Raw genomic sequence first — 115,343 nt, forward strand, 5'->3', positions numbered from 1 at the left:
ACCGGCGCCTTCATAGACCGCTACATCTTCCCCGACGGCGAACTAATCGGCTCCGGCCGCATAATCGCCGACGCCCAAGACGCCGGCTTCGAAGTCCGCCACGAAGAAAACCTCAGAGAGCACTACGCCCTAACCCTCAACGCCTGGTCCAACAACCTTGTAGCCCACTGGGACGAAGCCGTCGCCGAAGTCGGCTACCCCACCGCAAAGGTCTGGGGCTTGTACCTAGCAGCCTGCCAAGTCGGCTTCGAACGCAACAACACCCAACTCCACCAGGTCCTAGCCGTAAAACTAGACGACCAAGCCAACGCCCACTTCCCCTTGCGCCCAACCTGGGGCAGCTGAACCGGTTACACAAGGGGTCTCTGCCGACCAGGCAGAGACCCCTGCTCTTGGACTCAACCGATCATGGCTACGACCAGCGGCACCGAGTCAGCGGCCAGATAGAAATGGCCCTCGTAGTATTCGAGATGGAAGTTGTCCCCCGGCCCCGCCGACTCGACAGCGAACGACTCGAAGTTTTCGCCAAGAAGGGCCAGATACTTCGCACCTCCAACAAATTCCAGCACACCTGAAACGGGCTCAGCGCGGAGGCTGACCAACAACTCGCCGGCCGCCCTCACGACGAGGCGCTCCAACGCCCCGTCGTACGGTCGTGGATCCGCAACTGGTTCGAGCACAATCTCGCCGCTCCCAGTTTTCAGTAGGTCGGCCAGCATCGCAAATTCGGAGCGCCTTCCGCTCAACTCGAATTCACCGGTTCGAGACGCGTAGAGCAGGTGCATCACCCGGTCACCTCACTTGTCAAAATAGTCTCCCTTCCGGACCGTCGAAACGTCGATCGGAGTGTGCGGATCCCTTAACGGGCCTTCTCTCACTGTCCGGCCGTTGATCTGGGTTTCCAGATTCAGATGCTCTCCGAGCTTCTTGACGTGCGCACTCTTGGGATTCACATCGAAACGCGCGATCTTCGTAATCGTGGATCCGCTCTCATCAACCGACTGCGAGATGAACTGAACTGCTCCACTGCCCGATCGCCCGACAGATGCGCCATCACCGACATGATCGATGGCCCGATCAATGGCGGTATCCATCGAGATCTTGCAGTTGTGCACCAGAACCGGAACTGAGCCGGTCATCACATAGTAGGTGTGGATGTTGGCAACAGTCAGGTTATGGACCCTTGCGACTGCCTGGTACCGCCGCACTGAGGTGACCACCACGCCACCATCGGTACCGAAACTCTCGAATCGGCTGCCCGGAGTCAGTTGCGACGCATTGATCCACTTGGCTCTGTCGGGGACGTAGATGGAGTGTCCGGCAGTCGCCGTCAAGACAGCGGACCGCTTCAGCCCATCTGCGCCCACGACGGCGACTGAGATGTCCACCAAGTCCTTCGACCCCTGACCGATGATCGTCCGGACCACCGGCTCGGCCGAGGTCTCGCCCGATGCGGGATCGGTCGCCATGACCTTGTCGTCCAGCCTGAGCTTCTCGATCGGCTTTCGGGAGCCGTCGGCCAGCAAGATCAGCGTTCCGGGTGCAAAGGAGTTGATCGAGCAGGTTTCGCCGACCACCGCTTCGGCCTTGTGGAGTTCTTCTTCGGCTTTGCGGACGCCCTTGATGCCGTCGAGCATTTCGTCTACCAGGCCTTTTATTCGGCCTATTAGTTTCCAGGCTTTTTTGGCGTGGAGGAGGTATTTGCTGACTAGCTTGCCGGCTATGCCGCCGACGAAGGAGGAGAGGACGGTTACGCCGGTGGAGATGCAGGCGCCTACGTCGCCGTTGGTGAAGCAGTTGAGGGCGTCAGTGATGCCCAGTTCGTCGGCGACGATCTTGACCAGGTCCTTGACGACCTTCTTGATGCGTTGTTTGGCTTCTTCCTTCGCCTTCTTGTGGTGGCTGATCTGCTGGACCGCCTCGTGGCGGTTCTGGGCCTTGACCTGTTCGTAGGTGGGGGTTTTCGGCGGCTTGTAGTGCAGGCGGGGTGCGTGCACGCCGTCGTTACCGGGGTCGTCGGGGAAGAGTTCCTTCAGGCCGTCGGGGTCGCTGAAGGTGGCCGGGTTGTTGTTGCCGTAGCGGTAGCCGTTCAGCGTGATCGGGTCGGTGACGTCGATCAGCGGGTCGACGCTGATGAAGCGGCCGAGTTTCGAGTCGTACTCCCGGGCGCCCAGGTGGGTGAGCCCGGTCGACGGATCGTCCACCCCGTTGACGAAGCCGTGGGCGTTCGGGTCCCAGGTGGGCGACGTCGTACCGCGGGTGTTGCCGAACGGGTCCATGTACCGCCGAGAGACCGCTGCGGTCAGGCCGTCGACCGAGACCGATGCGGTGCCCTGCGGGTCCGACATCAGGTACTCGACCGACTGACTGTTGCTCCGCATCGCGACGGTCGAGCCGTTGAACTCGTAGTAGCGCGTCGACGAGACCGTGTCGGCCGCCTTGTCCCAGCGCACCTCCGCCGACGGCAGGTAGAGCGTGGCGCCCTTGGGGTCGTGACGGATCAGGCGGCTGCCCTCTGCGTCATACACATAGCTGGTATCCCCGCCAGGACCGGAGACGGACGCCAGGTGCCCCTCGACATCCCAGGCAAAGGCGTCGGTATCTCCACCAACCGTCCGCGTGGACATGTTGCCCGAGGCGTCATAGCCGTAGGTGTCGGCCGACGTACCGGCCGGCCCCGCGGTGTTCACGCCAGTGACCGCGTGCGGCCGGGCAGCTGTAGCGGCGGGATAGGCGGAGGTCGACGTCGTGTCGCCTGCCGCCTTGTGGTCGATCAGCGACGTGCGGTTGCCCGACGCATCGAAGCGATAGGACTGCCAGTACGGCGCCGGCCCACCCAACGTCGAGGCCGATCGGGCGTCCGCGCAGCTACCGGCCGGCGTCCAGGCTTCCGTCGTACGCCGGAGGTAGTCGTTGGTGAAGCACTGGCGGTCGACCGTGGCACCCATCGTGTGGGTCACCGACGTCACGTTGGCCGCGTTGTCGTAGGTGTAGTCGAACTTGTCGTCCGACGGCACCTGCCCGCTGCGATCCACCGACATCTGCTGGAGCCGGCGCGTTCCCTGCTCGTACGCGAAGGACTGCCAGATCGACAACTCCGACTTCTGCCCCATCGTGTACTGCAGCGTGTCGCCGTACTCGCTGTACTTCACCGCGGAGACGTACGACTGCCAACCACCCATCCCGCGGACATTGCCGAACTCGTCGTACTTCATCTCGATCGTCTCGTCCGGCAACCCCGGCGTCGTCGGCAGCTTCGCCTTGTTGACGCTGCCGTCCGGGTTGAAGCTGGTCGTCGACGCATAGGTGCCGGCCAGCTTGCCCTCGGACGCCGGGATGACGACCTGGGTGGCGGTCGGCCGGTCCAGCGAGTCGTACGCAGTCACGGCCGATACGTAGTTGTTGCCGTTGATCGTCCGGGTCGACGAGGTCAGCAGCCCCTTGCCGAGCGTGTCGTACACCCACGACCCCAGCACCGGACCGGTTGCCGAGCCACTGCGGACAGCCGTCTTGCGGTCCAGCTCGTCATACGACAGGAACAGTTGCTGACCGCGCGCGTCCTTGGTCGAGGTCACCCGGTCCGCGGCGTCGTACGTCGTCGTCGTGGTGCCCTTGTCCGGATCGACCGAGCTGATCTGCCGTCCGCGCAGGTCGTACCCGTACCGCCAGACGCTGCCCTCGGCGTTCGTCACCGTGTCCAGCTGCTCGTCCGGCGTGTAGGTGTACTTCGTTGAGTCGTAGTCACCGGTCGCAGCGACTCCGTGGTACTGCCGCAGCTCACTGAGCTTGCCCCGGGCATCGAGCACCTGAGTCGTGGTGGTGCCACCGGTCGGCGGAATGACCGTGACTGTGTTGCCGCCGTAGCTGGTCTGGGTCTTCCACCGCTCGTGCCCCTGGACCTCGAAACTCTCCAGGACGGCCCGGTTGGCCCCGTCGTACGTGGTCACCGTCTGGGACGGCAGGTTCTCCTCGTTGACGTCGAACAGCACGTTCGAGGGCGCGGAGCTGTTGTCGAAGTACGGGCCGGTCGTGGTCTTGGCATTGCCGCGCCGGTCGTAGGTGGTGTCGGCCAGTACCCGACCGGTGCCGGTCGCCGCCGGCGTCTGGACCTGACGTTGCCGCAACTGCCCGTCGAACAGGGTCTTGCTCGTCTTGTAGGTCCCGTCCGGCTTCAGCTCCTGCGAGGTGATCACGTTCGGCGCGGTCTTCGACAACGAGTACCCGAAGATCATCGAAGCGGTCGCGCCGCCGGACTTCGACCGGTTCGGCAGCCAGACGCCGGTCAGCCGGCCGAAGGCGTCGTACGCCAGATCGGTACGCCGTCCGTTCGGGTCGACCTCGGCGACCGTCGCACCGAAGGCCGGGTCGATCAGGGTCGAGTTCACGTACCCCTTCGCGTCCTCGACCGCCCGGGCCGTGACCGGGCCGCCGGTCGCCGGCGTGAAGGTGACCTTGCTGGTCAGCCGGTTCAACCCGTCGTACGTCTCCTTGACCCGCCCGAGCGAGTCGTACACGGTCCGGGACCGCTGCTCGTACTGCGGGCCGTTCGACCAGCCGCTCAGCGACTCGAGCTTGGTCACCAGCCCCTGGCTCGGGGCCGCGTTCAGATCCGTGTGAGCGTCATAGAAGGTCCGGTCGTCCGAGATCACCTGGGCCGGCCGGTTCGGTGTCACCGCACAGCCGACCGAGACGGTCTCCTCCCGGCTGACCGTGGTCAGGATCTGCGCATCGAGGTTGCGGGCGTAGCTGAGCCGGGTACACCGGTCGTCGTTGCCGGCGGCAACGTCGCCCCGGTCGTTGATCTCGGTCGCCATCCCCAGATCGTCGAACTCGGTGTCGAGTGCGGTGATCCGGTACGTGCCGTCGCTCAGCCGGGTCCGGGTCGAGGTGGACTTGGTCTGCAGCATCGTCGCGGCCCCACCCAGCGGGGAGGTGACCTGCTTGGTCCACGGGGTGTTGATGGTGGCACTGACCTCCGGACCGCTCGCCCCGTTGTAGGTGATCTGCTCGCGGGTGAGTCCGTTGAGTCGCGGCGAATCGACCAGCGCGTTGCCCTGGCTGTCGGTGACGCTGACGTTCTTGCGGGTCGACCCGTCGGCCTTCGAGTAGTCACCGTTCATACCGCGGAAGAAGGTGTACTGCGTTCGCGTCTGATCGGCCGGCTCCAGGCCGCCGGTCCTGACCTCGACCTTGGAGTACCCGCGCCAGTCGCCCCAGCTCCGGTACGCCGGCAAGGTCAGCTCGTTGTCGTCGTAGTGCCAGGCCGGGGTGTCCAGATAGTCGTAGTAGGTGCCCTGGTCCGGTGCGTCGGCGCTCATGTCGTCGACGACCACACTGGTCACGACGTACTTGTTGAACCAGTGCATCGTCGGCTTCTCGGCGCCGTCGATCCCCCAGAAAACCGGGAAGCATCGCTTGGTGTTGGTCGCCGGATCCGGCCGGGCCGACGACGTGCACTCCTGGTCGCTGTAGTTGACGTTGGTGACCTGCCCGGACTCCGACTCGATCGCGGAGATCCGCCACTTCACCATCGCCGGCGCGCCGTCGCCGATCGCGTCGACCCGGTTGGGCTTGTCGATACCGACGAAGGACACCGACGGGTTGGTCAGCGTTCCGCCGGCCAGTCCCTGATGGGTGATCGTGCGCAGGAACAGCGACCGGTTCTCGACGCTCGAGGTCGGGTAGTCCTGGGTCAGCGTCCAGCTGTCGACCGGCGAGAAGGTCGAACCGTTCCGGATTCCGGTGGTGATCTTGGCCAGCCGCTTGCGGGTGAAGAACGACGGCGAGGTCCGGTTCGGGCAGCTGGTGGTCGACGTACAGATCTGGTCGAACGGCGTGTCCGGCCAGGCGTAGGCGTTCGCTGCGGTCAGCTGGTTCTCGGCGCAGGTGATCGCACCGCCGGGCAGGCAGCGCTCGGCGACGTCGAACCAGACCCGGGCAGGCGCCACGGTCGTGGTCTCGGTCGCGCCGATCACCTTGCCGTAGTCGATGAACCAGGGGTAGCTCGCGCGCTGGTACTGCGATACGCCGGTGTTGTTGTTGCGGCCGTAGTAGTTGTTCTCCTTGACGTACCGGTACCGCATCAGGTTGCCGTTGACATCGATCACCCGGTCGACGTTCCAGCGCCAGGCCTGCTGGCAGTACGACGCGGCGAAGGTCGCCGCGTGACAGGGCTCGCCCGTCTGGTTACCGAAGACCGGCACGGTGTTGACCGAGTCCGCGCGGTCGGTCCCGGAGATGACCGGATTGCTGCCGAAGTAGTACTTCGTACCGTCCGACGTGGTGACCAGCCAGTGCTCGCCACCCTTGGCGCCACTGGCGTTGTCAGCGTCGAACAGGCGCTGGATCCGCGACCCGTCGTCCTTCTCGAGCCGGAAGGTGTTGGCGTCCATCTTGACCAGCTCGCCGGAATGGCCGCCGAGCGACAGGACGGCGTTGTCGGTCTTCCAGCACAGGTCGCCGGTCTTGGTCGTGGTGTTGCTGTCCTTCATGTCATCCGCGCAGGACACGTACTTACGCTCGATGAAGCCGGTCTCGAGGCTGTGGCCCTCGCCGACCCACGACGTCTGGTTGTTGCTCGAGGCAATCTGTCCGTCGACCGAGCCGGAGCTGTAGCCGATCGACAGATCTGGGCGCGGACCGGCCGTGCCCGGCGGAACACGTAGCGGATAGTTCCAGCTGAAGTCACCGGTCTGGACGCTCACGTTCCAAGCGGACGACGGGGCCAGCGGGGTCGCGGCGTACGAGCCGGCGGATCCGGAAGCACCGGCCGTGACGGCGAAGGTGCTGAACGACGTGCCGGCGCTCTTGGCCAGCGGGTTCTGATTGGGGAGGGCGACCTCGGCCGTGACCGTCTGCTTGTCGCTGTCGTTCGCCGAGCCCGGCACGACTCGGCCCTCGGCGCAGGTCCCTCCGGCCGTGCACTTCAGCTCGACCAGGCGCAGGCGGTTCGCCCACCCACCACCGAAGGCCGTCGCGAACTTCGAGTAGTCGACGTTCACCTTGACCCCGGCGGCCTGCGGCTGCGCGTCGGTACGGGCCAGCCGGATGACGACGCCTTCGACCCCCAACTTGGTGGTCGCCGCCTGATCCAGTACGTCGACCCGCACCGACGGTTGCGCCGCTACCGCCGTACCGGTCTTGGCCGACTTGGCCTGAACCGTGGTCACCGTGACCGGCGAGCTCAGCGCCTTCCCTGCCAGAGACAGCACTGCGGCCGTACCGGCTGCCGTGCTGGTCGCGCTCGGCCAGACCGGCGCCGCCCCGGCCCTCGAGGCGGCTTCGGCCTGTTGCGCGGACTTGTCGACCCCGGCCTGTTGCGGCTGGAAGGCCTTGCCCGGCGTGGGCTTCTCGGATTTGACGGCCGGCGCCGGGCGGGACGGCGTCTTCGCCTCGGCCTCCGGGACGTAGGACGCAATACCTGCCACCAGGCTGACGCCCAGCACAGTCACCAGGGCCGCGTTGGCCCGACGTTTGATTCGCATCAACAGGTCCTCAACTCGTGGGCGTGGAGTCGTCGTAGTTCTGGCTGAGTGCGGCCTCGTCGATCGGGCCCGGGTAGATCCGGACGTCGTCGACCTGTCCGTCGAGGAAGTGGTTCTGGACCCCGGCGTCGAGAGCCGACCCGATCCGCAGCTGGCCGGTACCGTCGGGTGCCGTCACGGTTCCGGGGACGTCGATGGTCGTCTCGAAGGCGTCGTCGTCCAGCGTCAGACTGAGTTTGCGGTCGGCCGAGTTGTAGTAGCCGGTGAGATAGATCCAGTCACCGAGTTCGTAGCCGATCGCCGGGCTCTGGACGACGACCTGACCGGTCCCGTCCGGATCCGGGATGGCGAAGCTCCAGACCGCCTTGCGTTCGTCGGGATCGGTCAGATCCCAGTGGTCGAAGCCGAGCATGAAGCCGCCGGTGCCGGCCCGGTCCTCGCTGACTGCGACCTGCCGGGTCGCCTTGGCGCCGGCCTTCACCCGCGCGCTGACGGTGAAGCTGCGGCTGGTGTCGATGATGTTCGACGCGGCGGTGGCGATCGACGAGGTGCCTGGCAGGGATACCGACCAGTCGTTCGGGCCGGTCGCCGTCGAGTCCCAGCGGTCACTGTGCGCCCAGCTTGCCGGTGTACCGACGGTGAAGTCGTGAGCCTTTCCGCTGGTGTCCTTCGAGGTGGTACCAGTGCCCTCGTCGAGGTACCAACGGCCGGTGAACGGACCTGTCTCGACCCGGATCGTGAGGGCGTTGGAGTCCTTGCTCAGGTTGCCCGCCCGGTCGACGCTCCAGGCTCTGATCACCAGCGGGCCGGCCTTCGTCGGGGTGAACCGGAACGTTCCGCTCTTCGTCGCGTCGATCGGCACCCACTCGGTCCCCGGCTCCAGCTTGTCGATCGCGTACAGGAAGTGGTTCGGGTCGTTGGTGGTGACGCTGAGCTTGACGTCGATCGGCTGCTGGAGCGGGAAGACGTCGTCCGGGGCCGTCGTGGTCACGGTGATTTTCGGCGGCGGCGGCTCGGTCATGTCGACGATGAACCAGCAGTAACCCGACCAGGCCGAGTAGTCGATGCCGTCGTAGGCCCGGGCCCGCCACCCGATCAGCTGGTTCTCGGGGAGCGGGGTCACATCCGCACCCGGGCTGAACTCCTTCAACTTGCCGCTGGCTTTGGTCATGCTGCTGCCGGTCCAGAGCGTCGACGTGGCACCGCTGACCCGGAACTCGAAGTCGACCCTGGACGGCTGGAGGTCCGGGTCCACGATCGTGACCGTCGGGACCGGGCTGTTCTGACTCACCTTGGCCGGTGCGGTCGAGGTCGGGCAGCCCATCGTCGGGCTGGTCGCGTGCGCATTGGACAAGGTCGGCACGTGGTTGTAGATGACGTCGAGCCGGACCGCCTTGCCGAACCGCTTCCAGGCCGTCGGGTCGGACTCACTGGCCGCGCGGAGTCCGAGGTAGGCGTACTGGCTTCCGCCCCCGGCCTGTTCGGCGATGATCGTGGTCGCGTCGAACTCGAGCCACTTGCCACCCGGCGTACAGCCGTCCCTGCCGACCGCGTCGTTGACCGAAGAGACCTCCTTCAGCCAGGTGGCGGTGCCGGAGCCGCTGTTCCAGGTGATGCTGGGAGTGATCGCCGAGGTCTTCCACAGCTGCACCTCCTTCTTGGTGCAGCTCGCGGCCCAGGTCTCGTAGCCGCTGAAGACGGCCTTCGTGATGTGCGTGTACTGCAGGCCCGCGATCCGCATGTGGTAGATCAGCCGCTTACGGCTCCACGGCTCGAAGTCCTGGTAGCCGACGCCCTCCGGCCCCTCCCACTGCCAGGAAGCGGTGGTCGGATTGTGCTGGTTGATCATCGCCCGGCCGACCTGGCTCGAGTGGAACGCCGGGTCGAGGTAGATCGGGTACTTGACCGCGGCATCGTTCACCAGCGCGGCGGCCGGGCTGACCTTCAGCGACTTCTTGCCTACCTCGAGCGGAACCGGTACGACCTTGTCGCCCTCGAGCGGCAGCTCACTGCGGTCCTCGTCGGTGGGCGCCTTGCCCGCACCGCGGGAGTCCCACATCACCGGCGCCGGGCTGGTGAAGATGACCTTGCCGAACTTGTCCTTGGCCAGCACGACCCCACCAGCCACCTTCGCGACCTGGAGACTGGGCGCCTTCACCGCGAAGTCGAGCCGCTGCAACTGCGGAAGCCTGGCGGCCTGCGGCGTCTTCACCACTAGCACTTCGCTGTAAGAGCTGGTGTCGGCCGTGATCTTCAGATCGACATCAGGAAAGACGTTCTGGTACGTGACGTTGTCGCCGCTGATGGTCGGCTCAGGCAACGGGACCGGCCAGCTGAGCGTCAGCTCATGGCCGTCCGACTTCATCGAGATGAGCTCGCCGGTCCCGCCCCCGGAGAAGCTCATCTCCATCGCGGCCGCCTTGGGCCGTACCCGCCCGTCCGCTCCCTTGCTCAGCGACGCATCGAGATCGACCCACTGCCCGTCCCGCTTCGTCCGCAGCGGGATATTGCTCTGCTCAAGGGTGAAGGTCCCGTCCGGATTGGCGAACGTCCGAGCCGTCTCGGTGCGCTTCTCCACCACCTCGACCCGCTTCTTGGAATCAACAGCGCGCTTGGACGCCGTCTGCTCCCCTTGCCCCTGGTCCTGCGCCACAGGCGCGGCAACAGCCGCTTGCCCGGACTCGGGCGCAACGGTCACCCATCCCAAGACTCCGACCGCCATGGCACAAGCCCCCGCCACAGCACGCCTGGCCCTCCGATACCCGCCAACGGACAACGTCCACCCAGCCATAGCCCCACCGCTCTCGACTCCCCCGAGCCACAGATGCGATGGAACCTTAAGCCAGCAATCCGATCCCCCAACACCTACAACTTATACAGTTCACCCATACAATCAGCGGCCCGCTAGCAGCAGAATCCCCACCCCACAAGGCGAACCCACTGCCAATAGCTGCAATCAGCCACCGTCGGACGTACCAACACCCAGGTCCAGCCAGGCCGGTCCAGTGAGGCTCCAGCCAGAATCTGCTGGAGCCTCTCTCGAACTGAGATCGAGGTCGGACCCTCAGCGATCAGCTGCCTGCAGGTCTCATGCCGCCTCAGCCACAACGAGCACCAACTCTGACGGCTCGTCCGGGTGATCGCTGTAGAGAGTTACCGAACACCGCTCGCCGGGAGCGGGCACCTCCAGGCTCAGGGAACCGCCTGGATCGGTGATCGCCATGGACGCGTCGGAAAATCTCAGCACGCCAGTGAACGCCGCACGGAGGCCCGGTGGCTGATAGCTTCCCGAAACGCAGGTCAAGGTGGCAAAACCGCTCGCGGCGGGCAGAACCGCTACGTACAGCGAGTCCGCGCCGGCATGTACAGACTCGACTGCCGGCGACCATCCTTCGTGGGGATCCGCGCTGTCTGACGACTCCACCACCAGGAGACCATGAGCGAAGCGCCAGGAGACGGAGGCCAAGAGATCCTCTTGGTTCACCAGATACTTATCCAGGAGGAAACTCATAAATCCCTTTCCCAAGCCCTCGAACATACCCACCTTGCGACAAAGTGCAGGCCCTGCAGTGAGGATAGAGCGTCCACGGCCCCCGTGGACTGATGGACCGTGCAGGAAAATGATCCCCGGTCCAATGTTCGTCGCTCCATCCTGAAACTTTGGCGCCGCAACTGTGACAGCCGTTTCTGTCCCCGGATTCATTGACGAATCGCTGCTCGTGCGGAAGAACCTTGTCACCCCGCGCCGCACTGATACCTTCCGCTTTGCTTTCGGGCCCGAGCGTGAGCCTGCAGAGGTCGTCTTCGCCATTATGCACGAGGACCGGGACGCCACCGACCACGACATAGTAGGTATGCATGGTAGCAACCACCAGGTTGTACACACGAGCAGTCGCGACATACCGCTGAACGCTTCGCACGATGGCAGTCAGGTCTTTGCCAATCACGTCCAATCGATCGCCGGCCTGCAGCTCTCCTGCCTTGACCCAACTGTTGATTTCAGGCAGATAGAAGGTATGTCCCGAGGTGGCGGTGACGTGCACCAGGGAACTCTTCCCGTGCTTCCTGGACACCGTTATCCAGATATCGGCCAGATCTTTCTCGCCCTGGCCAACGATAGTTCCGACGACTCCCTTTCCTGCACGATTGCCGACTGGCGTGCCGGCGGCCATCACCTTGTCTCCGACTTTCAAACTCTCAATTGGTCTCGTCGACCCGTCCGCCAAGAGAACCAAGGTGCCCGGCGTGAACGAATTACATCGGCTGACCGTCTTCTGAAGTTCCTCTTCCGCCTTGCGGAAGCCCTTGATGCCGTCGATGGCCTCGCCGATCAGGTCCTTTATTCGGCCGACCAGCTTCCAAGCCTTCTTCGCGTGGAGGAGGTACTTGCTGAGGAGTTTGCCTGCTATGCCGCCGGCGAAGGAGGACAGGACTGTCACGCCGGTGGAGATGCAGCCGCCGATGTCGCCGTCGGTGAAGCAGTTGAGGGCGTCGGTGACGCCGATCTCGTCGGCGATGATCTTGACGAGGTCCTTGACGACTCGCTTGATGACCCGCTTGGCTTCTTCTTTTGCTTCGCGGTGGTGGGTGATCTCGGCGACCGCCTGCTGCTGTGCTTCTTCTTCGGCCTCAGCCGGTGTAGGCGGCTTGACCGGCTTGACCGGCTTGGTTGGCTTGGTCGGGTTTCGTGGGCCGCCTTCGGGCTTGACGATCAGACCGTCGGGTCGCTGAACGTTACTGGGTTGCCGGTGGAGTACGAGTAGGCGTTCAGGGTTTGCGGGTTGGCTATGTCGACCAGGGGGTCGACGCTGATGAAGCGGCCTAGCTTGCCGTCGTACTCTCGCGCGCCCAGGTGAGTCAGACCCGTTGACGGGTCGTCGACGCCGTTGACGAAGCCGTGGCTGTTGGGTTCCCAGGTTGGGGATGGGGTGCCGCGAGCATTGCCGAAGGGGTCCATGTAGCGGCGGGGGATGTCCGTGGTCGAGCCGTCTACCGAGACAGTCGAGGTGCCTTGCGGGTCGGACATCAGGTATTCGACCGTCACGGCGTCGTTGCGCATGGCGACGGTTTTGCCGTTGAAGTCGTAGTACCTCGTTGACTTCACCTTGTCGGTTGCCCTGTCCCACCGGACTTCGGCCGAGGCCAGATAGAGCGTCGAGCCCTTCGGGTCGTGACGGATCAGGCGGCTGCCTTCTGCGTCATAGATGAAGCCTGTGTCGCCGGCAGGGCCGGATACCGAGGAGAGGTGCCCCTCGGCGTCCCAGGCGAGGATGTCGGTGTCGCCGCCGACGGTCCGGGACGACAGGTTGCCCGTCGCGTCGTAGGCGTAGTTGTCGACCGACGTACCGGCCGGGCCGGCGCCGTTGACCGCGGTGACCGCGTGCGGTCGCGCAGCCGTCGCGGCGGGGTAGGTGTAGGTGGATGTGGTGTCGCCGGCTGCCTTGTGGTCCACAAGACTCGTGCGGTTGCCGGACTTGTCGTAGTTGTAGGACTGCCAGTACGGCGCCGGCCCACCGAGGGTGGAAGCGGAACGCGTAGCGGCACAGGTCCCCGCAGGCGTCCAGGCTTCCGTCGTACGGCGGAGGTAGTCGTTCGCATAGCACTGCCGGTCCACGGTGGCGCCCATGGTGTGCGTCACCGAGGTGACATTGGAGGCGTCGTCGTAGGTGTAGTTGAAGGTGTCGTCGGCCGCGACGATCGTGCTTCGGTCGACATCCATCTTGGCCAGCCGGCGGGTGCCCTGCTCATATTCGAAGGACTGGTAGATCGACTTCTCCGAAGCCTGCCCCATCCGGTACTGCAGCGGGTCGCCGTACTCGCCGTACTTCGTCCCCGCCACGTACGACTGCCAGCCACCGATACCGTCGGCGTTCCCGAAGGCGTCGTACTCCATCGTGATCGTCTCGTCCGGGAGACCTGGAGTACTGGGCAGCTTGGCCTTGTTGACGCTGCCGTCCGGGTTGTACGTCGTCGTTGCGGTGTACGTCCCGGCGAGCTTGCCCTCAGACGCCGGGATCGTGACGCTGGTACCGACCGGGCGGTCAAGGAGGTCGTAGCCGGTGATGGCGTTGACATAGCTGTTGCCATCGACAACGCGGGTCGACGAGGTCAGCAGCCCCTTGCCGAGCGTGTCGTAGACCCATGACGCGAGCACGGTACCGGTCGCCGAACCACTGCGAGCCGCCGTCTTGCGATCCAGTTCGTCGTACGAGTAGAAGATCGACTGGTTCCGCGCGTCCTTGGTGGACACCAGCCGGTCGGCTTTGTCGTACGTCGAAGTCGTGGTGCCCTTGTCCGGATCGGCCGACGAGATCTGCCGGCCCCGGATGTCATACCCGTACCGCCAAACGCTTCCCGCGGCGTTGGTGACCGTGTCGAGCTGGTCGTCCGGCGTGTAGGTGTACTTCGTCGAATCGAAGTCCCCACCCGCGGCGACACCGTGGTACTGCCGTAGCTCACTCACCTTGCCGCGGGCATCGAAGAGCTGCATGCTCGTCGTGCCGCCGGTCGGCGGAATGACAGCGGTCGCATTGCCGCCGTAGATCGTCTGCGTCCGCGACTGCTCGTGCCCCTGAACATTGAAGACCGAGAGCACCGGACGGCTCGCACCGTCGTAGGTGTTCACCGTCTGCGCGGGCAAGTTCGGCTCGTTCGCGTCGAACAAGGTGTTCGTCGGCGCCGACTTGTCGTCGTAGTACGCGCCCGTAGTGGTCGCGACGTTGCCGTAGTAGTCGTACGTCGTGTCCGCCAGGACCCTGCCGACCCCGGTCGCAGCCGGCGTCTGCACCTGACGCTGCCTCAGGAGTCCGTCGAAGAGCGTCCTGCTGATCTTGTACGTCCCATCCGGCAGCAGTTCCTGCGTGGCAACGACATTCGGCGCCGTCTTCGACAGGAGGTAGCTGAAGGTCATCGAGGCAGTCGCGTTACCGGCCTTGGACCGGTTCGGCAGCCAGACCCCGGTCAGCCGCCCGAAGGCGTCGTACGTCAGGTCGGTACGCCGCCCGTTCGGATCGACCTCCGCCACTGTCGAACCCCACGCGGGGTTGATGATCGTCGAGCTGACATAGCCCTTCGCATCTTCGACCGCGCGGCCGGTGACCGGTCCACCGGTGGCCGGCGTGTAGGTCACCGCGCTCGTCTTGCGCCCCAGACCGTCGTAGGTCTCCTTGACCCGGCCAAGGCTGTCGTACGTCGTCCGCGACCGCTCTTCGTACTGCGGCCCGTTGGACCAGCCGCTCATCGTCTCGACCTTGGTGACGAGGCCGTCGACGGGAGCCTCGTTGAGATCCGTGTGACCGTCGAAGTACGAGCGCTCGTCCGAGATCACCTGGGCGGGCCGGTTCGGGGTCGCGCTACAACCGACCGATACCTTCTCCTCCCGGCTGACCGCGCTCAGAATCTGCGCCGCCTCGTTGCGGTTGTAGGTGAAGCGGGTGCAGCGATCGTCGGCCGTGGTGGCGATGTCGCCGAGGTCGTCGACCGAGATCGGCATCCCGAGGTCGTCGAATTCGGTCGCCGTGCCGACCGTCCGGTACGTCCCGCTGCTCAGCCGGGTCCGGACGAAGGTCGACTTCGTCTGCAGCAGGGTCGAGACCGCACCGTCGTCAGCTGCGGTCTGCTTGGTCCAGGGCGTACTGATCGTGCCGCTGACCTCCGGACCACCGGCACCGCTGTAGGTGATCTGTTCGCGGACGAAGCCGTTCAGCCGAGGCGCGTCGACAATGGCGTCGCCCTGGCTGTCGGTGACGCTGGCCGACTTCTTGGTGGTGCCAGCCTTGTTGAGGTAGTCACCGTGCATCCCGCGGAAGTAGGTGTACTGGGACCGGGTCCGGTCGTTGACCGGGCCGGTCTCCACATTGACCTTCGAGTAGCCTCGCCAATCACCCCAGCTGCGGTAGGCGAGCACAGTGAGCTCGTTGTCGTCGAAGTGCCACGCGGGAGTGCCCAAGTATTCGTAGAAGGTGCCCTGATCCGGTCCGTCCGTACTGGCGTCGTCCACGACGACGCTGGTCACCACGTACTTGTTGAACCAGTGCAGCGTCGGCGCCGCGCCGCCCTCGATCGTCCAGTAGACGGGGAAACATCGCCTGGTATTGGTCGGCGCATCCTCGACACCTGGCTTCGATGTCGGCGTGCAATCCGGAGCGCTGTAGTTGACGTTGGTGATCTGCCCGGACTCCGACGCGATCGAGGCGACCCGCCACTTGTTCATGGCCGGGGCCGCGTCACCGATCGCGTCCACGCGATTCGGCTTGTTGATTCCCACGAAGGTGACTGACGGGTTGGTCAGAGTTCCACCGGACCGCCCTTGGTGGGTGATCGTCCGCAGGAACAGCGAAGGATCAGTGGTGTCGCCTGTCGGCGGGTAGTCCTGGGTCAGGGTCCAGGTGTCGACCGGCAACCAGCCGCTGCCGTTCAGCGTCTCGGTGTTTACCTTCGCCAGTCGCTTACGGCTGAAGAAGGACGGTGAGGTGCGGTTGGGACAAGATGTCGAGGAAGTACAGAGCTGGTCGAACGGTACGTCCGGCCAGTACGCCGCGTTGGCCGCGGTCAGCTGGGCGGGCGCACAGGTGATCGCTCCGCTCGGGATACAACGCTCCGCGACCTCGAACCAGGCACGGGCCGTCCCGTTCTTCGTCGTCTCGGTCGCGGTCACCTTGCCGTAGTCGATGATCCAGGGATAGCTGGCCCGCTGGTAGAGCGATACTCCGGTGTTGTTGTTGCGGCCGTAGTAGTTGTTCTCCTGGATGTACCGGTACGTCATCAGGTTGCCGTGGACATCGACCACCCGGTCGACGTTCCACCGCCAGGCCTGCTGGCAGTACGACGCGGCGAAGGTGGCCGCATTGCACGGCTCGCCGGTCTGGTTGCCGAAGACCGGCACGGAGTTGACCGAGTCGGTCCGATCCGTCCCGGAGATGGTCACGTTGCTGCCGAAGTAGTACTGGGTTCCGTCGGAGGTGGTGAGCACCCAGTACTCACCTGCGCGAGCGCCGTTGTGGTTGCCCGCGGAATACACCCGCTGGATCCGTGATCCGTCGTCGTTGCGCAGCTTGAACGTGTCGGCCGTGATCTTGACGAGCTCACCGGAGTGGCCGCCGAGCGACAGCACCGCGTTGTCGGTCTTCCAGCACAGGTCGCCGGTCTTGACCGTCGTGTTGCTGTTCTTCATGTCGTCCGCGCAGGACACGTACTTGCGCTCGATGAAGCCAGGCTCGAGCGTCTGTCCCTGACCGACCCAGGACGTCTGGTTGTTGCTTGAGGCAACCTGCCCGTCGACCGAGCCGGAGCTGTAGCCGATCGACAGCTCCGGTCGCGGTCCCGCTGTGCCCGGAGGTACCCGCAGCGGGTAGTTCCAGGTGAAGTCGCCGGTCTGGGTGCCTACGTTCCAGCCGGAGGACGCGGAAAGCGGGGTCGCCGCATACGATCCGGTCGACCCGGAGGCGCCCGCCGCGACGGCCAGCGTGGTGAAGGAAGCGGTCGCCGCCTTCGCGGCAGCTCCCTGAGCCGGTACGGCGGGAAGGTCGAGCTCCGCCGATACGGTCTGCTTCTGGCTGTCGTTGCCGGCGCCCGGCAGTACTCGCTTCTCGCTGCATGCGCCACCGGCGCTGCAGGTCAGCTCGACGATGCGCAGCCGGCTGGCCCAGTTGCCACCGAAGGCCGAGGCGAACTTCGAGTAGTCGACGCGCACCAACGCCTTGGCAGCGGTCTTCTGCGGATCGGTCCGGGCCAGTCGGAGGACGACGCCTTCGACGCCCAGACGGGCGCCGTCGGCCTGGCTCAGCACGTCGACCTTGATCGACGGCGGGGTGGTTGCCGTCTTCGTAGTACCGGCTGCGACAGTCGTCACGGAGATCGGCGAGGCAGCCTTCTTGCCGACTGCTGACTGTCCGACCGCCGTACCGGTGACCGAACTCGACGCTGCCGGCCACTCCGGCAGCGGCTGGGGTTTCGACGCCTCGACCGACTGCTCGGCGGCACGATTCGTCGACGGCTTCGCCTGGAAGTCCTTGCCAGGTGTCGGTTTCTCCTGTTTGACGGCCGGGGCCGGCCGCGGCTTCGTCTTCGCCTCGGCCTCGGGGACATAGGTCCCCACTCCGGCGATCAGACTGACGCCGAGCAGAGTGACCAGGGCAGCCCTGGCGGATCGCAAGCTGCGCATAGTGTGACGTCCTCGGGATCTCACGGTGCCTCAACGGAGTCTTGATCGATCGTGTTGTCGTCGACCGGTCCGGGATAGATCCGGACGTCGTCGACCTTCCCGTTCAGGAAGTAGTTCTGGGCGCCGTTGACCAAGGCGGAGCCCACCCGGAACTGTCCGGTGCCGTCGGGGGCGGGCTTGATCCCTGGCAGCAGAGAGATCAGCGCGCCGCCCGCCCCGGTCTTCAGCGGCGGAGTCACATCGTCCCCGTCGACGAGCAGGCTGAGCTCCCGGCTGGCCGAGTCGTACATACCGGTGAGATAGATCCAGCTACCCGGCAGGTAGGTGGCAGGCGCGGAGACGATCGTGATCTGTCCTGTGCTGTTCGGGTCGGGGATGGAGAACGACCAGCTGGCCTTGGGCTCGCCGGGGTCGGTCAGATCCATGCTCTGCAGTCCGAGCGTGAAGCCACCGGATCCCGCCCGGTCCTCGCTGACCGCGACCTGCCGCGTTGTCTTGGCCCCGATCGCGACCCGTGCGCTCACGGTGAAGCTCCGGCTGGTGTCCACGATGTCGGATGCCGTCGAGGCCATCGACGTATTGCCGGCCAGCCCGACCGCGTAGTCGGCGACAGGCAGGTCTTCGTCCTCGAACCAGCGGTCGCCGTGGTCCCACTGTCCCGTGCCGAGCTGGAACTCGTGGCGTTTTCCACTGCTGTCGCCCAGGATCGTTCCAGTTCCCTCATTCATGTACCAGCGGCCGTTGGTGATTCCGGTCGCCACTTTGATGCGTTCCTCGCCGTACTTGACGCTGCGGTTTCCGGCGCGGTCGAAGCTCCAGGCGCGGATCACCAGCGGTCCCGGCTGCCGGGGAGTGAAGGTGAAGGTCCCCGGGGAGACCGCGACGACCTCGCTGGTCGGCTCTTCGGTGTCGATCGTGTACTTGAAGTAGTTGGTGTCCGCCCGGGTGCTCGACAGGCTGACGGTGACCGGCTGGTTGAGCGGGAAGATCGTCGAGTCCGAACCCGCGACCGTGACGGTCGGTATCGGTGGCTCGGTGGTGTCGATGTAGAAGTAGCACATCGGTGACCAGGCCGAGTAGTCGTGCCCGTCCCATACCCGCGCCCGCCAGCCGGTGAGATTGTTCGGACTGAGCATGGTGACCTGAGCCTGTGGCGTGAACACGACCGCGGTGCCGACCGCCTTCGTCAGGCTGGTGCCCCGCCATCTGGGCGCGTCCGTGTTGTTGGTCCAGAACTCGAACCCGACCGAGGTCGCATCCCCGGTGTCGGGGTCCTGAACGACGACCTGAGGGACCGGATTGCGCTCGTTAACCCTCGGCGCGGCCGTGTTCGGCGCGCACCCCATGGCCGGATTCTTCGTCGCCATGCTCTTGACGGCGGGGATGTGGTTGTACTTGACCGAGATCTTCGCGTCGGTGCTGAACCGCTTCCAGGCCAGGGGGTCCGTCTCGCTGGCGCGCAAACCGAGGTGAAGCCAACCACTACCTGCGGCAGCCTGTTCGGTGACGGCGGTCAGAATGTTGAACTCGAGCAATTTGCCGCCCGGCGAACAGTTGCCACCGCTCCATCCGGCGGCGTCGACCACAGAGCTGAGGTGCTTCAGCCAGACGTTCGAGCCGGAGCCGTTGTTCCAGTTGATCGTGGTGCTGATGGCTGCGACCTTCCACGCCTGGACCTCGCGTTTTTCGCAGCTTGCGGACCAAGTCTCGAAGGCTCCGAGCTGGGCTTCGATGACATGGGCGCCCTGCAGGCCGGCGATGGTGAACTTGTAGATCAGGCGCTTGCGGGTCGGCGGACTGAAGTTCTGGTAGCCGACGCCCTCAGTGCCGGTCCAGTTCCAGTAGGAGTTCGCCGGGTACGCGCCGTCGATCATGGCCCGGCCCTGCTGCGAGCCGAACGCCGGATCGATGTGCAGCGGGTACTTCGCCGCGGGGTCGTTCAGCAGGGAGGCGGGCGGGCTGATCTTCAGCGAGTCGTGGTCGACCTCGAGGGGAATCGGTACGAGCTTGTCACCGTCGACCGGCGCCTCGGTACGGTCCTGGTCGGCCGGCGTCTGGATCTTGCCGCGCGAGTCCCACATCGCGGGCGGCGAACCGGTGAAGACGACCTTGCCCAGGCTGTCCTTGGCGAGGATCGCACCGCCGGGTACCTCAGTGACCTTCAGACCGGGGGCTTCCATCCCCAGGTCGAGACTCCGCAACTGCGGGAGGCGGGCGGCCTCCGGCGTCTTCACAATCAGTACTTCGCTGTAAGAGCTCCCCGACGCGGTGATCTTCAGATCGACATCTGGGAACACGTTCGGGTAGGTCACGTTGTCGTCGGCAACGACCGGCTCCGGCAGGGAGCCCGGCCACTTGAGCTTCAGCTCGTGACCTTCGGACTTGACCGAGATCAGCGGGTCGGTGCCTCCGCCTGAGAAGCTCATCTCCAGCGAGGTCGCCTTCGGGCGGATGCGCCCGTCCGGACCGGTCGACAGCGTGGCGTCCAGATCGACCCATCGGCCGTCCTTCTTGGTCCGGACCGGCTCGTTCGACTGCTCGAGCGTGAAGGTGCCGTCCGGGTTGGCGAACGTCTGCTCGGTCTCCGTACGCTTACCCAACTGCTCGACCCGCTTGCCGGACGCCTTTGCGCGCGTGGTCGCGGTCTTGTCGTTGTCGGCAGCGGAGGCCGGCTTCGACGCGGCGACCGGCACAGGCGTAGCCGCCGCGGTCTCCTTCGGAGCGCCCGGGACAGCATTGAGCCATCCCACAACACCGACCGACAGCGCGCAGACCGCTGCTACCGCACGCCTCGTTACTGCTGTACTGCCCGCAGGCAGACCTCTCCTGGACATCGCCCCACCGCTCTTCGACTCCCCCGAGCCACAGATGCGGTACGAACGCTAGGTGTCGCAGACAGTGACCACCAGGTACAACCAGTGCAACTACCCATACAAGTCACAAGAACCTGACCGAACACCCCATGACCTCCATCACAGCAACTCAGTCCAGGCGAAACCGAAGCGCCCGGGCCGCGCGAGTGGGCACCGGGTCGTTCCAGTTGTCGAGGTAGTTGTCGGTGGTCGACAGGGAGCGAGGCTCGAGTTTGTCGACGTAGACGGTGCCGTGGAGGTGGTCGGTTTCGTGTTGGACGATGCGGGCTTGCCAGCCTTCGAAGGTTTTGTGGTGGGGGTGGCCGGTGGGGTCGGTGTAGGTGGCTGCGACTTCGTAGTACCGGTTAACCACGCCGGTGTAGCCGGGCATGCTGAGGCAGCCTTCGTAGAAGCCTCGGCGGGTGTGGCCGTGGGCTTGGTATGAGGGGTTGATGGCGGCGAAGAAGGCCAAGGGGTAGCGGTGGCGCGCTTCTGCTACCTCTTCGGAGACTGTTGCTGGGTCCTCCAGTACTGCGATGCGCACCGGTACGCCGATCTGCGGGGCGGCCAGGCCTACGCCGGGGGCGGCCAGCATGGTGCGGCGCATCAGGTCGATGAACTCGGTCAGGAGCTTGTCGTCGACCTGGCCGTCGAACGGTTCCGCCACCTGGCGTAGTACGGGATCCCCCAGGGACACGATCGGAGCGACACCGTCGCGGTGTTCCTCCACCAGCTTCGTGATCTGATCCTTGATGTCGTTCATAGGCGGGCGGCCAACTCCTGAGGCTGTCTGGACGGAACCGGCCAGCGGCAGGGTCGCCGTACCGGCGAGCAACGCACGCCTGGTGATACTCACATGACCCTCCGCTGTCGGTCTGCTCGGACGTCTATTGGATCAGATCCCCGACCGGCGGTGTATCTCAGTCCAAGATGGGCTGTGCATAACGTCTGGGGGTTTGTGGCGTTGGAGTGGTCGATACCTTGGGAGCCTGGGGATGGGTTAGGGATGGATGGTGCTCATGGGTAAGGGTCGCTGGGTTTTGGTGGCGGTTGTGGTGGCTGGGGTGGTTGGTGGGTGCTCCGATGGGGGTGGGGATGCGCAGCCGTCGTTGTCTACTTCTTCGCCTAATGGGCCGAGTGGGACGGCGACCGGGAAGGCGGTGAAGCTGGCGGTGGCTGGGGTGGTGGCTACTGGGGTGGAGGTGCCTTGGGGGTTGGCGTTCTTGCCGGATAGCAGTGCGTTGGTGACTGAGCGGGATTCGGGACGGATCAAGCGGGTGACCGGCAGCGGGCAGGTCAGTGACGTCGGGACGGTGGAGGGGGTTGACGCGTCGTCGGAGGGTGGGCTGCTGGGGATCGCGGTGGATCCGCAGTACCCGAAGAGGCCTTACATCTATGTGTACTACTCCAGCGGGGATGACAATCGGATCGCTCGGCTCACCTACAGCAACGGCGGGATCAGTGAGCCGACGGTGATTCTGGAGGGGATTCCGCAGGCGGCGATTCACAACGGTGGGCGGTTGCGATTCGGGCCGGATGGGTTCCTGTACGCCGGTACTGGCGACGGCGCGGATCGGCCGAACTCGCAGAGCGACGACTCGCTCGGCGGCAAGGTGCTGCGGATCACCACGGACGGCAAACCCGCACCGGGCAACCCCGGTGGCAGGTTGTGGATCTCCAAGGGGCATCGCAACGTCCAGGGGCTCGCGTTCGACGGGTCGCAGTTGTACGCCGCGGAGTTCGGGCAGGACACCTGGGACGAGCTGAACGCGATCACGCCGGGAGCGAACTACGGCTGGCCGGCCGCCGAGGGGGTCAGCAGTCTGGACGGCATGGTCGACCCGATCGCGCAGTGGCCGACGAAGGACGCCTCCCCCAGCGGGATCACGTTTGCCCAGGGCTACATCTTCATGGCCGGTCTACGAGGTGAACGCCTGTGGGCGATCCCAGTTGCCGACGGCAAGCGTACGGGTGATCCGGTCGCCTTCTTCACCGGCAAGTACGGTCGCCTCCGCACGGTCGAAGCCGCCCACGACGGCTCCCTCTGGCTGACCACGTCCAACACCGACGGCCGAGGCGACCCCGGGCCCGGCGACGACCAGATCCTCCGGATCACCATCACCCGCTAGCCCCTCCGCACCCAGCCACACTGACCAGTTCTGGCGACCTTGAACACCTTGTGGTGACCTCGGACATGGAATTACCTGTTCAAGGTCACCACTAGGTGTTCAAGGTGCCGACTTCAGGTCGACGGCATGGGCAGGCGGGTGGAAATGGCGCTGGGCCCGGTGCCGTGGTGGCGGCCGGGCCCAGCGTGGTGGTGGATCAGATGCCGAGGGTCTTGTTCAGCAGTTCGCGGACCTTGGCCGCATCGGCCTGGCCGCGCATGTCCTTCATGACCGCGCCGATCAGGGCTCCGGCGGCAGCAGGCTTGCCGGAGTTGACCTTCTCCACGACGTCAGGGTTGGCCGCGATGGCTCGGTCGATGGCTTCCTGCAGCGCCGAGTCGTCGGAGACCAGGGCAAGACCGCGCGCGGCGATGATCTCGCTGACGCTGCCTTCGGACTTGACCAGGCCGTCGAAGACCTCGCGGGCGAGCTTGTCGTTCAGGGCGCCCGCCTCGACGAGCTTCTGAACTTCGGCGATCTCCGCAGGACCGACGCCGAGCGCGTCGACGTCCTTGCCGGCCTCGTTCGCCGCGCGGGCCAGCTCGCCCAGCCACCACTTCTTGGCCGCGGCAGGAGCGACACCCAACGCGACGGTCTGCTCGATCAGGGTCTGCACGCCGCCGTTGACGACATCGCGCATCTCCAGATCGGTGAAGCCCCACTCGGCCTGCAACCGAGCGCGACGAACCGGCGGCGCCTCAGGCAGCGTCGCGCGGATCTCTTCGACCCAAGAGCGCGCCGGCGCAACTGGCACCAGGTCGGGCTCAGGGAAGTACCGGTAGTCGTCGGCGTCCGACTTCTCCCGGCCCGAGGTGGTGACCCCGGTGTCCTCGTGCCAGTGCCGGGTCTCCTGGAGAATCTTGCCCCCGGCAACCAGTACGGCGGCCTGCCGGGTGATCTCGTAGGTGATCGCGCGCTCGACCGAACGGAACGAGTTCACGTTCTTCGTCTCGGTCCGGGTGCCCAACGAAGACGAACCGGACGGCTTCAGCGACACGTTGGCGTCACACCGCAGCGACCCCTGGTCCATCCGTACGTCGGAGACGTCCAGCGCCAGCAGCAGATCGCGCAGCATGCTCACGTACGCACGCGCGACCGCGGCCGCCTTGGCCGGCGGGACCTCGATCGTCTTGGTGACGATCTCGATCAGCGGGATGCCGGCCCGGTTGTAGTCGACCAGCGAGTGCGACGCACCGTGGATACGACCGGTCGCGCCACCCACGTGGGTGGACTTGCCGGTGTCTTCCTCCATGTGCGCGCGCTCGATCTCGATCCGGTACGTCTCCCCGTCGACGACGACCTCGGTCCACCCGTTGAAGGCGATCGGCTCGTCGTACTGCGAGGTCTGGAAGTTCTTCGGCATGTCCGGGTAGAAGTAGTTCTTCCGGGCGAACCGGCACCACTCGGCGATCTCGCAGTTCAGCGCGAGGCCGATCTTGATCGCGGACTCGACCGCCCGCGCGTTCACCACCGGCAGCGCGCCGGGCAGGCCCAGGCAGACCGGGCAGGTCTGCGTGTTCGGCGGGGCGCCGAATACGGTCGGGCAACCACAGAACATCTTCGACAAGGTGTTCAGCTCGACGTGGACCTCCAGGCCCATCACCGGGTCGAACTGCGCCAAAGCGTCATCGATGGACAGCACATCAGCAACCACAGTCATCGGGTGACCTCCAGCTCCGGAGCCTTCGACATCAGCACGCCACCCCACTGATCGGCATACGCCGACTCGAGCGCCGCCCCGACCAGGTAACACAGGTCGTCGCGCATCACCGGCGCCATCACGTGGAAGCCGACCGGCAGGCCGTCCTCGTCCGCGAGGCCGACCGGGAACGACGCGGCCGCGTTGCCGGCCAGGTTCGACGGGATCGTGCAGAGGTCGTTCTTGTACATGGCGATCGGGTCGTTGACCCGGTCGCCGATCGCGAACGCGGTGGTCGGCGTCGAGGGCGACACGAGTACGTCGACGTGCTCGTAGGCCGCCGTGAAGTCGCGGGCGATCAGCGTCCGCACCTTCTGCGCCTGGCCGTAGTACGCGTCGTAGTAGCCGCTGGACAGCGCGTGCGTGCCGAGCATGATCCGGCGCTTGACCTCGGGACCGAAACCGGCCTCGCGGGTCAGGCTCATCACCTTCTCGGCGTCGTTCTCGCCGTCGTCGCCGACCCGCAGGCCGAACCGCATCGCGTCGAACTTGGCCAGGTTGGACGAGGCCTCGCTCGGCAGGATCAGGTAGTACGCCGGCAGCGCGTACTGGAAGTGCGGGCAGGACACCTCGACCACCTCGGCGCCGAGCTTGGTGAGCAGCTCGACCGCCTCCTGGAAGCGGGCCTCGACACCCGGCTGGTACCCCTCGCCGCCGAGCTCCTTGACCACACCGATCCGCAGGCCGGTCACGTCACCGCGCCGAGCGGCGTCCACGACGGCCGGTACCGGCTGGTTGATCGAGGTGGAGTCCATCGGGTCGTACCCGGCGATCACCTCGTGCAGCAGCGCCGCGTCGAGCGTCGTCCGCGCACACGGGCCAGGCGTGTCCAGGCTGGAGGCCAGCGCGATCAGCCCGTACCGCGAAGTCCCGCCGTACGTCGGCTTCACGCCGACCGTGCCCGTGAAGGCGGCTGGCTGGCGGATCGAACCACCGGTGTCGGTGCCGATCGCGAGCGGTGCCTGGTACGCCGAGATCGCGGCCGACGAGCCGCCACCCGAACCACCCGGGATCCGGTTGAGGTCCCACGGGTTGTGGGTCGTCCCGTACGCCGAGTTCTCGGTCGAGGACCCCATGGCGAACTCGTCCATGTTGGTCTTGCCGAGGATGACGATGCCGGCCGCCTTGAGCCGCTTCACCACGGTCGAGTCGTACGGCGGCTTCCAGCCCTCGAGGATCTTCGAGCCGGCGGTGGTCGGGATGCCGTCCTGGGTCAGCACGTCCTTCAACGCCAGCGGCACGCCGGCCAGCGGGCCGAGCTCGTCACCCGCGGCACGACGTGCGTCGACGTCAGCCGCCTGGGCGAGAGCGCCCTCGGTGTCGACGTGCAGGAATGCGTGCACGGCGCCGTCGGTGGCACCGATCCGGTCCAGGTGCGCACTCGTGATCTCCACCGACGACGCCTGGCCCGAGCTCATCAGCTCGGAGAGTTCGACCGCGGTCTTCCGCGTCAGGTCGCTCATCTCATGCCTCCTCGGTCAGGATCCGCGGTACCCGGAAACGCTGCTCCTCGGCCGCCGGGGCGCCGGACAGCGCCTGCTCCGGCGTAAGGCACGGGACGTTCACGTCGGGGCGCATCACGTTGGTGAGCGGCAGGGCGTGCGACGTCGGCGGGATGTCCTCGGCAGCCACTTCACTGACCTGGGCGACCAGGCCGATGATCTGCTCGAGCTGCGGAGCGAGGTGGTCGAGCTCGTCTTCGGTGAGCTCGATCCGCGCCAGTCGCGCCAGATGCGCGACCTCTTCGCGGGTAATCGATGGCATGAAGGATTCCAATGGTCTACAGCGAGTTGCCGGCAGCGTGCGGCTCGCACCTACCTCTACGGACGCGCTCATCCTAGTGGCCCGTTGTGACACTTGTATTTCCGGTTTCCACAGGGTCAATCGTTCACCAGATGAGAGGGCCCGGCGTGTCACTTTGTTCCGCTCTGTAACATTGGCCGCGACAGGGCGTAATTTGCGTGGCATTCGGCTGGGAGATGATCGTTCGGTGTTCCTGCTGCGATTGATCATCCCGGACCGGCCCGGTTCGCTGGGCACCGTCGCAACGGCACTCGGCGAGGTGAACGCCGACATCCACGCGATCGAGATCGTGGAGCACCGGCGCGAGAACGGCACTGCCGTCGACGACATCGTGGTCGACCTTCCACCGGGCGTACTGCCCGACCGGCTGGTCTCCGCCTGCAACGGCGTCCCCGACGTCGAGGTGATCTGGTTCTCCCGGTACGGCGCCGGCGGCGGCCTGCACATGGACCTCGAGGCCGTCGAGCAGATGACGTCCGCTCCGGCCGAAGCGGTCGACATCCTGGTCGAGCAGGCCCCTGCGGTGCTGCATGCCGACTGGGCCGCGCTGCTGGACGGTACCGGCAGCGAGATCAAGGTCGCGCTGGAGACCAGCGCGACGCCGGAGTTCGGCGACCTGGGTGACCAGTGGCTGCCGCTGGAGAAGGCAACGACGCTGGCCGCGCCCGATCACAAGGGTCTGGCCGAGTCCGTCCTGGTCGCGGCACCGCTGGAGTCCAACCGCCGCGTGCTGGTGATCGGCCGTCGCGGTGGTCCTGAGTTCCTCGGTTCCGAGGTTGCCCGGCTGAGCTACCTGGCCAACCTCGCGGTCACCATCCGCGCCAGCGCCTAACCCTCACCCCGAACGATCATTCGCCCCCTTTTCACCCTCGTTGCTCGGCAGCGGTCACTGACCTGCTGACGTAGAGGGTGAAAAGGGGGCGAATGATCGTGTGGGTGTAGCGGTTCAGTTGAACTTGAAGTACCAGAGAGTCCAGGCGCCGGCCAGCGCCAGCAGCAGGACGGTCCCGATCGCGGCGACCAGGACCGCTGCCAGCGTGTTGTCGCCGTTACGCTCCGGCAGATCGAACTGGGTCGGCCCCCACGGGCCGCCGCCGTCCACCCGGTACTCCGACTCCGGCGGCGGCTTCGCCACCGGGGTCTCCGCCCGCTTCTCCGGGTTGTACTTCATCACACCTCACACGTAGTACGACTCGTACTTGATGCTGATCGATTGCGACGAGTAGTCATCGTTGCCCGAGTGGGTCAGCTCGATCCGCCAGCCGGCCACATAACCAGCGTACGGCTTCCCGTCGGTGTGTGCGGCGAGGAAGCTCTTGATCGCCTCCACGTCCTCGCCCTTGAGCACGCCCATCGCGTCGGCGACGGCACCCGGCAGGGCTGCCTTCACGTCGGCGGGGTCGCCGGAGGCCTCGATGTCCAGGGAATGGATCGTCTTGCTGGAACCACCGAGCGGGAAGATCCGCTGCGAGCCCGACCTGCCCAGGTCCTTGCGGCAGCTCAGCGTGCAGGTGTACTGCTTCGCCTTCAGCGCCGTGATCATCTCGGCGACGGTGGTCGGGAACTCCTTCTTGGGAACGTCGAAGGACTCCATCCCGGACTTGCGGCCGGAGAACTGGATCGAGTCGCCGTCGTTGAACAGGTTGAACTTTCCCCAGGAGGTCTCGACCTTGGCGTCCTTCTGGCCGGTCTTCACTGCCGCCTGGATCTTCGCCACCTCACTGCCGCCGAAGGTGTCGTTGCCGATCGCCTGCAGCGCGGCGTCGAAGACGACCGCGGCGTTGTTGACGTTCTCCCGGTTCGACGACCGGACCAGGGTGCTGATGATCGTGCCGTCGGCCTGGAACTGGAAGATCACCTCGGCCTGGCTGACGTCGTCGAGCTTGAAGCAGCCGCGGTGCGCACCCTCCGCGCCGTTGAACAGGTCGCTGCACTGGAACCCAGCGCTCTGCAACTTGTCGGTCGTGCCCTGCGCCTGACCGCCGGCTGCCGACTGGGTCGGCTGCGGGCCCGGGTTGGTCGTCTTGTCGTCGTCACCGAGAGCACGGACGCCGAGGAACACCAACAGGGCGATCACCACGAGGCCGATGATGCCCCCGCCGATCACGAACGGCAGCTTCTCCTTCGGGATGCCGCCCTTCCGCCGCCCGGGTCCACCTGGCCCACCCTGCCAAGGCTGCTGGCCACCCTGCCATCCGCCCTGCGGCGGCTGCTGGCCCCAAGGCTGACCTTGCTGCCCGTACTGCTGGGGTTGCCCGTACTGCGGCGGCTGACCGTACTGCGGGGGCTGGCCTTGCGGGGGCTGGCCCTGCTGAGGAGGCTGCTGACCCCAACCGCCACCTGGCTGACCGCCCTGCGGAGGCGGACCTTGCGGAGGCTGCTGACCCCATCCACCACCAGGCTGACCGCCCTGCGGAGGCTGACTCCACCCGCCGCCCTGCTGCGGGGGCCGGCCCTGTTCTGGGTGAGGCTGAGCAGGCGGGTGCTGCTGAGGTGGTTGCTGTCCCCAGCCACCACCCTGCTGCCCCGGCCGACCGCCTTGTCCCTCCGGCTGTCCCCCATGCCCGCCCGGCTGGCCCCCCGGCTGCCCAGGACCCCACGGTCCTTGTGGCGGCGTCGTCATATCTGCTCCTTAGAAACCACGTCGAGAAGGTGAAAGCTAACAGTCGGACGGATCAGTGGAGCAGCTGGATCCGTCGACTTGTCAGCCCTCGTCCGGCTCGCGATTCGTCGCGACCGCCGCGGCCGCCTCCGGCCCGTCGGTGAGCAGCACCACGAAGCCCGCGGCGTCGAGGATCGGCACCCCGAGCTGGACCGCCTTGTCGTACTTGGATCCGGGCGAGTCGCCGACCACGACGAACGACGTCTTCTTCGACACCGACCCGGCCACCTTGCCGCCGCGCGACACGATCGCCTCGGTCGCCTCGTCCCGGCTGTACCCCTCAACCGTGCCGGTCACCACGACGGACTGGCCGGTCAGCGTCTGCTCGACGGTCGGCCCGGTGCGCACCTGCCGCAGCTCGACGCCGGCCGCCTTCCACTTCCGGACGATCTCCTGGTGCCAGTCGATCTCGAACCACTCGATCACCGCGTGCGCGATGGTCGGCCCGACACCCTCGATCTGCGACAGCTCCTCCTCCGAGGCCGCCTCGATCGCGTCGATGTCCTCGTACTCCGCCGCTAGCGCGGCCGCAGCGGTCGGTCCGACGTGCCGGATCGACAGCGCGACCAGGCCACGGGACAGCTGTTGCTGCTTGGCCTGCTCCAGATTGGCGAGCAGCTTCACCGCGTTGGCCGACAGCGCGCCGGCCTTGGTGGTGAAGAACGAACTGCTCGCCAGCGCCTCCTCGGTCAGCCCGAACAGATCGCCCTCATCCGCGATCAACTCGCTGCTGATCAACGCATCGGCTGCCTTGAAGCCAAGCACCTCGATGTCAAAAGCGGACCGCCCGGCCAGGTGGAACAGCCGCTCGCGCAGCTGCGCCGGACACGATTGGGCGTTGGGGCATCGAATGTCGATGTCCCCTTCCTTCATCGGCCGCAGTGTCGTCCCGCAGGACGGGCACTCGGTCGGCATCCGGAACGGGTACGCGTCCTTGGGCCGTAGCTCCATCACCGGCCCGAGGATCTCGGGGATCACGTCGCCCGCTTTACGGAGTACGACGGTGTCGCCGATCCAGACGCCCTTGCGCTCCACCTCCTGGCCGTTGTGCAGGGTCGCGAACTCGACGGTCGAGCCGGCCACCCGGACCGGCTCCATCACGCCGAACGGAGTGACCCGGCCGGTCCGCCCGACGTTGACCTGGATGTCGAGCAGCTTGGTGGTGACCTCCTCCGGCGGGTACTTGTACGCGATCGCCCAGCGCGGCGCGCTCGAGGTCGAGCCGAGCGCGCGTTGCAGATCGACCTCGTCGACCTTGACCACGACGCCGTCGATCTCGTGGTCGACGGAGTGCCGGTTCTCCCCGTAGTACGCGATGAACTCGTTGACCTCGTCCAGAGTCGTGACCCGGCGGGCGCGGTCGCTGACCGGCAGGCCCCACGCCTTGAGCTGGTCGTACGCCTCCGACAGGCGGGTCAGGTGGTAGCCCTCGACCTTGCCGAGGCCGTGTACTACGAAGCGCAGCGGGCGGCTCGCGGAGACGCGCGGGTCCTTCTGCCGCAGCGATCCCGCCGCACTGTTGCGTGGGTTGGAGAACGGGTCCTTGCCTGCCTCAACGAGTTGCGCGTTCAGCTCGGTGAAGTCCTCGACCCGGAAGTAGACCTCGCCCCGGACCTCCAGGAAGGCCGGCGGGTCGTCGGTCTTCAGCTCGTTCGGGATCGAGTCGATGGTGCGGGCGTTCAGCGTGATGTCCTCGCCGGTCCGGCCGTCGCCGCGGGTGGCGCCGCTGACCAGCCGGCCGTTCTCGTAGACCAGGTCGAGCGCCAGGCCGTCCACCTTGAGCTCACACAGGAATCCGCTCTGGTGGATCTGCGCGACGGTGACCTCACGCTCCAGCCGCTTGGCCCAGGCCTCCATCTGCTCGGCGGAGAAGGCGTTGCCCAGGCTCTCCATCCGCTGCGGGTGCTCGACCGCGGTGAACAGCGTCGAGATCGGCACGCCGACCTTCTGCGTCGGTGAGTCCGGCGTCTGCAGCTCGGAGTACTGCTCCTCGATCCCCTGCAGTTCGTGCATCAACGCGTCGAAGTCTTCGTCGGAGATGGTCGAGGTCGCCATGTAGTAGCGGAACCGGTGCTCCTCGATCTCCCGGCTCAGCTCGGCATGCCGCTCCCGCACCTCCGGCGGCGCGGCGGGCTGCTCGGCGGCACTGGTCTCGGGAATCTCCGTACTCATAGCCAGAACCTACCGCCCGCCAGGGACATTTCTAGGCCTCTGCGGTGTCTCCGACGACTTCTGCCGTACGACCGAGAAGTTCCAGCCTGGCTCGGGCATCCGAAGGTGACGGGGAGCCCGCGAGACCGCACGCTGGGGTGATCACGACGTCGACCAGAGACTTCTGCGCCAGGCCGATCTCGTGCCAGCGACGGGTCAGGAGCGCCGCAGCTTGCTCCGCCTTGGGCACAGGTCCAGTAGTCGGTACTACGCCCGCGTACAGCGTCGTACCGTCCTCCACTGCAAAGGCAATCTGCTCCCAAGCGGCATCCGTGAGCAGGGACACGTCCACTGCCACTCCCCCGGCCCCTGCCTTCCGGAACACCTCAATGGGCGGCCGTGCCGCACAGCAGTGCACCACCGTGAGCGCAGGCGCCGCAGCCTCGATCACCCGGCTCAGCAGGTCAACAGACCCCGGCCCGTCGACAGAGCGATGCTTGCCCCACCCACTGGCAGTAGGAACAGCCCCAGCCAGTACTGCGGGCAGCTCCGGCTCATCCAGCTGCACCACAAGTTCAGCCCCCGGCACCCGTCGCCGGAGGTCAGCAATATGGTCCTGCAACCCATAAGCCAACGCCTCGGCCAGGTCGCGCCGAGCACCGTGATCCGCCAGCACCTTGTCGCCCCGAGGCAGCTCCACCGTCGCCGCCAGCGTCCACGGCCCGGTCACCTGGAGCTTCAGCGGCCCGGTGTACCCATCCGCCAGCTCCTCCAGGACATCCAGGTTCTGCAGCAGCAAGGAGCGAGCCCGCCGCTGGTCAAGGCTCGCCCGTGGGTCGTTACCGCCGGTCAAGCGCCAGCCAGCAGGTTGGAGGTCGAGAGCCAATGACGTGATCACGCCAGCGGCCCGGCTCACCATGTCGGCGTACGGGCGGGCCGGCAGCTCCGGGAGGAACGGGATGGTCACCCCTTCGAGCACGTACTTCGTCCACTCGCGCACGTCCTCGCCGGGCAGCGAGCCCATTGCAGTGGTCGCCGCTGGGCCGAAGGGACTGCTCACGTGGTGGTCCTGTTCCGTTGGAGATACCTGGTGATGCGGCCCGGGGTCCGGGAAGCGATCTGGGTCGCGCCGGTGGTACGGGTCGGCCGCCGGACCAGCTCACCGCCGCAGTTCGGGCAGACGTGCGCCATCGCCTCGGAGCATTCCGGGCAGAAGGTGCACTCGTAGCTGCAGATCACCGCGTCGGCCGTGGGGCCGAGCTGGGCGGCGCAGCGCTCGCAGGTGTCCTTCATCCGCAGCACGGGAGGTCAGACCTTCTGGGTTGCGCGCTCGACCGTGTCGATGGTGGCCGAGCCGATCACCCGGGTGCCGTCGTACAGAACAACCGCCTGGCCGGGGGCGACGGCGTCTGCAGGCTCGTCGAAGGAGACCAACACCTGGTCACCCTCGAGCCGCGCGGTGACCGCGATCTCGTCGCCGTGCGCCCGCAGTTGGGCCTTCACGTGCAGCGTCTCGGTCGGGACCGGGCCGCACCAGCGCGGCTTCGACGCGGTCAGCCGCTCGACCGCGAGCTCCGCGCGCGATCCGACCGTGACGGTCCGCTCGACCGGCGAGATGTCCAGCACAAATCGCGGCTTGCCGTCGGCGGCCGGCGTACCAATCTTCAGGCCCTTGCGCTGGCCGACGGTGAAGCCGTGGGTGCCCTTGTGCTCGCCGAGCTTGTTGCCCTGGGCGTCGACGATGTCGCCGGGTGACTCACCCAGCTGCTTGCTGAGGAAGCCCGGAGTGTTGCCGTCCGCAATGAAGCAGATGTCGTGGCTGTCCGGCTTGGCCGCGACGGACAGGCCGCGACGCTCGGCCTCGGCCCGGATCTCGGTCTTCGGGGTGTCACCGAGCGGGAAGAAGGCGTGCTTGAGCTGCTCCTGGGTCAGCACCCCGAGCACGTAGGACTGGTCCTTGGCCGGGTCCACCGCGCGGTGCAGCTCACGGCCCGCGGGGGTCTCGACGATCTGCGCGTAGTGCCCGGTGACGACGGCATCGAAGTCGAGCGCCAGCGCGCGCTCCAGCACGGCGCTGAACTTTACCTTCTCGTTGCAGCGCAGGCACGGGTTCGGAGTACGGCCTGCTGCGTACTCTGCGACGAAGGGCTCGACCACGTCGGCGTGGAACCGCTCGGCCAGGTCCCAGATGTAGAAGGGGATGCCGAGCACGTCAGCGGCGCGGCGGGCGTCGCGGGAGTCCTCGATCGTGCAGCAGCCGCGGGCACCACTGCGGTACGACTGCGGGTTGCGGCTCAAGGCCAGGTGCACACCGACCACCTCGTGCCCCGCTTCGGCCATCCGCGCCGCTGCGACGGCGGAGTCGACCCCGCCGGACATGGCTGCGAGTACCCGCATCAGTGGTTCCTTCCTACGTTCTGCAATCCGGCGGACATCGCCCGCTCGACAACGGGCCCGATGTTGTCCAGTACGGCGTCCACGTCGGCCCGGCTGGACGTGTGCCCCAAGGTGAATCTGAGCGACCCGCGAGCTCGCTGGTCGTCGTACCCCATCGCCAGCAGCACGTGGCTGGGCTCGGCGACCCCTGCGTTGCAGGCCGACCCGGTGGAGACCTCTATCCCCCGCGCATCGAGCAGGAGGAGCAGCGAGTCGCCCTCGCAGTCCTTGAACGACAAGTGTGCGTTACCGGGCAAGCGTCCCACCGGGTCACCCGACAGCATCGCGCCCGGCGCCGTCTCGGTGATGCCCTCGATCAGCGCGTCGCGCAGGGCCCTGAGCCGCGCGCCGTGCTCAGCCTGGTGTTTGATCGCGTGCTCGATGGCCACCGCGAAGCCGGCCGTCGCCGGGGTGTCCAGCGTGCCCGAGCGGACGTCGCGCTCCTGCCCGCCGCCGTGCACGATCGGCACCAGCTTGGTCTCCTTGCGGACCACCAGCGCGCCGATCCCGAACGGGCCGCCGACCTTGTGAGCACTCACCGTCATCGCGTCGACGCCCAGCTCGGCGAAGTTCACCGGCACCTGCCCGACCGCCTGGACGGCGTCGGTGTGCACGGGGATCCCGTACGGCTTCGCGAGCGCGCCGACTTCCTGGATCGGCTGCAGCGTGCCGACCTCGTTGTTGGCCATCATCAACGTGACGAAGGACACGGACTCGGGGTCCTTCTCGATCGCCCGCTGGACGTCCTCGGGCCGCACCCGGCCCAGCTCGTCGACCGGCAGCCACTCGATCTCGGCGCCCTCGTGCTGCCCGAGCCAAACAGCCGGATCCAGTACTGCGTGATGCTCGATCCCACTCAAAAGAATCCGCCGGCGACGGGGGTCCTCGGCCAGCCTGGCCCACCACAGCCCCTTGAGGGCGAGGTTGTCCGCCTCCGTACCGCCCGAGGTGAACACCACCTCGCTCGGCTGGGCGCCCAGCGCCTCCGCGATCGTCTCCCGCGACTCCTCGACCGTCCGCCGCGCGGCCCGTCCGGACCCGTGCAGCGAGGAGGCGTTGCCGGTCCGCCCGAGATGGATCGCCATCGCCTCGATGGCCGCGGGCAGCATAGGTGTCGTCGCAGCGTGATCGAGGTAGACCGTCCGGCGGCCAGAAGAGGTCATAACACCCTCAAGAGTAAGTCCTGCCCACTTGTTCCCGAACTGCCCCGTTTATTCCCGATCAGGCCGACTTTTCTGCTCAGCCGCCGTTGATCTGCTCCAGCCAGGCGTGATCCGGGTGCAGCTGGTGAATCATCTCGGCCAGCCAGGTGCGCCTGGCCGCTCCGAGCAGGGGCAGCGCGGCGGCGAGATCAGCACGATCCTTCGGACGATCGCTCTTGGCCTTGTAGGCGAGGGCCATCTCGGGATTGACGTAGCGGATGCCGTCGTCGGCCACCCAGGTGACCTCGTCGAGCGCGTAATCGAGCGAGGGGTCCCGGCGGAACACCCAGCGCCCGTCGCGATCCGGATTCAGCACCACGTCGTACTTCCAGGGCGCCAGCGCATGCTCGCGCAGCCACACCTGGTCCGCGTCGTCCGGCATTGCCGACTTGTCTGGTGACAGCGCGCGGATCCCGCCACTACCCGCCGCCCAGACGTGGTACCGGCCCTCGGCGTACTCGACCAGCTCCGGCACCTGACGCCGCCAGAACGAGACGTCCAGATCCTCATGCGGCCGCGAGACGCCGGTGAAGGCCTCGACGGCCCAGCCGCCCGCGATCCACCAGTCCAGCCCGAGTCCGCCGAAGAACTCGGCCGCCTCTTCCCGGGTGGCCGGTTCCACGGGACCGTACAGGCGCTGAAAGGCCAGCTCTTCGGGGTCCAGGCCGTCGGCGTACCAGTACCTCTGCTCCATCGTCCGATCCTGACACCTCGTCGGCCCGGACGAAATCGGGCTGGCTAGTTGTCGGCTGCGACGAATACTCCGGCGACAGGCGGTCCTAGCGTCGGTGCATGGCGACCCTGAGCGAAATCGAGACGTGGCTTCAAGACCGGCTGCCGGCGCTGCTCGCCGAGCACCAGGTCCCCGGTACGGCGGTCGGCGTGCTGTTCGGCGACGAAGTGATCGACCACGCGGCCGGCGTACTGAGCAAGGCGACCGAGGTGCCGGCCACCGCCGACACGGTGTTCCAGATCGGTTCGATCACGAAGGTCTGGACGACGACGCTGGTCATGCAACTGGTCGACGAGGGCAGGATCGACCTCGACAAGCCGCTGCGCGAGTACCTCCCGGAGTTCGTGATCGGCGACGAAGCGGCGGCGGCCGTGATCACCATCCGCCAGTTGCTCAGCCACACGTCCGGTTTCGAGGGTGATCTGTTCAACGAGACCGGCAAGGGCGATGACGCGGTCGAGAAGTTCGTTGCCACGCTGACCGGGACCAGCCAGCTCTTCGCGCCGGGCGAGATGTTCTCGTACAACAACGCGGCGTTCGCGATCCTGGGCCGGCTGATCGAGGTACTGCGCGGCAAGCCGTTCGACAGCGCCCTGCGCGAGCACCTCCTTGCTCCACTCGGCCTGCAGCACGCCGCCACCGACCCGTACGAGGCGATCCTGCATCGTGCGGCGGTCGGGCACCTCCGGCCGGCCCCTAACGCCGCACCGGTACCGGCGCCGATCTGGGCGATGACCCGTGGAATGGCGCCCGCCGGAGCGATGCTGGCGATGAGTCCGCGCGATCTGCTCGTATTCGCCAAGTTCCACCTCGACTCGGGTGTAGCGGCGGACGGTACGGCGGTACTGAGCCCTGCGAGCGTCAAGGCGATGCAGGAGCAACAGGTCAAGCTCCCTGCGCTCGGCATGATGGGTGACTCGTGGGGACTCGGCTGGGAGATCTTCGACTGGGACGGCACCACCGTGATCGGCCACGACGGCGGCACGATCGGCCAGAACGCGTTCCTGCGGGTAGTACCGGAGCATGGCCTGGCAGTGACCGTACTGACCAACGGTGGCGACACCATCGAGCTCTACAAGGCCGTGGTCAGCCATGTGGTCAAGGAACTCGCCGGACTGGAACTGCCCGCCCTCCCCACTCCCCCGGCGACTCCGGTACCGATCAACGCGGACCGGTTCGTCGGCACCTACAGCTGTGAGGCCATGGACCTCGTGGTCCGGCAGGACGAGGACGGCCGGGTGTGGCTGGATCAGCTCCCGAAGGGCATCTTCGCCGAGCTGGGCCCGACTCCGGAGCCCGTCGAGCTGGTCGGCCGCAACGACGAGAGCCTGATCGCGCTGGAGGCCGAGAACGGCATCCACGTCCCGCATGTGTTCGTCGGCGACGACGGCTCCGGGCATGCCTTGTTCATCCACAGCGGCCGGGCCATCCGCCGTGCCTCAGCCTGATCCGCCCTTCCCGTTCGGAGGCATCATGAGATCTGCAATCATCGCCGGCACACTGGTCGTGGGATTGGCCTTGTCCGCTTGCAGTTCGGGCGAGCCGACCACCGCCGGCGCAGGCAAGCCGGTCGAGGGCCAGACGCTGACCATGGCCCTCGGCGCCGATCCCGGCAACCTGGACCCGCAGTTCACCTCGCTGTCGATCACCAAGCAGGTCGACGCGTTCCTCTACGACTCGCTGGTCAACCTCGACCAGAACGGCAAGCAGGTGGCGGGCCTGGCGGAGAAGTGGGAAGGCACGACCACGTCCGCGAAATACACGCTGCGCAAGGGCATCACCTGTCTGGACGGCAGCCCGCTAACGGCGACCACGGTCGCGGCCAACATCAACTTCGTCGGCAATCCGGCCAGCAAGTCGACCCGGATCGGCGTCTTCGTTCCGGCGGGCGCCAAGGCGGTCGGCGATGACGCGGCCGGCACTGTCACCGTGACGGCTGCCGCGCCGGACGCCTTCCTGGTCCGGAACATCGGTGGTCTGCACATCGTGTGTGACAAGGGCATGAAGGACCGCAAGCTACTCAAGCAGGGCTCGGAAGGCACCGGTATGTACAAGGTGGCGGAGGCCGTGCCCGGCGATCACTACACGCTGACGCGCCGCAAGGAGTACGCGTGGGGGCCTGGCGACTTCAAGGCCGACCAGCCCGGGCTGGCGGACAAGGTGGTCCTCAAGGTCGTCGCCAACGAGACCACTGCGGCGAACCTGCTGATCTCCGGCGGGGTCAACATCGCCGCCATCGCGGGCCCGGACAAGCAACGGCTGGAGGCACAGCAACTCTTCAACCGCAGCGCCGGTACTCCGCTCGGCGAACTCTGGTTCAACCAGAAGGCCGGCCTGCCGACCGCGGACCTCGCGGTCCGTAAGGCGCTGACACAGGCCCTTGACCTGACCCAGCTCGGCAAGGTGATCACCGCTGGTACCGGCAAGCCGACCACCAGTTTCGTCGTCCCCGGTACGGGTCCTTGCAACGACGACACCGTCACCGGCAACATTCCCGGCCACGACCTCGACGCGGCCAAGGCGGCTCTCGACGCGGCCGGTTGGAAGGTGGGTGCAGGCGGCATCCGGGAGAAGGGTGGCGCCAAGCTCTCGCTCGTCTTCTACTACCTGAACAGCCTCGGCGCCACGTTGCAGTCCGGCGCGGAGCTGCTGCAGAAGGCCTGGGGTGAGGTCGGCGTCGATGTCTCGCTCAAGGCCGTGTCTACCGCGGAGATCAGCACGGTCATCCTGGCCGGTCAGGGCACCTGGCACGCCGGGCTGATCCCGCTGACGGTGAACCTGCCGAGCCAACTGGTCAGCTTCATGTCCGGCACGGGTCCGCCGAACGGCGGCAACTTCTCGTCGATCAAGAACCCCGAGTACGACGCCGCGATCGCGAAGGCGTCCAAGATCGCCGGCGCGGACGGCTGCGCCGACTGGGCGGCGGGCGAGCGCGCTCTGCTCAAGGAGGTCAACGTCGTGCCGTTCGTGAACTCCACCGTGCCGATCTTCGCCAAGGGCGCCACCTTCGAACTGAGCGACGGCGTCGCCCCCCAGACGATCCGGATGCTGGGGTGATCCGGTGACGACCACAGCCGGCATCCAGGGCAACGGGTCGGGCGGTGGCGTGGCCGGGATGCCGGCGGGCTTCGCTACCCACCCCTGGGTGCGGTTCGCGTTCCGTCGGCTGGGGCGGTTGGCCGGGTCGGTGCTGGTGCTGGTCAGCGCCGCCTTCCTGATGATCCACCTGATCCCCGGCGACCCGGTCCGGGGAGCACTCGGACCGGCCGCCGCGCAGAGCCTCGTCGACGCCCAGCGCGAGTCGCTGGGCCTCAACGACCCGCTGTGGCTGCAGTACGTGCACTACCTGCAGCACCTGTTCACCGGCAACCTCGGTACGTCGATCACCACCGGCCTACCGGTATCCGACGTGATCCGGGACCGCCTGCCCGCCACCGTCCAGCTCGCCTTCGCCGCGTTCGCAGTGGCAATGCTCATCGCCCTGCCGCTCGGCCTGGCCATGGGAGTACTCACCCGAGCCGGCCGGCGCCCGCGAGCCGAGCTGAGCTTCACCTCGACATCGGTAGTCCTGGCAGCGATCCCCGAGTTCCTGCTGGCGGTCGGGCTCGTCTACCTCTTCGCAGTGAAGCTCCATTGGTTCCCAGTCGCCGGTCGCGGTGGCTTGTCGTCGTACGTGCTGCCAGTGATCTCCTTGGCCATCGGCCCGGCCGCCGTACTCGCCCGCATCTGCCGGGTGGAGCTGCTGGCCGTGCTGCAGACGGACTACCTGCGTACTGCCCGAGCAAAGCGGTTGCCCGCGGCCACTGTCTACGTGCGGCATGCCCTGCCCAATGCAGTGACGGCCACCATCACGCTGGGCGGGCTGCTCCTGGGTGGGATGGTCGCCGGGACAGTGCTGGTCGAGAACGTCTTCGGCTGGCCAGGACTCGGCAGCACGATCGTGTCGTCGATCCTGTCCAAGGACTACCCGCTCGTACAGGGCGTAGTGCTCGTGTACGGCTTTGGCGTCTTGCTGGTCAACCTGGTGGTCGACGTGATCCTCGCTCTGCTCGACCCCCGATCCACCATTAGGGACAGCTGATGAGGGCGCGCTGGATCGCAGTACTGCGTACGCCGGTGGGCGCCGGCGCTGGAGTGCTCCTGCTCGCAGTGCTCCTGCTTGCTGTCTTCGCTCCCATCATCTGGTCCCAGCAAGCAAGTGCGATCGACACCGAGCACTTGCTGGAAGGGTCATCCGCAGCCCATTGGCTCGGCACCGACAACCTCGGGCGCGACATCTTCTACCGGGTGCTCGTCGCCTCCCGGGCGTCGATCATGCTCGCGCTGCTGGCGACCTCGATCGCGGTCGTCACCGGTCTTGTGCTGGGCTGTGCGCCGATGCTGCTCGGACGGCGGGCTGGGCGATTGACGACGGCTGTGGTGAACATCGCGGTCGCGTTTCCAGGGTTGCTGCTCGCTTTGTTCTTCGCGGTCATCTTCGGGGTGGGCGCGAAGGGCGCAGTACTGGCGATCGGATTCGCCGGGGCGCCGTCCTTTGCTCGGCTGACGCAGACGTTGGTGGCCGGGATCGCTGAGCGGGACTTCGTCGCGGCGGCGCGGATCGCCGGGGTCGGACGGGTTCGGATGCTGTTGCGCCACATCCTGCCGAACATCGCCGAGCCACTGGTGGTGAACGCGACGATCGGCGCTGGTGGGGCATTGCTTGCCTTTGCCGGGTTGTCGTTCCTCGGGTTGGGCGTGCAGCCGCCGGCCTACGACTGGGGACGGTTGATGGGCGAGAGCCTCAACAGCATCTACGTGCATCCGGCCGCGGCGCTGGCTCCTGGGGTTGCGGTTGTGGTCGCCGGGCTGGCGTTCAACCTCTTCGGGGAGGCTGTGGCGAAGTGCTTCGGAGTGCCGGTGCTGAAGGTTTTTGCGCCGGTGGTGAAGGGATCGCTAGAGCCGTTGCCGGAGACCAGGCCTGCTGCGGCTGTCGACGACGATGCCGTGCTGGTGGTCGAAGATCTTCACGTCAGCTTTCCGGGGCCGATCACGCCGGTGCGTGGGGTCAGCTTCACCATTCACCGGGGCGAGATCGTGGGGGTGGTCGGCGAGTCCGGGTCGGGCAAGAGTCTGACCGCGTTGGCGGTTGCGCAGTTGATCGAGTCGCCTGGCGAGGTACGGGCCGCCGAGTTGTCGTTCCTGGGTGCCCCGTTGCTCGGGCGGCTGGCGGTTCGCAGTACTGCGGCCGCGCGGCGGCGGCTGTTGGGGACGTCGTTCGCGATGGTGTTCCAGGACCCGATGACGTCGTTCAACCCGACGAAGCGGATCGGGACCCAGCTCGCCGAGGGTGCTCGCGAGCATCAAGGGCTGACGCGGCGCAGTGCGATGGCGCGGGCGATCGACCGGTTGCGTGCGGTCCGGATTCCTGAGGCCGAGCGGCGGGCGCGGCAGTACCCGCACGAGTTCTCGGGTGGGATGCGGCAGCGGGCGATGATCGGGATGGGCCTGATGGGGGCGCCGGCGCTGATCGTTGCCGACGAGCCGACGACGGCGCTCGACGTGACCGTTCAGCAGCAAGTACTTCAGTTGCTTGAGACGATTCGGACCGAGGACGACGTGGCGGTGCTGTTGATCAGCCACGACATCACGGTGGTCGCGCAGGTCTGCGATCGGGTGCTGGTGATGTATGCCGGGCGCATCGTGGAGGACTTGCCTTCGGCGGATTTGGCGGCCGGGGCTCGGCATCCTTATACGCGCGCGTTGCTGGCCGCAGTACCGGATCTGGAGACGCCGCTCGACGAGCCGTTGGCGGTGATACCGGGTCGGCCGGTGGATCCTGCCGCCTTCCCGACGGGATGTGCGTTTGCGGCTCGGTGTGAGTTTGCGACGGACCAGTGCGGGGTCGAGGATCCGGCGTTGGTCAGGCACGGGCCGGCGCATCAGGTGGCTTGCTGGAACCCGCAGGGAACGGCCGCCTGGCAAGCTCGGTATCTCGGCGGCGAGTCGATCCGGGCGGTGCACCGATGAGCGAACTGCGATTCGATCAGGTGACGGTGCGGTTCGGCACGGGCCGGCACGTGCTGACCGCGGTTGACGGAGTCGATCTCACAGTGCCGTCCGGCCAGGTGGTCGGGTTGGTTGGCGAGTCGGGGTCGGGCAAGTCGACGCTGGCGCGAGCCGCGGTCGGGCTCACCACACCGTCGTCGGGGCAGATCCTGCTGGACGGGGTGCCGTTGCGCCATCGCCCTGGGCAGCGACGGCCGCTGCAGATGGTGTTCCAGGACCCGTACTCCTCCCTCGACCCCCGCATGACCATCGGCGACACCATCGCCGAGGCCATCCCCCGGTCCAGCGGATCCGAGGCCGCGCTTCGGTCCGCTGCCGGCCGTCGGGAGGAGGTCGCGCGGTTGCTGGAGCTGGTCGGGCTCGATGCTGATCGGGCGGGTGCTTACCCGGGGGCGTTGTCCGGTGGGCAGCGGCAGCGGGTGGCGATCGCTCGGGCGCTGGCGGGACAGCCGGACGTGATCATCGCCGACGAGATCACCTCAGCCCTCGACGTCTCGATCCAAGGCACTGTGCTCAACCTCGTCCGCTCCCTGCAGCGGGAGCTGAAGCTGTCGATGCTGTTCATCTCGCACAACCTCGCGGTCGTCCGCTACGTGAGCGACCTGATCGCCGTGATGTACCTCGGCCGGATCGTGGAGTTCGGCCCGGCTGCCGAGGTCCTCGGCAACCCGCAACACGACTACACCAGAGAACTTCTCGCCGCCGTTCCTCGCCGCGGCACGACCTCGCTACCCCCGCTTTCAAGGAGGACTTCCCCGTGACCCGACGTCTGCGCATCGATGACCTTTCCGAGTTCGCGGTACCGGAGCAGGCAGCCCTGTCGCCGGACGGCTCACAGATCGCCTATGTCCTGCGAACCACCGACCTCAAGGAGGACAAGACTCTGCGGAGCCTCTGGCGAGTACCGGCGTCAGGTGGCGAGCCACAGCAGCTCACGCGAGGCACTGGCGACAGCACACCGGTCTGGTCACCGGATGGGTCGCAGCTGGCCTTCCTGCGGGCCAAGGACGGACCGGCACAGCTCTGGGTACTTCCGGCCGCCGGTGGTGAGCCTGAGCAGCTCACGACGCTGCCGCTCGGAGCAGGTGCCCCACGGTGGAGCCCGGACGGCACCCGGATCGCCTTCAGCGCACCGGTCGACATAGCGGCGGTTGCTGGTGAAGAGGCCGATGCACGCAGCCATTCGCCGGTTGTCACCAAACGGCTGGACTACCAGGCGGATGGCGCCGGCTGGTTGCGCACGATGCGCCAGCACGTCCATTTGCTGGAGGTCGGCTCGAAGGAGGTCCGGCAGGCCACGGAGGGCGACTGGCACGCCGGTGACCCCGCCTGGTCGCCTGACGGCACCAAGGTTGCCTTCGGAGCCGCCACTGCGCCCGACGCCGACCTCAACCCGACAGCACCGGCCTATGTGCTCGACGCTACGGATGCGAAGGCTGAGCCTGCGCAGGTTGGGCTGGCCGAGGGGCTGGCCGGTCCGGTGCTCTGGACGGCTGATGGCGATGGACTGCTGATCGTCGGCAACCAGAGTGGGCCGGTGGGACATGCTGGGTTGCTACGGCTCACGCTGGACAGTGGCGAGCTGGTGAACCTGGCGGAGGCTCTCGATCGGAACGTGATGCCTGGCGGTCCGGCGTACCCCGGGGCCCTTCCTGCGTTGAGCTCTGACGGCCTTGCCGTGTTCTTCTGCGTCCGGGACCGCGGCTGCAGTCACCTGTACTCCGTACCTGTCGCAGGTGGCACGCCTCAACGCGTGCTGGGCGAGCCGGGGCAGAACGTGTCCGGCCTCAGCATTGCTGGTGGGGTTGCGGCTCTGGTGCTCGTCACCGAGACGTCCTACGGCGAGGTGGTCACGCTGGACCTGGCGAGCGGCGAGGCGGCTCCGCGGACGACGTACGGGGAGAAGTTCGCCGACGTGGAGCACTTCGCGCGGGTGGAGCGTGAGTTCACGGTCTCGGACGGGACTGTGGTGCCGGCCTACCTGATCCGCGATCCCGCGGCGACCGGCGCACAGCCGCTGCTGCTCGACATCCACGGCGGCCCGCACAATGCGTGGAACGCGGTGGCCGATGAGGTGCACCTGTACCACCAGGAGCTCGCTGCGCGCGGTTGGACCGTCCTGCTGGTGAACCCGCGCGGTAGCGACGGCTATGGCGAGGAGTTCTACAACGGAGTGGTCGGCGGCTGGGGCACGGCAGATTCGAAGGATTTCCTCGAGCCGCTCGATGTACTGGTTGCCGAGGGCATCGCTGATCCGCAGCGGCTCGCAGTCGCCGGCTACAGCTACGGCGGCTTCATGACCTGCTACCTCACGAGCCGCGACAACCGCTTTGCGGCAGCTGTCACCGGCGGGGTGGTCAGCGACCTCACCAGCATGGCCGGTACTTCCGACAGCGGACACTTCCTGAGCGTCTACGAGCTGGAGTCGGCTAGCGACCTCAGTGCCATGTCCCCCTTCAGCCAGGTCGACCAGGTGAAGACACCGACCCTGGTGCTGCAGGGCGATGCGGATGTGCGCTGCCCGATCGGTCAGGCGCAGCAGTGGTACACGGCACTGCGCGAGCAAGGGGTGCCGACGCAACTGGTGCTCTACCCCGAGGCGAGCCACCTGTTCATCGTCGAGGGGCGGCCGTCGCATCGGCTCGACTTCAACCGTCGCATCCTCGACTGGGTGGAGCAGTACGCCGGTGACGCGAGCGGTCCCCGGCGAGCGCGGGTCGACGCCTCGCACTGGCAGCGCAGGCTGAGTACCTTGGCGGCGAAGCACGGCGTACCGGGTGCTGCTCTTGGCATCCTGCGGGGTGACGAGTTGGTGGAGGCGGCTACCGGCGTACTGAACAAGAACACCGGGGTTGAGGTGACCACCGACTCGCTGTTCCAGATCGGGTCGATGACGAAGGTCTGGACGGCGACACTCGCGCTGCAGCTCGTCGACGAGGGGCTGCTCGACCTGGACGCGCCGATCATGGAGGTACTGCCCGAGCTGCAACTCGGTGATCCCGATGTCGCCAAGCAGGTGACGATGCGACAGCTCCTCACCCACACCAGCGGGATCGACGGCGATGTGTTCACCGACACCGGGCGAGGCGACGACTGCCTGGAGAAGTACGTCGACGGGCTGGCCGAGGTCGGCCAGAACCATCCGCTGGGCGCCACTTGGTCGTACTGCAACTCCGGCTTCTCCCTGGCCGGCCGGGTGATCGAGAAGCTGACCGGCAAGACCTGGGACCAAGCACTGCGCGAGCGGATCATCGTGCCGCTCAAGCTGGACCACACCGTCACTCTGCCCGAGGAGGCGCTGATGCATCGCGCAGCGGTCGGGCACGAGGGCGAGGGTGGCGAGGAGCCTTCGGTGGCGCCGGTCTGGGGTCTGCCGCGGTCGCTGGGACCGGCTGGACTGGTCACCTCGACTGTTGCTGATGCGTTGGGCTTTGCCCGGCTTCACTTGTCCGGTGGGCTTGCACCGGATGGCACTCGGGTGCTCAGCTCCGAGTCGGTGGCCGCGATGGCGGAGAAGCATGCGGAGCTGCCGGACAAGTACTCGCTCGGCGACTCGTGGGGGCTGGGGTGGATCCGGTTCGATTGGGACGGCCACCGGTTGATCGGGCATGACGGCAACACGATCGGCCAGGCCGCCTTCCTGCGCGTGCTGCCTTCCGAAGGGCTCGCGGTGACGCTGCTGACCAACGGCGGCAACACGCGTGACCTGTACCAGGAGCTGTACGCCGAGATCTTCGAGGAGCTGGCCGGCGTCGCGATGCCTTCGCCGCTGGCCGCGCCTGCGGAGCCGCCCGTTGTCGATTTGGAGCGGCATGTCGGTCGCTATGAGCGCGCTAGTTCTTTGCAGGAGGTGTTCGTGCGCGACGGTGAGGCGGTACTGCGGATGACGACCACCGGGCCGCTGGCCGAGTTGATGCCGGAGCCGGCGCACGAGTTCGTGATGACGCCGGTCGATTCGAGTGGCGATCTGTTCGTACTGCGGCAGCCGGGGTCGTTGACGTGGATTCCGCTGACCTTCTACTCGTTGCCCACCGGTGAGAAGTACCTGCATTGCGGGGTACGAGCCACACCTAAGGTGGGCTGATGACGACTCTGGTTGAACAGTTGCAGGCTGCGTTGCCGTTGATGCTGGCGGATCTGGAGACGTTGGTGACATGCGAGTCGCCGTCCTCGGATCTTGCTGCGGTCGCTGCTAGTGCTGACGTGGTGGCGGCGGCTGGGACGGAGCGGCTCGGCGTCGCACCGGAGTACGTGGTCGTCGATGGGGTGACGCATCTGCGCTGGCGGCTCGGCGACGGGCCGTCACGTGTGCTGGTGCTCGCACATCACGACACGGTGTGGCCTGCTGGGTCGCTTGCTACGCATCCGTTTCTGGTGGAAGACGGGATCATGCGAGGGCCGGGGTGCTTCGACATGAAGACCGGCTTGGTGATGGCCTTCCATGCTCTTGCTGCGTTGCCGTCAACGGAGGGGGTGACGGTGCTGGTGACCGGCGATGAGGAGTTGGGTTCGCCGTCGTCTCGTGCGCTCATCGAGGAGGAGGCATCGGGGTGTGTCGCGGCGCTCGTACTGGAGGCGTCGGCGGAAGGAGCGCTGAAGCTGGAGCGCAAGGGTGTCTCCAACTACGAGATCCGGATCGTCGGGCGCGCGTCGCATGCCGGGCTCGAACCCGAACTCGGGGTGAACGCCAGCATTGAGGCCGCGCACCAGGTCCTTGCCGTCAGCAACCTTGGTGATCCTTCGCTGGGCACCACTGTCACGCCTACCTTCCTCGCCTCCGGCACGACGCGGAACACAGTGCCAGCGATGGGAAGCTTCCTGGTCGACGTACGGGCGCGAACCGTGGCGGAGCAGCTCCGAGTGGACGCCGCCTTGCATGCCTTAAAGCCGGTACTTCCTGAGGCGACTCTGGAGGTCCTCGGCGGCCCGAACCGTCCGCCGTTGGAGCGCAAGATGTCCGAGGACCTCTACCAACGGGCATCGGAGCTTGCCGCTTCGCTCGGCCTACCGCCTCTGCGGGAGATCTCCGTCGGCGGCGGCTCCGACGGCAACTTCACCGCAGGCGTCGGCGTTCCGACCCTAGACGGCCTAGGCGCCGTCGGCGGCGGCGCCCACGCAGACGACGAGCACGTCGTAGTAGCCGAGATCGCTCCCCGAACCGCCCTGCTGACGGCCCTGCTCGCCGACCTCCTGGACAAACCATGAACACCTCTGAGGCTGCGCAGGACAGTTTGGCTGCGGCTTCCTCAGCCGGTGTGGAGATCCGCGAACTGTGGGAACTGGCAGACCTCGATCAGGTCTACCGCTTGTACGACTCGATCTGGCGCCCGGACCCGAAGAACCCACCGGTGACCACAGAGCTCCTCCGCGCCCTGACCAAAGCAGGCAACTACGTCGGCGGCGCCTACGACGGAGATGACCTGATCGGCGCCTGCGTAGGCTTCTTCGGCGCCCCCGCCGAGGTCACGATGCACAGCCACGTAGCCGGCGTCTCGGGTTCAGCTCGAGGCCGCAACGTCGGCTTCGCCCTGAAACTCCACCAACGAGCGTGGGCCCTGGAACGCGGCGTCACCGCCATCTCCTGGACCTTCGACCCTCTGATCCGCCGCAACGCCTACTTCAACCTGACCAAACTAGCCGCCCACCCCACCGAGTACCTCCCCAACTTCTACGGCCAAATGGCCGACGGCATCAACAACGGCGACGACAGCGACCGCCTACTGGTCCGCTGGCAACTAGACGCCCCCACCGTCATCACCGCCGCCCACCGCCAAAGCACCTTGGCGGCCGCAAGCACGAACTCCGGCGCGCAGACCAGCACGGGCTCCGCCTTTTCCACGCCGAGTGGGCACCTGGGGGGCTTGTTGCGGGAGGCAACGATTTTGCTGGGCGTCGGCGACGACGGCCGGCCGGTGGTCGGCGGGTCGTACGACGCCAGGGGGACGGTGCTGGTCGGCGTACCGGGGGATGTTGAAGGGTTGCGTGGGAGCGATCCGGGAGCTGCCAAGGAGTGGCGGTTGGCGTTGCGGGAGGTGCTGGGTGGGTTGATGGCGGACGGGGCTCGGGTGACCGGGTTCGATCGTGCTGGGTGGTACGTGCTCGAACATCCTGTGAAAGGGCTGATCTGATGAAGCTGACCGGAGTCGAGTTGCGGCGGATCTCGTTGCCGTTGGTGTCGCCGTTCCGGACGTCGTTCGGGACCGAGACGACCCGGGACGCGTTGCTGGTCCGCGTCGTGTCCACCGACGCCGAAGGCTGGGGCGAGTGCGTCGCAATGAGCGGGCCGTTGTACTCATCGGAGTATGTGGACGGCGCGATCGACGTACTACGACGCTTCTTCGTACCCACGCTAGGCGCAGTGGAACGCCTATCAGCCGTCGGCGTGGCCCCCGCGTTGGCCAAGTTCCACGGTCACCGCATGGCGAAAGCCGCGCTGGAGACCGCAGTACTGGACGCCGAACTACGAGCCGAGGGCCGCCCCCTGGCGCGCGAACTCGGCGCAGTCCACGACCGCGTCCCGTGCGGCGTCTCGGTAGGCATCATGGACTCGATCCCCGAACTACTGGACGCCGTCGGCGGCTACCTCGACGAGGGCTACCTACGGATCAAGCTGAAGATCCAACCCGGCTGGGACATCGGCCCAGTAGCCGCCGTCCGCGAACGCTTCGGCGACGACATCCTGCTGCAGGTCGACGCCAACACCGCCTACGCGGTCTCCGACGCCCGGCACCTCGCCAAGCTCGACCCCTTCAACCTCCTCCTGATCGAGCAACCCCTCGACGAGGAAGACATCCTCGGCCACGCCGAACTCGCCCGCTCGATCAAGACCCCCGTCTGCCTAGACGAATCCATCACCTCGGCCCGAGCGGCCGCCGCCGCCATCACCCTGGGCGCGTGCTCGATCATCAACATCAAGCCCGGCCGGGTCGGCGGCTATCTGGAATCCGTCCGCATCCACGACGTCTGCCTGGCGCACGGCATCCCCGTATGGTGCGGCGGCATGCTCGAGACCGGCCTCGGCCGAGCCGCCAACGTCGCCCTCGCAGCCCTCCCCGGCTTCACCCTCCCCGGCGACACCTCCGCCTCCAGCCGGTACTACCGAACAGACATCACCACCCCCTTCACCCTCGACAACGGCCACCTCCCCGTCCCCACCACCCCCGGCATCGGCGTAGACCCCCTCCCCGACCAACTAGCCGCCGTCACCACCTCCACCGAATGGCTCCCCCTCTAGCCACCACCGACGCCGAGATCTGTCCCGCTCGACAGGAGGTACTACCTGTACCGCCGCCAACCACCGCATCCGCGAGCGTGATACTCGCCCGGGCAACGGACTACCTCCTGTCGAGCGGGACAAACTCGGAGCTGGTCTCTACCGGGCAGCGGGCGCGATTGTCGGATCGGACCAAATTGACGCCTGAAACTGTGCGCTTGGACGAACTAGGCTGGGTATCCAGCTTCTAAGTTCGGAAAGGTGCTGCCTTCCGTGACGAATCGACCACGTGCCAGCCTCGGTCGGGTCCTCGACGACCTGGGCGCCACCCTGCTCGAACTCGTCCACGGCGATCCCGACCAGCCGGCCGAGATCGGCGGCATCGTCATCCACGACCCGCTCGACGAGCCGGTACTCCCCCACCACGCGCTCGTCCTCGGCGTCGGCCTCCAGGAACCCTCGCTCATCGCCCGGGTACTACGCGACCTCGGCCACCAGCAAGCCGCCGGCCTCGTCGTCCGCGCCCCGATCGCCCCGGACGACGCGATCACCAAAGCGGTCACGGACTCCGGCGTCGCCCTGCTCGGCCTGACCCGCGGCGCCTCCTGGGACCAACTCGCCGTACTCCTCCGATCCCTACTCGCCGAGGGCGACGTCGGAGTTGCCGAGCCGGAAACCCTGGGCGGTATGCCCTCCGGCGACCTCTTCGCCCTCGCCAACGCAGCCGCCGCCCTCCTCGACGCGCCAGTCACCATCGAGGACCGCAGCTCCCGCGTCCTCGCCTTCTCCAACCGACAGGACGAGGCCGATCCCGCCCGGGTCGAGACCGTCCTCGGCCGCCAAGTCCCCCAGCGGTACTCCCGCCTCCTCAACGAGCGAGGCGTCTTCCGTGAGCTGTACCGAACCGACCAGCCGGTCTACATCCCACCCCTGGCAGTCACCAAGGGCGAGCACACCCTCCCCCGCGTCGCTGTCGCCGTCCGCGCCGGCGACGAGATCCTCGGCTCGATCTGGGCCGCCGTCCGCGACCCGCTGAGCGAGGAGCGCACCCAGGCCTTCTGCGACGCGGCCAAGCTCGTCGCCCTCCACATGCTTCGCATCCGGGCCGGCGCCGACGTCGAACGCAGGCTCCGCGCCGACTTGGTCAGTACTGCGCTCGAAGGCGGCGCCGGAGCCCGCGATGCGCTCGACCGCTTAGGCCTGGCCGACCAGCCGGTCGTAGTACTGGCTCTTGCTGTACCAGTCTCCGACTCGCTCGTTGGTGAAGCCGGTATGGCCACCGAGCGCCAGCGTCTGGCCGATGCGTTCGCGATGCACCTCGGCGCCGTCCACCCACGATCGGCGGCCGCGTTGGTCGGTGACATCGCCTACGGGTTGGTACCGGTCCGCGCCGATCGGTCGGATGGCGAGGAGAACGCAGTACGGATCGCCAAGGACTTCCTCGACCGGATCGGCGAGCGCGTCACCGCGACGATCGGCGTCGGCCCCGTCGTACGGGAAACCGCCCGTCTCCCCCACGCCCGAGCCGGCGCCGACCGAGCTCTCCGAGTACTCCGGACAGGCCGCGGCTCGCAACGCGTCGCCCGACTGGCCGACGTCCACGTCGAGACGCTCCTACTCGAACTGCGGGACCTCATCGAGGCGCGTGGCGACCAGCCCACCGGACCGATCGCCCGCCTGGTCGCGTACGACAGCGAGCACAACACCAACCTGGTCGAGACCCTCCGAGCCTGGCTGGACGCCTTCGGCGACGTCATCGCCGCGGCCGCAGCCGTCTACGTCCACCCCAACACCTTCCGCTACCGCCTCCGCCGCCTCGCCGAAGTCGGCGAACTAGACCTAGACGACCCCGAAGCCCGCTTCGCCGCCATGCTCCAACTCCGCGTGGTCAACCCACCCCGCCCCAACCGCCCGCTCCCCGAAGGCACCTGACTCGCACCAGCCCGCGGAACTCGCCAAGCTTCGGCTAGCTCGGCTTGCGGAGGATGCCGGTGCGGAGTTGCCAGTGTTCGCCCGACCATAGGTGGGACACGAACGCACGCTGCAGCGAGGTTTCCTGCGGTACTCGAGCGAGGTCGTCCTCCGTGAGCGGACCATCCTCAGGTACCGAGAGATGCAGGCCGAGCCGCATCATCTCGCGATCGCCCTCGCTCGGATCCTTCATCGGCAGCAGCGGGAGCAGATCGAAGCGCCGCTGGAATCGCATGATGTTGGAGTCAGCCGCCAAGTACTCCGCGAGCCCCGGATCAAGAAGCCACGAATGACAGACGAACGCGGCGACCGGTTCCTCCGGATAACACCGCTCGAACAGCCGGGTCGCCTCGGCAACCGACTCCTCCGAAGCCTGCGCATCGAGCCGCCCGATCGGCGGAACGTGCATCATCAGCACATGCCCTGAAACGCCGTCGCCGATCCCCAACTGAGCGCGCGTGAACGCATGCCGCCCGATCTCGAAATCCGTACCCCGGAACCGCAACGGCGGACTCCACAACGGAATCAGCCCCACCCCCGCCCGACCGAAGATGTCCCGATGCGTCTCCATCACCCCACCCAGCGCCGACACAGTAGCCACCGTCACCGCCTCCGGCACCCCACGCCGCGCATGCACCTCAACCAACCGAGGAACACAAGCCAACAACGCCCAAGCCCCAGCAAACAACCCCACCGCCGACGACCCCATCGGCACCGCCGGCCAAGCCTCGAACCCAGTAGACGGAACCGCCTTCCCCCACTCCCGCTCAACACTGCAAACCAGCGCAGCCGTAACCGCCCACCAATCCGCATCCACCACAGGATCCGGCCGAGCCGCCAACATCTCCTCCCGATCCCGCGCCCCCACCCCACAAAACTCCATCAACCCAACCGCCTCCTCCTCCCCCGGAAGCCTCACCCTCCCCACCCCGAACTCACCGGTCCCAATCCCCTCACCACCCACCAACTCCCGAAACCACTCCCGGGTGGCCGCCGAAAACCCCACCCGCTCCACAGCCCGGCCCAGCCCGCCATCCGGTCCATCCACGCCATCCACGCCATCCACGCCCACAACCCCGAATCCCTCCACCGAGTCCACCCACCAAGTCCCGTCATCGAGTCCCTCACCGAGATCGACCACCCCTCGACCCCACCACGGGCCGCCCCCGGCCCGCACGACTCCTGTGACCCACCTCACACCAGCCACGATGCGCGGACCGCTGGCCCGGACGGCGGGCTGGCGAACGGCGGACAGCCGCAGCCACAGGCCCCTGCACCTTGCTCCTTGCCCTCCCCCTGCACCTTGCTCCTTGCCCTCCCCCTGCACCTTGCTCCATGCCCTCCCCCGGCTCCTGCCCCTTGCCCCCCGCTCCTGGCCCCTGGCCCTACTCCTGCCCCTGGCTCTGGCCGGCCCGGCCCCCTGCCCCTGCCCGGAAACGCTCGTCATCGAGCGCCCGCCTGGCCGGCGCCACGTAGCGCCGGGGCTACCGCGACGGTGGAGGCCAGGTGATGTTCCGGCGCGCGGCCGGACGGTGTGCTTGAGGCAGGAGATCTCGACGACCGTGCAGAGGTGGGACATGAGACTGGACCGAATCACGCCCGGGCGACGTGGAGTACTAGCGATGGGCGTGGCCGCCGCAACAGCACCCTGGCTGACATCCGCAACGAACGCGGCAGCAGTCAGCGCGGTGGCACCGTCGGACTCGGCAGTCAGCGCGGCGACACAGTTGGACGGGCCGGACATCACCGTGCTTGCCAGGCGGATGGCGGCGGGGCGGATTTCTGCTGAGGAGCTGACTCGGTACTACCTGGAGCGGATCGACAGGATCGACCGGCGCGGGCCTGGGCTGCGGGCGGTGATCGAGGTCAACCCCGACGCGATCCGCGAGGCACGGCGGTTGGATGCCGAACGGCGGACTCGCGGGGTACGCGGTCCCCTCCACGGACTACCGGTGCTGCTGAAGGACCTCTTCGACACAGCGGACCGGATGCACACCACGGCCGGCTCCCTCGCCTTGGAGGGCGGCCGGCCGACGGCGGACTCGGCGGTCGCGGCCAAGCTCCGAGCGGCTGGTGCGGTACTGCTCGGCAAGACCAACCTGAGCGAGTGGGCCGGTGGCATCTCGATCACCCATCACCCTGGCTGGAGTGCTCGCGGCGGCCAGACACTCAACCCGTACAAGCTGGACCGATCGCCGAGCGAATCCAGCTCCGGTACGGCAGTTGCCGCCGCCGCGAACCTGTGCGTCGCCGGCATCGGTACCGAGACGAACGGCTCGATCGTCGACCCAGCCGCAGCCAACTCCGTCGTCGGCGTGAAACCCACCGTGGGGTTGGTAAGCCGCGCGGGCATGATCCAGGGAGTGCCGAGCCAGGACAGCGTCGGCCCGATAGCCCGTACCGTCCGCGACGCCGCGATCATGCTGGGCGCGTTGGTCGGAGTGGACAAGCGGGACCCGGCCACCGCCGCGAGTCGCGGACATTTCCAGCTGGACTACACGCGGTTCCTCGACGACGACGGGTTGCGCGGTGCGCGGATCGGCGTACCGCGTGAGGTGTACTTCGGCTACAGCAGTCATGCCGACGAGATCACCGAGCAGGCGATCGACGTGCTACGGAAGGCCGGCGCGACGGTGGTCGACCCGGCCGACATCCCGACCGCGCGGCAACTCGAGGACACCGAGACCTCGATCGTGGTGCAGGCGCACGAGGCCAAGCGAGCCATCAACCGGTACCTGTCCACGACCCCCGGCAAGCATCCGCGCAACCTGTCGGAGCTGATCGCCTTCAACCGCGAACACAGCGACCGCGAACTGCTTTACGTACGCCAAGACGGACTTGAGGCCATCCAGGCTCTGGACTTCTCCGAGGCGGAGTACCGAGCTGCCCTGGCCACCAACCATCGCCTGTCCCGCACCGAAGGCATCGACGCCGTACTACGCCAGCACAGCCTCGACGCCCTCGTCATGCCGACCAGCGCCCCTCCAGGCAAGATCGACCTCATCAACGGCGACAACTACCTAGGCGGCAGCTCCACCCCCGCCGCCCTGGCCGGCTACCCAGCCATCACCGTCCCAGCCGGCTTCACCTTCGGCCTCCCCGTAGGCATCACCTTCATCGGCACCGCTTGGTCCGAACCAGTACTCCTACGCCTGGCCCACGCCTACGAACACCATTCCCAAGCCCGCCGAACGCCCACCTACCAGCCCGCCGCCACCACCCCCTAACCCAACGAAGCCGTCAGGTATGAGTCGGCCCGGCCTGCTCTGGGAGCTGGCCGGGCCGGGGTGGTGAGGGTTAGGACTTGCGCTTGGTTACTTCTTCGGTGGTTGCCGGGAGGACCTTGTGGAGGTCGCCGACTACGCCGAAGTCGACCAGCTCGAAGATGGGGGCTTCCTCGTCCTTGTTGACGGCGACGATGGTCTTCGAGGTCTGCATGCCTGCGCGGTGCTGAATGGCGCCGGAGATGCCTGCGGCGATGTACAGCTGGGGCGAGACCGTCTTGCCGGTCTGGCCGACCTGGTAGGCGTGCGGGTACCAACCCGAGTCGACTGCGGCCCGGGAGGCGCCCACTGCGGCGCCGAGGGAGTCGGCGAAGGCTTCGATGGGGCTGAAGTCGCCGCCGGTGCCGCGGCCGCCGGAGACGATGATGGCTGCCTCAGTGAGCTCGGGGCGGCCGGTCGCCTCGCGGGGCTTGGAGTCCGTGATGCGGGCCGTCTTGGCGCCATCGGAGATCGTGACGTCGAACTCCTCCACCTCCGGCGAGGTCTCAGCCGCTTCGGGAGTCGCCGCGTTCGGCTTGACCGTGATGATCGGCGTGCCGTGGGTGACCTTGGCCTGGACGGAGTAGTTGCCGGCGAACACCGACTGCGTGGTGACCGGGCCCTCCTGGACATCGACGGCGTCGGTGATCAGACCGGAGTCGAGCTTGACGGCCAGCCGGGCGGCGATCTCCTTGCCCTCGGCGTTCGACGAGATCAGGATCGCGCTGGGCTCGATCTTGGCCGCGACCTGCTGCAGCGCCTCGGCCTTGGGGGCCACCAGGTACTGCGTCAGCTCGGGGTCGGTCAGCGCGATCACCTTGGTCGCGCCGTACTGGCCGAGCGCGGGCAGCGCGTCCTGCACGTTGTCGCCGATGAAGACGGCGACGGGCTCACCGAGGCGGCGCGCGATGGTCAGCAGCTCCGCGGTCGTCTTGCGGACCTTGCCACCGGTGTGGTCAACGAGAACGAGTACGTTCGACATGAATTGCTCGCCCCTCAGAGGAACTTGTTGGTGGACAGGAACTCGACGAGCTGGGCAGCGCCGCTGCCGTCCTCGTCGGTGACGATCGTGCCGGCCGAACGCGGCGGGCGGGCGGTCACCTCGGTGACCTCGGTCCAGGCCGACGCGGCACCGACCTGGTCGGGCGAGATCTCCAGGTCGGCCAGCGACCAGGTCTCGACCGGCTTCTTCTTCGCGGCCATGATGCCCTTGAACGACGGGTACCGCGGCTCGCCGGACTGGTCCGACACCGACAGCACCAGCGGCAGCGTGCCCTCGATGGTGTCGCTGGCGGTGTCACCGTCCCGGCGGATCGTCACCTTGTCACCGTCGACGGTGACCGACGAGCCGAGCGTGACGCCGGGCAGCCCGAGCCGCTCGGACACCATCGCCGGTACGACGCCCATCGAACCGTCCGTGGAGGCCATCCCGAAGACGACCAGGTCGGCCTCGAGCTTGCCCAGCGCCTTGGCCAGGATCAGCGAGGTCGCCACGGCGTCGGAGCCGTGGATGCCGTCGTCGTTCACGTGGACGCCGGCGTCGGCGCCCATCTGGAGGCCCTTCTTGATGGCGTCCGCGGCTTGCTCCGGCCCGACCGTGAGGATGGTCACTGAACCTTCAGAGCCGTCACCGGCAGTGTCTTTCACGGTCAGCGCGGTCTCGACGGCGTACTCGTCCAGTTCGGACAGCAGCCCGTCGACCCCGGCGCGATCCACCGTGTTGTCCTCGGAGCGGAAGCGGCGGTCCGCCGTGGCATCCGGCACGAACTTCGCGCAGACGACGATCTTCATAGCGTGTGGGACCCCTTCTGGTTAACGGTCTCTCCCAGCCTGCCACGGATGTTACTCGCGAGAAACATATGACGCGTGCGAGTCCCATCACAGTTACAGTCACCTGGTGACCGAGACGTTACCGCTCACCGGTGAAAGAACAGCCCCCGGGATCTGGCATGAGAACTACTGGTTCGCGCGCCACGAGGCCGCCTATCGCTGGATCACGGCGAATTGGCTTACTTCTGAGACCGGCCGCGTCCTCGACGCCGGCTGCGGCGAGGGGTACGGCGCGGACCTGCTGCACCGGGCCGGAGCCAGGCAGGTGTTCGGTCTCGACTATGAAGGTACGACGCTTCGGCACGTCGCGAAGGCTTATCCACAAGTCAATCTGGTGCAGGGCAATCTCGTCCAGACAGCCTTCGCCGACGGGGCCTTCGATCTGCTCGTGTCGCTGCAGACGATCGAACACCTCTGGGAGCAGCCGCGGTTCGTCACCGAGTGCGCGCGGATCACGGCGCCCGGCGCGACCATCGTCCTGAGCACCCCCAACCGGCTGACCTTTCCGAGCGGCAACTGGTACCACACCAAGGAACTCACCGGCCCGGAGTTCGTCGAGCTGGTGGCAGCGGACCTGGAGGTCGTCGAGACCCTCGGCCTCTGGCACGGCGAGAAGCTGACCGAGTGGGAGCAGACGAACGGCTCGGCCGTCGACGCACAGCTCGCCTCGGATCACGCGCAATGGCCGGCCGACCTGGTCGAGTTGGTGACGGAGACCAGCTACGACGACTTCGTGATCCGGGCCGGCGAGCTCGATGACAGTCTCGACCTCATCGTCGTCGCCCGGCCCCGGATCACCTAGCCCGCAATCACGTAGTACGCGGCATCACGTAGTACCGGAAAAACGTCAGGGGCGGATGAAGCGCTCGGCGATCTTGCCGATGATCAGGTAGACCAGCGCCGCGATGCCCCAGTTGACCAGCAGGGTGTTCTTCGCCGTCTCGAGCCGGAAGAGGTCCTTGAACGGGCCCACCAGGTCGTGCCCGCGCTCGAGCACCCACTTCACGATCTCGTTGCTCTGGTTGGCCTGGTCGAGTGCGGTGAAGAGGGCGCCCAGGGCAAGCAGTGCGGCGGCGATGACGGCGATCAGCCAGACCAGCGAGGCCAGCAGGTTCCGGAAGCGCTTGACGCCCGAACCCACCGCGGACATCGCGGCCTTGCCCTTGTCGGTGCTCGAGGAAGACGTCGTGGTCTTCTTCGCAGCAGCCGCGACAGGCTTGCCGGCGTTCTTGGGGGTGGTCGTGCCCGGTACTGCGGCAGCGCTCGGCGCGGCAGGTTGCCGGGTCACCGGCTTGGTCACCGCTGTGTCGTCCTGGGGAGGCTCGGCCGCTGCCTTCTCGCGGGCCTTCTGCTCGGCGACGATCTCGGCCGCCGTCTTCGGTTTCGCGGGCTTCGTCGCGGTCGCGGTCGTGCCGCGCCCACTTGTGGACGCCTCGGTGGACGCCGCCGGCGCGGAAGTCTCCTCAGCCTTCACGTCCGGTGTCACCGCCTTCTCGGCATCGGCGGTCTCGGCCGCCTTGTCGGGTTGAGTACCCACGTCGTCCATCTCCTCAGCCGGGGTCGGTTCCTCGTCCGTCACCGGTGCCGTCACCGGCGGTTTCCTGCGTCGGTTGCCCGGTACCGGGCGCGGCGACAGTTTGCGCCGCACCCTCCAGATCGGTGCCGACGGCACGCCGTCCGCTGTCTCCAACGTAGCCAGATCCACACCGTCCGTCACATCCGCCACCACGATCGGCACCGGATCGACTGCCCGGTGCCGCGCGTCGGTGATCGAGCCGTCGGCGGCCGCCTGGTCCAGGATGGAGCCCTGGTCCGCCTGCTCAGCCACGCTGCGTCTCCTCTTCGACGACTTCCGGGACATAGTGCCCGACTGGTGAGTAACTTGAGAACCCCTTGGTCACATCTGCCTTATCACCAGTTGTCCCCGCGCTGTTACCCCTCGCGTCTTCTTCTGGCGTCGGAGAAGACGGTTTTATGGTCGCCGCGGGCTTGCTGGGCGCGGCGGACAGCTTCGTCGGGGGCGGGTCGCCGGCTTGTAGGCGGGCTGTGGTTTCGGCGTTGGATTTGGCTAGGTCGGCGAGGTAGGCGCGGCGGGGGGCGTCTGCGGCGTACCGGGTCCGGCGGTCTCGGACCACCACGGCGGGGACGCCGACGGCTACGGAGTACGCCGGGATGTTGCCTCGGGCAACGCTGTTGGCGCCGATCACGACGCCGCGGCCGATGTCGGCGCCGCGGGTGATGGTGACCTTGGTGGCCAGCCAGCAGTCGGGGCCGATCCGGACCGGGGACTTGACCAGGCCCTGGTCCTTGATCGGGAGGTCGAGGTCCTCGGTCTTGTGGTCGAAGTCGCAGATGTACGTACCGTCCGCGATCAGCGTCGACGCGCCGATCTCGATGTCCAGGTAGCAGTTGACCGTGACGTCGCGCGCGAAGACCACCTTGTCGCCGATCCGCAGGGTGCCCTCATGGGCCCGCAGCCGCGTCTCGTCGCCCAGATGCACCCATTGGCCGAGGATCAGCCGCCCGTGCCCGGGCCGCGCGACGATCTCCAGCTTCTTGCCGAGGAAGACGAATCCCTCGGTGATCACCTGCGGATGCCGCAGCTTGAACCAGCCGAAGCGCCAGTAGCGCTTCAGGTAGTACGGCGTCCACGCCCGGTGGCGCACCACCCAGCGCAGATTCGCCGCCGTCAACAACCGCATCCGTCCAGTATGTACACCGCTACTTAGCGACTCCGGTGATGGACACGTTGTAGTAGAGCTCATCGGGTACTACCTGAGACAGAACCTTGTCGACCTTCGACAGTTGCAGCCAGGACTTGTAGGCGAACATCCGCCACCCGAACCCGAGCTTCTCCTCCGGTACCGCCGCCTCGAACGTCCGGATCGGCCACCCGACCCAGGCCGCCAGCAGCTCCTCCGTCACAGTCCGTACGTCGACAGCCCCAGCCCGCTCAGCCATCCGGGCCAATGTGTCCGGGTCGAACGTGTGGAGGTCCACGACGGCCTCCAGGGCAGCCGCCCGCGACGACTCGTCGAGCTCCGACTGGGACCGACGCCACCCGGTCAGCGCCGGCAGCTTGGTCACATTGGTCGTGGCCCACCAGGTGAATCGCGACAGCCGCCGCGCCACGAAGTCGCCGTACCGGGTGGGCTCGCCGCAGATGACGAAGCGGCCGCCCGGCTTGAGCACCCGCAGCATCTCGCGGAACGCCAGCTCGACGTCCGGGATGTGGTGGATCACCGCATGCCCGATCACCAGGTCGAAGGTGTCGTCGTCGTACGGCAGCTTCTCCGCGTCCGCGACCTTGCCCTCGATCGCGAACCCGAGCGTGTCCGCGTTGCGCTTGGCCGCCTCGACCATGCCCGGCGACAGGTCCGTGACGTGTGCCTCGGCCAGTACTCCGGCCAGCTTCAGGTTCAGCGTGAAGAAGCCGGTGCCGGCGCCGATCTCGAGCGACTTGCCGTACGGCCAGCCGTCGGACCCGGCCACGTCGGTGAACCGGTCCCGGGCGTAGTCGACGCAGCGTTCGTCGTACGAGATCGACCACTTCTCGTCATAGGTCGACGCTTCCCAGTCGTGGTAGAGCACCTGGGCGAGCTTGTTGTCGTTCCACGCGGCCTCGACCTCTTCGGCGGTGGCGGTGGGCTTCGAAGCAGACGTGGTCATCAGATTCCCTTGAACTCGGCCTTGCCGGGGCCGTTCTCGACAAAAGACTTCATCCCGATCGTGCGGTCCTCGGTGGCGAACAATGCCGCGAACTGCTGCCGCTCGATCTCCAGCCCGGTGTGCAGATCGACCCCGAGCCCGGCGTCGATCGCCTCCTTGGCGGCCCGCAATGCCAGCGCGGCACCGCGAGAGAACTGCCCGGCCCAAGCAACAGCGGCCTGATAAACCTCAGCAGCCGGTACGACCTTGTCGACCAGCCCGATCTGCAGCGACTCGGCCGCGTCCACGAAGCGTCCGGTGAAGATGATGTCCTTCGCCTTGGACGGCCCGACCAGCCGCGACAGCCGCTGTGTGCCACCGGCGCCGGGGATGACGCCGAGCAGGACCTCGGGCTGGCCGAGCTTGGCGTCATCCGCGGCGATCCGGTAGTCCGCGCACAGGGCCAGCTCGCAGCCACCACCGAGCGCGTAGCCGGTGATCGCCGCGACAGTGGGCTTCGGGATGGCGGCGACCGCGCTCAGCGCAGCCTGCAGCGGACCGGAGCGCTTGACCATGTCGGCGTACGACATGTCAGCCATCTCCTTGATGTCCGCGCCGGCCGCGAAAACCCGCTCGCCGCCATAGACCACGACGGCCCGCACCGCGTCGTCCGCGGTCGCCGCCAGCGCGGCGTCGCGGATCTCGTCCTGGACCTGCACGTTGAGCGCGTTCATCTTCGGCCGGTCCAGCCGGATCGTGCCGACCCCGTCGGCCACGGTCAGGTTGACGAACTCACCCATCACAGCTCCTCAGTCTCAGCACTACCCGCGGGTCACATCCTCGGGCACGGTACCGGACCAGTCGAAATACTCGTACTACCGGGAGCCCTGGCTAGACGTCGACGGGCTGCCCGGCGGCGACAGATCGGCGGGCAGCATCCACGATGCGGAGCGTCCGCAGGCCGACTGCACCGTCGGGCTGCGGGACCACTGCCGGCGTAGTACCGGGCACTGCTTTGCCAGATGCCCGTACTGCGCTCAGGAACTCGCCGAGCATCATCGAGTCGAGGTTGCCGCCCACTGCGAGGAAGACCTCGCCGGAAGCGTCCGTACCGCCGACATGCGACTGGAACGGCGCTATCTCCACCGAGCCGTTCGTACCCGTCACCTGCAGCGTCACGCCACCCCAGGTCGGTCCGTTGTCCGGCACGCTCCAGGAGCAGTCGATGGTTGCCAGCAGCCCGTTGTCGTACGTGATGGTGACTAGGCCGCCGGTCTCCACCGACACACCCTTGTCCTGGTGCAGCACGTGGTTGGCGACGGCATGGACCCGCACAGCCTCCGAGCCACCGGTCAGGCCGTCGATGAGGTCGGCGCAGTGCACGGTGTGGTCGACCAGCGCTCCTCCGCCGGCCAGCGCGGCGTCGGTGAACCACTGCCGCTGGGCGTACGGGATCTTCCCGTTGTTCGTCCCCGCTACCGCAAACACGTCGCCGAGCCGGCCAGCCTCTACAGAAGCCCGCAGCCGCCCGTACGACGGCGCGAAGCGCACCGGGTACGCCGTCATGAGGATCACCCCGGCTGCCTCGCAAGCAGCCAGCATGGCCTCGCCATCCGCCACCTCAGTCGCCAGCGGCTTCTCGCAGAGCACATGCGCCCCGGCAGCGGCCGCCCGCTCGACCAGTCCGCGGTGCAGCGCGTTCTCCGAGGTCACCACGACCGCATCGGGGCCCCAGGCAAACAGCTCGTCGTAGGAGTCGACGTAGGGAATGCCAACCTTCTCGGCGAACGCAGCGCCACGGGGACCGGCGTCGGGGGCCGCAGCGCCATCGGGGTCCGAGGACAGCACCTCGACGTCGGGCAGAGCGCCGAGCAACCCGGCGTACGACGAAGCGTGGGTGTGCGCGAAGGACGCGATCGCTACCTTCAGAACCGTCATGCGGGTACTCCTGCCGGGTTGAAGGTAGTCATGTCGACAGTGCGACCTGTTGCCATCGACTCACGAGCAGCCTCGGCCAGGTAGACGGCCGCGGCGCCATCAGCCGCATCTACTCGCGGTACAGCGCCACCACGCAGGGCAGAGGAGAGCTCACGCAACTGGGTCAGGTACGGGCTCTCGAACAGAGTCGAAGACGGGATCAGCAGGTCTCCCCCAACGGCCTCGCCCTGGAGCTCCTCGGCGTACCCGGTCTCCTTGCCGGAGGTGTACTCGAGCACCCCGGAGGAGCCTGCGATCGAGAAGCCGGTCTTGAACGGGGTCCCGGTGGCGCCCCAGGTCGCGCGCAGGTGACTGATAGCGCCACCCTCGTGGGTCAGCGTCACATGGGCCGCCACGTTGACCGGGCTGATCCCGTCCACGTTCGGCGGGCTCTGCACGGCGTACACGCTGGTCACCTCGCCGCACAGCCAGCGGGCCTGGTCGAGGTCGTGCACCATCAGGTCCATGATGACGCCGCCGGAGCGGGCGACATCGCGGTACCAGCCGGCGCCGGCTGGTGACGACGCCTGCCGGAAGAAGCGAGCGACGGCCACCTTTCCGATCCGCCCTTCTTTGACGGCGGAGTGCGCAGCGACGTACTCCGGGAAGTACCGGACCACATGCGCCGGGTAGATCCGTACGCCGGCAGCCGCGGCCGCCTCGGAGAGCTCGTGCGCGTCACTGGCCCGCAGAGCGAGCGGCTTCTCGCAGATCACGTGCCGGCCGGCCTTGATCGCCGCCAGTGCGATCTCCTTGTGCGTCGCCGACGGCGTGACGATGTCGACGAAGTCCACCTCCGCGAGCAGCCCGTCAAGCGTCGGAGCGAACTCCAATCCGTAGCGAGCGACGAGTTCCTCGGCGCCGGCGGCCGAGTGCACGAGCACCCGCGCGCCGAGCGCCTGCCAGGCCGCGACGTGAACGTGCGCGATGTTGCCCGCGCCGATCAGCCCGACCGTCAGGTCAGAGTCAGACATGGATGTCCTCTACTTGAGTCCGGAGAATGCAATGCCTTCGACGACGCGACGCTGCAGTACGACGAAGAGGATCAGGATCGGCAACATCGCCATCAGGGCCGCCGCCATCATCACTCCTGGCGAGATGCTGCCCTGATATCCAGCCAGGGTCGCCAGGCCCACGGCAAGAGGCATCTCATCTGGCGAGGAGGTGACCACCAGCGGCCAGAGCAGATCGGCCCACGACGCGAGCACGGTGATGATCGCCAGCGAGATCAGTCCTGGCTTGGCGACGGGCAGGACGACCTTCCAGAAGGTCTGCCACGGGTTGCAGCCGTCCAGCCGCGCGGCCTCCTCCAGCTCGACCGGGATCGTCCGGAAGAACTGCATCATCAGGAAGGTCCCGAACGCGCTGAAGACACCCGGCGCGATGATGCCCTGGATGGTGTCCAGCCAGCCGAGCCGCTGGATGATCTGGTACTGCGGGATCAGGTACACCTGACTCGGCACCATCAGGATCGACAGGATCAGCGCGAGCATCAGCCCCTTGAACCGGAACGACATCCGCGCGAACGCATAGCCGGCCATCGAGCACAGTACGAGCTGCCCGACCGTACGGCCGAGGGTGACCGCGACCGACACCCAGAACTGGTCCAGGAACGGCAGCCGCTGGAACACCTCGGTGAAGTTGCTCCACTCCAGGCCCTTGGGCAGCAGGTTCGGCGGTACCGCCTGGATCTCGGCGTTGCTGGAGAACGCCAGCTTGAGCTGCCACAGGAACGGGAACATCATCACCAGGCTGCCGATGACGAGCACCACGTGCGCGAGCCGGTTGCTGCCCAGCCGCTGCTGGTCCGCACGCTTAGTCATAGCTCACCCACCTTCGCTGCAGCCGGAACTGGAACAGGGTCAGCAACCCGACCACCGCCAGGATCAGTACTGCGACCGCCGCGGCGTACCCGCGTTCGTTGCCGACGAAGGCCGCGTCGTAGAACAGGAAGACCAGCGACTGCGTCTTGGGCATCACCGGATTGGTCGGCCCGAGCAACGCGAACAGCTGGTCGAAGAGTTGGAACCCGGCGATCGTGGTGATCACCGACAGGAAGAAGATCGACGGCGTCAGCAACGGCACGGTGATCGACCGGAACTGCTGCGACCGGCCCGCGCCATCCAGCGAGGCCGCCTCGTAGAGCTCGCCCGGAATACCCTTCAGCCCGGCCGACAAGACGATCAGGTTGAACCCGATCGACATCCACAGCCCCAGCAAGGCGACCGCGATCAGCGCGAACCACGGCTCGGTGATCCAGGACGGTCCGTCGATCCCGAACACGCCGAGCGCCTGGTTCAGTACGCCGTACTCGCCGTTGTAGATGATTCGCCAGACCAGCGAGATCGCCGTCGGCATCGCGACGTACGGGAGGAAGAAGAGCGTGCGATAGACCATCGCGCCCTTCAGCCCCGGCCGGTTCAGCAGGCTGGCGAACAGCACCGCGATCGGGATCCCGAGCAGCACGATCGCCGTGTAGACGACCGTGTTGACGACTGCCCGGTAAACCTGCGAGTCACCGACCAGCTGGCTGTAGTTGGCGATGCCCACCCAGGTCGCACCACCGAACGGCCCCGTCTCCGTGAAGCTGTCGTAGAGCGTCTTGACCAGCGGCCACAAATAGAAGACCAGAACACCCAAGAAGGTCGGCAGCACAAAGACCCAAGGCCACTTGCCGTCCTTGCTCACTTTTCCTTGCCCAGCGCCTCGTCCATCTTGGTCGCGACCTGGGGGCCGACCTCGGACATCGGCTTGGTGCCGCCGAAGGCCGCGATCAGGTCGTCGGTCTCGAGCTGGTTCCAGACGCCGGTGTCCTTCGAGACCGGGTACGGCTCGGAGTACTGCTCGGCCGCCTCGATGTAGGTCTTCAGGTTGTACTGCGGCGCGCTGTTGACGAAGTCCGTCTGCGTTCCCGTGTACGCCGGGTTCGCCGCGCCGGCCTTGGCCTGGATCAGCGCCGCGTCCTTGCCACCGAGGAAGGCGAGGAACGCCGCTGCCGCCTCCGGGTTCTTCGTCTTGGCGCTCATCACGTTGGCGATGCCGTGGATCACCGTCTTGCGACCGCCGTTGGGGGCCTTCGGCAACGGCACCACACTGAAGTCGTTCTTGTACGGTGACTTGAGCGCGGCCGAGACGACCCAGTTGCCGTTCCACATCATCGCGGCCTTGCCGTCGAAGAACCGGTCCTGGCTCTTGGTCTCGGCGTTCTGCGCGGCGGTCGGGGTGTAGCCGCCCTTGACCATGTCGGACCAGAACTGCAGCGCCTCGATCGACTTCGGATCGCCGTATCCGGACTTGCCGTCCTTGATCACGTAGCCGCCGTTGCTCAGCATCGCCGGGTAGAAGTCGGACTGGTTGCCGAGATTGTCACCACTGGCCCAGATGCCCTTGGAGCCGAGCGCCGCCTTGAGCTTCACCGCGGCAGCCTTGTAGTCGTTCCAGGTCCAGTCGGCCGTAGGCGCCGCGACCTTGGCATCGGCGAAGAGCTTCTTGTTGTACCAAAGTGCGATCGTGTCGTAGTCCTTCGGTACGCCGTACTGCTTGCCGTCGAGCGTGTAGAGGTCGTCGAGCGCCTTGGGGTAGTTGGCCGGGTCGACCTGCTTGGCCCCGATCAGCCCGTCGAGGGTGGCGAGCTGCTTGTTCGAGGCGAACAGCTGGAAGTTGGGTCCGTTCATCCAGAACACGTCGGGCAGGTTGTTCGACGAGCCCTGCGTCTTGAGCTTGGTGAAGTACTGGTCGAAGGTGGCCAGCGAGATCGACACCTTCACGTCCGGGTACTTCTGGTTGAACGCCTTGACGATCTGCTGCATCGCGGGCTGCTGGTTGACGTCCCAGATCGCGTAGGTGAGGTCGCCCTTCACCTTCGCCGGATCGTCGGGAACCTTCGCGTCGCCCGCGCCGCCGGAGTTGCCTCCGCAGCCGGCCAGGGCGAGCGCTGCCAGGGTGAGCCCGGCCAGGACAGATGGAATTCGCATGATGTCTCCTCCGGCAACCTGTTACCCGACCTGCATCGTGCCAGGTAAATTAGTAACGGTGTCTACGTTTGTATCATTGCGTGTCCATGCTCGCAACTACCCATCTCCGCGCATTATCAACACTATTGCGCTCAACTTGTGACGCAGCCGAGCACGTTTGACCTGTCATGGGCACAATGTGCCGGTGACCGAAGCCACCGCCGCCCCGAATGAGCTCGGCCCATCGCCAGATCCGGAGCTCCGGCTGGGCGCGGTGGTCCAGTCCGATGGCACGACCTTCAGCGTCTGGGCGCCGGCCGCCGAGCGGGTCGAGCTGACGCTGATCTCCGGCGACGGGAGCCAGCGCAATCTGGACCTCGCGCACACGGGCGAGTACTGGACCGGGTTCGTCGCGGGAGTCGGGCACGGGCAGCGGTACGGGTACCGGGTGCACGGTCCGTTCGACCCGACGCACGGGCTGCGGTTCAACCCAGCCAAGCTGTTGCTCGACCCGTACGCGCGTGCCGTCGACGGATCACTCGACTTCGCGTCTCCGCTGATCTACGACTCGTCGGAGGGCGACTCGGCTGGGCACGTACCGGTTGGCGTGGTCGTCGCCTCGTCGGAGCCGCCGCCACCCATCAGTCGGCCGGTTCCATGGACCGAGACGGTGATCTACGAGCTCCACACCAAGGGGTTCACCAAGCTGCATCCCGACGTACCGGAGCACCAGCGCGGCACGTACGCCGGACTGGCACACCCGTCCGTCATCGCGTATCTGACCGATCTCGGGGTGACCTCGGTCGAATTGCTGCCTATCCACCACTTCCTGACCGAGCCGGCGATCGCGGCGCGCGGGCTGCCGAACTACTGGGGCTACAACTCGCTCAACTACTTCGCGCCGCATGCTCCGTTCTCGTCATCCGGGTCGCTCGGTGAGCAGGTTGCCGAGTTCAAGGCAATGGTGGCCGCGTTCCATGCGGCGGGGATCGAGGTGATCCTCGACGTCGTCTACAACCACACGGCCGAGGGTGGCTTCGACGGGCCGACGCTGAGCTTCCGTGGGCTCGACAATCGCGCGTACTACCGGCTGACGCAGGGCGGCGCGATGTACGACGTGACCGGGACGGGCAACTCGGTCGACACCTCGCATCCGCAGGTACGGCGACTGGTGATGGACTCGCTGCGGTACTGGGTCGAGGAAATGGGGGTCGACGGGTTCCGGTTCGACCTGGCGGTGACGCTGATCCGCAACGAGCGGCATGAGGTCGACACGGTCGGGCATCCGTTCCTGGCGGAGGTCGCGGCGGATCCGGTGCTCGGGCGGGTCAAGCTGATCTCCGAGCCGTGGGATGTCGGGAACTTCGGCTACCAGGTGGGCAACTTCGGGACGCCTTGGTCGGAGTGGAACGGGAAGTACCGGGACAGCGTGCGCGACATCTGGCGCACCTCGTCGTACGGGGTGCAGGACCTCGCGTACCGGCTCTCGGGATCGAGCGACCTGTACGGCGACGACGGGCGGTACCCGTATGCGTCGATCAACTTCGTCACCGCGCACGACGGGTTCACGCTGCGCGATCTGGTGTCGTACGACCACAAGCACAACGAGCTCAACCGCGAGGACAATCGCGACGGGACCGACGACAACCGCTCCTGGAACTGTGGTGTCGAGGGCGAGACGGACGATCCTGGCGTGATTGCGTTGCGCAAGCGGCAGATGGCGAACCTGATGTCGACGCTGGTGCTGTCGACCGGCGTGCCGATGATCACGGCCGGCGACGAGTGCGGCCGGACGCAGCACGGCAACAACAATCCGTACTGCCAGGACAACGAGACCTCGTGGTTCGACTGGTCGCTGCCATCGGTCTGGTCGGATCATCTGGCTTTGACCAAGAAGCTGCTGGCGTTGCGGGCCGCGCATCCGACCTTGCGGCAATGGCACTACTTCTCTGGTCAGCCGGTGGTGCCGGGTGGGCGCAAGGATCTTTCGTGGATCGCGCCGCACGGCGGTGAAATGACCGAGAACGACTGGCACGACGGGAATCTGCGCACGATCGGGATGTTCCTGGCCGGCGACGCGATCCGCGGAACCGATGCCGACGGCAACGTTCCGGTGGACAACTCGTTCCTGCTCGCGCTCAACGCGACGGCCGAGACGCGGGACGTCGTCGTACCGGACGAGTCCTGGGCGCCGGCGTACGAGGTCGTGCTGGACACGAGCTCGAGCGGCGCGACCGAGGTGGTCGCGGGCGCCGTCGTACCGCTCGCTCCTCGCTGCCTGGTGTTGCTCCGCGCGCTCTGACTCACGCGCCTGCCCGTGTGCCCAAGGTGCTTGTTTTGCGAGTCTCTGGGGTTGTTCATCTTCGTGGGGTACCTTCTCCCGTCACCAGCTGTTCACGTCCGGGTCACCTGTTGTGTTCCGGCACTGGGGTGATGTCCGGAGGGGGCCAGGATGGCTTTGTTGCAGGCGGGGAAGCGGCACTACGAGCCGAGCAAGTACGACCACTCGACGCCGATCGGCGTGCTGCACCAGATGGTGCTGCGCTGGGGTGACGCGGAGCGGACGACGTCGCGCCGGGCCGTCCGCCGGTGGCTCGACGGGGTCGCCTTCGTCGACGTCCAGGCGCGGACCTTCGCGGAGTACTGGAACCGCCACAACGAGACCGCCCTCGCCGGCGACGGACCGCTCTGGGTCGTACTGGGCGACTCGACCGCGCAAGGGCTGGGCGCTACGTCCCCGATGCATGGATATGTGGGCCAAGTGGCAAGGGTTCTGGACGAACGCTCCAGCCGCCCGTGGCGCATCCTGAACCTGTCCCGGGCCGGCGCCCAGGCGGCGCATGTTCTGCACGACCAGCTCGCGGTGCTCGACCAGTTGGGCGTAAAGCCAGACTTGGTGACCTGCGGCATCGGCAGCAACGACATCCTCGGCACGGCGCCGAAGACCTTCCACAGCAACCTTCGCCAGTTGATCCGGCGACTGCCGTCGTACTCGGTGGTGATGGATCTCCTGCTGCCGGACAGATTCTGGGCCATCGGCGGACTCGCCAGCCCGTATGTCGCCGGTATCAACCGGACCATCCACAGCTCAGCAGCCGAACGCGGCCTGCCGGTCGCAGAGCTCTCCCGCCACGTCCGCCCGCCATGGCGCGGCAAGCTGGCTCCCGATCTTTTTCACCCGAACGACCTCGGCTACCAGCATCAGACGAACGCCTTGCTGGCCGCGCTGCCGGCGACTCTCACCCGCGCGACCAGTCCGGCGTAGCTGTCCATCAGGCTTCGGGCGTCTTGGGGCCGTCGGCGAGCAGCAGGTAGATCGAGCGGCGAGCCTCGGTGAGGATCTTGGCCGCCGCGGTGCGCTGCTCGTCGGAGCCGCTTCGGGCGACCTGTCGAGTGGCTGAGTGCAGTTCCTCGAGCAGTCCGCGCAGATCGCTGGCGGGCTCCGCGTTCGCGAATCCGGCGAACGGATCGACGGACGTCTCGCGACGCTCCTCGACGTACTGACGGCCCGCGTCGGTGAGGGTGACGAGCTTGCGGCCGGCGTCCGCGGTGACGGTCACCAGGCCCTCGTCCTCCAGTTGGTTGATGGTCGGGTAGATCGCGCCGGGACTGGGGGTCCAGCGTCCGCCGCTGCGGTCGGCGATGGCCTGCATCAGCTGGTAGCCGTGCATCGGCTCCTCGCCGAGCAGGATCAGGACGGCCGTTCGGACATCGCCGCGAGGTGCGCGTCCGCGGCCTGCGCCGCGTCCCGGGCCCCGGCCACCGCGTCCGCGGTGCATCGGCATGCCTTCTCCCATCCGCGGTCCACCGCGGCGGGGGTGTCGGTGACCGCCTCGGCGGCCTTCACGTGTGTTTTCTGGGGTGTTCATCGATTCCTCCTCGATATTGTTCATGACACTAAAGATATATCGTTAGCGTCATGAACACAAGAGGCCTGTGGAAACTTGTTCCTGCCCCTGGGGCAGGGTGTTCACTGATCCGCATGGCAGAGGCACGGGAGATCGAGGGTGAGCTGACGACCGGCGAGTTCGGCCGACGCTCAGGGCTGTCCCACAAGGCACTACGCCTGTACGACGTATCGGGGCTGCTCGCCCCGGCCCGGGTCAACCCGGTCAACGGCACCCGCCTGTACTCCGCGAGCCAACTCGAGCGCGCCCGCCGGATCAGCGTGATGCGCCAACTCGGCATGCCACTGGCGACGATCACCGAGGTACTGTCCGGCACCGACGAGGAGGGCCTGATCCGGCTCGACCGGTGGTGGGCAGCCGAGCAAGCGAGCAACGAGGCGCGCAAGGCGACCCTTGAGTACCTGCGCAACCGGATGCTCCGAACACCCGGCCCGGGGCTGGCGCCTCGAGCGGTGCTGACCCGGTTCGTGCCAGAGGCCAAGGTGGCCTGCATCCGCGCGGATTCGGATCAGCAGTCGCTGGTCGGCGTACTGGTCTCGTCGATGATGGAGATCCACGCGCACCTGGAGCAAGCCGGGGCCGAGCTGCCCGGGGGCTGGTCGGTGATCTTCCACGGACCGGTGACGCCGGAGAGCGAGGCCACCGTCGAGGTGTGCGTGCCGTTCACCGGGCTGGTGGACCCGGCCGGGCCGATCGCGATCCGGGTCGAGCCGGCCCGTTCCGAGGCGTACTGCACGATCACCAAGGACGAGTGCAGCTATCCGCGGATCATGATCGCCTACGACCTCGTCGACGCCTGGGTGCGGCGCTCCGGGTGGCTGACGACCGGGCCGGTCCGCGAGATCTACCACCCCGGCTTCCAGTACGCCGCCAGCTCCGACCTGTCTGTCGACATCGCCCAACCGATCGAAGGAACAGCACGATGAACTACGCCGAACAGACTTCTTACAGCGACCCCGGTGAGCACGCCGGGTTGTTCGACGCGCTGCCGTCGGACATTCCCGGACTGACGGCGGTGATCCGCAATCTGCTGATCCACTATCGCGGGGGCGGGATCGAGTTCACCGGCGATCGCTACGAAGAGATCAACCATCGCTGGGTCTCGGCGATGCTCGCTACCGACCAACGGCGCAACGGCACTGCGCTGGCCGTGCCGCGGGAGCCCTTTGACCGGGTTGTCGGATGTTGCCGCGACTACACCTTGATGACGGTGTCCGCCTTGCGGCACAAGGGGATTCCCGCGCGCAGCCGGATCGGGTTCAGCTCGTACTTCGCCGATGGGTTCAACCATGACCATGTCGTCGTGGAGTACTGGAACGGCGAGCGCTGGGTGATGGTCGACGCGCAACTCGATCCGGGGCCGCACTGGAAGTTCGATCCACAGGACATGGTTCCTGGGTGGTTCCGGTCGGCGGCCGAGGTGTGGTTGGGGTATCGCTCCGGTGAGCTGGATGGCGACGACTTCGGGGTGGACCCGGCGCTGCCGATCAAGGGCGGCTGGTTCATCCGGAATTATGTCTTCTTCCAACTGGCCCACCTGCAAGGCGATGAGCTGCTGCTCTGGGACAGCTGGGGCACGATGACCGGCTCACTGGATGGCGCCGACCTCGAGCTGACCGATGAGATCGCAACGCTTTTGGTTGCCGCTGACAACGGAGACGATGCGGCGTTCGAAGCACTGACTGCTCGCTACGCCGCGGATCCTGAACTGCGCCCGGGAGACCAGATCGTGCAGTTGTCGCCAGCCGGCGATCCGCCGGTGACGGTCGACCTCAAGCGTCGCGTGGTGGTGCCTTAAGCAGCTGGTGGCGGAGTGGGTGATCGTGACGACTTGGGGAGCATGGTGATTGCTACGGCGGCGAGGGTGAGGGCTATCGCGATCCAGGTTGTTGCGGGCGGGTGGTGGGCGCCGAGAGTGTCGAGGAGTACGGCGCCGAGGAGTTGACCTACGACGCTGGCGAGGCCGAAGACGAGTACTCCGACTCGGCGGACGACCGTGGTGGCGATGGCGATGATGGCTACGCCGATGAAGCCTCCGCAGTACAGCCAGGGCTTGGTCGGGAGCTCGCCAGGGGTGGCGCCGCGGAGCAGGAACTCGATCGGCAACGCGATGCAGAGCGTGCACCCGGCGACGACGAAGTTGACGAGCGCGGCAGCCCAGGGCGAGCCGGCGATGGCGCCGACGCGACCATTCAGGGCGGACTGCAGAGCGAGCGCCAGGCCTGCGATCACCGGAAGTGCGAGTAGCCAGAGGTTGCTATCGCCCGCCAGTTGGTCATGACCCGCGATGGCAACGGCGGCGACACCGGCGGCTGCGCCGATGATCCGCGGCATGGTGATCGCGCGCGGGCCGCCCGGACCGAGTCCGGCGCGATCGACGGCGAGGCTGCCGGCCGACGTACCGCCGACGACGGCGACCACGAAGATGCCGACGCCGATCGATCCGACGCTAACGCCTTGGCTGACGACGTACAGGGCACCACCGACGCCACCGAGACACTGCCACCACCGAAGGCCTTGTACTCGCAGTGCCTCACGGATCTGACTGAGTGCCCGCCGACCGCCGCGCGATGCGGGGACGATGAGCAGCAACACGAGGATGCCGCTGCCGGTCGAGATCATCGACGCGAGTACACCGTCACCGAGACTCGCTCCCAGCCCACCATTGAGCCGAGCCTGCACCGCCAGTCCAACCCCACCGACTGCAGCCAACCCGACCATCGGCAACCGCTGAACCTCGGGAACCCTCACCCGACGGATCCTCCCACCCCGCCAGCCGACCTACTCCTCCGACAGCTCAGCGAAGCACCCGGTAGCGGAGGTGAGTCGCCTCCGGAGTGTCGACGACCTTGACGACCTCGAGCTCGATCCTCTTCGGCAGCACATCGAAGAGCCGACGACCGCTGCCGAACAGGACCGGAATCTGATGGATCTGAAGCTCGTCGAGTACGCCTGCTTCGAGGGCCGTCTGCGCCGTGTAGGCGCCATGCACCAGCACCCGCCCATCCCCTGCGGCTTCCTTGGCCAGCGCCATCGCGTTGACGATCCCGTCCGTCACATACGTCACCTTCGGGTACTTGGCCACCGAGGGTGCGGGCGGCCGATGACTCGGCACGATGATCTGCACCCCGTTCCGCTCCCCACCCCAGTGATCCACCTGCTCGACAGTGTTCCGCCCAGCGACGATCGCACTGAAGTCACTCATCTCGTCGACCACTTCCCGAGCCGGCCCACTGACGTTCCCGAACTCCCCATCCGGCCCGATGAACCAGTCATGCAACCGCATGAACCCATCCCCACCCGGATTGGCCGGAGTGTCAGCCGGCCCAGCAATGAACCCATCCAACGACATCGACATATACAGAACCGAAGTAGCCACAGTCCCTCTCCTCACCCACCAAGCGCGGCCGATCCGCCCTCTCCCCCTCCACACGAACCAAGCACCCCCACATCGACAATCCGCTCCACGTCCCCTGAGAGAAGTTGCGAACGATGAACCTAGTATCTACCTTTGAGGTATGGGTGACATGCAGGAAGTGACGTTCACCGATCTGCTGCAACGGCCGACCGAGACCATCGACAAGTTGAAGGCAAGCCGTCGGCGGGCCCTGCGCGTGCACCGGCGAGGCGCGGAGGACGATCTCGTGCTGACCACTGCGTCCCGATCTGCTCAGGACGATCAGTTGGTGGAGGTCGCGACCCGGCTTCTGCGGGCGATCATGAGCGATCCGGTGGTCCGGTCGAGCCATCTGCTGGATCTCGTGCCACAGGTTTTTCCTTGGCTTCGATTCCTGCCGTCAAACGACCGAATCGAGTTCGTCCGCGAACTCATCGCGGTCATGGATGCCAGCAATGACGTCGATTCGCCCGCCCCCGTCCTTCAGTTGATCACCGAGTGGAAGAACACCGCACAGATCTATGCCGATCCCGAGCTTCTGGCGAATCTCCGGTCGGAGGTCATCGACGACGCCGGAGCCGTTCCGGCTCCCCCGCCCGAGTCGTGAGCCCGAGCAAGAAGAACGACCGGGTCGCTCCGCCGGCCGAACCCGGTTGCTGGCTTCTGAAATTCGGTACTACTGAAGCAGCCAAGGGGTGGGAGGAACTGGTTGGACAGGCGAGAGCCAACCTCTGGGCGGCGTACGAGGCGATCCGGACCGACCCGACACCGTTTCCCACGACCCCCCGGCATCATCGACTGAAAGGCGAACTGGGCACCGTCGCTGGACTCGAACAATGGCAGTACGAGGTGACCGCTGGCGGGCGCATCTGGTACGTCGTCGACCCTGACAAGAAGACGGTGTGGATCAGGTGGGCAGGCACCGGACACCCCAAGGCCACTGACTAGGCGTGGCTACTACTTCTTAGTTTGGTTGGCTGCGTTGGCTTTGTGTTGGATTGATTCGGCTAGGCGTTTGATGCGTTGGAGGCGGGCGTCCCAGGCGGCGGTGACTGAGGTTAGTTGGGCTACGGCTCGGGCTAGTTGGGCTTCGTCTACGTGGTAGAGCTTTTCGCGGCCGGCTGAGCGGGATTGGACCAGGCCTACTCGGTCCAGGACGGTGAGGTGTTTGGCTACCGCCTGGCGGGTGACGGGGAGTTGCTGGCCGAGGGTGGTGGCGGTGCCTTCGCCGGTGGCGAGGAGGAGGTCGAGCATCCGGCGGCGGGTTGGGTCGCCGATGGCGGACCAGAGGTCGTCGTCGACGGTGGTGGGGCTCATGAGTGTGCCTCCAGCGTTGCGACGTACACGGGGAGCCTCGGCATGAAGTAGTCCCAGCCGGTGGCGTGGTCGTTGTACTGCGCTTCCAGTACTGCGGCCTCCCAGCCCATCTCGCGGAAGCCGGTCTCGGTCATCTTCACCAGCGTGCCCTCGCCCGACGGGATCAGGTCGAACGTGACGAGCAGCGAGTTGCCCTTCTTCGCCACGTCGCCAGCCGGATGGGTCCAGCGGAACGAGAACATCCGTGGCGGAGCAGCGTCGACCACAGTGAACTGGACAACCTGACCGCCGGCGTCCGGGTCGCCGAACACGATCTCCCCCGCCGCGCCAGGCGTCGCCTCGTACCGGGCGTCGTCCGGCCACCACTCCTTGAGGTGTTCGGGGCTGCTCACCACGTCGAAGACGATCTCGGGTGCTGCGCCGACGTAGATCTCGCGTTCGAGCGTTCCGAACTCCATGCCATCCTCCTGCAATCCTTGGTTGCGGATCACCTTAGCCCGCGCCGATCGGATAAGCAACAGATGGTTGCGCATCACAGCAACCTCAGCTAATCTCATGTGCAACCAAACGTTGCAAAAGGAGAGGTCATGGACACCACGATGGTTCAGGAAGCGTTCCGCGCACTGCTGGATGCCGCCGGTACGGTCGCCGCCGCGGGCGACACGGTCGTCACCCCGCCGGCCGGCGAGTGGAATGCCGAGCAGGTCCTGGCGCATGTGGCGATCGTCAACGCCACGACCATCGCGGCCGCCGCGTCGATTGCCGCGGGCACCGTTCCGGCGTACGACAACCGGATCTCCCACGACCCGTGGACGATCCAGCGCGTCATCACGGTGGCCGGTGGGATCGCGGGGCTTCAGGAGCGCATCCGCCGGCAAGGGGAAGCACTAGCAACGTTTGACGGCGCGGCCTTGAGCGAGGCCGAGTTGAACACGTTGGTACCGACCCTGCTCGTGTCGCACGACGCCGTACTGGTCAACCAGCCCCTGCCTCTGCGGGATCTACTCACCGGGCTAGTGGAGTCCGAGCTTCCCGGGCACACGCAGCAGTTGCTGGCTCTGCTTCCTGACAACGCCCGGGTTGCCTCTGCCGCGTGATAGATCAGTTGCTCACCTACGAAGGGAGTACTGATGCCTGGCCAGGTCGCACTCGTCACCGGCGCCAACCGGGGAATCGGCGCCGAGCTTGCCGAGCAACTCCATACGCAGGGGTGGACGATGCTGCTCGGCGTACGGGATCTCGGCAAAGGGCGTGAGACGGCGCGGGCCATTGCTCCGGGCAGCGAGCGACTGTTGCCGGTCAAGTTGGATGTGAGCGATCCCGATGATGCTGCAGCCGCGGCCGAGTGGGCGGCGGGGCGGGTGGAGCAGGTCGATGCTGTGATCAACAATGCGGCGATTCTGTACGACCCTGGGGAACGCGCGATCAGTGTTGACCTCGCGTCAGTTCATCAGGCGATGGAGACCAATCTGTATGGCGCCTGGAGGGTCTGTCAGGCGTTCCTGCCGTTGCTTCGCCGGAGTGAGCATCCGCGGATCGTCAACGTGTCGAGCGAAGGCGGTTCGATCAGCGAGATGACCGGTGGAGCGCCGGCGTACAGCGTCTCCAAGGCGGCGCTGAACGCGCTGACCCGACTGCTTGCCGGGGAGCTGCGCCGGGACCGCATCCTCGTGAACGCGATCTGCCCCGGTTGGACTGACACCGACATGGGCCAGGGCGGGCGACCGGTCCGCGACGGAGCGCGAAGTGTGCTCTGGGCCGTCGACCTCCCCGACGACGGCCCGACCGGAGGCTTCTTCCGCGACGGGCGACCGCTGCCGTGGTGAGTTCGTTGCACCGCGCGGCTGGTTAGCTACCTGTACCTGTCCGGGCTCGAGGTAGGAGACGTTCATGTACGGAGGACTCGCGAGGTTCGTCGTGAAGCCGGGGAAGCTGGACGAGTTCCTGGAGGTGGTGCGGTGGAGCTCCCGGATCGCCAGGGACGAGGAGCCCGGGACGTTGCGACTGGACGTCTGGCAAGTCGATGGAGAGCCGGACATCGTCTACGGCTATGAGTGCTACACAGACCGGGACGCCTTCGAAGCCCACATCAAGAACGCAGCAGTACGACGCTTCGGCGAGGTGATGGACGACTTGGTCGAAGGCTGGACGATGGTCATCCCCTTCACCAACAGCACAGCCTCAAACGCCGACCTGCAGTAGCTCGGGAAACAGAAACGCGGGCCCCGCCTAGTGAGGTAGGCGGGGCCTGCCTTAGATGCTCAGAATTCGGAGCCTGCGGGGAGGTCCGGGGTTTCTGGGTCTTCGGGGTCGGAGGGGCCGGCTGCCAGGCCCAGTTCTGCTGGGCTGGCGAGCATCGGGTTCTTCGGGAGGACTCGGACCGTGTAGCCGAAGGGGCCGGTGCGGTCGAGTTTGAGTTCGCCTTCGTAGCGGTGGCGGTTGCCCTCGTACGTTTCGGCGAGCGACAGCGACACCCGCACCGGATCGGTGATCTCGTCCTCCGAGTTCACCCGCCCGTGCAGCGCCTCGACGTCGATGTCCGCCGGCGTCAGGTCCCCGAGCGTCACGAACGCCCGGATCCCCACGGTCGTACCAAGCTGCGGCACGTCCCCGAGACCCTGCAGCTCGACGTGGTCGACGCGGATCGCCGGCCAAGCAGCCCGTACCTGCTTCTTCCACGCTGCCAGCTGACGTGCACCCTCGTACGTCGAGTTGAGCTGCCGCGACGAGTGCGCCGCCGGCACGTAGAGCTGCTGGACGTAGTCGCGAACCATCCGCGTCGCCAGCACCTTCGGCCCGAGCTCCTTGATCGTGTGCCGCAGCATCTCGATCCAGCGGCCCGGGACGTCGCCGTCGTAGAACCGCGGCGCGACCTGCTTCTCGATCAGGTCGTACAGAGCGTGCGCCTCGAGGTCATCGCGACGATCCGTGTCCTCGATGCCCTCGGCCGACGGGATCGCCCAGCCGAACTCGTCGTCGTACCACTCGTCCCACCAGCCGTCGCGGATCGAGAGGTTCAACGCACCGTTCAGAGCAGCCTTCATGCCCGACGTGCCGCACGCCTCGTACGGACGCAGCGGGTTGTTCAGCCAGACGTCGCAGCCCGGGTACATCGGCTGCGCCAGCGCGATGTCGTAGTCCGGCACGAACACGATCCGGTGCCGCACCTCCGGGTCGTCGGCGAAGCGAACCATCTCCTGGATCAGCTTCTTGCCGCCCTCGTCGGCCGGGTGCGCCTTGCCCGCGATGACGATCTGGATCGGCTTCGTCGGGTGCAGCAGCAGAGCCTTCAGCCGGGCGGGGTCGCGCAGCATCAAAGTCAGCCGCTTGTACGACGGTACGCGCCGGGCAAACCCCATCGTCAGCACGTCCGGGTCCAGGATCGAATCGACCCAGCCCAGCTCGGCCTCGGAAGCGCCCCGGTTCACCCAGGACGCGCGGACCCGGGAGCGGGTGTCGTCGATGAAGCGCTGCCGCAGCATCCGCTTCGTCTCCCACAGTTGCGCGTCGGTGGTCTTGTCGAGGCCCTCGAAGATGCCCTCGCCGTCGACCGCCGTGTCGGTGTTCGCATAGGTCAGCTGGTGGATCTCGCGCGCGACCCAGGTCGGCGCGTGAACGCCGTTGGTGATCGAGGTGATCGGTACGTCGGTCGGGTCGAAGCTCGGCCACAGACCGGCGAACATCCCCCGGCTGACGACACCGTGCAGCTTCGAGACGCCGTTGGCCCGCTGCGCCAGCCGCAGACCCATGATCGCCATGTTGAAGACCGACGGGTCGCCGTTCTCGAAGTCCTCCGCGCCGAGCGCGAGGATCCGGTCGATCGGCACGCCCTCGCCGAACACGTCCGGCGAGAAGTGCTGCTGGATCAGCTCGACCGGGAACCGGTCGATGCCGGCCGGGACCGGCGTGTGGGTGGTGAAGACGGTGCCGCCGCGGGCGACCTCGAGCGCGGTGTCGAAGTCGAGCGACTGGTCGGTGGCGAGCTCGCGGATCCGCTCGACGCCGAGGAAACCGGCGTGGCCCTCGTTGGTGTGGAAGACCTCCGGCGCCGCGTGGCCGGTGACCCGGCAGAACTCACGGACGGCGCGGACGCCACCGACACCCAGCAGGAGCTCCTGCAGCAACCGGTGCTCGGTCGTACCGCCGTACAGCCGGTCGGTGACCTCGCGCTCGGCGGGCTCGTTGTCCTCCATGTCGGCGTCGAGCATCAGCAGCGGCACGCGGCCGACCTGGGCGACCCAGATCTGCGCGCACAGCTTGCGCTCGCCCGGCAGCGTCACCTCGATGGTGGCCGGAGTGTCGCCGTCGCGCAGCAGGCTGATCGGCAGACCGTCGGGGTCCACCAGCGGGTACCGCTCCTGCTGCCAGCCTTCACGGTTCAGCGACTGGCCGAAGTACCCGTGGCGGTAGAGCAGGCCGACACCGATCAGCGGCACACCGAGGTCGCTCGCGGCCTTCAGGTGGTCACCGGCCAGGATGCCGAGGCCGCCCGAGTACTGCGGCAGCACGTGGGTGATGCCGAACTCCGGGGAGAAGTAGGCCACCGAGCTGACCGGTGAACCGGCCTCGGCCTGGAACCACCGGTCGTCGGTCACGTAGCCGTTCAGGTCGTCCACAGCCAGCTCGAGCCGGCGCAGGAAGGCGTGGTCGTTCGCCAGCTCGTCGAGCCGGGCCGCGGGTACCTCACCGAGAAGCCTCACCGGGTCACCACCGGTACTGCGCCACAACAGCGGGTCGACGGCCTCGAAGACGTCTTGCGTCTCCGGGTGCCAGACCCAGCGCAGGTTGTTCACCAGGGTGCCGAGACCGGTCAGCGGCTCGGGCAGGACAGGGCGGACGGAGAATCGTCGTATCGCTCGCACCGGGACACCGTACCGGCCCGAAGCGCCGACAGCACCCTCGGGATGCATCGATCTTGCAACGTGAGCAAGAACTTGCAGACCAGACCACTAACCCCTGAGGTTCACTCTGTATCAGCCTGTGAGCAAGCAATCCAGAGTTTGATCCAAACCGTGACGCCCGCATGGCGCGTCACACCTCGGGGAACCGATAGCGTGAGTGTTGTACTTCCCTGTTCCTGCTACTGCGGAAAGCGAAGGTTCGTTAACTCCATGACTGGGCGCATCCCGATCACCGACGTCACCCCGACCGTCGACGCCGGAGCGTATCCGGCCAAGTCGTCGGTGGGCGAGACCTTCACCATCGCGGCCACCGTGTTCCGCGAAGGCCACGACGCGGTGAACGCGAACGTCGTGCTGACGTCGCCGTCGGGACAGACAAGACGGATGCTGATGACGCCCGTCGGCCAGGGCTCGGACCGCTGGACGGTCGACGTCACCCTGCAGGAGCAGGGCGCCTGGACCTTCGCGATCGAGGGCTGGAGCGATCCGTACGGCACCTGGCGGCACAACGCCGAGATCAAGATCCCGGCCGGTATCGACGTCGACCTGATGTTCGCCGAGGGGGCTGCCTTCTTCGATCGTGCGGCTGCCGGCGTACCGCCCGCAGTACGGGTGGATCGTTCGACCCTGAGCGATGCGGCCCAGGCGTTGGCAAACCCAGCGTTGCCGGCCGAGGCCCGACTGGCCGCGGGCATCTCGCCGCAGGTCCGCTCGGCGCTCGGCCGCTATCCGGTACGTGAGCTGATCACCTCCTCCGAGACGTACCCGGTGTGGGTCGATCGCCAGCTCGCCTTGTACGGCAGCTGGTACGAGTTCTTCCCGCGCTCCGAAGGCGCGTACTACGACGAGGAGAAGCAGGAGTGGGTGTCGGGCACCTTCAAGACCGCCGCCCAGCGCCTCGACGCCGTCGCCGCGATGGGCTTCGACGTGCTCTACGTGCCGCCGGTCCACCCGATCGGCAAGTCGTACCGCAAGGGCCCGAACAACACCCTCGACCCGAAGCCGGGCGACCCCGGCTCCCCCTGGGCGATCGGCAGTGCAGAGGGCGGGCACGACGCGATCCACCCGGAGCTCGGTACCTTCGACGACTTCGACGCATTCGTCGGCCGGGCCCGTGAGCTCGGTCTCGAGGTCGCGATCGACTTCGCGTTGCAGGCCTCGCCGGATCACCCGTGGGTGACCGAGCACCCGAAGTGGTTCAGTGTCCGCGCGGACGGCTCGATCGCGTACGCCGAGAACCCGCCGAAGAAGTACCAGGACATCTACCCGATCAACTTCGACAACGATCCCGAAGGCATCTACGCCGAGGTGCTGCGGATCCTGAAGCTGTGGATCTCGCACGGTGTGACCGTGTTCCGGGTCGACAACCCGCACACCAAGCCGGTCAACTTCTGGGAATGGATCCTCGGCGAGATCCGGAAGACCGACCCCGACGTGATCTTCCTGTCCGAGGCGTTCACCCGGCGGCCGATGATGCAGGAGCTGGCCAAGGTCGGCTTCCACCAGTCGTACACGTACTTCACCTGGCGCAACGAGAAGTGGGAGCTCGAGGAGTACCTGGAGGAGCTGACCAAGGAGACCGGCCACTTCCTGCGGCCGAACTTCTTCGTCAACACCCCGGACATCCTGACGGCCTACCTGCAGTACGGCGGCCCGGGCGCGTTCAAGATCCGTGCAGCGATCGCAGCCACCTCGTCGCCGGCCTGGGGCGTGTACGCAGGCTTCGAACTGTATGAGCACGTCGCATTGCGGCCGGGCTCCGAGGAGTACCTGGACACCGAGAAGTTCCAGCTCCGCCCGCGCGACTGGGATGCGGCCGCGAAGGAGAACCGCACGCTCGCCCCGTACCTGACTCTGCTCAACAACATACGCCGTCGCCACCCGGCCCTGCAGCAGCTGCGCAACCTCAGCCTGCACACCGTCGACGACGAGCAGATCATGTGCTTCTCCAAGCGCGTCACCGGCCCCGACGGCCACAGCGACACCGTCATCGTCGTGGTGAACACCGACCCGCACTCGGTCCGCGAGTCCCTCGTCCACCTCGACATGGCCGCGCTCGGCATGCGCCCCGAGGACACCTTCACCGTGTACGACGAGATCACCGGCGCGACCTGGCGCTGGGGTCAACAGAACTACGTGAAGCTCGACCCCAACGGCGACCCCTGCCACATCCTCGCCGTCCGCCGCGGCCAGGCCTGATCACCTGACATCATCGTCCTCACACAACTGAGGTGGGGACGATGATGTCGGTTCTGGAGAAAGTCCCGCTCGAACTGCGGCGCAAGGCAGGCTGGCTGATCCCGGCGATCACCGCGGCGGTCCTGACGAGTCTCTTTCCTGGCGGTGCGGAAACGACGATCAGCCAGTCGGAGCGACTCAGCTCCGGCCTGTTCGCGGCGGCGGGGGTTCTCGCCGGTGTGCTCTGGCAGTGGTTCAGCCCGCGCGATCTCGCTCAGCGGCTCACCTACCCAGCCGCGCTGGCGGTCCTGGTGGCGCTGATCTTCATGGTCCCCGGCGGCGACCTGATCCGGCACGGCCCGGACAACGGGTTCTGGTTTCCGCTCGGGCTGATCGCAGGGCTCGTGCTGATGACGCGGTGGCAGCAGTTGCGGAGCGAGGACTAGAGCGGGACGGTTTCCGGGTACTTCAGGCCGGTACCGGTGTTGAGGGCAACGACCTGGTCGTCAGCCTTGATCCAGCCGGCTGAGCGCAGTTGCTGGACGGCGGCGAAGTTGGCGGCGCCCTCGGGGCAGATGAAGCTGCCCTCCAGCACCGCGACCCGACGCTGAGCGGCGAGGATGTCGGCATCCTCGACCGCGACAGCACAACCGTCTGTCTCCGCAATCGCTTGCAGGACAAGGAAATCGCCGAGCGCCTTGGGCACCGTGATGCCAAAAGCAACCGTATGAGCATCAGGCCAAGGCTCACTCGACGGCAGGCCCTTCTCCCACGCCTGCACGATCGGCGCGCACCCAGTCGCCTGTACTGCGACCAGCCGCGGCATCGGCCCCTCGACCCACCCCAGAGCACTCAACTCGGCGAGCGCCTTCCAGATCCCGATCAGCCCCACTCCCCCACCGGTCGGATAGAGAATCACGTCGGGCAGCTTCCACCCCAACTGCTCCGCGATCTCCAGCCCCATCGTCTTCTTGCCCTCGATCCGGTAGGGCTCCTTCAGCGTCGACACATCCTGATACCCATCACGCGAAGCAAGCTCTGAGCGGATCCAGGCACCCGCGTCACCGATCAACCCATCGATCAGCTTCAGCTCAGCACCGACCACCGTCACCTCCCGCCGGCAGATCTCCGGCGCCGCCAGAGGCATGGCGATGAGCGCCTCCATGCCGGCCCGAGCCGCATACGTCGCCCACGCCGACCCGGCGTTCCCGTTCGTCGGCATAGCGATCTTCCGAACACCGACCTCCAACGCCCGCGACACCCCAACGGCCGCGCCTCGCGCCTTGAACGTCCCGGTCGGGATCAGCCCCTCGTCCTTCATCAGCAGCCGCTCGACGCCCAGTTCTCGCCCATAAGCAGGCAACGGGAGCAACGGCGTCATCCCCTCCCCCAGGCTGACCACGTTCTCCACGGCTCGGACCGGCAGCAGTTCGTGGTACCGCCAAAGATCAGCCGGCCGCGACGAGACCTCGGCCTTGGTGAGCCCGGCTCGCACCTCGTCGAGGTCGTACCGGGCAAGCAGCGGCGATCCGCAGGTACACAGTCCGATCACCTGATCGGCGTCATGAGTGAGGCCGCACTTCGGACATTCGAGGTGACTCAAGCTGGAGAAGCGCACGACCTCAGAGGCTACCCGGCACGCAACCCGGTAATCGCTGGGTTCTGGTGGTCGGTGAGCCGGAAGCCGGTACCCCGCACCGCGTCGATGGTGACCGTGGTGCCCAGCTCATCCAGTTTTCGGCGGACCCGCTTCACCAGCGAGTGCACGTCCGCAGTACCGCGCAGATGCCGGTTGCGCCACACCGCCTGATGCAGGCCCTCGTACGTCCAGACCCGCAGCGGCTCGGTCATCAGCCAGGTGAGCAGGTCGTGCTCGAGATCGGTCAGCGGCACCTCCCGGTCCCGCCACTTCGCGACCGACCGGGCCGAGTCGATCGTCAGTACGTCCGCCTCGGGGCCGTCTCGCTCGGACCGCCTACCAGGCACCTGGCGGGAAGGCGGTTCGGCCACGGACTCGGGTTCGGGCGGTTCGGGGTGCTCCGGTGGTACCGGGGGCGAGGGCTGCGCGGGCGTGATCAGCTTGCGCAGCTCCTCCAGGCTGGAGACCAGCAGCAGTGGTGCGACGTCGTCGACGAGCTCCGCCAGCCGGACTCGTTCCTCCAATGAGGCCGCCACTGCGATCAGCAGGGGAAACGGCTCGGTGGCGGAACTGGTCAAGTCGGGGGCGCCGTCGCTCGCGGTGGGGACACGGGCGGTGACCATCCGATTACGATGGCAACCTCTGCCTCTAATCGTCAACGCATTGACAAATATTGGCGAAACTTGCTTCGAAGCAGCCGACCGTCTGTCACATTCTGCTCACCAGGTGTGCTTGTTCTGACGTTGGAATGACACATAGGGTCCTCGGCAGGCTCGCCGCGTAACACGTGGCGACCTGGGGGGCACGGAGTGTTCGCAGAACCGGTTCACCAACCACGGCGCCTGCGGAGCCCTGCACCTCTGCACCATGACTCGGGGGAGTCGACTCGGGGTCGTACAAGTGAGGGGCTGCAGAGATGTCACATCAACGGAAGAAGGGGCTCGCCAGATCGCTGGTGAGCGCCTTTGCGGCGGTGGCGGTCGTCACCACCGGGCTGGCCGCCTCCGGCCTGGCCCAGGCCGCACCACCTACCAAGCCGAGCGGTACCACTGCCGCGCCGGACTCGAAGATCAAGCCTGACCTGCTGTCGAAGCTGGAAGGCAAGGACGCCAAAGAGACGACCGACTTCTGGGTCCGGTTCAGCGACAAGGCCGACCTGTCCGCCGCCAGCAAGATCACCAACTGGAACCAGCGCGGTACTGCCGTCGCGGCGGCGTTGCGCAAGACCGCCGCCGAGAGCCAGGCGAGCGTCAAGACCGAGCTGGACGCCCAGCACGCGACGTACAAGACCTACTGGGCGACCAACGCGATCGTCGTCAAGGGCGGCTCGCTCGCGATGGCGCAGAGCATCGCCGGGCACTCCGAGGTCGAGGGTGTCTACAACCCGGTCAAGTACGAGGTGCCGCCGGTCACCAAGGGCACCCAGCAGATGGAGGTCAACGCGGTCGAGTGGGGTATCGCGAACGTCAAGGCCGACCAGGTCTGGGCGCAGTACGGCGACAAGGGCGCCGGCATCACGGTGGCCAGCATCGACACCGGTGTCCAGTACGACCACCCGGCGCTGGTGAACCAGTACCGCGGCAAGCTGGCCAACGGCACCTTCGACCACAACTACAACTGGTACGACGCGGCCGGCAGCTGCTCGGGCGCTCCGTGTGACAACAACGGCCACGGCACCCACACGATGGGCACGATGGCCGGCGACGACGGAGCCGGCAACCAGATCGGCGTCGCGCCGGGCGTCAAGTGGATCGCCGCCAACGGCTGCTGCCCGAGCGACGATGCCTTGATCAGCTCCGGCCAATGGATGCTCGAGCCGACCAACCTCGCCGGGGCGAACCCGGACGCGAGCAAGCGGCCGAACGTCATCAACAACTCGTGGGGCAGCACGCTGCCGTCGAACGACCCGTTCATGGAGGACGTCACGCTCGCGTGGACCGCGTCCGGCATCTTCGGCGTCTTCGCCAACGGCAACAGCGGCTCCGCTTGTAACACCTCCGGCTCCCCCGGCAGCTCGACCAGCAACTACTCGGTCGGCGCCTACGACATCAACAACACCATCGCCTCGTTCTCCGGCCGTGGTGCCGGTCAGAACGGCACCATCAAGCCGAACATCTCGGCCCCGGGCGTCAACGTCCGGTCGAGCCTGCCCGGCAACACCTACGGCTCGTTCAACGGCACCTCGATGGCCACCCCGCACATGGCGGGCGTCGTCGCACTGCTGTGGTCGGGCGCACCGAGCCTGAAGGGCGACGTCGCGGCCACCCGTGCGCTGCTCAACGGCACCGCGATCGACTCCCCGAACGCGCAGTGTGGCGGTACCGACGCCAACAACAACGTGTTCGGTGAGGGCCGCGTCGACGCGCTCGCGCTGCTGAACGCCGCACCCGTCGGCGACACCGGCACTCTGTCCGGCAAGGTCACCGCCACCGGTGGCGCCGCCATCGCCGGCGCGGCTGTCACCATCAAGCAGACCGGTACCGCCGATAAGGTCGTCACCTCGGGCCCCGACGGCAGCTACTCCGCCGTTCTGCCCGCCGGCGACTACTCGCTCGCCGTGGCCGCCTTCGGCTACGTCGGCCAGACCGGCACGGCGACCATCACGGTCAACACCACCACCACGAAGAACTTCGCCCTGACGGCGGCTCCGACGGTCAGCGTCGGCGGTACCGTCACGGACGGCTCCGGCCACGGCTGGCCGCTGTACGCGAAGGTCAGCGTCCAGGGTCCCGGTGGCGTGTACGACTACACCACCCCGACCAACGGCCGTTACTCCTTCAAGGTGCCCGCCAGCGCGACGTACACGCTGACGGTCGAGTCCCAGCTCCCGGGCTACCAGACGGTCAGCCAGCCGATCACCGTCGGCGCGGGCAACCTGACCAAGAACGTGGCCGTCCCGGTCCGTTCTGACGCCTGCCTCACCGCGCCCGGCTACCGCAACGGCTCCGACGGCGTCTACGAGACGTTCGACGGCCAGGTCGCCCCGGCCGGCTGGACCGTGGTCGACAACAAGGGCAACGGCCAGACCTGGAAGTTCACCGATGCCGGCAACCGCGGCAACCTGACCGGCGGGTCCGGCGGTTTCGCGATCGTCGACAGCGACAAGTACGGCTCGGGCCAGAGCCAGGACACCTCCCTGGTCAGCCCGGTCGTCGATCTGACCGCGGTCGCGGCGCCGAAGATCAAGTTCAACCAGGACCTGAACATCTACTCCGACGAGAAGGTCGACGTCGACCTGTCCCTCGACGGCGGAACAACCTGGGCCACCGTGCTCACCCAGACCGCCGACACCCGCGGCGTCAAGGAGATCGCGATTCCGCAGGCGGCCGGCAAGTCCGCCGTCCAGGTCCGCTTCCACTACTACGACGCCTCCTACGAGTACTGGTGGGAGGTCGACAGCGTGCTGATCGGCAGCGCTGTCACCTGTGAGCCGACCGGCGGCGGTCTGGTCGTCGGCAACGTGAAGGACGCCAACACCGGCGGTTACGTGAACGGCGCCGTCGTCACCCGTGACGACAAGCCCAGCGAGACCGCGACCACCGTGGCGACCCCCGAGGACACCGGCCTGGCCGATGGCTTCTACTGGCTGTACTCCGCGGAGGACGGGCCGCACGGCTACACCGCCAAGGCGGGCAACTACACGAGCTCGCAGGCGACCGTCGATGTCGAGGCGGACTGGGTCACCCAGGCCGACTTCAGCCTGAAGGCCGGCCGCGTCTCGGTCGCTCCGACGGCACTCGCCGCCACCCTGAGGCTTCCGGGCGGCAAGGTGACCAAGCAGTTCGTGGTCACCAACACCGGCACCGCGGACGTCGACCTGAAGTTCGGCGAGCGTGACGGCGGCTTCACCCTGGAGAACGCGAACGGCAGCAAGACGACGAAGGCCCAGGTCTTCAACAGCACCGGCGCCCCGCTGCAGCGGCTCCAGGTTCCGACCTCGTTCGGCAGCAAGGTGTCCGGCAAGATGGCGGTCAAGCCAGCCGCACCGGGTCCGCTCGCGGCCCCGTGGACGAACATCGCCAACCTGCCGTCCGTCGTGATGGACAACCGGGTGGTCAACCTGGACGGGAAGATCTACTCGATCGCGGGTGGCGACGGCAACGCCGCGACCGGCAGCAGCTACGTCTACGACCCGGCCACCATGGCCTGGACCGCGATCGCCCCGCTTCCGGGCGCCCGTAACGCCGTCACCGTCGGCGCCGTGGGCGGCAAGCTCGTCGTCAGCTCCGGCTGGGGCGAGAGTGGTCCGGACGCAGCGACCTGGACGTACGACCCGGCCGCCAACGCCTGGTCCGCAGCGGCCGCCAACCCGGCTCCGCGTGCGGCCGCCGGGCAGGCTGTCCTCGACGGCAAGCTCTACGCCGTCGGTGGTTGCACCAGCGCGGCGTGCACCCCGATGTCCAACTCCGTGGTCGCCTACGACGCGGCGTCGAACAACTGGGCCACGCTGGCCAACTACCCGAAGTCGGTTGCGTTCGCATCCTGCGGCGCCATCGACGGCAAGGTCTACTGCTCCGGCGGTAACGACGGATCTGCCGCCACCGCGGCCAGCTACGTCTACGACCCGAGCGCGAACTCCTGGACCCCGATCGCCAACGCACCGGCCGACCACTGGGCGGCATCCTTCGCCGTCGCCGGTGGCAAGCTGCTCGTCGTCGGTGGAGTCCAGGGCGCCGCGGTCACCAACGCAGGGTTCGCATTCGACCCGGCCGCCGGTACCTGGGCCGCACTGCCGAACGCCAACCAGCCCCGCTACCGCGGTGGTGCGGCTTGTGGCTTCTACCGGGTCGGTGGATCGTCCGGTGGCTTCAACCCGACTGTGGAGGGTGAGGTCCTTCCGGGCCTCGAGGACTGCTCCGAGTCGTCGGCCGACGTCCCGTGGATGAGCCTGGACAAGACCGAGGCCACCCTGGCCCCGGGTGAGAAGGTCACCGTCAAGGTGGCGCTGAACGCCGCTGTCGACCAGCCGGGCACCTACACGGCCGCGGTCACCATCGGCGAGAACACGCCCTACAGCGTGGACCCGGTCGACGTGAAGCTCACTGTCACGCCGCCGACCACGTGGAGCAAGCTGGCCGGCACGGTCACCGGGGTCGCGACCTCGGGTACCACCGCCCCGCTGCCCGGCGCCACGGTCGAGGTCGACTCGTGGACCGCCGAGTACACCTTCATCACCGACAAGGACGGCGGCTACGCCTACTGGCTGGACCGCCGCAACAACCCGCTGACGCTGATCGCGGCCAAGGACGGCTACAAGCCGCAGACTCGGTCGACCAAGCTGATCAACGGAGAGACGGTCGTCGAGGACTTCGCTCTGAAGGCGACAAAGTAGTCAGGTAAAGAAAACCGCCCCCATCCAGCTCAGCTGGGTGGGGGCGGTTCTTTTGCTGCCTCAAGCCGTTTCGAGCTCGAGGTCTTCCGCAAGGTGGCTGTTCTGGCGGTCCATCAGCAAGAACGCTGTGTCCTCGTCGACCTGGAGACGCTCGGCGATCCCACGCACGAGGGCGTGCAGATCGAACATCGGGAACACTGCCCCAGCAACCTCCGGCACCACTGGCTCCGCCATATACGTCTAACGCGCGGCCGGGCGTTTGGTCACACAGGTGTTTTCAGACCGCCGTCAGGAGATGGAATCCGACCCCGCGGACAGCATGGATGGTGACGGTCGCGCCGAGGCTGGCCAGCTTCTGGCGGAGGCGTTTGACGACCGAGTGGATGTGCGAGCCGTGGCCGAGGTGCTCGTTGCCCCAGACCGCGTGGTGCAGCCGCTGGTACGTCCACACCTTGCCCGGTTCCTCGACCAGGCAGTGCAGGAAGTCGTGCTCCAACCGGGTCAGCCGCGCCTCCCGATCCTTGTACCGCACCACCCGGCGATCCACGTCGAGCTCGAGCGCGCTCTCCTCCGCGGCGGCCGGCGCGACGGCGACGGTCAGCGGCGTCGGTACCGGATCTGACGAGATGGGCAGCGCTGCCTCGATCTGGGCAGTCACGCCTCGCATGCTCATCGCCGGTACGACAGCAGGAGTCAGTACTACGGGCGCCGAGTCCGCCGTAGCGGTCATCTCCAGGAACGCCCGCGCCTGCTCGGCACTCGACACCAGCAGCAACGCGTCGGCACCCCCGAGCAGCCGGGCGAGGTGGACCCGCTCGGCGGTGGACGTCGCCACCCCGATGATCAACGACGAGTCCGGCAGCCTCTCCATGGAGCCCCTCCTGTCAAACGCTTGCCGGGGGTCGTGCAAGGGACAAGTACGGCGAACCTCGAGGGTTAAGTCAAGGGATTCCCTGCGTCCCCGGATGGCACAAATGCGACCTGTCCGACACCGGCCACAAACAGCCGCGAACGGTCTACGCAGCGCCACAAAACGGGCCTCCGGCCGTCGCTCACAGTCGCCGCCCCGAAACCGGATTACCGAGCAATACAAAGCGTCCGGAGCCTCTGCAGGACGGTGCAGAAGCTCCGGACACCGGGGATCGCCCACCGGATCAGGCGATGGTCTGAAGGGTCAAGATCGTCAGCCGACGGTCTTGACCGCGGTGATCAAGGCACCGTTGCTGGTATCACCGGACAGCTCCCAGAAGAAAGCGCCGCCCAGTCCCTGGGTATTCGCGTACGACATCTTGCTGCGGATCGTCGCCGGGGTGTCGTACCCCCACCACTGCCCGCCGCAGAACGCGTACGCCGTACCGCCGACCGTCCCCGTGGACGGGCAACGGGTCGAGATCAGCTTGTAGTCCTCGATCCCGGCCTCGTACTTGCCGGGCGCGGCTCCGGTCGCATGCCCACCCGGTGCCGCCTGGGTGACACCGGTCCAGCCACGGCCGTAGAAGCCGATGCCGAGCAGGATCTTCGACGACGGGATGCCCTTCGTCTTCAGCTTCTGGATCGCGGCGTCGCTGTAGAAGCCGGCGGTCGGGATCCCGGAGTACGAGGTCAGCGGTGAGTGCGGAGCCGTCGGGCCCTGCGCCGCGAACGAGCCGAAGTAGTCGTACGTCATCGGCATGATCCAGTCGAGCTTCTGCGCCGCCGTCGCGTAGTTGGTCGCGTCGATCTTGCCGCCGTTGGTGCCGTCGGCCGTGATCGCCGCCGTGACGAGCGCCGACGAACCGAACTTGTTGCGCAGCGCGGTGATGATGTTGTTGAACGCGTTCGGGCCGGACGTGTCGCAGCTCAGGCCGCAGGCGTTCGGGTACTCCCAGTCGATGTCGATGCCGTCGAAGACATCGGCCCAGCGCGGGTCCTTGACCAGGCTGTAGCAGGAGTCCGCGAACGCGGTCGGGTTCTGCGCCGCCTGGGTGAAGCCGCCGGACCAGGTCCAGCCGCCGAACGACCAGACCACCTTGATGTTCGGGAACTCGCGCTTGAGCTTGCGCAACTGGTTGAAGTTGCCGCGCAGCGCGCCGGTGTCCCAGGTGTCGGCGACGCCGTCCACCGAACTGGCCGCGTCGTAGAACTTGTCGTTCGCGGCATACGCGTCACCGATCGAGCAGCGCCCGTTGGTGGTGTTGCCGAACGCATAAACGATGTTGGTCAGCTTGGCGGCCGACCCGCTCGTCTTGATGTTCTTCACGTGGTAGTTGCGGTCGTAGACACCCCACTCGGTGAAGTAGCCGACGACCTTCTTGCCGGCGGCAACCGCTCGGGTGCCGTCCTGCATGGGCGTAGCGGCGACCGCGGACGGTACGACTCCCGCGGTCAGCAGAGCCAGGACGGCGAGCAGAGTGGGCAGCGGGCGGACTCTCATGGTTCCTCCAAGGGGGGCGGAAGAGGGACTCAGCGCACTCTATCGAGTACTCGCAGTTAAGAAAAGGAAGAACCTGAATAAAAGTGTCCGCCCGTTCAGGTAAAACTTTTCCGGGCTGGTATGCGCGCGTGGAGCCCTACGGAGTAGTCTCCTCGCGCACGGTCACCTATGACCGCTCTTGACGGAGGAACAGTGCCCGGACTTGCACGGCGGCGGCCTGGATTTGTTTGGCTGCTTGCGGCCGTTCTCGTTCCTGTCCTGCTCGCCGCGGTGGTGATCGCGATCAAGACCGGCCCGACCGAGGACGATCTGCAGCGACGGTCCCTGGCCGCACTCGACGCGCGGGGCATCACCGGCGTACGGGTCGACTTCTCCGGGCGGGACGCGACAGTCGTCGTACCAGCCGGTGCCGACGCAACTGAAGCGCAGAAGGTGGTTGCGGCCGTCGACGGCGTACGCACCGCCCGCACCGATGGCGGCAACGAGGAACTCGCGGCCAACCCGACCAGCGCGCCATCGACCGGTACCGCCGAAGAGCCCGCCGGTACGCCGTCCTCCCTCGCGACACCGCCCGCCGAAGCCGAAGTTGCTCCCTTCGAGCTCAGCCGGACCGACGAGGCGATCACCGTCCACGCAGTGGTCCGCGACCAAGCGGCGAAGGACAAACTCGTCGCCGAGGTGCAGGCGTTGCTGACCGAGGGCACCGACTTCACCGACCAGATCAGCATCGACGACAAGACCGCGTTGCCGAACCCGGCGGCGTTGTCGGCGCTGCTGCATGCGCTGTCGACCGCGACCGGTGCCGCCTCGATCAAGTACGACGGCGACAAGGTGACGTTGAGCGGCAAGGTCGCCGACCAGGCCACCAAGGCGACAGCGGCACGCGCGGCCGCGGCCGCCGTACCGGGTGCTGTGATCGCCAACGAACTCGAGATCCCGGTCGTCGCGAAGCCGCCGGTGAGCGAGGCGTGCCAGACCTTCGAGGCCCGGCTCGCGCGGTTCACCGCGGAGAACAAGCTCGTCTTCCTGTCCGGCACCGACTCGGTGAACGACGCCTCCCGCGCGTCGGTGACCAAGGCCGCGAAGCTGCTGCTGAGCTGCGCTACCTTCGACGTCGAGGTCGCCGGTCACACCGACAACCTCGGCGACCCGGCCACCAGCCTGCCGTTGTCACAGCAGCGCGCGGACGCCATCAAGACTGCGCTCGTCAAGCTCGGCGTACCCGCCGAGCGGATCACCAGCCGCGGCTACGGGGAGACCCGTCCGGTGGCACCCAACACCACGTCCGCCGGCCGGATCGCCAACCGCAGGGTCGAGATCCGAGTTCTCTAACGCTCCCTAGGGGATTTTCCATGAGTTGGCTGATCGCGCAGGTCTGGTTCCTGCTGCTCGCCGCGTTCGTCCTCGGCAGTGCCGCCGCCTGGCTGTTGTACCGCCTGCGGCCCGGCCTGAAGGGTGCGCGCTGATGGCTTATCTGTTCCGCCACAACTGGTTGTGGCTTTTACTGGCGTTCCTGATCGGCGCGATCATCACCTGGTTCCTGCTCAACCGCCGCGAACGCCCGTCGCTCGAGGAACCGGCCAAGCAGGAGCAGCCCGTCGAGGAGAAGACCCTCGTCGCCGCAGGCGTGGCAACGGCACCCGCTCCCCCGCAGCATTTCGAGGAACCGCCGGTGGAAGAGTCCGGCGGCGACCCCGAGCCGCTGCCTGCCCCGGAGCAGCTCCAGTTCTCCATGCGGATGGATGACGACGAGCCGGAGGCCGGAGTACAGGTGAAGGCCGAAGCCGTTCCGGTTGGTCGGTACGGCGAAGGGTCTGCCGACGCGGTGGCTCATCAGGGTCCGCCGGACGGGTTCACCATCAAGGGCAACGCCCAGTCGATGCTCTTCCACACCCCGGATTCCCCGTACTACGGCCGCACCAAGGCCGAGGTCTGGTTCCGGACCGAGGCCGACGCCGAACGGGCCGGATTCATCAAGTACGTCCGCAAGCCGCGCAAGTCCGCCCGGCCGAACGACTGACCTCCGGCGGTAGGCCAAATTAACGACCGAAACCGTGGAAGGCAACGCGTTCCAGGTCACGGTTTCGGTGAGGATTAGCGCGATCCGGCCCCCATTTGCTTGTACTGGCAAAGGGCCGTCACACTGAGCAGAACGTCGGCCCGGACCGCCCGTCCCGAGTCCCGTCGTTGCACATCACCGGACACCTCGGCGGCCCGCCCGTCCCCTTTTGAGAACCCGCGTGCGGGGTAAGGGAAAACAGTGCAGGCCGAAAAACGTGTCCACCCGCGCGTCGCCGGATCGACCCGGCGTCGCGGATCCGCAGTACCGCTAGGTTTGGACCGAGGGGATGACACCCGATGGAGGTGAGCGTGACCGACATGCTGCCGGAGCAGCACCACGGACTGACGAAGAGTGATCCGCTGTGGTTCAAGCGGGCCGTCTTCTACGAAGTGCTGGTGCGGTCCTTCAAGGACTCGAACGCCGACGGCATCGGCGACCTGCAAGGCCTGACCGAGAAACTCGACTACCTCGAGTGGCTCGGCGTGGATTGTCTGTGGTTACCGCCGTTCTACCCCTCACCTCTGCGTGACGGCGGCTACGACATCTCCGACTACACGAACGTGATGCCTGAGGTCGGCACGATCGCCGACTTCGCCGCGTTCATGGAAGCGGCACACGCGCGCGGCATGCGCGTGATCGTCGACTTCGTGATGAACCACACCTCGGACCAGCACCCCTGGTTCCAGGAGTCCCGCAACAACCCGGACGGCCCGTACGGCGACTTCTACGTCTGGTCCGACAACGACGAGGCCTACTCGGACGCGCGGATCATCTTCGTCGACTCCGAGACCTCCAACTGGACCTGGGACCCGGTCCGCCAGCAGTACTTCTGGCACCGGTTCTACTCCAACCAGCCCGACCTGAACTTCGAGAACCCGGCCGTCGGCGACGCGATGATCGAGGCGCTGAAGTTCTGGCTCGACCTCGGTGTCGACGGCTTCCGGCTGGACGCGGTGCCGTACCTGTTCGAGGAAGAGGGCACCAACTGCGAGAACCTGCCCAGGACGCACGACTTCCTGCGCCGGGTCCGCAAGGAGGTGGACGCGAACTACACCGACCGCGTCCTGCTCTGTGAAGCCAACCAGTGGCCTGGTGACGTGGTCGAGTACTTCGGCGACCGCGAGTCCGGTGGCGACGAGTGCCAGATGGCCTTCCACTTCCCGGTGATGCCGCGGATCTTCATGGGGGTCCGGCGCGAGTCGCGGTTCCCGATCTCGGAGATCCTGGCCCAGACCCCGCAGATCCCCGACACCTGTCAGTGGGGCATCTTCCTGCGCAACCACGACGAGCTGACGCTCGAGATGGTGACCGACGAAGAGCGCGACTACATGTGGGGCGAGTACGCCCAGGACCCGCGGATGAAGGCCAACATCGGTATCCGCCGCCGGCTCGCGCCGTTGCTCGACAACGACGTGAACCGGATGGAGCTGTTCACCGCGATGCTGCTGTCGCTGCCCGGCTCGCCGATCCTGTACTACGGCGACGAGATCGGCATGGGCGACAACATCTGGCTCGGTGACCGCGACGGCGTCCGGACTCCGATGCAGTGGTCGCCCGACCGGAACGCGTCGTTCTCGACGGCCACCCCGGGCAAGCTCAGCCTGCCGGTGATCATGGACCCGGTCTACGGTTTCCAGGCGGTGAACGTCGAGGCGGAGATGGAGAACGCGTCGTCGCTGCTGCACTGGACCCGGCGGATGATCCAGACCCGCAAGCAGCACCCGTGTTTCGGCATGGGTACTTTCACTGACCTGGGCGGTTCCAACCCCAGCGTGCTGTCCTACGTCCGCGAGTTCGGCGACGATGTGGTGCTCTGCGTGAACAACCTGTCGCGCTTCCCGCAGCCGATCGAGCTGGACCTGCGGCAGTGGCAGGGAGTGGAGCCGGTCGAGCTGCTGGGCGGGGTGCACTTCCCGACCATCGGCGAACTGCCGTACCTGCTGACGCTCGGCGCGCACGGTTTCTACTGGTTCCGTCTGCCGGTCAACAAGGCTGCTGATCGTGAGGAGAGCTCTTCGTGACTTCCCATCTGGACCAGGTCCAGTCCTTCTGCGCCAACCAGCGATGGTTCGGCGAGAAGGGACACGACGTCCACGTCGATGCGATGGCCACCTCGGTGTGGCTGTCGGACGAGGGCGTCTGGCCCGCGGTCCGGATCGGGTTCGTCTACTGCGCCGGTCCGCCCGGAGCGGAGAACGCAATCCGGGTCTACCAGCTCCCGCTCAGCTACCACCAGGCACCGGTCGACAACCTCGGCCATGCCCTGATCGGTGACTGGGAGGAGCAGGACCTCGGTGACACGAGGGTCTGGGTCTACGACGCGCTGCACGACAAGGAAGCCACGCCGTACTGGCTGGACGCCCTCACCCATGGGCGGCAGCTGGCCGGTCTGGAGTTCCACCCGGTGCATGCGCCGGAGCGGACGACCGTCGTACCGGAGGACGCGCAGTCGCTCGTCCTCACGGTCGAACAGAGCAACACGTCGCTGGTCTTCGGCGACACCGCACTGCTGAAGGTGTTCCGCCGGCTCGAGCCCGGGAGCAATCCCGGGGTCGAGATCGAGTCGGCGCTCACCGAGGCCGGCTCGGAACTGGTGCCTGAGGTGCTCGGCTCGGCGCGAGGCTCCTGGCCGCGCGCCGGCGGCGGCACGGACTCCGGCGAGCTGGCGATGATGACGGCGTTCCAGAAGAACGCGACCGACGGCTGGTCGTACGCGACCACCTCGGTCCGGGACCTGTACGCCGAAGCCGACCTGCATGCCGAAGAGGTTGGTGGCGACTTCGCGGGTGAGTCCCAGCGACTCGGCGCGGCCACCGCGCAGGTGCACGCCGAGCTGGCGAAGGCGCTCGGCACGGACATCTGGGAGCCCGCCCAGATGGTCGAGCATGCCGATGCGATGCGCCGCCGGCTGGAGAAGGCCATCAAGGCGGTGCCCGAGCTTGCCGAGTTCGGGCCTGGGCTGACGCGGGCGTTCGACTCGCTCGCGGCGTACGGCGTACCGGTGACCGTGCAGCGGATCCATGGTGACTTCCACCTGGGGCAGGTGCTGCGGACGATCGATGGCTGGAAGCTGATCGACTTCGAGGGTGAGCCGGCCAAGTCGCTGGTCGAGCGGCGCGCGCTGGACACCCCGATCAAGGACATCGCCGGGATGCTCCGGTCGTTCGACTACGCGGCCCGATCGCTGCTCGCCGACCACCAGGGCGACCAGCAGATCGCCTACCGCGCGGCCGAGTGGGCCAACCGCAACCGGCGCGCGTTCTGCGACGGCTACGCGGAGATCTCCGGCACCGACCCGCGCGACCAGAGCGTGCTGCTGAGCGCGTTCCTGGCCGACAAGGTCATCTACGAAACCCTCTACGAAGCCCGCAACCGGCCGTCCTGGCTGCCGATCCCGCTGGCGGCCGCCGCCCAACTGAGCGCCGAGTAATACCCAGTCACACCGCACCCACCTCACTCGCCGAACAGCAGTTGTGTACGTGGTGGTGAGAGGGGTACGGGGTGCAGTAGTTCGCGGTTTCATCGGGCAGGATGGGGTTTATGGATTCGAGCAAGAGCGACCAGGTGACGACGCCGATCTCCGAGGCGATGACCGAGCCCGATCCTGAGGTGATCGAGACGGGCGCCCACTCGGAGCCTGTGGCCGACGTCGCGGTGCCGGGGAGCCTTTTGGACAAGGCTGTTCCGGTCGAGCGTGGGGTGCTGGAGCGGCTGGTCGCGGGGACGTACCACGATCCGCACCAGGTGCTCGGGCCGCATCTCGGCGACGGAGTGGTGACGCTGCGCGTGCTGCGGCCGTTCGCTCTGAGTGTGACTGCTGTCTTCGGCAACGCGAGTGTCGAGCTGGAGCACGAGTTCGAGGGTGTCTGGGTCGGCGTGCTCGACGTCGACAAGGTGCCCGACTACCGGCTCGAGGTGACGTACACCGACGGCCCAGCGCTCGAGGTCGATGACCCGTACCGGTACCTGCCGTCGCTCGGCGAGATGGACCTGCACCTGATCGGCGAGGGCCGGCACGAGCAGCTGTGGACCGTGCTCGGCGCCCACGTGCGCCGCTACGACGGCCCGAACGGCATCGTCACCGGTACTTCGTTCGCCGTGTGGGCGCCCAATGCCCAAGGCATCCGGCTGACCGCCGACTTCAACTTCTGGGACGGCCGCGCGCACCCGATGCGCACGATGGGCTCGTCCGGCGTCTGGGAACTGTTCGTCCCCGGCATCGGCCCCGGTACGCGGTACAAGTTCGACATCTGCGGCCGCGACGGCGTATGGCGCCAGAAGGCCGACCCGATGGCGAACCTGGCCGAGGTGCCGCCGGCCAACGCGTCGGTCGTGCACGACTCCACGTACGAGTGGAACGACGCCGCCTGGCTCGACCATCGAGCCGCCTCCCAGGCGTACGCGGAGCCGATGAGTGTGTACGAGGTGCACCTCGGCTCCTGGCGCAAGGGCAAGTCGTACCGGGAGCTCGCCGATGAACTGGTCGGCTACGTCACCGAGATGGGCTTCACCCATGTCGAGCTGATGCCGCCGATGGAGCACCCGTTCGGTGGCTCGTGGGGGTACCAGGTCACCTCGTACTTCGCCCCGACCTCCCGCTTCGGCGACCCGGACGACTTCCGCTTCCTCGTCGATTCGTTGCACCAGGCAAACATCGGCGTGATCGTCGACTGGGTGCCGGCACACTTCCCGAAGGACGCCTGGGCGCTGGCCCGGTTCGACGGCACACCGCTGTACGAGCACCCGGACCCGCGGCGCGGCGAGCAGCCCGACTGGGGCACGCTGGTCTTCGACTTCGGCCGGCCGCAGGTGCGCAACTTCCTGGTCGCGAACGCGGTCTACTGGGCCGAAGAGTTCCACATCGACGGCCTGCGGGTCGACGCCGTCGCCTCGATGCTCTACCTGGACTACTCCCGCCAGGAGGGTCAGTGGGTGCCGAACCAGTACGGCGGCCGCGAGAACCTCGAAGCGGTCTCGTTCCTGCAGGAGATGAACGCAACGCTGTACAAGCGTGTCCCCGGCGTGATCACCGTCGCCGAGGAGTCCACCTCGTGGCCGGGCGTCACCCGCGCCACGCATCTCGGCGGCCTCGGCTTCGGATTCAAGTGGAACATGGGCTGGATGAACGACTCGCTCAGCTATCTCGAGCACGAGCCGATCCACCGCCAGTACCACCACCACGAGCTGACGTTCTCGATGATGTACGCGTACTCCGAGAACTTCGTCCTGCCGATCTCCCACGACGAGGTCGTGCACGGCAAGGGATCCCTGCTGCGCAAGATGCCCGGCGACCGCTGGCAGCAGCTCGCCAACGTGCGTGCCTTCTTGGCGATGCAGTGGGCGCACCCCGGCAAGCAGCTGCTCTTCATGGGGTGCGAGTTCGGCCAGGAGTCGGAGTGGTCTGAGAAGGGCGAGCTCGACTGGTGGCTGCTGGACCATGCGGATCACCGCGGTCTGCAGCAGCTGGTCAAGGACCTGAACGGGAGCTACAAGGACACCAAGGCGCTCTGGGGCAACGACCACGTGCCCGAGCGGTTCTCCTGGATCGACGCCAACGACGCGAGCAACAACGTCTTCTCCTTCGTCCGGTACGGCGACGAAGGCCAGCCGACGCTCGCCTGCGTCGCCAACTTCTCGGCGGTACCGCACCACGGGTACCGGATCGGCCTGCCGTTCGCCGGCCACTGGCAGGAGCTGGTGAACACCGACGCCGAGGTCTACGGCGGCTCGGGCGTCGGCAACTTCGGCGGCTTCGAGGCCGACGGCGAGGGCTGGCACGGGATGGTGGCCAGCGCGGAGATCTCGGTCCCGCCGCTCGGCACGATCTGGCTGCGGCACAACGGCTGAGCCTCTTCGACCTGAAAGAAAGCGGGTGAGGTTGCGTCCGCCCCGACGCGACCTCACCCGCCTTCTTAGGTATAGACGCACAAGAGGGCGAAAAAGTTAGCTCATCACCTGAAAATTTCCTGTGAATCGGCCTGAAGGCCCGCTTGATGTGGAATCCGTGCCCGGTCGATCACCAAGTGTGAAGAAAATGGCTTGCTGGGCAGGCCTTTCGCGGTGCCGGCGTCTCGCCGTGCCGGGTGTTCGGTGGCGGGTCGCGGACAGCAGGTAGCGTTCGCGGGGTGACTGGCTTGCCTGCTCAACCGACGCTGACCGATGGTGAATTGACCCTGCGGCCGTGGCGGGACGAGGACATCGACGTCGCCCATGGGCTGGCGGACGACGAGATGGTCCGCTGGTTCTCCGGGACGCCGTCGCGCTCCGGCCTGGTCGAGGCGGTCGAGAGCTGGCGAGCGCAGTACGCCGATGACCGGGCGGTGGTGAACTTTGTCGTCGAGCTTGCCGGTGAGTCGGGGCCGGTCGGGACGGTGGAGGTTCGGCGGCTTTCGCCTGGTGTCGGTGGGGTGACCTGGACGACGTACAAGCCTTATCGGGGGCGGCAGGTCGCGCAGCGCGCAGTACGGCTGCTGGTTGGCTATGCCTTCGGTGAGCTTGGGCTGGATCGGCTGCAGGTCGAGGTCGATCCCGAGAATCGCGCTTCGGCCCGGATCGCGATCCGCTCCGGTTTCCGGCGCGAGGGATTGCTGCGCGGTGGCGGTCTGGTGCAGGGCGAGCGACGGGATGTCGCCGTCTACGGTCTCCGCCAGGATGATCCGCGGGCGGACACGTTGCCCGGCTGGACCGCGCTGATGGATTCCGTACTGCCGAAGAAGCGGGTGATCGCCCACGTCGTGGTCCGCGACACCGGAGGGCGCGTCCTGCTCTGCCAGGTCAGCTACAAGCGCGATCTCGAACTCCCCGGCGGAGTGGTCGAGCCGGACGAGGATCCGGCGACCGGTGCCCTGCGCGAGATGCAGGAGGAACTCGGCTTCCAGCTCCCGCTGATCGGCGTACTCGCGATCGACTGGCTCCCCCGCTGGCAGGGCTGGGGCGACGCCATCGAGATCCTGTACGACGGCGGCGTCCACGACCCGTCACTCCTGGAATCCCTGACCCCCGACGGCTTCGAGATCCTCGGCGTCGACTGGTACTCCCCCGCTGACCTTGCCGACCTCGTCTCACCCCTCAACAGCCGCCGGCTTCCGCTGGTACTGGCGTCCCCGGACATCCTCCACAACCTGCGCGACGGCCACCCGATCACAGGGCTGCCCGAAGATCCTCCCGCCTGAGGTTCTCGACGCACCAGGTGTAGTGGCCGTCGTCGGCGGTGGGACTGTAGATGGTCGCCGTGCAGATCGCGTAGGCAGCGCGATACAGCTGCATCCGGCTGCGTGAATGCCCCAGCTCCTCGAAACGGTCGAACAGCTGGTCGTCGATGGCCCGAGCTTCGGGTCCATACATGTCGTAGAAGCCGGCCGCAGTCGCGGCATCGAAGGTGTTGTCCCCTGCCGTGGTGAAGAAACCCCAATCGAGCAGAGCCACTTGGCCGTCATCGACCAGGATGTTGGGAGTGCAGATGTCGCCATGGACTATCTGCGTCCGATCTAGCCGTACCGCCGTCAGCCCCGCGAGCACTTGCCCCAACAGCTCCTCGAACCCATCGACGTCAGCCGCAAGATACTGCTTCGAGTCGCCCGCCCGCCGACGCACCAACTCCGCCACAGCCACACCCCAGTCACCACGCGCCGGCTCCGTCCCACCCAACAACGGAAGCGCCCGGGTCGCCGGACCAGCTGTGGTCCTCCCCAGCGCCGCGACCACCTCAACGAAAAGGTCGAGCCCTTGCTGCCGGCTCATCTCACCACTCTCGAGCAACTGCCGGAGCGGCGCACCCGTCAGCCTCTTCTCGATGCTCACCGCCCGGCCGCCGATGTTGTCCACGGCAATGATGTGCGGCGTATCGAACGGCAGGTGTTGCTGCGCGAGCTCGGCGAGAAACGCTTGGAGCGGGAGTACTTCACCGGCTGTCCGGTTGAACCAGACCTTGCCCGCCAGCCCTCCGCCGAGGTCATACACCGCACCTTCCATCCCTTGCCCCAGCAGCTTCGCGGGAGCGGCGGCGTACGCCTCGAAGTGCCGCAGCTCGGCCGGCGTCGGCGAGAAGTCCATACCGTCAGTCAAGCACGCACTCAGCTCGGCGGCCGGTGAGGAAGCGGCGTTCGGTGTCGTTGGCGGTGAGGGCGATGGCTTCGTCGTACGCCTGGACGGCTTCCGTGGGCCGATGGAGGCGAGCCAGGATGTCGGCTCGGGTGGCGGGAAGGTACAGGTAGGACTTCAGCGCCGGATCGTTGCTCAGGGCATCTAGTTCGTCAAGGATCGCGTCCAGGTCGGCGCCGGGAACGAAGCTGTGCGCGGCAGCGCGGTTGAGCGCAACGATGGGCGAGGGCCAGCTGAGCAGCATGGCGTCATACATTCGGACCACCTGATGCCAGTCGGTCTCCTCCCACGAAGGTGCAGTCACATGTAGCCCGGCAACCGCCGCCTGTAACGCAAAACGCCCGACGCCTCGCGGGCTGGCGGTGGCTCGTTGGAGGGAGGCGGTGGCTCGGGAGACGCCTTCGGCTAGGAGGTTGACGTTCCAGCGGCGGCGGTCTTGGTCGGCGAGCAGGACTAGTTCGCCATCTTCGCTGACTCGGGCGTCGCCTCGGGCTTGGGTCATCTGGAGCAGGGCTAGGAGGGATTCTGGTTCTGGTTCGTCGGGCATCAGGCGGACGAGGAGGTGAGCGAGCTCCAGGGCGCGGCCGGTGAGGTCGGTGCGGGTCAGTTCTGGGCCGGTGGCGACGTGGCCGGCTGTGTAGACGAGTTGGACCACCGTCAGTACGACGTCCAGGCGATCGGCGAGTTCGTCGTCGGCTGGGATGCGGTACGGGATACCGGCGGCGGCGATCTTCTTCTTCGCGCGGGTGATCCGGGCAGCGGCGGTCGCCTCGCTGATCAGCAGACCGGCGGCGACCTCGCGCGTGGTGAGGCCGCAGATCAACCGCAAGGTCAGCGCGATCTGCGAATCCCGTGCCAGCGCAGGGTGGCAACAGGTGAACACCAGCCGCAACGGATCAGTCGGCCGCTCGCTGTCCCCCGGCGCCACCGGATCCTCGATCAGCAACGGCAGCTTCCGCCGCAGCGTCGTCTCCCGCCGCAACCGATCCAGCGCCAGTCGCCGCGCGACCGTCGTCAACCATCCCGCCGGATTGTCCGGCACCCCATCCGGCCAGGTCCGCAACGCCTGCACGAACGCGTCCTGCGTACAGTCCTCCGCCAGGTCCAGATCCCGCGTCAACCGCACAGTCGAAGCAAGCACAGTCGACCAGCACGCCCGATGCGCCCGCTCAACCAGCCCAGCAACCTCCCGCGCCGTAGACGCCCCAGCCTCCACCCACTCACCTCCTCCCACAGAGTCCCGTCACCACCTTGCCAGCCGGGTGCGCCGCCGCGGGTTCGGCGGCGGCGGCCCGGTGGTGGTCAGACCGGTGGGGTCGAGTCTTGCGACGTGTCCATGACGGGGCGGACCTCGACGTTGCCTGATGGGCAGATCTTGGCCAGGGCCAGGGCCTGGTCGAGGTCTTTGCACTCGACCAGGTAGAAGCCGCCGAGGGCCTCCTTGGTCTCGATGAACGGGCCGTCGGTGACGATCGGCTCGCCGCCGATCTGCTGCTTCACCGTGCTCGCCGTGGTCGAGCGTTCCAGTGCCGCGCCACCGAAGATGCTCGCGCCCGCCGCCTCGACCGCCTCGGCGAAGGCGTTGTGCAGCTTCATCGTCGCCTGCCAGCCCTCATGCGTGATGTTGTCGTAGAACTCTTCGGTGTCGAACAGCAGGAACATGTACTGCGCCATTTCTGGCTCCCTTGTCTCGGGGTTTCTCTTGGACATCTTGCTGACGAACGACCCCGGAAGGAATCGACAACACCCAGGATGAACTTTTCGCCTACTGTTGACCATGTACTCAACAGGACCCCAGGAGGAACTCATCGTGCACCTGGACGTACTGATCGTCGGCGCGGGCCTGTCCGGAATCGGCGCCGCCTACCGCCTGCAGACCCAGGCTCCCAGCCACTCGTACGCCATCCTCGAAGGCCGCGACGATCTCGGCGGCACCTGGGACCTCTTCCGCTACCCCGGCGTCCGCTCCGACAGCGACATGTTCACGCTCGGCTTCCCCTTCCACCCGTGGAAGGCCGCGAAGGCGATCGCGGACGGCCCGTCGATCCTGGACTACCTGCACGAGACGGCAGCCACGTACGGGATCGACAAACACATCCGCTTCGGCCAGCACGTCCTCAGGGCGTCCTGGTCATCCGAGGACGCGCTGTGGACGGTGGAGACGACCAGGGAGTCGTACACCTGCTCGTTCCTCTATGTCTGCAGCGGCTACTACAACTACGACACCGGGTACGTCGTGGACTTCCCTGGCATCAAGGACTTCCAAGGACAGGTCGTGCACCCGCAGCACTGGCCCGCGGACCTCGACTACACGGGCAAGCGCGTAGTGGTGATCGGTAGCGGTGCAACCGCCGTCACCCTGGTACCAGCCATGGCGCCCACCGCTGCGCACGTGACCATGCTGCAGCGCTCCCCCAGCTACGTCGCCTCACGCCCTGCCGCCGACGCGTTCTCGGACAGGCTCCGTGCGGTCCTGCCGGAGCACCTGGCGCACCACGTCATCCGCGGCAAGAACGTGACTCTCAGCAGTCTCGTGTACGCCGCCTTTCGCCGCTGGCCCGCCCATGCGGCCTGGCTGCTGAACAGCACCGTCGCCAAGCAGCTCCCCGAGTCGATACCGGCCGACCCGCACTTCACCCCGCAGTACAAGCCCTGGGACCAGCGCCTGTGCCTGGTACCGGACGCGGACCTCTTCCAAGCCCTGCGCGACGGTACTGCGTCAGTGGTGACGGACGAGATCGACACCTTCACCGCAGACGGCATCCGGCTGCGCAATGGCGACGAGTTGCCTGCAGACGTCGTGGTGACCGCCACCGGCCTGCAGATGGTGGCCCTGGGCAAGATCGAGCTGACCGTCGACGGCAACCGCGTAGACGTGCACGACACGTTCGTCTACAAGGGCATGATGCTGAGCGGTGTCCCCAACCTGGCCTGGTGCATCGGCTACACCAACAACTCCTGGACACTGCGCTCCGACCTGACCTCGCAGTACGTCTGCCGGCTCCTCAACCACCTGGACGCGACCGGTACCACCATCTGCGTCCCAGAGATCGACCCAGCCGAGTACGACGCTCCGCGGCGCCCTGTGGTCGACCTGACCTCCGGCTACATCCGCCGAGCGGCCAACATCCTTCCCCGCCAGGGCTCCACCGGCCCCTGGCGCCTGCGCCAGAACTACCCCCGAGATCTGGTCACCCTTCGCTACGCCCGCCTCGACGACGGCGTCATGCGCTTCAAGCCACGTGCACCGAAGCGTCAGACGATCAGTGCGGGTGGCGGTGGGCCGACGTAGCGGGCTGCCGGGCGGATGATCTTGGAGTCCTCGGCCTGTTCGAGGATGTTGGCGGTCCAGCCGATGACGCGGCTGGTGGCGAAGGTCGGGGTGAACATGGCTCGCGGTAGGTCGCAGAGGGACATCACCACACCCGCGTAGAACTCGACGTTGGCGTAGAGGTTGCGGCCGGGCTTAAGTTCGGCCAGTACTTCGACAATGCGCTGCTCGACCGTCGTGGCGAAGTCGACCAGGTCGCCGCCGAGGCCGCGAGCGATGTCGCGGAGCATGAGCGACCGCGGATCCTCAGTGCGATAGACGGCATGACCGAACCCCATGATGCGGTCGCCCGCCGACACCTTCGCGCGTACCCAGGCGTCGATGCGGTCCGGCGTACCGATCTCGTCGAGGCTGGCGAGCGCCCGATCCGGGGCGCCGCCGTGCAGTGGGCCGGAGAAGGCGCCGATGGCTCCTGCGACGGCCGACACCACGTCGGCGCCGGTTGAGGCGATCACCCGGGCGGTGAAGGTCGACGCGTTGAAGCCGTGGTCGATGGTGGAGATCAGGTAGTGCTCGATGGCCCGTGCCTTGGCCTCCGTCGGTTCCGAGCCCGTCACCAGGTAGAGCCAGTTGGCCGCGGCGGAGAGGTCGGCCCGTGGCTCGAGCGGCTCCAGTCCTTCGCGCAGGCGATACAGCGCCGCGAGGATCGTCGGGGTGACCGCACAGACGAGCATGGCGTCGGCTTTGCGGCGTACCGGGTCTGCATCCCAGACCGGCGGTAGTTCGCGGGCGGCGGCGAGCAGGGACAGTGCAGTACGGAGCCCTGCGAGTGGATTGAAGGCTGAGCCTGCAGCAGCGATCGCCGGCAGAGCAGCCTGTACTTCGGCCGGCAGCACCCGCAGTGGCGCGATGGTGCTGCTGAAGGTCGCGAGCTCGGCAGCGGTCGGCAACCGGCCCTCGTACATCAGGAACCAGACGTCCTCGACCGTCTTGGCCCGGGACAGTTCGATCGCCGAGTACTGGCGGTAGTGATAGAACCCTTCGTCCCCACGGACATCGCCGAGCCGGGTCTCGGTGACGACGACGTTGCGGAGTCCGGGCGGTACTTCGATCGGTCCTTCGACTGTGATTGACATGATTTCAGCGTTCAAGCGCAATCAACTATTGTCAATATTGATCCAGTCAACATGAGTGGTCCCGGGAGCGTGCGATGACGCAGCAAGGTGACGAGAATTACCTGACCACCGCCGAGGTCGCCCGCCGGCTGAAGGTGAAACCGGAGACGATCTACGCGTACGTGAGTCGCGGTCACCTCACCAGCGTCCGCGCACGCGGGCGGCGCGGCAGCCTGTTCGCCGCCGAGGAGGTGGAGCGGCTGGCGAGCCGGTCGGTCGAACACACCGGCGTCGTCGAAGGGATCGAGACCGAGCTCAGCCTGCTGCAGGATGACGAGCTCTACTACCGGGGCCACTCGGTGCGCGACCTCGTCGAGACCCAGACGGTCGAGTCCGTCGCCAACCTGTTGTGGAACGGGCAGTTGGAGGCGGTTGCCTTCCCCGCAGAGCCGGTCCTCGTGGACCTTGCGAGGGCGAGTGTTGCGGTGGCGCCGGCGACAGCCCGGAAGGTGGATCAGCTGCGGATCGCGGTGGCGACGTTGGGCGCGGCTGATCCGTTGCGGTTCGATCTGGCGAGAGAGTCGGTGGTCGCGGCGGCGCGCGGGCTGATCGGCGTACTGATCGAGGCACTGCCCGGGCCGGCCGGCGAGGGCAGCATCGGCGGCCGGTTGTGGCCGAAGCTCTCCACACAGCCGGCGAGACCCGAGCTGCTCGACGCCGCCCTGATTCTGCTGGCCGATCACGGGCTAGCCGTCTCGACGATCGCCGCTCGAGTCGCTGCCAGCGCGCGGGCCAACCTGTACTCCGTGGTGTCGGCCGGACTCGGCGCACTGGACGGGCAGTACCACGGAGCCGCCACCACCCTCGCCTATCAGTTCCTCGACCGGGCCTTGCAGGATCCGGTCCAGGTCTTGTCGGACCGGCTCCGATCGGGCGAATCGCTACCGGGCTTCGGGCACCGGATCTACCGCCAGCGCGACCCCCGCGCCGAGATCCTGTTCGGACTGATGGCCGGCGAGCCGATCCTCGAACAGCTGACGACGGTCACCAGCCGAGTCCCCACCTTCCCGAACAGCGACCTGGCGATCGCCACGATGATGCACGCCTACGGATTCCACCCGGACGCGGGCGAGGCGCTGTTCGCCATCGCCCGCATCGTCGGCTGGACAGCTCACGCACTGGAGGAGTACGCCGCGCCCGGACTGCGCTTCCGGGCATTGGGCGTCTACACCGGGCGCGAGCGCGAGGCAGGCCTACCGCTCAGTGGACCCGATGGAGGCTGAACTCGTTCGACTGGCCGCCGGCCAGTAGGACGTCGATCCGGCCACTCAGGACGTACGCGCCATGTGGTGTCAGCGTCATCGTGGTCGGACCGGCGAACGGCCAGGCCTTGCTGGTGACGACCTGCGCACTCCGATAGTTGTCCGTACTGCGAAGCACAGTGACAGCCTCGTTGCCAGCGGCACCGAGTTTGTTCGTCACCGCGATCAGCCGACGATCAGCCGTGAAGGCCAGCCCATCGCCACCCACCAACGCCTGCGGGATCCCCACCTCGGTGATCCGGCCCCGCAACGAGATCCGGTAGAGCGTCCCCGAGCTGTACTTCACCGCGAGCAGATAACCCGCCGGATCCCAGACGATGCCGTTCATCCCGATCGATGCGCTCTGCAGACGCGGATCACGGACAAGCACGGACGCGTGCCCGGCCGGCGTGATCCGGTAGATCGCATCCGCAGCCGGATCCGTCACATACGCGTTGCCGGCGCCGTCGATCGCCAAGTCGTTGGCGCCGTGCTTGCCACCGGCCGGGTTCAACGCAGCAGTGTTGAGATCGACCCGACGCTGCAGCCGCCCGGTCCGCAGGTTGTAGATGGCAACACCGGACTGAACAGACGCAGTCGCCGGAGAAGACCGCTCACCGCTGCCGATATCGCCATAGGCGACCAGGAACCGGTTGCGAGCGGCATCGACATGCAGCCCTAAGCTCGAAACCCCCGGCGCCTCCTCGACAAGCACCCGCGCCCGCCCCGCGCGGTCCACCACATCGATTCGCCCGGTAGCCACCGAGCCGACCAGGAACGCCTGACGCGTCGGATCCCACGTCACCCCTTCGGGATACCGATCCGCTGTCACCCCAGCAACCGCGTCCGGCCAATCAACCCCAGCCGAAGCTGAAGCCGGTACTACGAACGCACTCGCCAGCACGGTAACCACCGTCGCGATGCGTCGAAACATTGTGCCTCCCTCGATTGGATACGTGCACAGACACTAATCAGACCTCTGATGCTTGTCAATGGGCGTATAGAGAGCCAATACATCAGGCAGCGTGACCAAGGGGGCCGGTCCTTACCATGGGGTCATGCGGATGTCATTCGAGGAGCGGCTCGGCAGTCACCTCAAGCGGGTCGAGCAGGAGCTGCAGACCGCCAAGACGGCTGCCGTCCGGCCGGCCGGGCTGACGGTTCCGCAGTACGCCGCGTTGTTCGTGCTGGACGAGCAGCCCGGGATCTCGGCCGCCGAGCTGGCCCGCCGCTGCCTGGTCACGCCGCAGACGATGACGACCATCCTGCGCAACCTGGAGTCGGCCGCGCTGATCGAGCGAACCCCGCATCCGCTGCACCGCCACGTCATCGAGACCCGTACTACGCCTGCCGGACGCAAGGCCCTCGACCAGGCCGACGAGCGAGCCGCGTCGGTCGAACGCCGCCTCGCCGCCGAGTTCACCACGACCGAACGAGACACCCTCGTGGCCCTGCTCGCCCGCGTCTCGAAGTCGCTGACCACGGACCCGATCCTGGACAGCTAGCCCGGCCGGACCGGATATCCCAGCGCGACGCCCAGTGGCCAGAAGCTACCCTTGGGCAAGGTTTCGCGTTATCGAGTGAGAGTGAAGAGCAACAGCAAATGGCAGCTTCGCAGCGACAGGACTGGGTACGACAGGCGGCCGAGGCGGCGATCGCCCATCAGGTCAAACCCGGCATCATCACCTGTGCGTCCGGCATCAGCCCCTCGGGCCCGGTGCACCTCGGCAATCTGCGCGAGATCCTGGTGCCGCACTTCGTGGCCGAAGAGATCCGCCGGATGGGCGAGCCGGTGCGGCACATCCTGTCCTGGGACGACTTCGACCGGCTGCGCAAGGTACCGGCCGGTCTGCCGCCGGAGTTCGCCGAGTACATCGGCCAGCCGCTGTCCAAGGTGCCCGACCCCGAGGGCGAGTTCCCCAGCTGGGCCGAGCGGTTCAAGGCGCCGCTGCGGCAGTCCCTGGCCGATCTGGGCGTCGACGTCGTCGAGATCAGCCAGACCGAGATGTACGAGTCCGGTGCCTACCGCGACGAGATCCTCACCGCGGTACGGAACCGGGAGACGATCGAGAAGATCCTCGGCCGGTACCGCACCAAGGCGACCGACGAGGACGCCCCGGCCAGCACGAATCCGTTCGAGCGGTTCCCGTACAAGCTGTACTGCCGCCAGTGCGGGCACGACTCGACCCTGATCACCTCGTACGACGACGAGACCACGGTCGCGGAGTACTCCTGCTCTCACTGCGACTACCGCGGCTCGGCCCGGTTGGACACCGATCACGGCGCCGGGAAGCTGGTCTGGAAGGTCGACTGGCCGATGCGCTGGGCCTACGAAGGCGTCGACTTCGAGGCCGGCGGCGTGGATCACGCATCGCCGGGGTCCTCGTTCACCGTCGGCACCCAGTTGGTCCAGGAAGTCTTCGGCGGCAAGGCCCCGTCCTTCCTCGGCTACTCCTTCGTCGGCGTTCAGGGCATGGCGAAGATGTCCGGCTCCGCGGGACGCGTGCCGACGCCGGCCGACGCCCTGGCGGTGCTCGAAGCCCCGATCGTCCGCTGGCTCTACGCCCGGCGTAAGCCGAACCAGTCCTTCACCATCGACCTCGGCCAAGAGGTCGTCCGGCTGTACGACGAGTGGGACGGCCTGGCCCGCAAGACCGCGGAACAGCGCAACGAGGTCCAGCAGGCGGCGTACGAGCGTGCATCAGAGACTTCTCTGGGCAAGCTGCCGACCCCGGAGGTCGTCGTACCGTTCAAGATCCTCTCGTCGGTGGCGGACGTGACCGCGGGTTCGACCGACCAGATCGCCAGGATCGTCGGCGAGGTCGGCTATCCGCACGAATCGGTCGCCCAACTGCAGCCGCGGCTGGAGCTCGCCTCGACCTGGATCCAGCGGTACGTCGAGGAGGAGGACCGCACCAAGGTCCGCACCACTCCAGACCTCGAGCGGTTGAACGCGGTCACTCCCGCGGAGCGCGAGTGGCTCGATCTCTTGCTCGAGAAGCTCGATCCCAGCCTGGACCTGGATGGCCTGACCCTGCTCATCTACGGGGTCCCCAAGCTTTCCCGTGGCCTTGAGCTGGACGCCCCGCCGACCCCGGAGATCGCGGCGGATCAGAAGGAGTTCTTCCGCCTTCTCTACACACTCCTGGTCGGCAAGGAGCGCGGCCCCAGGCTGCCGACGCTGTTCCTCGCCCTCGGCCTCGACCGAGTCAGGTCGCTTCTCACGGCGAGCTGATCGGCCGAGGCTGGGTATCCGCTAGAAGAGGGCGGCCATCAGCCGGCGGCGAGCCTTGACCACACGCTCGTCGTCGGCGCCGACGACCTCGAACAGCTCCAGCAGGTGCAGGCGAACGGCATTGCGGTCGTCGCCTGCGGTCAGCTGGATCGTCTTGATCAGGCGGGCGAACGCGTCGTCGACGTGACCGCCCATCAGGTCCACGTCGGCGACGAGCATCTGCGCCTCGATGTCCTCGGGGTTGTCCGCCGCCCGCGTCCGCACCTCGGCCGGTACGTCGCGGGTCCGCTTCACCAGCTGGACCCGGGACAGGCCGGCCTTCGCCTCGGCGTCGGCCGGGGTCTCCTTCAGCAACGTCTCGTACGCCGCGATCGCACCGTCCAGATCGCCGGCGGCCATCGCGTTGTCGGCGGCCTCGTACCGCGGGTCCGGCTCCGGCTCGGCGACCTCATCGGCAGGACCAGCCGGGCCGACCGGGTCGGTGCGGCCAGTGATGCCGTTGGCGACCGCGACGGTCAGCAACTGGTCGAGGTACTGGCGGGCTTCCGGCTCGCCGACGGCGCCCTGGAAGAGCGGGACGACCTGACCGCGTAGTACGGCGATGACGAGCGGAACCGTCTGGACGCCGACCGCCTGGGCCAGCTGCGGGTTCGCGTCGATGTCGATCCGGGCGAGCAGGATCTTCCCGGCGTACTCGGTCGAGAGCTGCACCAGGATCGGGCTGAGCGTTCGCGACTCCGGCGAGCGCGGCGACCAGAACTCGACCACCACGGGGACCTGGAGCGAGCGCTCGATCACGTCCGCCTGGAAGGTCGGCTCGGTCACGTTCAGCACGTATGCGCCACCGGCTCCCGCGCCGGGCGCTCCACCCGGAGCAGCGGGTGCCCCAGGGGCTCCGCCTGGCCGCGCGGGCGGCTTCCGCAGGGACGACAGGTCGATCGCTCCCGGTCGGGAGAAGTTCGGCTGGCTCACCGCTGTCCTCGCATTCCGTGCTCACTGCGTACGTTCATGGGTCCATCCTCCCCGACGCGCCCGAATGGTGTGGCGCTCGGGTGGCCAGCAGCAGCCTGGCGAGCCCGCTCCGGGTCCCGGCGACGGCGATCCGGGTGCCTGGTTTGACCGTCTTGTCGAAGGCCGGCTCCCAGTCCCAGGGGCCGCTGGCCTCCAGCCTGGCCAGGACGCGCAGGCCGCCGGTCTCGTCCAGCTCGCCGAGTCGCTTGCCGACCGCGACCGAGTCACGTTCGACGGTGACCTCGGTGAGCAGCAGGACGCGCCGTCCGGCCGGTACGGTCGTCTGGCTGCGGCGGTTAGCGACCGCGGCGGCGATGGCCGGCGCCACCAGCATCGACACCGACCGGCTGTGGCCGAGGCCGAGCTGGCGCTCCACCCGCTGGGCCAGGTCGTGGTCGAACATCCGCATCGTGATCCGGGCATCCGGGTTCAGCTCGTGGACGACCATCGCGGACTCGAGGTTGGTGATGTCGCCGTTGGTGATCGCGAGCACCGACTGACAACGCGGCACGCCGGCCGACCTGAGCGTCTCCTCGTTGCTGCTGTCCCCGATGATGACCGGGATCCGCAGCCGGTGGGCAGTCTGTACACCGGGAGCGTTCTCGTCCTGCTCCACCCCGATGACCGCGACTCCGCGTTCGACCAGGATCTCCAGCACGCGCGCGCCGACCGTACCGAGACCGCAGACGACGACGTGGTTGCGCGGCCGGCCACGGACGCCGCCGATCACGCGGGACAGCCGGGCGCCGATCAGCGAGTCGACGATCACGGCGGTGAGCAGGGCCATCAGCACGATGCCGGTCAGCTGGACCACGACGGCAGCGATCTTGGCCCACGGGGACGCGTTGGAGAAGGTGTCGTCCTCGATCCCCGCCGAGGTCACCGCACCGGCCGCCAGGTAGAGCGCGCGGATCCACTCGACGTTGGCGATCCAGTGCGTCAGGGCGGTACCGGCTATCACCAGGCCGGCCATCACCGCGGCGATGGTCCGGACCCGCCGGTCGAGGATGTCGCGGGTCGCCACCAGCCAGCCGGCCCGGCGGACGTCCTTGGTCCGCCACACCGGACGTACGCCGGTACCGAGCACGATGTCGCCGTCGGGGTCCCGGCTTCCGCTCGGCAGCAGCTCCGGCGTCGCGGACGAGGTGGTGTCGGCCAGTACGGTCAGGTGCGGGTCGCGGATCAGGTCGGCCGGACCGGCCACCATCCGCCGGCCACCGAGCTCGACCCAGGTCAGCTCGTCGTCCTCCAGCGCGTCGGCCACGAAGGCGGGGGCCGCGAGCGACGGTCCGGAGATGACGACGCAGTCGCCGAGCAGCTCGTGCAACTGGCCGCCGAGCCGCGGGTTGACCATCTGGATGATGATGCGCAGCTTCGGATCCATGTCGCGCGCGGTCAGCGCGGTGTGGACGTTGCGGACATCATCCGCGTCGAGCAGCACCAATGCCCGCGCACTGAGGGCCGAGTCGTCGGCGGTATCGATGCCAGCGCGGCGTAGTACGGACTCGCTGACCACGCGAACGCCCATCACCTGGGCGCCGAGCTCGCCGATCCGCTCGTAGTGCCGGGAGTCGGGGTTGACGATCGCGGTCACGTGTTCGCCGGAGCTGACCAGTTCGGTGACGACCCGCAGCATGGTCCGGTCGGAGCCGCAGACGACTACGCCGCGACCGTCACCGGCCGGTACCTCCGGGGGCTTGCCGTTGTTGTTGCCGCCACCACCCCAGCGCCGGGGTGGTTTGCCGTTGGTGCCGCCCGCGCCGACCGTACCGTCGGGGTCTGCCGGCGTCTCAGAAGCGGGCGGGCTCTCGGTATTCGCCCCACTCGATCCGAAGAACGTGACAGATCTCCCCCATCGTGGCCTCCGCACGCGCCGCCTCCAGCATGGGTTCGATCAGACTGCCGGTCCCTCTGGATGCCTCGACCAGCGCCGATAGCGTACGACGCACCAGGTCCTCGTCGCGTTGCGTCTTGCGCGCCGCGAGCACCCGGCACTGCTCGACCTCGACCTCGTGGCTGACCCGGAGGATCTCCAGCTCACCGGCCACCGTGTCGGTCTGGGTGTTCACCCCGACGATCTTCTTCTCGCCCTTCTCCAGCTTCTGCTGGTACTCGAAGGCCGCGTCGGCGATCTCGGCCATGAACCAGCCGTCCTCGATGCCGCGCAGGATGCCGCCGGTCATCGTGCCGTCCGGACTCATCTCCTTGATCCGCTGGAAGATCTCCTCGGCCTCGGCCTCGATCTTGTCGGTCAGCGCCTCGACGTACCAGGAACCGCCGAGCGGGTCGGCGACATTGGTGACGCCGATCTCCTCCATCAGCACCGACTGGGTCCGCAGTGCGATCTCGGCCGACTGGTCGGTCGGCAGCGCGAGCGTCTCGTCGAGTGCGTTGGTGTGCAGCGAGTTGGTGCCGCCGAGGACCGCGGCGAGTGCCTCGACGGCGGTACGGACGACGTTGAGCGTCGGTTGCTGGGCGGTCAGCGAGACGCCCGCGGTCTGGGTGTGGAAGCGCAGCCACTGGGCCTTGTCGGTCTTGGCGCCGTAGACGTCCCGCATCCAGCGGGCCCAGATCCGGCGGCTGGCGCGGAACTTGGCGATCTCCTCGAAGAAGTCCAGGTGGCTGTCGAAGAAGAACGACAGGCCGGAGGCGAACTTGTCGACGTCGAGCCCTCTGCTCAGGCCGAGCTCGACGTAGCCGAACCCGTCGGCGAGCGTGTAGGCCAGCTCCTGCGCGGCCGTCGAACCGGCCTCGCGGATGTGGTACCCGGAGACCGAGAGCGGCTTGTACGCCGGGATGTTGGCGGCGCAGTACTCCATCAGGTCACCGATGAGCCGGAGGTGCGGCTCGGGCGGGAAGAGCCACTCCTTCTGGGCGATGTACTCCTTGAAGATGTCGGTCTGCAGTGTGCCGTTGAGCTTGGTGATGTCGGCGCCCTGCCGCTCGGCGGCGACCAGGTACATCACGAAGGCCGGTACCGCGGGACCGGAGATCGTCATCGAGGTGGTGACGTCCTGCAGCGGGATGTCCTTGAACAACCGCTCCATGTCGATGGCGCTGTCGATCGCGACGCCACAGTGACCGACCTCGCCGAGCGACTTCGGCTCGTCGGAGTCGCGGCCCATCAGGGTCGGCATGTCGAAGGCGACGGACAGGCCGCCACCGCCGGAGTTCAGGATCATCTTGTACCGCGCGTTGGTGTCCTCCGCGTTGCCGAAGCCGGCGAACTGGCGGATCGTCCAGGTGCGGCCGCGATACCCGGTGGCGTGCAGGCCACGGGTGAACGGGAACTCGCCCGGCCAGCCGATCCGCTCCATCCGCGGGTCGTCGGAGCCTGCGGGCGGGCCGTAGACGGGCTCGACCTCAGTGCCCGAGAGGGTGGTGAAATCGGCCTCGCGGCGTCGCGACGCGTCGTACCGCTGCTGCCATCGGAGCTGCCCGGCGGCAATCTGCTCGGCGTCCATCACGTCCTCCTGGGGTTGGGTCTCCTCCCCAAAGTACTTGGACGTCCTACTAAATACCACTTCGTGCATAGGACTTGCATAGGTTCCATCACTTATTCGGCGAAGTCGCCGGCGGTTTGCCTGAGTGGGAGCAGCACCGACCAGAGCATTTTGAGCTGGTCGTCGGTCAGGCCGCGGAGGGCGAAGTCGGCGGCGACGAGGTCCTTGGTGGCTCGTTCGACCAGGTCCCTGCCCTCGACGGTGATCTCGCAGAGGATCGCCCGGCCGTCGTCGGGGTGCGGCGTACGGGTGACCAGTCCGGCCGACTCGAGCCTTCTGACGATCGACGTGACCGAGGTCGGGTGCACCTGCAGGCGCTCGCCCATCTTGCCCAGCGGCAGCGATCCGCGCCGGGAGAAGGTCAGCAGTACCAGCGCCTCGAACCGGGCGAACGTCAGCCCGTGTTTCCTGAGGATCTCGTCGAGTTCGGCGATCACGATCTGCTGGGCGCGCATCAGCGACGTGACCGCACGCATCTGCTCGACGGCACCCCAGCGGCGTCCCCACTGCCGCGAGGCTTCGTCGATCGGGTCGAACGGCAACGGTTTCTTCCTCGCCATGCCGTTACGTTAACCGGTCCACCGGCAGTGTCACGGGAAACTGTCGGCGGTTGATGAGATCGTTCTCTTCATGTCTCTACCGCCCGAACGCGCTGCCTTCTATCTCGCCTGTCTCCAGGCCGACTCCGCCCGCCTTCTTGAAGTCGGGCGATTGGGCCTTACCTCTGAGGTCCCGAGCTGCCAAGGCTGGACGGTCGAGACCGTGCTGCGGCATGTCGCGACCGTCTACCTGCACAAGATCGAGGCCATCCGGATCGGCGCCCGGCCCGACCCGTGGCCGCCTGCGGGGCTTGACGACCGCGATGCTCTCGAGCTGTTCGACGAGACGCGCGCGGCGATCGTGGCCGCGTTGGTGGAGGCCGGGACCGAGAAGCCGACGTGGACGTTCTCGCCGTCCGACAAGACGTCTGGCTTCTGGTACCGGCGGATGGCGCTCGAGACCGCGGTGCATCGGGTCGATGCCGAGCTGGCGCATGACGTCGTCACGCCGGTCGATCGGGCGCTGGCGCTCGATGGGATCGACGAGATCCTGACGCTGATGCTCGGCGGACCCTGGTGGGAGGAAGGCGACACTGAGCATCCGGTCGACGCGACGATCCGGATCACGTCCGCCGGACGGTCGTGGACGATCCGCCTCGATGCCACCAGCGCTGCCGTTGCGGCCGGCGCTGAGGGTGAGGTCGACGCGGAGGTCTTCGGCGAGCCCGACGACATCTTCTTGTGGCTGTGGGGCCGCCACGATCTGAGCATGGACCAATCGGCGGGCGACGATGCCGCTGTACGGGAGTTCCGGGCGCGGGTTGCGGAGTCCACTCAGTAGCTAGACGCGGCCGATGGCCATCAGG

Annotated in this window: 91 protein-coding genes (2 of these 91 running past the window's edge); 39 read left to right on the plus strand and 52 right to left on the minus strand. The window is 67.0% G+C overall.

The window, feature by feature from the left end:
- On the plus strand, positions 1 to 345 hold the 3' portion of the coding sequence (locus OHA70_RS38410; RefSeq protein ID WP_328326567.1) for a cyclopropane-fatty-acyl-phospholipid synthase family protein. The gene continues 945 nt to the left of window position 1, outside the view; 345 of the gene's 1,290 nt are visible here — the last part of the coding sequence; the start codon falls outside the window, past its left edge; its stop codon occupies positions 343 to 345.
- Positions 346 to 398: 53 nt separating this feature from the next.
- Here OHA70_RS38410 and OHA70_RS38415 read toward each other — a convergent pair whose 3' ends face one another.
- The 5 genes from OHA70_RS38415 to OHA70_RS39825 all read right to left on the minus strand — a co-directional run bounded on the left by OHA70_RS38415 (position 399) and on the right by OHA70_RS39825 (position 11,656).
- Positions 399 to 785 carry an Imm32 family immunity protein gene (locus OHA70_RS38415; protein ID WP_442913916.1) on the minus strand — a complete coding sequence of 129 codons (387 nt, stop codon included), beginning with the start codon at positions 783 to 785 and terminating at the stop codon, positions 399 to 401.
- A gap of 12 nt (positions 786 to 797) precedes the next feature.
- Positions 798 to 7,484: an RHS repeat-associated core domain-containing protein gene (locus OHA70_RS38420; protein ID WP_328326571.1), complete on the minus strand. Its 6,687-nt coding sequence runs from the start codon at positions 7,482 to 7,484 to the stop codon at positions 798 to 800.
- 10 nt (positions 7,485 to 7,494) lie between these two features.
- Positions 7,495 to 10,182 (minus strand): LamG-like jellyroll fold domain-containing protein, encoded by a 2,688-nt coding sequence (locus tag OHA70_RS38425; RefSeq protein ID WP_328326573.1) that lies wholly within the window; start codon positions 10,180 to 10,182, stop codon positions 7,495 to 7,497.
- 390 nt (positions 10,183 to 10,572) lie between these two features.
- Positions 10,573 to 11,022, minus strand: a complete 450-nt coding sequence (locus OHA70_RS38430) for a hypothetical protein (RefSeq protein ID WP_328326575.1) — start codon at positions 11,020 to 11,022, stop codon at positions 10,573 to 10,575.
- Complete coding sequence (locus OHA70_RS39825) at positions 10,976 to 11,656, minus strand: polymorphic toxin-type HINT domain-containing protein (protein ID WP_442913917.1); 681 nt, start codon at positions 11,654 to 11,656, stop codon at positions 10,976 to 10,978. Before OHA70_RS39825 ends, OHA70_RS38430 begins: the two co-directional genes overlap by 47 nt.
- Positions 11,657 to 11,857: 201 nt before the next feature.
- Here OHA70_RS39825 and OHA70_RS39830 point away from each other — a divergent pair, with 201 nt between their 5' ends.
- Positions 11,858 to 12,247: a hypothetical protein gene (locus OHA70_RS39830; protein ID WP_442913858.1), complete on the plus strand. Its 390-nt coding sequence runs from the start codon at positions 11,858 to 11,860 to the stop codon at positions 12,245 to 12,247.
- Here OHA70_RS39830 and OHA70_RS38440 read toward each other — a convergent pair.
- From OHA70_RS38440 to OHA70_RS38450, 3 genes are all read right to left on the minus strand, one after another.
- Positions 12,196 to 17,646: an RHS repeat-associated core domain-containing protein gene (locus OHA70_RS38440; RefSeq protein ID WP_328326579.1), complete on the minus strand. Its 5,451-nt coding sequence runs from the start codon at positions 17,644 to 17,646 to the stop codon at positions 12,196 to 12,198. The genes OHA70_RS39830 and OHA70_RS38440 overlap by 52 nt on opposite strands.
- A 20-nt stretch (positions 17,647 to 17,666) precedes the next feature.
- The gene (locus OHA70_RS38445; RefSeq protein ID WP_328326580.1) at positions 17,667 to 20,480 is read right to left on the minus strand and encodes a LamG-like jellyroll fold domain-containing protein; all 2,814 of its coding nucleotides are present in this window, start codon (positions 20,478 to 20,480) and stop codon (positions 17,667 to 17,669) included.
- A gap of 148 nt (positions 20,481 to 20,628) precedes the next feature.
- Entirely contained in the window at positions 20,629 to 21,354 is a 726-nt protein-coding gene (locus tag OHA70_RS38450; RefSeq protein ID WP_328326582.1) for a peptide deformylase, read from the minus strand.
- A gap of 163 nt (positions 21,355 to 21,517) precedes the next feature.
- Between OHA70_RS38450 and OHA70_RS38455 the strand changes: the two genes are divergently transcribed.
- Positions 21,518 to 22,627 (plus strand): PQQ-dependent sugar dehydrogenase, encoded by a 1,110-nt coding sequence (locus OHA70_RS38455; RefSeq protein ID WP_328326584.1) that lies wholly within the window; start codon positions 21,518 to 21,520, stop codon positions 22,625 to 22,627.
- A 196-nt stretch (positions 22,628 to 22,823) separates the two neighbouring features.
- Here OHA70_RS38455 and gatB read toward each other — a convergent pair whose 3' ends face one another.
- From gatB to gatC, 3 genes are read right to left on the minus strand one after another with little or no spacing between them, the layout of a single operon-like run.
- Positions 22,824 to 24,326, minus strand: coding sequence for an Asp-tRNA(Asn)/Glu-tRNA(Gln) amidotransferase subunit GatB (gene gatB / locus OHA70_RS38460; protein WP_328326586.1), 1,503 nt, complete (start codon positions 24,324 to 24,326; stop codon positions 22,824 to 22,826).
- A complete protein-coding gene (gene gatA / locus OHA70_RS38465; protein ID WP_328326587.1) occupies positions 24,323 to 25,828 on the minus strand; it encodes an Asp-tRNA(Asn)/Glu-tRNA(Gln) amidotransferase subunit GatA in 1,506 nt (501 codons plus the stop codon). Before gatA ends, gatB begins: the two co-directional genes overlap by 4 nt.
- A gap of 1 nt (position 25,829) precedes the next feature.
- Positions 25,830 to 26,129, minus strand: coding sequence for an Asp-tRNA(Asn)/Glu-tRNA(Gln) amidotransferase subunit GatC (gene gatC / locus OHA70_RS38470; protein ID WP_328326589.1), 300 nt, complete (start codon positions 26,127 to 26,129; stop codon positions 25,830 to 25,832).
- A gap of 226 nt (positions 26,130 to 26,355) precedes the next feature.
- Here gatC and OHA70_RS38475 point away from each other — a divergent pair, with 226 nt between their 5' ends.
- Positions 26,356 to 27,000 carry an ACT domain-containing protein gene (locus OHA70_RS38475; RefSeq protein WP_328326592.1) on the plus strand — a complete coding sequence of 215 codons (645 nt, stop codon included), beginning with the start codon at positions 26,356 to 26,358 and terminating at the stop codon, positions 26,998 to 27,000.
- A gap of 114 nt (positions 27,001 to 27,114) precedes the next feature.
- Here the strand turns inward: OHA70_RS38475 and OHA70_RS38480 are convergent, their stop codons facing one another.
- Together OHA70_RS38480 and OHA70_RS38485 are read right to left on the minus strand one after the other, a co-directional pair.
- Positions 27,115 to 27,339 (minus strand): hypothetical protein, encoded by a 225-nt coding sequence (locus tag OHA70_RS38480; protein ID WP_328326594.1) that lies wholly within the window; start codon positions 27,337 to 27,339, stop codon positions 27,115 to 27,117.
- Positions 27,340 to 27,345: 6 nt separating this feature from the next.
- The gene (locus tag OHA70_RS38485; RefSeq protein WP_328326597.1) at positions 27,346 to 28,275 is read right to left on the minus strand and encodes a hypothetical protein; all 930 of its coding nucleotides are present in this window, start codon (positions 28,273 to 28,275) and stop codon (positions 27,346 to 27,348) included.
- Positions 28,276 to 28,398: 123 nt separating this feature from the next.
- Here OHA70_RS38485 and OHA70_RS38490 point away from each other — a divergent pair, with 123 nt between their 5' ends.
- Positions 28,399 to 28,824 carry a hypothetical protein gene (locus tag OHA70_RS38490; protein ID WP_328326599.1) on the plus strand — a complete coding sequence of 142 codons (426 nt, stop codon included), beginning with the start codon at positions 28,399 to 28,401 and terminating at the stop codon, positions 28,822 to 28,824.
- A gap of 48 nt (positions 28,825 to 28,872) precedes the next feature.
- Here OHA70_RS38490 and ligA read toward each other — a convergent pair whose 3' ends face one another.
- From ligA to OHA70_RS38520, 6 genes are all read right to left on the minus strand, one after another.
- Entirely contained in the window at positions 28,873 to 31,002 is a 2,130-nt protein-coding gene (gene ligA, locus OHA70_RS38495; RefSeq protein WP_328326601.1) for an NAD-dependent DNA ligase LigA, read from the minus strand.
- 31 nt (positions 31,003 to 31,033) lie between these two features.
- Positions 31,034 to 32,041 carry a methionine synthase vitamin-B12 independent gene (locus tag OHA70_RS38500; RefSeq protein ID WP_328326603.1) on the minus strand — a complete coding sequence of 336 codons (1,008 nt, stop codon included), beginning with the start codon at positions 32,039 to 32,041 and terminating at the stop codon, positions 31,034 to 31,036.
- Complete coding sequence (locus OHA70_RS38505) at positions 32,038 to 32,274, minus strand: DUF1272 domain-containing protein (protein WP_328335306.1); 237 nt, start codon at positions 32,272 to 32,274, stop codon at positions 32,038 to 32,040. Before OHA70_RS38505 ends, OHA70_RS38500 begins: the two co-directional genes overlap by 4 nt.
- A gap of 15 nt (positions 32,275 to 32,289) precedes the next feature.
- Positions 32,290 to 33,378, minus strand: coding sequence for a tRNA 2-thiouridine(34) synthase MnmA (mnmA, locus tag OHA70_RS38510; protein WP_328326605.1), 1,089 nt, complete (start codon positions 33,376 to 33,378; stop codon positions 32,290 to 32,292).
- Positions 33,378 to 34,580, minus strand: coding sequence for a cysteine desulfurase family protein (locus tag OHA70_RS38515; RefSeq protein ID WP_328326607.1), 1,203 nt, complete (start codon positions 34,578 to 34,580; stop codon positions 33,378 to 33,380). Before OHA70_RS38515 ends, mnmA begins: the two co-directional genes overlap by 1 nt.
- 76 nt (positions 34,581 to 34,656) lie before the next feature.
- A complete protein-coding gene (locus OHA70_RS38520; RefSeq protein ID WP_328326609.1) occupies positions 34,657 to 35,313 on the minus strand; it encodes a nucleotidyltransferase domain-containing protein in 657 nt (218 codons plus the stop codon).
- 98 nt (positions 35,314 to 35,411) lie between these two features.
- Here OHA70_RS38520 and OHA70_RS38525 point away from each other — a divergent pair, with 98 nt between their 5' ends.
- The 10 genes from OHA70_RS38525 (at position 35,412) to OHA70_RS38570 (ending at position 50,545) form a co-directional block, all read left to right on the plus strand.
- Positions 35,412 to 36,800 (plus strand): serine hydrolase domain-containing protein, encoded by a 1,389-nt coding sequence (locus tag OHA70_RS38525; RefSeq protein WP_328326611.1) that lies wholly within the window; start codon positions 35,412 to 35,414, stop codon positions 36,798 to 36,800.
- 25 nt (positions 36,801 to 36,825) lie between these two features.
- Positions 36,826 to 38,409 carry an ABC transporter substrate-binding protein gene (locus OHA70_RS38530; RefSeq protein ID WP_328326613.1) on the plus strand — a complete coding sequence of 528 codons (1,584 nt, stop codon included), beginning with the start codon at positions 36,826 to 36,828 and terminating at the stop codon, positions 38,407 to 38,409.
- A 4-nt stretch (positions 38,410 to 38,413) separates the two neighbouring features.
- Entirely contained in the window at positions 38,414 to 39,433 is a 1,020-nt protein-coding gene (locus OHA70_RS38535) for an ABC transporter permease (RefSeq protein WP_328326615.1), read from the plus strand.
- Positions 39,433 to 41,361, plus strand: coding sequence for a dipeptide/oligopeptide/nickel ABC transporter permease/ATP-binding protein (locus OHA70_RS38540; RefSeq protein WP_328326617.1), 1,929 nt, complete (start codon positions 39,433 to 39,435; stop codon positions 41,359 to 41,361). The genes OHA70_RS38535 and OHA70_RS38540 overlap by 1 nt, the downstream gene beginning before the upstream one ends.
- Positions 41,358 to 42,161 carry an ATP-binding cassette domain-containing protein gene (locus tag OHA70_RS38545; RefSeq protein ID WP_328326619.1) on the plus strand — a complete coding sequence of 268 codons (804 nt, stop codon included), beginning with the start codon at positions 41,358 to 41,360 and terminating at the stop codon, positions 42,159 to 42,161. Before OHA70_RS38540 ends, OHA70_RS38545 begins: the two co-directional genes overlap by 4 nt.
- Positions 42,158 to 45,484: a serine hydrolase gene (locus OHA70_RS38550; RefSeq protein WP_328326621.1), complete on the plus strand. Its 3,327-nt coding sequence runs from the start codon at positions 42,158 to 42,160 to the stop codon at positions 45,482 to 45,484. Before OHA70_RS38545 ends, OHA70_RS38550 begins: the two co-directional genes overlap by 4 nt.
- The gene (locus OHA70_RS38555; protein WP_328326623.1) at positions 45,484 to 46,605 is read left to right on the plus strand and encodes a M20/M25/M40 family metallo-hydrolase; all 1,122 of its coding nucleotides are present in this window, start codon (positions 45,484 to 45,486) and stop codon (positions 46,603 to 46,605) included. Before OHA70_RS38550 ends, OHA70_RS38555 begins: the two co-directional genes overlap by 1 nt.
- Positions 46,602 to 47,528, plus strand: coding sequence for a GNAT family N-acetyltransferase (locus tag OHA70_RS38560; RefSeq protein WP_328326625.1), 927 nt, complete (start codon positions 46,602 to 46,604; stop codon positions 47,526 to 47,528). Before OHA70_RS38555 ends, OHA70_RS38560 begins: the two co-directional genes overlap by 4 nt.
- Positions 47,528 to 48,634 carry an o-succinylbenzoate synthase gene (gene menC / locus OHA70_RS38565; RefSeq protein ID WP_328326627.1) on the plus strand — a complete coding sequence of 369 codons (1,107 nt, stop codon included), beginning with the start codon at positions 47,528 to 47,530 and terminating at the stop codon, positions 48,632 to 48,634. Before OHA70_RS38560 ends, menC begins: the two co-directional genes overlap by 1 nt.
- A 252-nt stretch (positions 48,635 to 48,886) precedes the next feature.
- Positions 48,887 to 50,545, plus strand: a complete 1,659-nt coding sequence (locus tag OHA70_RS38570) for a PucR family transcriptional regulator (RefSeq protein WP_328326629.1) — start codon at positions 48,887 to 48,889, stop codon at positions 50,543 to 50,545.
- A 34-nt stretch (positions 50,546 to 50,579) separates the two neighbouring features.
- Here the strand turns inward: OHA70_RS38570 and OHA70_RS38575 are convergent, their stop codons facing one another.
- The gene (locus OHA70_RS38575) at positions 50,580 to 51,503 is read right to left on the minus strand and encodes an acyltransferase domain-containing protein (protein WP_328326631.1); all 924 of its coding nucleotides are present in this window, start codon (positions 51,501 to 51,503) and stop codon (positions 50,580 to 50,582) included.
- A gap of 658 nt (positions 51,504 to 52,161) precedes the next feature.
- Between OHA70_RS38575 and OHA70_RS38580 the strand changes: the two genes are divergently transcribed.
- On the plus strand, positions 52,162 to 53,811 hold the full coding sequence (locus tag OHA70_RS38580) for an amidase (RefSeq protein WP_328326633.1): 1,650 nt from the start codon (positions 52,162 to 52,164) through the stop codon (positions 53,809 to 53,811).
- A gap of 70 nt (positions 53,812 to 53,881) precedes the next feature.
- Here OHA70_RS38580 and OHA70_RS38585 read toward each other — a convergent pair whose 3' ends face one another.
- Together OHA70_RS38585 and OHA70_RS38590 are read right to left on the minus strand one after the other, a co-directional pair.
- A complete protein-coding gene (locus tag OHA70_RS38585) occupies positions 53,882 to 54,829 on the minus strand; it encodes an electron transfer flavoprotein subunit alpha/FixB family protein (RefSeq protein WP_328326635.1) in 948 nt (315 codons plus the stop codon).
- Positions 54,830 to 54,843: 14 nt separating this feature from the next.
- Positions 54,844 to 55,638 carry an electron transfer flavoprotein subunit beta/FixA family protein gene (locus OHA70_RS38590; protein ID WP_328326637.1) on the minus strand — a complete coding sequence of 265 codons (795 nt, stop codon included), beginning with the start codon at positions 55,636 to 55,638 and terminating at the stop codon, positions 54,844 to 54,846.
- Between the two features lie 106 nt (positions 55,639 to 55,744).
- On the opposite strand from OHA70_RS38590, the gene OHA70_RS38595 reads away from it, so the two are divergent.
- Complete coding sequence (locus tag OHA70_RS38595; RefSeq protein WP_328326639.1) at positions 55,745 to 56,479, plus strand: class I SAM-dependent methyltransferase; 735 nt, start codon at positions 55,745 to 55,747, stop codon at positions 56,477 to 56,479.
- Between the two features lie 45 nt (positions 56,480 to 56,524).
- Here the strand turns inward: OHA70_RS38595 and OHA70_RS38600 are convergent, their stop codons facing one another.
- The 9 genes from OHA70_RS38600 to OHA70_RS38640 all read right to left on the minus strand — a co-directional run bounded on the left by OHA70_RS38600 (position 56,525) and on the right by OHA70_RS38640 (position 65,276).
- A complete protein-coding gene (locus tag OHA70_RS38600) occupies positions 56,525 to 57,505 on the minus strand; it encodes a hypothetical protein (RefSeq protein ID WP_328326640.1) in 981 nt (326 codons plus the stop codon).
- Complete coding sequence (locus OHA70_RS38605) at positions 57,498 to 58,379, minus strand: acyltransferase (RefSeq protein WP_328326642.1); 882 nt, start codon at positions 58,377 to 58,379, stop codon at positions 57,498 to 57,500. The genes OHA70_RS38600 and OHA70_RS38605 overlap by 8 nt, the downstream gene beginning before the upstream one ends.
- 19 nt (positions 58,380 to 58,398) lie before the next feature.
- Positions 58,399 to 59,346 carry a class I SAM-dependent methyltransferase gene (locus OHA70_RS38610; RefSeq protein WP_328326644.1) on the minus strand — a complete coding sequence of 316 codons (948 nt, stop codon included), beginning with the start codon at positions 59,344 to 59,346 and terminating at the stop codon, positions 58,399 to 58,401.
- Positions 59,346 to 60,125 (minus strand): enoyl-CoA hydratase/isomerase family protein, encoded by a 780-nt coding sequence (locus OHA70_RS38615; RefSeq protein WP_328326646.1) that lies wholly within the window; start codon positions 60,123 to 60,125, stop codon positions 59,346 to 59,348. Before OHA70_RS38615 ends, OHA70_RS38610 begins: the two co-directional genes overlap by 1 nt.
- Positions 60,126 to 60,216: 91 nt before the next feature.
- Positions 60,217 to 61,263 carry a Gfo/Idh/MocA family protein gene (locus OHA70_RS38620; protein WP_328326648.1) on the minus strand — a complete coding sequence of 349 codons (1,047 nt, stop codon included), beginning with the start codon at positions 61,261 to 61,263 and terminating at the stop codon, positions 60,217 to 60,219.
- Positions 61,260 to 62,276 (minus strand): Gfo/Idh/MocA family protein, encoded by a 1,017-nt coding sequence (locus tag OHA70_RS38625; RefSeq protein ID WP_328326650.1) that lies wholly within the window; start codon positions 62,274 to 62,276, stop codon positions 61,260 to 61,262. Before OHA70_RS38625 ends, OHA70_RS38620 begins: the two co-directional genes overlap by 4 nt.
- 9 nt (positions 62,277 to 62,285) lie before the next feature.
- Entirely contained in the window at positions 62,286 to 63,125 is an 840-nt protein-coding gene (locus OHA70_RS38630; protein ID WP_328326652.1) for a carbohydrate ABC transporter permease, read from the minus strand.
- A complete protein-coding gene (locus OHA70_RS38635; protein WP_328326654.1) occupies positions 63,118 to 63,990 on the minus strand; it encodes a carbohydrate ABC transporter permease in 873 nt (290 codons plus the stop codon). The genes OHA70_RS38630 and OHA70_RS38635 overlap by 8 nt, the downstream gene beginning before the upstream one ends.
- On the minus strand, positions 63,987 to 65,276 hold the full coding sequence (locus OHA70_RS38640; RefSeq protein WP_328326656.1) for an ABC transporter substrate-binding protein: 1,290 nt from the start codon (positions 65,274 to 65,276) through the stop codon (positions 63,987 to 63,989). The genes OHA70_RS38635 and OHA70_RS38640 overlap by 4 nt, the downstream gene beginning before the upstream one ends.
- 184 nt (positions 65,277 to 65,460) lie before the next feature.
- On the opposite strand from OHA70_RS38640, the gene glgX reads away from it, so the two are divergent.
- Together glgX and OHA70_RS38650 are read left to right on the plus strand one after the other, a co-directional pair.
- A complete protein-coding gene (gene glgX, locus OHA70_RS38645; protein ID WP_328326658.1) occupies positions 65,461 to 67,557 on the plus strand; it encodes a glycogen debranching protein GlgX in 2,097 nt (698 codons plus the stop codon).
- A 150-nt stretch (positions 67,558 to 67,707) separates the two neighbouring features.
- Positions 67,708 to 68,520: an SGNH/GDSL hydrolase family protein gene (locus tag OHA70_RS38650; RefSeq protein WP_328326660.1), complete on the plus strand. Its 813-nt coding sequence runs from the start codon at positions 67,708 to 67,710 to the stop codon at positions 68,518 to 68,520.
- A 7-nt stretch (positions 68,521 to 68,527) separates the two neighbouring features.
- On the opposite strand, the gene OHA70_RS38655 is transcribed toward OHA70_RS38650, so the two are convergent.
- Entirely contained in the window at positions 68,528 to 69,040 is a 513-nt protein-coding gene (locus OHA70_RS38655) for a PadR family transcriptional regulator (RefSeq protein ID WP_328326662.1), read from the minus strand.
- Between the two features lie 197 nt (positions 69,041 to 69,237).
- Between OHA70_RS38655 and OHA70_RS38660 the strand changes: the two genes are divergently transcribed.
- Both OHA70_RS38660 and OHA70_RS38665 read left to right on the plus strand, forming a co-directional pair.
- On the plus strand, positions 69,238 to 70,089 hold the full coding sequence (locus OHA70_RS38660) for a MerR family transcriptional regulator (RefSeq protein WP_328326664.1): 852 nt from the start codon (positions 69,238 to 69,240) through the stop codon (positions 70,087 to 70,089).
- Positions 70,086 to 70,961, plus strand: coding sequence for a transglutaminase-like domain-containing protein (locus OHA70_RS38665; protein ID WP_328326666.1), 876 nt, complete (start codon positions 70,086 to 70,088; stop codon positions 70,959 to 70,961). The genes OHA70_RS38660 and OHA70_RS38665 overlap by 4 nt, the downstream gene beginning before the upstream one ends.
- Here the strand turns inward: OHA70_RS38665 and OHA70_RS38670 are convergent.
- Both OHA70_RS38670 and OHA70_RS38675 read right to left on the minus strand, forming a co-directional pair.
- A complete protein-coding gene (locus OHA70_RS38670; protein ID WP_328326668.1) occupies positions 70,958 to 71,914 on the minus strand; it encodes a DMT family transporter in 957 nt (318 codons plus the stop codon). The two genes, OHA70_RS38665 and OHA70_RS38670, sit on opposite strands and share 4 nt — an antisense overlap.
- Before the next feature lie 46 nt (positions 71,915 to 71,960).
- On the minus strand, positions 71,961 to 72,542 hold the full coding sequence (locus OHA70_RS38675; RefSeq protein WP_328326670.1) for a dihydrofolate reductase family protein: 582 nt from the start codon (positions 72,540 to 72,542) through the stop codon (positions 71,961 to 71,963).
- Between the two features lie 139 nt (positions 72,543 to 72,681).
- Here OHA70_RS38675 and OHA70_RS38680 point away from each other — a divergent pair, with 139 nt between their 5' ends.
- Positions 72,682 to 73,167, plus strand: coding sequence for a hypothetical protein (locus OHA70_RS38680; protein ID WP_328326672.1), 486 nt, complete (start codon positions 72,682 to 72,684; stop codon positions 73,165 to 73,167).
- Between the two features lie 350 nt (positions 73,168 to 73,517).
- On the opposite strand, the gene OHA70_RS38685 is transcribed toward OHA70_RS38680, so the two are convergent.
- Positions 73,518 to 73,877 carry an ArsR/SmtB family transcription factor gene (locus OHA70_RS38685; protein ID WP_328326674.1) on the minus strand — a complete coding sequence of 120 codons (360 nt, stop codon included), beginning with the start codon at positions 73,875 to 73,877 and terminating at the stop codon, positions 73,518 to 73,520.
- A complete protein-coding gene (locus tag OHA70_RS38690; protein ID WP_328326676.1) occupies positions 73,874 to 74,335 on the minus strand; it encodes an SRPBCC family protein in 462 nt (153 codons plus the stop codon). Before OHA70_RS38690 ends, OHA70_RS38685 begins: the two co-directional genes overlap by 4 nt.
- Positions 74,336 to 74,464: 129 nt before the next feature.
- On the opposite strand from OHA70_RS38690, the gene OHA70_RS38695 reads away from it, so the two are divergent.
- From OHA70_RS38695 to OHA70_RS38705, 3 genes are all read left to right on the plus strand, one after another.
- Positions 74,465 to 74,974 (plus strand): hypothetical protein, encoded by a 510-nt coding sequence (locus OHA70_RS38695; RefSeq protein WP_328326678.1) that lies wholly within the window; start codon positions 74,465 to 74,467, stop codon positions 74,972 to 74,974.
- Positions 74,975 to 75,007: 33 nt separating this feature from the next.
- On the plus strand, positions 75,008 to 75,703 hold the full coding sequence (locus OHA70_RS38700) for an SDR family NAD(P)-dependent oxidoreductase (RefSeq protein WP_328326680.1): 696 nt from the start codon (positions 75,008 to 75,010) through the stop codon (positions 75,701 to 75,703).
- Between the two features lie 64 nt (positions 75,704 to 75,767).
- Positions 75,768 to 76,079 (plus strand): putative quinol monooxygenase, encoded by a 312-nt coding sequence (locus tag OHA70_RS38705; RefSeq protein WP_328326682.1) that lies wholly within the window; start codon positions 75,768 to 75,770, stop codon positions 76,077 to 76,079.
- Between the two features lie 59 nt (positions 76,080 to 76,138).
- Here the strand turns inward: OHA70_RS38705 and glgP are convergent, their stop codons facing one another.
- Complete coding sequence (gene glgP / locus OHA70_RS38710; RefSeq protein ID WP_328326684.1) at positions 76,139 to 78,739, minus strand: alpha-glucan family phosphorylase; 2,601 nt, start codon at positions 78,737 to 78,739, stop codon at positions 76,139 to 76,141.
- Between the two features lie 249 nt (positions 78,740 to 78,988).
- Between glgP and OHA70_RS38715 the strand changes: the two genes are divergently transcribed.
- Positions 78,989 to 80,977 carry an alpha-1,4-glucan--maltose-1-phosphate maltosyltransferase gene (locus OHA70_RS38715; protein ID WP_328326686.1) on the plus strand — a complete coding sequence of 663 codons (1,989 nt, stop codon included), beginning with the start codon at positions 78,989 to 78,991 and terminating at the stop codon, positions 80,975 to 80,977.
- 41 nt (positions 80,978 to 81,018) lie between these two features.
- Positions 81,019 to 81,402, plus strand: coding sequence for a hypothetical protein (locus OHA70_RS38720; protein WP_328326688.1), 384 nt, complete (start codon positions 81,019 to 81,021; stop codon positions 81,400 to 81,402).
- Here OHA70_RS38720 and OHA70_RS38725 read toward each other — a convergent pair.
- Positions 81,399 to 82,574, minus strand: a complete 1,176-nt coding sequence (locus OHA70_RS38725) for a threonine synthase (RefSeq protein WP_328326690.1) — start codon at positions 82,572 to 82,574, stop codon at positions 81,399 to 81,401. The genes OHA70_RS38720 and OHA70_RS38725 overlap by 4 nt on opposite strands.
- Before the next feature lie 11 nt (positions 82,575 to 82,585).
- Positions 82,586 to 83,218, minus strand: a complete 633-nt coding sequence (locus OHA70_RS38730) for a winged helix-turn-helix domain-containing protein (RefSeq protein ID WP_328326692.1) — start codon at positions 83,216 to 83,218, stop codon at positions 82,586 to 82,588.
- Between the two features lie 293 nt (positions 83,219 to 83,511).
- Here OHA70_RS38730 and OHA70_RS38735 point away from each other — a divergent pair, with 293 nt between their 5' ends.
- Positions 83,512 to 87,927, plus strand: coding sequence for a S8 family serine peptidase (locus tag OHA70_RS38735; protein WP_328326694.1), 4,416 nt, complete (start codon positions 83,512 to 83,514; stop codon positions 87,925 to 87,927).
- 60 nt (positions 87,928 to 87,987) lie between these two features.
- Here the strand turns inward: OHA70_RS38735 and OHA70_RS38740 are convergent, their stop codons facing one another.
- The 3 genes from OHA70_RS38740 to OHA70_RS38750 all read right to left on the minus strand — a co-directional run bounded on the left by OHA70_RS38740 (position 87,988) and on the right by OHA70_RS38750 (position 90,340).
- Entirely contained in the window at positions 87,988 to 88,116 is a 129-nt protein-coding gene (locus OHA70_RS38740; RefSeq protein WP_328326696.1) for a hypothetical protein, read from the minus strand.
- Between the two features lie 88 nt (positions 88,117 to 88,204).
- Positions 88,205 to 88,798 carry a winged helix-turn-helix domain-containing protein gene (locus OHA70_RS38745; protein WP_328326698.1) on the minus strand — a complete coding sequence of 198 codons (594 nt, stop codon included), beginning with the start codon at positions 88,796 to 88,798 and terminating at the stop codon, positions 88,205 to 88,207.
- A gap of 312 nt (positions 88,799 to 89,110) precedes the next feature.
- Positions 89,111 to 90,340 carry a glycoside hydrolase family 18 protein gene (locus OHA70_RS38750; protein ID WP_328326700.1) on the minus strand — a complete coding sequence of 410 codons (1,230 nt, stop codon included), beginning with the start codon at positions 90,338 to 90,340 and terminating at the stop codon, positions 89,111 to 89,113.
- 192 nt (positions 90,341 to 90,532) lie between these two features.
- Between OHA70_RS38750 and arfA the strand changes: the two genes are divergently transcribed.
- The 6 genes from arfA to OHA70_RS38780 all read left to right on the plus strand — a co-directional run bounded on the left by arfA (position 90,533) and on the right by OHA70_RS38780 (position 99,574).
- Positions 90,533 to 91,672, plus strand: a complete 1,140-nt coding sequence (gene arfA, locus OHA70_RS38755; protein ID WP_328326702.1) for a channel-forming protein ArfA/OmpATb — start codon at positions 90,533 to 90,535, stop codon at positions 91,670 to 91,672.
- A gap of 133 nt (positions 91,673 to 91,805) precedes the next feature.
- Positions 91,806 to 92,360 (plus strand): sunset domain-containing protein, encoded by a 555-nt coding sequence (locus OHA70_RS39835; protein WP_442913859.1) that lies wholly within the window; start codon positions 91,806 to 91,808, stop codon positions 92,358 to 92,360.
- 338 nt (positions 92,361 to 92,698) lie between these two features.
- A complete protein-coding gene (gene treS / locus OHA70_RS38765; protein ID WP_442913860.1) occupies positions 92,699 to 94,423 on the plus strand; it encodes a maltose alpha-D-glucosyltransferase in 1,725 nt (574 codons plus the stop codon).
- On the plus strand, positions 94,420 to 95,832 hold the full coding sequence (locus OHA70_RS38770) for a maltokinase N-terminal cap-like domain-containing protein (RefSeq protein WP_328326704.1): 1,413 nt from the start codon (positions 94,420 to 94,422) through the stop codon (positions 95,830 to 95,832). The genes treS and OHA70_RS38770 overlap by 4 nt, the downstream gene beginning before the upstream one ends.
- A gap of 110 nt (positions 95,833 to 95,942) precedes the next feature.
- Positions 95,943 to 98,249 carry a 1,4-alpha-glucan branching protein GlgB gene (glgB, locus tag OHA70_RS38775; RefSeq protein ID WP_328326706.1) on the plus strand — a complete coding sequence of 769 codons (2,307 nt, stop codon included), beginning with the start codon at positions 95,943 to 95,945 and terminating at the stop codon, positions 98,247 to 98,249.
- Between the two features lie 278 nt (positions 98,250 to 98,527).
- Positions 98,528 to 99,574: an NUDIX hydrolase gene (locus tag OHA70_RS38780; protein ID WP_328326708.1), complete on the plus strand. Its 1,047-nt coding sequence runs from the start codon at positions 98,528 to 98,530 to the stop codon at positions 99,572 to 99,574.
- Here OHA70_RS38780 and OHA70_RS38785 read toward each other — a convergent pair.
- The 3 genes from OHA70_RS38785 to OHA70_RS38795 all read right to left on the minus strand — a co-directional run bounded on the left by OHA70_RS38785 (position 99,543) and on the right by OHA70_RS38795 (position 102,176).
- Positions 99,543 to 100,454 carry a phosphotransferase family protein gene (locus tag OHA70_RS38785; protein ID WP_328326710.1) on the minus strand — a complete coding sequence of 304 codons (912 nt, stop codon included), beginning with the start codon at positions 100,452 to 100,454 and terminating at the stop codon, positions 99,543 to 99,545. The genes OHA70_RS38780 and OHA70_RS38785 overlap by 32 nt on opposite strands.
- A 4-nt stretch (positions 100,455 to 100,458) precedes the next feature.
- Positions 100,459 to 101,718, minus strand: coding sequence for an RNA polymerase sigma factor (locus OHA70_RS38790; protein WP_328326712.1), 1,260 nt, complete (start codon positions 101,716 to 101,718; stop codon positions 100,459 to 100,461).
- A gap of 86 nt (positions 101,719 to 101,804) precedes the next feature.
- Positions 101,805 to 102,176: a YciI family protein gene (locus OHA70_RS38795; RefSeq protein ID WP_328326714.1), complete on the minus strand. Its 372-nt coding sequence runs from the start codon at positions 102,174 to 102,176 to the stop codon at positions 101,805 to 101,807.
- Positions 102,177 to 102,279: 103 nt separating this feature from the next.
- On the opposite strand from OHA70_RS38795, the gene OHA70_RS38800 reads away from it, so the two are divergent.
- Positions 102,280 to 103,794, plus strand: a complete 1,515-nt coding sequence (locus tag OHA70_RS38800; protein WP_328326716.1) for a flavin-containing monooxygenase — start codon at positions 102,280 to 102,282, stop codon at positions 103,792 to 103,794.
- Here the strand turns inward: OHA70_RS38800 and OHA70_RS38805 are convergent.
- Entirely contained in the window at positions 103,758 to 104,909 is a 1,152-nt protein-coding gene (locus OHA70_RS38805) for a citrate/2-methylcitrate synthase (protein WP_328326718.1), read from the minus strand. The genes OHA70_RS38800 and OHA70_RS38805 overlap by 37 nt on opposite strands.
- Positions 104,910 to 104,983: 74 nt before the next feature.
- Between OHA70_RS38805 and OHA70_RS38810 the strand changes: the two genes are divergently transcribed.
- Positions 104,984 to 106,171, plus strand: a complete 1,188-nt coding sequence (locus OHA70_RS38810; RefSeq protein ID WP_328326720.1) for a citrate synthase — start codon at positions 104,984 to 104,986, stop codon at positions 106,169 to 106,171.
- Here the strand turns inward: OHA70_RS38810 and OHA70_RS38815 are convergent.
- Complete coding sequence (locus OHA70_RS38815; protein WP_328326722.1) at positions 106,149 to 107,123, minus strand: SMP-30/gluconolactonase/LRE family protein; 975 nt, start codon at positions 107,121 to 107,123, stop codon at positions 106,149 to 106,151. The two genes, OHA70_RS38810 and OHA70_RS38815, sit on opposite strands and share 23 nt — an antisense overlap.
- A 124-nt stretch (positions 107,124 to 107,247) precedes the next feature.
- Between OHA70_RS38815 and OHA70_RS38820 the strand changes: the two genes are divergently transcribed.
- Positions 107,248 to 107,694 (plus strand): MarR family winged helix-turn-helix transcriptional regulator, encoded by a 447-nt coding sequence (locus tag OHA70_RS38820; RefSeq protein ID WP_328326723.1) that lies wholly within the window; start codon positions 107,248 to 107,250, stop codon positions 107,692 to 107,694.
- Positions 107,695 to 107,792: 98 nt separating this feature from the next.
- Positions 107,793 to 109,424, plus strand: coding sequence for a lysine--tRNA ligase (gene lysS, locus OHA70_RS38825; RefSeq protein WP_328326725.1), 1,632 nt, complete (start codon positions 107,793 to 107,795; stop codon positions 109,422 to 109,424).
- A gap of 21 nt (positions 109,425 to 109,445) precedes the next feature.
- Here lysS and OHA70_RS38830 read toward each other — a convergent pair whose 3' ends face one another.
- The 4 genes from OHA70_RS38830 to OHA70_RS38845 form a co-directional block, all read right to left on the minus strand.
- Positions 109,446 to 110,396: a tetratricopeptide repeat protein gene (locus OHA70_RS38830; RefSeq protein WP_328326727.1), complete on the minus strand. Its 951-nt coding sequence runs from the start codon at positions 110,394 to 110,396 to the stop codon at positions 109,446 to 109,448.
- A 34-nt stretch (positions 110,397 to 110,430) separates the two neighbouring features.
- A complete protein-coding gene (locus OHA70_RS38835) occupies positions 110,431 to 112,305 on the minus strand; it encodes an NAD-binding protein (RefSeq protein WP_328326729.1) in 1,875 nt (624 codons plus the stop codon).
- Complete coding sequence (locus OHA70_RS38840; RefSeq protein WP_328326731.1) at positions 112,226 to 113,899, minus strand: acyl-CoA mutase large subunit family protein; 1,674 nt, start codon at positions 113,897 to 113,899, stop codon at positions 112,226 to 112,228. Before OHA70_RS38840 ends, OHA70_RS38835 begins: the two co-directional genes overlap by 80 nt.
- Positions 113,900 to 113,991: 92 nt before the next feature.
- A complete protein-coding gene (locus tag OHA70_RS38845; protein ID WP_328326733.1) occupies positions 113,992 to 114,498 on the minus strand; it encodes a MarR family winged helix-turn-helix transcriptional regulator in 507 nt (168 codons plus the stop codon).
- A gap of 70 nt (positions 114,499 to 114,568) precedes the next feature.
- On the opposite strand from OHA70_RS38845, the gene OHA70_RS38850 reads away from it, so the two are divergent.
- Positions 114,569 to 115,318 (plus strand): maleylpyruvate isomerase family mycothiol-dependent enzyme, encoded by a 750-nt coding sequence (locus tag OHA70_RS38850; RefSeq protein ID WP_328326735.1) that lies wholly within the window; start codon positions 114,569 to 114,571, stop codon positions 115,316 to 115,318.
- Here OHA70_RS38850 and OHA70_RS38855 read toward each other — a convergent pair whose 3' ends face one another.
- Positions 115,319 to 115,343 carry the 3' portion of a class I SAM-dependent methyltransferase gene (locus tag OHA70_RS38855; protein ID WP_328326736.1) on the minus strand. It continues 767 nt past the right edge of the window, so 25 of the gene's 792 nt are visible here — the last part of the coding sequence; its start codon lies off the right edge, out of view; it ends in the stop codon at positions 115,319 to 115,321. It lies immediately after the preceding gene.

It is taken from the genome of Kribbella sp. NBC_00382, from assembly GCF_036067295.1.
Classification (GTDB): Bacteria; Actinomycetota; Actinomycetes; order Propionibacteriales; family Kribbellaceae; genus Kribbella.

Excerpts from the sequence above, each read along its gene's own strand:
- OHA70_RS38415 (WP_442913916.1), bottom strand. The coding sequence starts at position 785 with ATGCACCTGCTCTACGCGTCTCGAACCGGTGAATTCGAGTTGAGCGGA.
- OHA70_RS38420 (WP_328326571.1), bottom strand. The coding sequence starts at position 7,484 with ATGCGAATCAAACGTCGGGCCAACGCGGCCCTGGTGACTGTGCTGGGC.
- OHA70_RS38430 (WP_328326575.1), bottom strand. The coding sequence starts at position 11,022 with ATGTTCGAGGGCTTGGGAAAGGGATTTATGAGTTTCCTCCTGGATAAG.
- OHA70_RS39825 (WP_442913917.1), bottom strand. The coding sequence starts at position 11,656 with ATGGCCGCCGGCACGCCAGTCGGCAATCGTGCAGGAAAGGGAGTCGTC.
- OHA70_RS38440 (WP_328326579.1), bottom strand. The coding sequence starts at position 17,646 with ATGCGCAGCTTGCGATCCGCCAGGGCTGCCCTGGTCACTCTGCTCGGC.
- OHA70_RS38445 (WP_328326580.1), bottom strand. The coding sequence starts at position 20,480 with ATGTCCAGGAGAGGTCTGCCTGCGGGCAGTACAGCAGTAACGAGGCGT.
- OHA70_RS38455 (WP_328326584.1), top strand. The coding sequence starts at position 21,518 with ATGGGTAAGGGTCGCTGGGTTTTGGTGGCGGTTGTGGTGGCTGGGGTG.
- gatB (WP_328326586.1), bottom strand. The coding sequence starts at position 24,326 with ATGACTGTGGTTGCTGATGTGCTGTCCATCGATGACGCTTTGGCGCAG.
- gatA (WP_328326587.1), bottom strand. The coding sequence starts at position 25,828 with ATGAGCGACCTGACGCGGAAGACCGCGGTCGAACTCTCCGAGCTGATG.
- gatC (WP_328326589.1), bottom strand. The coding sequence starts at position 26,129 with ATGCCATCGATTACCCGCGAAGAGGTCGCGCATCTGGCGCGACTGGCG.
- OHA70_RS38480 (WP_328326594.1), bottom strand. The coding sequence starts at position 27,339 with ATGAAGTACAACCCGGAGAAGCGGGCGGAGACCCCGGTGGCGAAGCCG.
- ligA (WP_328326601.1), bottom strand. The coding sequence starts at position 31,002 with ATGAGTACGGAGATTCCCGAGACCAGTGCCGCCGAGCAGCCCGCCGCG.
- OHA70_RS38505 (WP_328335306.1), bottom strand. The coding sequence starts at position 32,274 with ATGAAGGACACCTGCGAGCGCTGCGCCGCCCAGCTCGGCCCCACGGCC.
- mnmA (WP_328326605.1), bottom strand. The coding sequence starts at position 33,378 with ATGCGGGTACTCGCAGCCATGTCCGGCGGGGTCGACTCCGCCGTCGCA.
- OHA70_RS38515 (WP_328326607.1), bottom strand. The coding sequence starts at position 34,580 with ATGACCTCTTCTGGCCGCCGGACGGTCTACCTCGATCACGCTGCGACG.
- OHA70_RS38520 (WP_328326609.1), bottom strand. The coding sequence starts at position 35,313 with ATGGAGCAGAGGTACTGGTACGCCGACGGCCTGGACCCCGAAGAGCTG.
- OHA70_RS38525 (WP_328326611.1), top strand. The coding sequence starts at position 35,412 with ATGGCGACCCTGAGCGAAATCGAGACGTGGCTTCAAGACCGGCTGCCG.
- OHA70_RS38530 (WP_328326613.1), top strand. The coding sequence starts at position 36,826 with ATGAGATCTGCAATCATCGCCGGCACACTGGTCGTGGGATTGGCCTTG.
- OHA70_RS38540 (WP_328326617.1), top strand. The coding sequence starts at position 39,433 with ATGAGGGCGCGCTGGATCGCAGTACTGCGTACGCCGGTGGGCGCCGGC.
- OHA70_RS38545 (WP_328326619.1), top strand. The coding sequence starts at position 41,358 with ATGAGCGAACTGCGATTCGATCAGGTGACGGTGCGGTTCGGCACGGGC.
- OHA70_RS38555 (WP_328326623.1), top strand. The coding sequence starts at position 45,484 with ATGACGACTCTGGTTGAACAGTTGCAGGCTGCGTTGCCGTTGATGCTG.
- OHA70_RS38560 (WP_328326625.1), top strand. The coding sequence starts at position 46,602 with ATGAACACCTCTGAGGCTGCGCAGGACAGTTTGGCTGCGGCTTCCTCA.
- menC (WP_328326627.1), top strand. The coding sequence starts at position 47,528 with ATGAAGCTGACCGGAGTCGAGTTGCGGCGGATCTCGTTGCCGTTGGTG.
- OHA70_RS38580 (WP_328326633.1), top strand. The coding sequence starts at position 52,162 with ATGAGACTGGACCGAATCACGCCCGGGCGACGTGGAGTACTAGCGATG.
- OHA70_RS38585 (WP_328326635.1), bottom strand. The coding sequence starts at position 54,829 with ATGTCGAACGTACTCGTTCTCGTTGACCACACCGGTGGCAAGGTCCGC.
- OHA70_RS38590 (WP_328326637.1), bottom strand. The coding sequence starts at position 55,638 with ATGAAGATCGTCGTCTGCGCGAAGTTCGTGCCGGATGCCACGGCGGAC.
- OHA70_RS38605 (WP_328326642.1), bottom strand. The coding sequence starts at position 58,379 with ATGCGGTTGTTGACGGCGGCGAATCTGCGCTGGGTGGTGCGCCACCGG.
- OHA70_RS38610 (WP_328326644.1), bottom strand. The coding sequence starts at position 59,346 with ATGACCACGTCTGCTTCGAAGCCCACCGCCACCGCCGAAGAGGTCGAG.
- OHA70_RS38615 (WP_328326646.1), bottom strand. The coding sequence starts at position 60,125 with ATGGGTGAGTTCGTCAACCTGACCGTGGCCGACGGGGTCGGCACGATC.
- OHA70_RS38620 (WP_328326648.1), bottom strand. The coding sequence starts at position 61,263 with ATGACGGTTCTGAAGGTAGCGATCGCGTCCTTCGCGCACACCCACGCT.
- OHA70_RS38625 (WP_328326650.1), bottom strand. The coding sequence starts at position 62,276 with ATGTCTGACTCTGACCTGACGGTCGGGCTGATCGGCGCGGGCAACATC.
- OHA70_RS38630 (WP_328326652.1), bottom strand. The coding sequence starts at position 63,125 with ATGACTAAGCGTGCGGACCAGCAGCGGCTGGGCAGCAACCGGCTCGCG.
- OHA70_RS38640 (WP_328326656.1), bottom strand. The coding sequence starts at position 65,276 with ATGCGAATTCCATCTGTCCTGGCCGGGCTCACCCTGGCAGCGCTCGCC.
- OHA70_RS38650 (WP_328326660.1), top strand. The coding sequence starts at position 67,708 with ATGGCTTTGTTGCAGGCGGGGAAGCGGCACTACGAGCCGAGCAAGTAC.
- OHA70_RS38655 (WP_328326662.1), bottom strand. The coding sequence starts at position 69,040 with ATGCCGATGCACCGCGGACGCGGTGGCCGGGGCCCGGGACGCGGCGCA.
- OHA70_RS38660 (WP_328326664.1), top strand. The coding sequence starts at position 69,238 with ATGGCAGAGGCACGGGAGATCGAGGGTGAGCTGACGACCGGCGAGTTC.
- OHA70_RS38665 (WP_328326666.1), top strand. The coding sequence starts at position 70,086 with ATGAACTACGCCGAACAGACTTCTTACAGCGACCCCGGTGAGCACGCC.
- OHA70_RS38680 (WP_328326672.1), top strand. The coding sequence starts at position 72,682 with ATGGGTGACATGCAGGAAGTGACGTTCACCGATCTGCTGCAACGGCCG.
- OHA70_RS38685 (WP_328326674.1), bottom strand. The coding sequence starts at position 73,877 with ATGAGCCCCACCACCGTCGACGACGACCTCTGGTCCGCCATCGGCGAC.
- OHA70_RS38690 (WP_328326676.1), bottom strand. The coding sequence starts at position 74,335 with ATGGAGTTCGGAACGCTCGAACGCGAGATCTACGTCGGCGCAGCACCC.
- OHA70_RS38695 (WP_328326678.1), top strand. The coding sequence starts at position 74,465 with ATGGACACCACGATGGTTCAGGAAGCGTTCCGCGCACTGCTGGATGCC.
- OHA70_RS38700 (WP_328326680.1), top strand. The coding sequence starts at position 75,008 with ATGCCTGGCCAGGTCGCACTCGTCACCGGCGCCAACCGGGGAATCGGC.
- OHA70_RS38705 (WP_328326682.1), top strand. The coding sequence starts at position 75,768 with ATGTACGGAGGACTCGCGAGGTTCGTCGTGAAGCCGGGGAAGCTGGAC.
- OHA70_RS38715 (WP_328326686.1), top strand. The coding sequence starts at position 78,989 with ATGACTGGGCGCATCCCGATCACCGACGTCACCCCGACCGTCGACGCC.
- OHA70_RS38720 (WP_328326688.1), top strand. The coding sequence starts at position 81,019 with ATGATGTCGGTTCTGGAGAAAGTCCCGCTCGAACTGCGGCGCAAGGCA.
- OHA70_RS38730 (WP_328326692.1), bottom strand. The coding sequence starts at position 83,218 with ATGGTCACCGCCCGTGTCCCCACCGCGAGCGACGGCGCCCCCGACTTG.
- OHA70_RS38735 (WP_328326694.1), top strand. The coding sequence starts at position 83,512 with ATGTCACATCAACGGAAGAAGGGGCTCGCCAGATCGCTGGTGAGCGCC.
- OHA70_RS38740 (WP_328326696.1), bottom strand. The coding sequence starts at position 88,116 with ATGTTCGATCTGCACGCCCTCGTGCGTGGGATCGCCGAGCGTCTCCAG.
- OHA70_RS38745 (WP_328326698.1), bottom strand. The coding sequence starts at position 88,798 with ATGGAGAGGCTGCCGGACTCGTCGTTGATCATCGGGGTGGCGACGTCC.
- OHA70_RS38750 (WP_328326700.1), bottom strand. The coding sequence starts at position 90,340 with ATGAGAGTCCGCCCGCTGCCCACTCTGCTCGCCGTCCTGGCTCTGCTG.
- OHA70_RS39835 (WP_442913859.1), top strand. The coding sequence starts at position 91,806 with ATGGCTTATCTGTTCCGCCACAACTGGTTGTGGCTTTTACTGGCGTTC.
- treS (WP_442913860.1), top strand. The coding sequence starts at position 92,699 with ATGGAGGTGAGCGTGACCGACATGCTGCCGGAGCAGCACCACGGACTG.
- glgB (WP_328326706.1), top strand. The coding sequence starts at position 95,943 with ATGGATTCGAGCAAGAGCGACCAGGTGACGACGCCGATCTCCGAGGCG.
- OHA70_RS38785 (WP_328326710.1), bottom strand. The coding sequence starts at position 100,454 with ATGGACTTCTCGCCGACGCCGGCCGAGCTGCGGCACTTCGAGGCGTAC.
- OHA70_RS38795 (WP_328326714.1), bottom strand. The coding sequence starts at position 102,176 with ATGGCGCAGTACATGTTCCTGCTGTTCGACACCGAAGAGTTCTACGAC.
- OHA70_RS38800 (WP_328326716.1), top strand. The coding sequence starts at position 102,280 with ATGTACTCAACAGGACCCCAGGAGGAACTCATCGTGCACCTGGACGTA.
- OHA70_RS38805 (WP_328326718.1), bottom strand. The coding sequence starts at position 104,909 with ATGTCAATCACAGTCGAAGGACCGATCGAAGTACCGCCCGGACTCCGC.
- OHA70_RS38810 (WP_328326720.1), top strand. The coding sequence starts at position 104,984 with ATGACGCAGCAAGGTGACGAGAATTACCTGACCACCGCCGAGGTCGCC.
- OHA70_RS38815 (WP_328326722.1), bottom strand. The coding sequence starts at position 107,123 with ATGTTTCGACGCATCGCGACGGTGGTTACCGTGCTGGCGAGTGCGTTC.
- OHA70_RS38820 (WP_328326723.1), top strand. The coding sequence starts at position 107,248 with ATGCGGATGTCATTCGAGGAGCGGCTCGGCAGTCACCTCAAGCGGGTC.
- lysS (WP_328326725.1), top strand. The coding sequence starts at position 107,793 with ATGGCAGCTTCGCAGCGACAGGACTGGGTACGACAGGCGGCCGAGGCG.
- OHA70_RS38840 (WP_328326731.1), bottom strand. The coding sequence starts at position 113,899 with ATGGACGCCGAGCAGATTGCCGCCGGGCAGCTCCGATGGCAGCAGCGG.
- OHA70_RS38845 (WP_328326733.1), bottom strand. The coding sequence starts at position 114,498 with ATGGCGAGGAAGAAACCGTTGCCGTTCGACCCGATCGACGAAGCCTCG.
- OHA70_RS38850 (WP_328326735.1), top strand. The coding sequence starts at position 114,569 with ATGTCTCTACCGCCCGAACGCGCTGCCTTCTATCTCGCCTGTCTCCAG.